115 protein-coding genes, 3 tRNA genes and 1 pseudogene (1 of these 119 cut by a window edge) are annotated in these 111796 nt (G+C 68.9%); 51 read left to right on the forward strand and 68 right to left on the reverse strand.

The window, feature by feature from the left end; all coding sequences use genetic code 11:
• The first annotated feature begins 473 nt into the window (after positions 1-473).
• Positions 474-641, forward strand: coding sequence for a hypothetical protein (locus tag MKL01_RS15960; protein ID WP_243906190.1), 168 nt, complete (start codon positions 474-476; stop codon positions 639-641).
• 6 nt (positions 642-647) lie between these two features.
• Here the strand turns inward: MKL01_RS15960 and MKL01_RS15965 are convergent, their stop codons facing one another.
• The 6 genes from MKL01_RS15965 to MKL01_RS15990 form a co-directional block, all read right to left on the reverse strand.
• Complete coding sequence (locus MKL01_RS15965) at positions 648-806, reverse strand: hypothetical protein (protein ID WP_243906191.1); 159 nt, start codon at positions 804-806, stop codon at positions 648-650.
• A 147-nt stretch (positions 807-953) separates the two neighbouring features.
• A complete protein-coding gene (locus tag MKL01_RS15970; protein WP_243906192.1) occupies positions 954-1223 on the reverse strand; it encodes a hypothetical protein in 270 nt (89 codons plus the stop codon).
• A gap of 204 nt (positions 1224-1427) precedes the next feature.
• Positions 1428-1634 (reverse strand): Rmf/CrpP family protein, encoded by a 207-nt coding sequence (locus tag MKL01_RS15975; protein WP_243906193.1) that lies wholly within the window; start codon positions 1632-1634, stop codon positions 1428-1430.
• A gap of 25 nt (positions 1635-1659) precedes the next feature.
• Complete coding sequence (locus MKL01_RS15980; RefSeq protein WP_243906194.1) at positions 1660-3000, reverse strand: PQQ-dependent sugar dehydrogenase; 1341 nt, start codon at positions 2998-3000, stop codon at positions 1660-1662.
• Positions 2997-3458 carry a DUF2231 domain-containing protein gene (locus tag MKL01_RS15985; RefSeq protein ID WP_243906195.1) on the reverse strand — a complete coding sequence of 154 codons (462 nt, stop codon included), beginning with the start codon at positions 3456-3458 and terminating at the stop codon, positions 2997-2999. Before MKL01_RS15985 ends, MKL01_RS15980 begins: the two co-directional genes overlap by 4 nt.
• Positions 3459-3635: 177 nt before the next feature.
• Complete coding sequence (locus MKL01_RS15990; protein WP_243906196.1) at positions 3636-4130, reverse strand: HD domain-containing protein; 495 nt, start codon at positions 4128-4130, stop codon at positions 3636-3638.
• 280 nt (positions 4131-4410) lie between these two features.
• Between MKL01_RS15990 and MKL01_RS15995 the strand changes: the two genes are divergently transcribed.
• On the forward strand, positions 4411-4653 hold the full coding sequence (locus MKL01_RS15995) for a hypothetical protein (protein WP_243906197.1): 243 nt from the start codon (positions 4411-4413) through the stop codon (positions 4651-4653).
• A 90-nt stretch (positions 4654-4743) separates the two neighbouring features.
• Here the strand turns inward: MKL01_RS15995 and MKL01_RS16000 are convergent, their stop codons facing one another.
• A complete protein-coding gene (locus MKL01_RS16000; protein WP_243906198.1) occupies positions 4744-5142 on the reverse strand; it encodes a PRC-barrel domain-containing protein in 399 nt (132 codons plus the stop codon).
• Between the two features lie 283 nt (positions 5143-5425).
• Here MKL01_RS16000 and MKL01_RS16005 point away from each other — a divergent pair, with 283 nt between their 5' ends.
• Complete coding sequence (locus MKL01_RS16005) at positions 5426-6319, forward strand: DMT family transporter (RefSeq protein ID WP_243906199.1); 894 nt, start codon at positions 5426-5428, stop codon at positions 6317-6319.
• A 16-nt stretch (positions 6320-6335) separates the two neighbouring features.
• On the opposite strand, the gene MKL01_RS16010 is transcribed toward MKL01_RS16005, so the two are convergent.
• On the reverse strand, positions 6336-7259 hold the full coding sequence (locus MKL01_RS16010; RefSeq protein ID WP_243906200.1) for a hypothetical protein: 924 nt from the start codon (positions 7257-7259) through the stop codon (positions 6336-6338).
• Positions 7260-7452: 193 nt separating this feature from the next.
• On the opposite strand from MKL01_RS16010, the gene MKL01_RS16015 reads away from it, so the two are divergent.
• The 4 genes from MKL01_RS16015 (at position 7453) to MKL01_RS16030 (ending at position 11346) form a co-directional block, all read left to right on the forward strand.
• Positions 7453-8016, forward strand: a complete 564-nt coding sequence (locus tag MKL01_RS16015; RefSeq protein ID WP_243906201.1) for a nitroreductase — start codon at positions 7453-7455, stop codon at positions 8014-8016.
• Positions 8017-8029: 13 nt separating this feature from the next.
• Positions 8030-8659, forward strand: coding sequence for a flavin reductase family protein (locus MKL01_RS16020; RefSeq protein ID WP_243906202.1), 630 nt, complete (start codon positions 8030-8032; stop codon positions 8657-8659).
• A 90-nt stretch (positions 8660-8749) separates the two neighbouring features.
• Positions 8750-9835 carry a lytic transglycosylase domain-containing protein gene (locus MKL01_RS16025; protein WP_243906203.1) on the forward strand — a complete coding sequence of 362 codons (1086 nt, stop codon included), beginning with the start codon at positions 8750-8752 and terminating at the stop codon, positions 9833-9835.
• On the forward strand, positions 9832-11346 hold the full coding sequence (locus MKL01_RS16030; protein ID WP_243906204.1) for a DUF2336 domain-containing protein: 1515 nt from the start codon (positions 9832-9834) through the stop codon (positions 11344-11346). Before MKL01_RS16025 ends, MKL01_RS16030 begins: the two co-directional genes overlap by 4 nt.
• A gap of 172 nt (positions 11347-11518) precedes the next feature.
• Here the strand turns inward: MKL01_RS16030 and MKL01_RS16035 are convergent, their stop codons facing one another.
• Both MKL01_RS16035 and MKL01_RS16040 read right to left on the reverse strand, forming a co-directional pair.
• A complete protein-coding gene (locus MKL01_RS16035; RefSeq protein WP_243906205.1) occupies positions 11519-13384 on the reverse strand; it encodes a glycoside hydrolase family 15 protein in 1866 nt (621 codons plus the stop codon).
• Positions 13385-13493: 109 nt separating this feature from the next.
• Entirely contained in the window at positions 13494-14738 is a 1245-nt protein-coding gene (locus MKL01_RS16040; RefSeq protein ID WP_243906206.1) for an acyl-CoA dehydrogenase family protein, read from the reverse strand.
• Between the two features lie 115 nt (positions 14739-14853).
• Between MKL01_RS16040 and MKL01_RS16045 the strand changes: the two genes are divergently transcribed.
• Both MKL01_RS16045 and MKL01_RS16050 read left to right on the forward strand, forming a co-directional pair.
• Positions 14854-15609: a response regulator gene (locus MKL01_RS16045; protein WP_243906207.1), complete on the forward strand. Its 756-nt coding sequence runs from the start codon at positions 14854-14856 to the stop codon at positions 15607-15609.
• Positions 15606-17015, forward strand: a complete 1410-nt coding sequence (locus MKL01_RS16050) for an ATP-binding protein (RefSeq protein WP_243906208.1) — start codon at positions 15606-15608, stop codon at positions 17013-17015. Before MKL01_RS16045 ends, MKL01_RS16050 begins: the two co-directional genes overlap by 4 nt.
• A 27-nt stretch (positions 17016-17042) precedes the next feature.
• Here MKL01_RS16050 and MKL01_RS16055 read toward each other — a convergent pair whose 3' ends face one another.
• Positions 17043-19199, reverse strand: a complete 2157-nt coding sequence (locus tag MKL01_RS16055) for a methyl-accepting chemotaxis protein (RefSeq protein WP_243906209.1) — start codon at positions 19197-19199, stop codon at positions 17043-17045.
• Between the two features lie 353 nt (positions 19200-19552).
• Here MKL01_RS16055 and rocF point away from each other — a divergent pair, with 353 nt between their 5' ends.
• From rocF to MKL01_RS16070, 3 genes are all read left to right on the forward strand, one after another.
• Complete coding sequence (rocF, locus tag MKL01_RS16060; protein WP_243906210.1) at positions 19553-20521, forward strand: arginase; 969 nt, start codon at positions 19553-19555, stop codon at positions 20519-20521.
• On the forward strand, positions 20521-21384 hold the full coding sequence (locus tag MKL01_RS16065; protein ID WP_243906211.1) for an urease accessory protein UreD: 864 nt from the start codon (positions 20521-20523) through the stop codon (positions 21382-21384). Before rocF ends, MKL01_RS16065 begins: the two co-directional genes overlap by 1 nt.
• 116 nt (positions 21385-21500) lie before the next feature.
• Positions 21501-21574, forward strand: a tRNA-Cys gene (locus MKL01_RS16070).
• A gap of 53 nt (positions 21575-21627) precedes the next feature.
• Here the strand turns inward: MKL01_RS16070 and MKL01_RS16075 are convergent.
• Together MKL01_RS16075 and MKL01_RS16080 are read right to left on the reverse strand one after the other, a co-directional pair.
• The gene (locus MKL01_RS16075) at positions 21628-23307 is read right to left on the reverse strand and encodes a methyl-accepting chemotaxis protein (RefSeq protein WP_243906212.1); all 1680 of its coding nucleotides are present in this window, start codon (positions 23305-23307) and stop codon (positions 21628-21630) included.
• Between the two features lie 234 nt (positions 23308-23541).
• Positions 23542-23712: a hypothetical protein gene (locus MKL01_RS16080; RefSeq protein ID WP_243906213.1), complete on the reverse strand. Its 171-nt coding sequence runs from the start codon at positions 23710-23712 to the stop codon at positions 23542-23544.
• Positions 23713-23976: 264 nt separating this feature from the next.
• Between MKL01_RS16080 and MKL01_RS16085 the strand changes: the two genes are divergently transcribed.
• Positions 23977-24052: transfer RNA gene (locus MKL01_RS16085), tRNA-Asn, on the forward strand.
• Positions 24053-24245: 193 nt separating this feature from the next.
• On the opposite strand, the pseudogene MKL01_RS36000 reads toward MKL01_RS16085, so the two are convergent.
• From MKL01_RS36000 to MKL01_RS16100, 3 genes and pseudogenes are all read right to left on the reverse strand, one after another.
• A pseudogene (locus MKL01_RS36000) lies at positions 24246-25163 on the reverse strand (tyrosine-type recombinase/integrase); the annotation flags it as partial.
• Positions 25164-25348: 185 nt separating this feature from the next.
• Positions 25349-26527, reverse strand: coding sequence for a hypothetical protein (locus tag MKL01_RS16095; protein WP_243906214.1), 1179 nt, complete (start codon positions 26525-26527; stop codon positions 25349-25351).
• A gap of 161 nt (positions 26528-26688) precedes the next feature.
• Entirely contained in the window at positions 26689-27474 is a 786-nt protein-coding gene (locus tag MKL01_RS16100; RefSeq protein WP_243906215.1) for a helix-turn-helix transcriptional regulator, read from the reverse strand.
• Positions 27475-27555: 81 nt separating this feature from the next.
• Between MKL01_RS16100 and MKL01_RS16105 the strand changes: the two genes are divergently transcribed.
• The 7 genes from MKL01_RS16105 (at position 27556) to MKL01_RS16135 (ending at position 31860) form a co-directional block, all read left to right on the forward strand.
• Entirely contained in the window at positions 27556-27759 is a 204-nt protein-coding gene (locus MKL01_RS16105) for a transcriptional regulator (RefSeq protein ID WP_243906216.1), read from the forward strand.
• Between the two features lie 303 nt (positions 27760-28062).
• On the forward strand, positions 28063-28470 hold the full coding sequence (locus MKL01_RS16110; protein ID WP_243906217.1) for a hypothetical protein: 408 nt from the start codon (positions 28063-28065) through the stop codon (positions 28468-28470).
• A 71-nt stretch (positions 28471-28541) separates the two neighbouring features.
• Complete coding sequence (locus tag MKL01_RS16115; RefSeq protein ID WP_243906218.1) at positions 28542-29387, forward strand: MT-A70 family methyltransferase; 846 nt, start codon at positions 28542-28544, stop codon at positions 29385-29387.
• Positions 29388-29661: 274 nt separating this feature from the next.
• Positions 29662-29904 carry a hypothetical protein gene (locus tag MKL01_RS16120; RefSeq protein ID WP_243906219.1) on the forward strand — a complete coding sequence of 81 codons (243 nt, stop codon included), beginning with the start codon at positions 29662-29664 and terminating at the stop codon, positions 29902-29904.
• On the forward strand, positions 29901-30989 hold the full coding sequence (locus MKL01_RS16125; RefSeq protein ID WP_243906220.1) for a helix-turn-helix domain-containing protein: 1089 nt from the start codon (positions 29901-29903) through the stop codon (positions 30987-30989). The genes MKL01_RS16120 and MKL01_RS16125 overlap by 4 nt, the downstream gene beginning before the upstream one ends.
• A complete protein-coding gene (locus MKL01_RS16130; RefSeq protein ID WP_243906221.1) occupies positions 30986-31384 on the forward strand; it encodes a hypothetical protein in 399 nt (132 codons plus the stop codon). The genes MKL01_RS16125 and MKL01_RS16130 overlap by 4 nt, the downstream gene beginning before the upstream one ends.
• A 233-nt stretch (positions 31385-31617) precedes the next feature.
• Positions 31618-31860 (forward strand): hypothetical protein, encoded by a 243-nt coding sequence (locus tag MKL01_RS16135; protein WP_243906222.1) that lies wholly within the window; start codon positions 31618-31620, stop codon positions 31858-31860.
• Between the two features lie 6 nt (positions 31861-31866).
• On the opposite strand, the gene MKL01_RS16140 is transcribed toward MKL01_RS16135, so the two are convergent.
• The 10 genes from MKL01_RS16140 to MKL01_RS16185 all read right to left on the reverse strand — a co-directional run bounded on the left by MKL01_RS16140 (position 31867) and on the right by MKL01_RS16185 (position 42582).
• Positions 31867-32970, reverse strand: a complete 1104-nt coding sequence (locus MKL01_RS16140) for a hypothetical protein (RefSeq protein WP_243906223.1) — start codon at positions 32968-32970, stop codon at positions 31867-31869.
• 11 nt (positions 32971-32981) lie between these two features.
• Positions 32982-35453 carry a phage tail tip lysozyme gene (locus MKL01_RS16145; RefSeq protein WP_243906224.1) on the reverse strand — a complete coding sequence of 824 codons (2472 nt, stop codon included), beginning with the start codon at positions 35451-35453 and terminating at the stop codon, positions 32982-32984.
• 233 nt (positions 35454-35686) lie between these two features.
• Positions 35687-35995 carry a hypothetical protein gene (locus MKL01_RS16150; RefSeq protein ID WP_243906225.1) on the reverse strand — a complete coding sequence of 103 codons (309 nt, stop codon included), beginning with the start codon at positions 35993-35995 and terminating at the stop codon, positions 35687-35689.
• Between the two features lie 133 nt (positions 35996-36128).
• Positions 36129-36683, reverse strand: coding sequence for a hypothetical protein (locus tag MKL01_RS16155; protein WP_243906226.1), 555 nt, complete (start codon positions 36681-36683; stop codon positions 36129-36131).
• Between the two features lie 137 nt (positions 36684-36820).
• Entirely contained in the window at positions 36821-37345 is a 525-nt protein-coding gene (locus MKL01_RS16160; RefSeq protein WP_243906227.1) for a hypothetical protein, read from the reverse strand.
• A 40-nt stretch (positions 37346-37385) separates the two neighbouring features.
• Positions 37386-38192: a hypothetical protein gene (locus MKL01_RS16165; protein WP_243906228.1), complete on the reverse strand. Its 807-nt coding sequence runs from the start codon at positions 38190-38192 to the stop codon at positions 37386-37388.
• Between the two features lie 381 nt (positions 38193-38573).
• A complete protein-coding gene (locus MKL01_RS16170; protein WP_243906229.1) occupies positions 38574-39524 on the reverse strand; it encodes a site-specific integrase in 951 nt (316 codons plus the stop codon).
• Positions 39525-39622: 98 nt separating this feature from the next.
• Positions 39623-40459 (reverse strand): hypothetical protein, encoded by an 837-nt coding sequence (locus tag MKL01_RS16175; protein ID WP_243906230.1) that lies wholly within the window; start codon positions 40457-40459, stop codon positions 39623-39625.
• Between the two features lie 248 nt (positions 40460-40707).
• Positions 40708-41358 (reverse strand): hypothetical protein, encoded by a 651-nt coding sequence (locus tag MKL01_RS16180; RefSeq protein ID WP_243906231.1) that lies wholly within the window; start codon positions 41356-41358, stop codon positions 40708-40710.
• Positions 41359-41361: 3 nt separating this feature from the next.
• On the reverse strand, positions 41362-42582 hold the full coding sequence (locus MKL01_RS16185; protein WP_243906232.1) for an AAA family ATPase: 1221 nt from the start codon (positions 42580-42582) through the stop codon (positions 41362-41364).
• 936 nt (positions 42583-43518) lie between these two features.
• Here MKL01_RS16185 and MKL01_RS16190 point away from each other — a divergent pair.
• The 3 genes from MKL01_RS16190 (at position 43519) to MKL01_RS16200 (ending at position 45442) form a co-directional block, all read left to right on the forward strand.
• Positions 43519-44076, forward strand: coding sequence for a cell wall anchor protein (locus MKL01_RS16190; RefSeq protein WP_243906233.1), 558 nt, complete (start codon positions 43519-43521; stop codon positions 44074-44076).
• 72 nt (positions 44077-44148) lie between these two features.
• Complete coding sequence (locus MKL01_RS16195; RefSeq protein WP_243906234.1) at positions 44149-44727, forward strand: NADPH-dependent FMN reductase; 579 nt, start codon at positions 44149-44151, stop codon at positions 44725-44727.
• A gap of 385 nt (positions 44728-45112) precedes the next feature.
• The gene (locus MKL01_RS16200; protein WP_243906235.1) at positions 45113-45442 is read left to right on the forward strand and encodes a hypothetical protein; all 330 of its coding nucleotides are present in this window, start codon (positions 45113-45115) and stop codon (positions 45440-45442) included.
• Positions 45443-45728: 286 nt separating this feature from the next.
• Here the strand turns inward: MKL01_RS16200 and MKL01_RS16205 are convergent, their stop codons facing one another.
• Positions 45729-45944: a hypothetical protein gene (locus MKL01_RS16205; protein WP_243906236.1), complete on the reverse strand. Its 216-nt coding sequence runs from the start codon at positions 45942-45944 to the stop codon at positions 45729-45731.
• A gap of 319 nt (positions 45945-46263) precedes the next feature.
• On the opposite strand from MKL01_RS16205, the gene MKL01_RS16210 reads away from it, so the two are divergent.
• A complete protein-coding gene (locus MKL01_RS16210) occupies positions 46264-46416 on the forward strand; it encodes a hypothetical protein (RefSeq protein WP_243906237.1) in 153 nt (50 codons plus the stop codon).
• 59 nt (positions 46417-46475) lie between these two features.
• Here MKL01_RS16210 and MKL01_RS16215 read toward each other — a convergent pair whose 3' ends face one another.
• Positions 46476-46949 carry a hypothetical protein gene (locus MKL01_RS16215; protein WP_243906238.1) on the reverse strand — a complete coding sequence of 158 codons (474 nt, stop codon included), beginning with the start codon at positions 46947-46949 and terminating at the stop codon, positions 46476-46478.
• A 123-nt stretch (positions 46950-47072) separates the two neighbouring features.
• Positions 47073-48323 carry a phosphoglycerate dehydrogenase gene (serA, locus tag MKL01_RS16220; protein ID WP_243906239.1) on the reverse strand — a complete coding sequence of 417 codons (1251 nt, stop codon included), beginning with the start codon at positions 48321-48323 and terminating at the stop codon, positions 47073-47075.
• A gap of 323 nt (positions 48324-48646) precedes the next feature.
• Here serA and MKL01_RS16225 point away from each other — a divergent pair, with 323 nt between their 5' ends.
• The 5 genes from MKL01_RS16225 to MKL01_RS16245 all read left to right on the forward strand — a co-directional run bounded on the left by MKL01_RS16225 (position 48647) and on the right by MKL01_RS16245 (position 53939).
• A complete protein-coding gene (locus MKL01_RS16225; RefSeq protein ID WP_243906240.1) occupies positions 48647-49495 on the forward strand; it encodes a transglutaminase-like domain-containing protein in 849 nt (282 codons plus the stop codon).
• A 484-nt stretch (positions 49496-49979) separates the two neighbouring features.
• A complete protein-coding gene (rpsA, locus tag MKL01_RS16230; protein ID WP_243906241.1) occupies positions 49980-51692 on the forward strand; it encodes a 30S ribosomal protein S1 in 1713 nt (570 codons plus the stop codon).
• 534 nt (positions 51693-52226) lie between these two features.
• The gene (gene sppA / locus MKL01_RS16235) at positions 52227-53189 is read left to right on the forward strand and encodes a signal peptide peptidase SppA (RefSeq protein WP_243906242.1); all 963 of its coding nucleotides are present in this window, start codon (positions 52227-52229) and stop codon (positions 53187-53189) included.
• A 51-nt stretch (positions 53190-53240) separates the two neighbouring features.
• Complete coding sequence (locus tag MKL01_RS16240) at positions 53241-53552, forward strand: integration host factor subunit beta (protein WP_243906243.1); 312 nt, start codon at positions 53241-53243, stop codon at positions 53550-53552.
• An 18-nt stretch (positions 53553-53570) separates the two neighbouring features.
• Entirely contained in the window at positions 53571-53939 is a 369-nt protein-coding gene (locus tag MKL01_RS16245) for a LapA family protein (RefSeq protein ID WP_243906565.1), read from the forward strand.
• Positions 53940-53949: 10 nt separating this feature from the next.
• Here the strand turns inward: MKL01_RS16245 and MKL01_RS16250 are convergent, their stop codons facing one another.
• From MKL01_RS16250 to MKL01_RS16290, 9 genes are all read right to left on the reverse strand, one after another.
• Complete coding sequence (locus MKL01_RS16250; RefSeq protein WP_243906244.1) at positions 53950-54612, reverse strand: phosphoribosylanthranilate isomerase; 663 nt, start codon at positions 54610-54612, stop codon at positions 53950-53952.
• A 122-nt stretch (positions 54613-54734) separates the two neighbouring features.
• A complete protein-coding gene (locus MKL01_RS16255; RefSeq protein WP_243906245.1) occupies positions 54735-55841 on the reverse strand; it encodes a DUF2125 domain-containing protein in 1107 nt (368 codons plus the stop codon).
• Between the two features lie 131 nt (positions 55842-55972).
• Positions 55973-56419, reverse strand: a complete 447-nt coding sequence (locus MKL01_RS16260; protein ID WP_243906246.1) for a hypothetical protein — start codon at positions 56417-56419, stop codon at positions 55973-55975.
• A gap of 142 nt (positions 56420-56561) precedes the next feature.
• Positions 56562-57341: a lysophospholipid acyltransferase family protein gene (locus MKL01_RS16265; protein ID WP_243906247.1), complete on the reverse strand. Its 780-nt coding sequence runs from the start codon at positions 57339-57341 to the stop codon at positions 56562-56564.
• 80 nt (positions 57342-57421) lie between these two features.
• Positions 57422-57952, reverse strand: a complete 531-nt coding sequence (locus MKL01_RS16270) for a hypothetical protein (RefSeq protein WP_243906248.1) — start codon at positions 57950-57952, stop codon at positions 57422-57424.
• Positions 57953-57998: 46 nt separating this feature from the next.
• Complete coding sequence (locus MKL01_RS16275) at positions 57999-61196, reverse strand: efflux RND transporter permease subunit (protein ID WP_243906249.1); 3198 nt, start codon at positions 61194-61196, stop codon at positions 57999-58001.
• 107 nt (positions 61197-61303) lie between these two features.
• Positions 61304-62458 (reverse strand): efflux RND transporter periplasmic adaptor subunit, encoded by a 1155-nt coding sequence (locus tag MKL01_RS16280; RefSeq protein ID WP_243906250.1) that lies wholly within the window; start codon positions 62456-62458, stop codon positions 61304-61306.
• Between the two features lie 145 nt (positions 62459-62603).
• On the reverse strand, positions 62604-62924 hold the full coding sequence (locus MKL01_RS16285; RefSeq protein ID WP_243906251.1) for a rhodanese-like domain-containing protein: 321 nt from the start codon (positions 62922-62924) through the stop codon (positions 62604-62606).
• 117 nt (positions 62925-63041) lie between these two features.
• The gene (locus MKL01_RS16290; RefSeq protein ID WP_243906252.1) at positions 63042-64340 is read right to left on the reverse strand and encodes a glycosyltransferase family 4 protein; all 1299 of its coding nucleotides are present in this window, start codon (positions 64338-64340) and stop codon (positions 63042-63044) included.
• Between the two features lie 131 nt (positions 64341-64471).
• Here MKL01_RS16290 and MKL01_RS16295 point away from each other — a divergent pair.
• Positions 64472-64548: transfer RNA gene (locus MKL01_RS16295), tRNA-Pro, on the forward strand.
• 182 nt (positions 64549-64730) lie between these two features.
• Here the strand turns inward: MKL01_RS16295 and MKL01_RS16300 are convergent.
• Together MKL01_RS16300 and MKL01_RS16305 are read right to left on the reverse strand one after the other, a co-directional pair.
• Positions 64731-64907 (reverse strand): hypothetical protein, encoded by a 177-nt coding sequence (locus MKL01_RS16300; RefSeq protein WP_243906253.1) that lies wholly within the window; start codon positions 64905-64907, stop codon positions 64731-64733.
• Positions 64908-65052: 145 nt separating this feature from the next.
• Positions 65053-65271 carry a hypothetical protein gene (locus MKL01_RS16305; RefSeq protein WP_243906254.1) on the reverse strand — a complete coding sequence of 73 codons (219 nt, stop codon included), beginning with the start codon at positions 65269-65271 and terminating at the stop codon, positions 65053-65055.
• Between the two features lie 150 nt (positions 65272-65421).
• Between MKL01_RS16305 and MKL01_RS16310 the strand changes: the two genes are divergently transcribed.
• Positions 65422-65721 (forward strand): hypothetical protein, encoded by a 300-nt coding sequence (locus MKL01_RS16310; RefSeq protein WP_243906255.1) that lies wholly within the window; start codon positions 65422-65424, stop codon positions 65719-65721.
• A 415-nt stretch (positions 65722-66136) separates the two neighbouring features.
• Here the strand turns inward: MKL01_RS16310 and MKL01_RS16315 are convergent, their stop codons facing one another.
• From MKL01_RS16315 to MKL01_RS16330, 4 genes are all read right to left on the reverse strand, one after another.
• The gene (locus MKL01_RS16315; RefSeq protein ID WP_243906256.1) at positions 66137-66700 is read right to left on the reverse strand and encodes a MucR family transcriptional regulator; all 564 of its coding nucleotides are present in this window, start codon (positions 66698-66700) and stop codon (positions 66137-66139) included.
• A gap of 192 nt (positions 66701-66892) precedes the next feature.
• Positions 66893-67063 (reverse strand): hypothetical protein, encoded by a 171-nt coding sequence (locus MKL01_RS16320; RefSeq protein ID WP_243906257.1) that lies wholly within the window; start codon positions 67061-67063, stop codon positions 66893-66895.
• Entirely contained in the window at positions 67060-67407 is a 348-nt protein-coding gene (locus tag MKL01_RS16325; RefSeq protein WP_243906258.1) for a hypothetical protein, read from the reverse strand. The genes MKL01_RS16320 and MKL01_RS16325 overlap by 4 nt, the downstream gene beginning before the upstream one ends.
• Positions 67404-67790, reverse strand: coding sequence for a hypothetical protein (locus MKL01_RS16330; protein ID WP_243906259.1), 387 nt, complete (start codon positions 67788-67790; stop codon positions 67404-67406). Before MKL01_RS16330 ends, MKL01_RS16325 begins: the two co-directional genes overlap by 4 nt.
• A 402-nt stretch (positions 67791-68192) precedes the next feature.
• Here MKL01_RS16330 and MKL01_RS16335 point away from each other — a divergent pair, with 402 nt between their 5' ends.
• Complete coding sequence (locus MKL01_RS16335; RefSeq protein WP_243906260.1) at positions 68193-68381, forward strand: hypothetical protein; 189 nt, start codon at positions 68193-68195, stop codon at positions 68379-68381.
• Positions 68382-68410: 29 nt separating this feature from the next.
• On the opposite strand, the gene MKL01_RS16340 is transcribed toward MKL01_RS16335, so the two are convergent.
• A complete protein-coding gene (locus MKL01_RS16340) occupies positions 68411-68812 on the reverse strand; it encodes a DUF983 domain-containing protein (RefSeq protein ID WP_243906261.1) in 402 nt (133 codons plus the stop codon).
• A gap of 442 nt (positions 68813-69254) precedes the next feature.
• Between MKL01_RS16340 and MKL01_RS16345 the strand changes: the two genes are divergently transcribed.
• The 4 genes from MKL01_RS16345 (at position 69255) to MKL01_RS16360 (ending at position 72783) form a co-directional block, all read left to right on the forward strand.
• Positions 69255-69494, forward strand: a complete 240-nt coding sequence (locus MKL01_RS16345) for a hypothetical protein (RefSeq protein WP_243906262.1) — start codon at positions 69255-69257, stop codon at positions 69492-69494.
• A gap of 319 nt (positions 69495-69813) precedes the next feature.
• Complete coding sequence (locus MKL01_RS16350; protein ID WP_243906263.1) at positions 69814-71502, forward strand: SIR2 family protein; 1689 nt, start codon at positions 69814-69816, stop codon at positions 71500-71502.
• A 157-nt stretch (positions 71503-71659) separates the two neighbouring features.
• Complete coding sequence (locus tag MKL01_RS16355) at positions 71660-71839, forward strand: hypothetical protein (RefSeq protein ID WP_243906264.1); 180 nt, start codon at positions 71660-71662, stop codon at positions 71837-71839.
• A gap of 449 nt (positions 71840-72288) precedes the next feature.
• Entirely contained in the window at positions 72289-72783 is a 495-nt protein-coding gene (locus MKL01_RS16360; protein ID WP_243906265.1) for a ferritin-like domain-containing protein, read from the forward strand.
• 31 nt (positions 72784-72814) lie between these two features.
• On the opposite strand, the gene MKL01_RS16365 is transcribed toward MKL01_RS16360, so the two are convergent.
• Positions 72815-73369, reverse strand: a complete 555-nt coding sequence (locus MKL01_RS16365; protein WP_243906266.1) for a hypothetical protein — start codon at positions 73367-73369, stop codon at positions 72815-72817.
• Between the two features lie 80 nt (positions 73370-73449).
• Here MKL01_RS16365 and MKL01_RS16370 point away from each other — a divergent pair, with 80 nt between their 5' ends.
• Positions 73450-73728: a hypothetical protein gene (locus MKL01_RS16370; protein ID WP_243906267.1), complete on the forward strand. Its 279-nt coding sequence runs from the start codon at positions 73450-73452 to the stop codon at positions 73726-73728.
• A gap of 8 nt (positions 73729-73736) precedes the next feature.
• Here the strand turns inward: MKL01_RS16370 and MKL01_RS16375 are convergent, their stop codons facing one another.
• The 15 genes from MKL01_RS16375 to MKL01_RS16440 form a co-directional block, all read right to left on the reverse strand.
• On the reverse strand, positions 73737-74042 hold the full coding sequence (locus tag MKL01_RS16375; protein WP_243906268.1) for a hypothetical protein: 306 nt from the start codon (positions 74040-74042) through the stop codon (positions 73737-73739).
• A 2-nt stretch (positions 74043-74044) separates the two neighbouring features.
• Complete coding sequence (locus MKL01_RS16380; protein ID WP_243906269.1) at positions 74045-76801, reverse strand: hypothetical protein; 2757 nt, start codon at positions 76799-76801, stop codon at positions 74045-74047.
• A gap of 111 nt (positions 76802-76912) precedes the next feature.
• Entirely contained in the window at positions 76913-77572 is a 660-nt protein-coding gene (locus MKL01_RS16385; protein ID WP_243906270.1) for a hypothetical protein, read from the reverse strand.
• A gap of 96 nt (positions 77573-77668) precedes the next feature.
• Positions 77669-77992: a hypothetical protein gene (locus MKL01_RS16390; RefSeq protein ID WP_243906271.1), complete on the reverse strand. Its 324-nt coding sequence runs from the start codon at positions 77990-77992 to the stop codon at positions 77669-77671.
• A 130-nt stretch (positions 77993-78122) separates the two neighbouring features.
• Positions 78123-78722, reverse strand: coding sequence for a hypothetical protein (locus MKL01_RS16395; RefSeq protein WP_243906272.1), 600 nt, complete (start codon positions 78720-78722; stop codon positions 78123-78125).
• The gene (locus MKL01_RS16400) at positions 78722-79795 is read right to left on the reverse strand and encodes a S49 family peptidase (protein ID WP_243906273.1); all 1074 of its coding nucleotides are present in this window, start codon (positions 79793-79795) and stop codon (positions 78722-78724) included. Before MKL01_RS16400 ends, MKL01_RS16395 begins: the two co-directional genes overlap by 1 nt.
• 236 nt (positions 79796-80031) lie before the next feature.
• Positions 80032-80376, reverse strand: a complete 345-nt coding sequence (locus MKL01_RS16405; RefSeq protein ID WP_243906274.1) for a hypothetical protein — start codon at positions 80374-80376, stop codon at positions 80032-80034.
• A gap of 88 nt (positions 80377-80464) precedes the next feature.
• Positions 80465-80821: a hypothetical protein gene (locus MKL01_RS16410; protein ID WP_243906275.1), complete on the reverse strand. Its 357-nt coding sequence runs from the start codon at positions 80819-80821 to the stop codon at positions 80465-80467.
• 1070 nt (positions 80822-81891) lie between these two features.
• A complete protein-coding gene (locus MKL01_RS16415; RefSeq protein WP_243906276.1) occupies positions 81892-82311 on the reverse strand; it encodes a hypothetical protein in 420 nt (139 codons plus the stop codon).
• A complete protein-coding gene (locus tag MKL01_RS16420) occupies positions 82308-82733 on the reverse strand; it encodes a DUF6074 family protein (RefSeq protein ID WP_243906277.1) in 426 nt (141 codons plus the stop codon). The genes MKL01_RS16415 and MKL01_RS16420 overlap by 4 nt, the downstream gene beginning before the upstream one ends.
• Entirely contained in the window at positions 82730-83182 is a 453-nt protein-coding gene (locus MKL01_RS16425; protein ID WP_243906278.1) for a hypothetical protein, read from the reverse strand. The genes MKL01_RS16420 and MKL01_RS16425 overlap by 4 nt, the downstream gene beginning before the upstream one ends.
• A 10-nt stretch (positions 83183-83192) precedes the next feature.
• Positions 83193-83450, reverse strand: a complete 258-nt coding sequence (locus MKL01_RS16430; protein WP_243906279.1) for a hypothetical protein — start codon at positions 83448-83450, stop codon at positions 83193-83195.
• 10 nt (positions 83451-83460) lie between these two features.
• Entirely contained in the window at positions 83461-83664 is a 204-nt protein-coding gene (locus tag MKL01_RS36240) for a helix-turn-helix transcriptional regulator (protein ID WP_409566267.1), read from the reverse strand.
• A gap of 97 nt (positions 83665-83761) precedes the next feature.
• The gene (locus tag MKL01_RS16435) at positions 83762-84430 is read right to left on the reverse strand and encodes a hypothetical protein (protein WP_243906280.1); all 669 of its coding nucleotides are present in this window, start codon (positions 84428-84430) and stop codon (positions 83762-83764) included.
• Positions 84427-85689, reverse strand: a complete 1263-nt coding sequence (locus tag MKL01_RS16440; RefSeq protein ID WP_243906566.1) for a tyrosine-type recombinase/integrase — start codon at positions 85687-85689, stop codon at positions 84427-84429. The genes MKL01_RS16435 and MKL01_RS16440 overlap by 4 nt, the downstream gene beginning before the upstream one ends.
• 696 nt (positions 85690-86385) lie before the next feature.
• On the opposite strand from MKL01_RS16440, the gene MKL01_RS16445 reads away from it, so the two are divergent.
• The 5 genes from MKL01_RS16445 to MKL01_RS16470 all read left to right on the forward strand — a co-directional run bounded on the left by MKL01_RS16445 (position 86386) and on the right by MKL01_RS16470 (position 91602).
• Positions 86386-87975 carry a putative bifunctional diguanylate cyclase/phosphodiesterase gene (locus MKL01_RS16445; RefSeq protein WP_243906281.1) on the forward strand — a complete coding sequence of 530 codons (1590 nt, stop codon included), beginning with the start codon at positions 86386-86388 and terminating at the stop codon, positions 87973-87975.
• 482 nt (positions 87976-88457) lie between these two features.
• Entirely contained in the window at positions 88458-89123 is a 666-nt protein-coding gene (locus MKL01_RS16455) for an SCO family protein (RefSeq protein ID WP_243906282.1), read from the forward strand.
• A 170-nt stretch (positions 89124-89293) separates the two neighbouring features.
• Positions 89294-90883, forward strand: coding sequence for a glucan biosynthesis protein (locus MKL01_RS16460; protein ID WP_243906283.1), 1590 nt, complete (start codon positions 89294-89296; stop codon positions 90881-90883).
• 106 nt (positions 90884-90989) lie between these two features.
• A complete protein-coding gene (locus tag MKL01_RS16465) occupies positions 90990-91220 on the forward strand; it encodes a hypothetical protein (RefSeq protein ID WP_243906284.1) in 231 nt (76 codons plus the stop codon).
• A 4-nt stretch (positions 91221-91224) separates the two neighbouring features.
• Positions 91225-91602 (forward strand): hypothetical protein, encoded by a 378-nt coding sequence (locus tag MKL01_RS16470; RefSeq protein ID WP_243906285.1) that lies wholly within the window; start codon positions 91225-91227, stop codon positions 91600-91602.
• Positions 91603-91711: 109 nt separating this feature from the next.
• On the opposite strand, the gene MKL01_RS16475 is transcribed toward MKL01_RS16470, so the two are convergent.
• Positions 91712-91996 carry a DUF6894 family protein gene (locus tag MKL01_RS16475; RefSeq protein WP_243906286.1) on the reverse strand — a complete coding sequence of 95 codons (285 nt, stop codon included), beginning with the start codon at positions 91994-91996 and terminating at the stop codon, positions 91712-91714.
• A 528-nt stretch (positions 91997-92524) separates the two neighbouring features.
• Between MKL01_RS16475 and rpoN the strand changes: the two genes are divergently transcribed.
• From rpoN to MKL01_RS16495, 4 genes are all read left to right on the forward strand, one after another.
• A complete protein-coding gene (rpoN, locus tag MKL01_RS16480; RefSeq protein WP_243906287.1) occupies positions 92525-94099 on the forward strand; it encodes an RNA polymerase factor sigma-54 in 1575 nt (524 codons plus the stop codon).
• A 72-nt stretch (positions 94100-94171) separates the two neighbouring features.
• The gene (gene glmU / locus MKL01_RS16485; RefSeq protein WP_243906288.1) at positions 94172-95551 is read left to right on the forward strand and encodes a bifunctional UDP-N-acetylglucosamine diphosphorylase/glucosamine-1-phosphate N-acetyltransferase GlmU; all 1380 of its coding nucleotides are present in this window, start codon (positions 94172-94174) and stop codon (positions 95549-95551) included.
• A gap of 154 nt (positions 95552-95705) precedes the next feature.
• The gene (gene glmS, locus MKL01_RS16490; protein WP_243906289.1) at positions 95706-97532 is read left to right on the forward strand and encodes a glutamine--fructose-6-phosphate transaminase (isomerizing); all 1827 of its coding nucleotides are present in this window, start codon (positions 95706-95708) and stop codon (positions 97530-97532) included.
• A 112-nt stretch (positions 97533-97644) separates the two neighbouring features.
• Positions 97645-98805 carry a M20 family metallopeptidase gene (locus tag MKL01_RS16495; protein WP_243906290.1) on the forward strand — a complete coding sequence of 387 codons (1161 nt, stop codon included), beginning with the start codon at positions 97645-97647 and terminating at the stop codon, positions 98803-98805.
• Positions 98806-98906: 101 nt separating this feature from the next.
• Here the strand turns inward: MKL01_RS16495 and MKL01_RS36005 are convergent, their stop codons facing one another.
• Together MKL01_RS36005 and MKL01_RS16505 are read right to left on the reverse strand one after the other, a co-directional pair.
• Positions 98907-99068, reverse strand: a complete 162-nt coding sequence (locus MKL01_RS36005; protein ID WP_313901469.1) for an aldo/keto reductase — start codon at positions 99066-99068, stop codon at positions 98907-98909.
• Between the two features lie 411 nt (positions 99069-99479).
• Positions 99480-100610, reverse strand: a complete 1131-nt coding sequence (locus MKL01_RS16505) for a serine hydrolase domain-containing protein (RefSeq protein ID WP_243906291.1) — start codon at positions 100608-100610, stop codon at positions 99480-99482.
• Between the two features lie 1009 nt (positions 100611-101619).
• Here MKL01_RS16505 and MKL01_RS16510 point away from each other — a divergent pair.
• The 5 genes from MKL01_RS16510 (at position 101620) to MKL01_RS16530 (ending at position 106181) form a co-directional block, all read left to right on the forward strand.
• The gene (locus tag MKL01_RS16510; protein ID WP_243906292.1) at positions 101620-102279 is read left to right on the forward strand and encodes a response regulator; all 660 of its coding nucleotides are present in this window, start codon (positions 101620-101622) and stop codon (positions 102277-102279) included.
• 230 nt (positions 102280-102509) lie between these two features.
• On the forward strand, positions 102510-103007 hold the full coding sequence (locus tag MKL01_RS16515; protein ID WP_243906293.1) for a MarR family winged helix-turn-helix transcriptional regulator: 498 nt from the start codon (positions 102510-102512) through the stop codon (positions 103005-103007).
• The gene (locus tag MKL01_RS16520) at positions 103004-105052 is read left to right on the forward strand and encodes an FUSC family protein (protein ID WP_243906294.1); all 2049 of its coding nucleotides are present in this window, start codon (positions 103004-103006) and stop codon (positions 105050-105052) included. The genes MKL01_RS16515 and MKL01_RS16520 overlap by 4 nt, the downstream gene beginning before the upstream one ends.
• Positions 105052-105258 (forward strand): DUF1656 domain-containing protein, encoded by a 207-nt coding sequence (locus MKL01_RS16525; RefSeq protein ID WP_279604661.1) that lies wholly within the window; start codon positions 105052-105054, stop codon positions 105256-105258. The genes MKL01_RS16520 and MKL01_RS16525 overlap by 1 nt, the downstream gene beginning before the upstream one ends.
• Positions 105255-106181, forward strand: a complete 927-nt coding sequence (locus MKL01_RS16530) for an HlyD family secretion protein (protein WP_243906296.1) — start codon at positions 105255-105257, stop codon at positions 106179-106181. Before MKL01_RS16525 ends, MKL01_RS16530 begins: the two co-directional genes overlap by 4 nt.
• 149 nt (positions 106182-106330) lie before the next feature.
• Here MKL01_RS16530 and MKL01_RS16535 read toward each other — a convergent pair whose 3' ends face one another.
• The 4 genes from MKL01_RS16535 to MKL01_RS16550 all read right to left on the reverse strand — a co-directional run.
• A complete protein-coding gene (locus MKL01_RS16535; RefSeq protein WP_243906297.1) occupies positions 106331-107803 on the reverse strand; it encodes an NAD-dependent succinate-semialdehyde dehydrogenase in 1473 nt (490 codons plus the stop codon).
• Positions 107796-109808 carry an acyl CoA:acetate/3-ketoacid CoA transferase gene (locus MKL01_RS16540; protein ID WP_243906298.1) on the reverse strand — a complete coding sequence of 671 codons (2013 nt, stop codon included), beginning with the start codon at positions 109806-109808 and terminating at the stop codon, positions 107796-107798. The genes MKL01_RS16535 and MKL01_RS16540 overlap by 8 nt, the downstream gene beginning before the upstream one ends.
• Before the next feature lie 294 nt (positions 109809-110102).
• A complete protein-coding gene (phaC, locus tag MKL01_RS16545) occupies positions 110103-111230 on the reverse strand; it encodes a class III poly(R)-hydroxyalkanoic acid synthase subunit PhaC (protein ID WP_243906299.1) in 1128 nt (375 codons plus the stop codon).
• Positions 111223-111796: the 3' portion of a poly(R)-hydroxyalkanoic acid synthase subunit PhaE gene (locus tag MKL01_RS16550; protein ID WP_243906300.1), read on the reverse strand. It continues 257 nt past the right edge of the window; only the last 574 of its 831 coding nucleotides appear in the window; its start codon lies off the right edge, out of view; it ends in the stop codon at positions 111223-111225. The genes phaC and MKL01_RS16550 overlap by 8 nt, the downstream gene beginning before the upstream one ends.

Genomic DNA, 111796 nt, shown 5'->3' on the forward strand with positions numbered 1-111796 from the left:
GCGCGGCCGAGGAGACCGGCGCCGCCGCCGCACAGGTGCTCGGCGCCGCCTCCGAACTCTCCCGCCAGTCCGAGCACCTCGCCGCAGAGGTCGACCGCTTCCTCGCAACCGTCCGCGCCGCCTGACAGCGCGCCGCGGACCCGTCGGTGCGACGCCGGCCCCGCGCGGGCGCCGACGTCGCGCGGCCGGGACCGGCATCCTCGCGGGTGTGCCGGGACACGCCGGATCGGAAAGCTTGGGCTTACATCGGGATCACGCCGCGAACACAGCCGCGGACCCGATGGAGACTTCCCATGACCCTCATCGCTCGCCTTACCCTCGCGGCTGCCGTCGCCGCCGCCACCGTGGCCGTCATGGCGGGGACCTACGTCGAGGCGCTGGACCGCGCCCTGCCCATGCATTTCGCCTGATCACGGCCCTGGCGGCTCTGACGCCGAAGGCGATCCTCCGCGGCGGCGAGGGGGAGGCGGCCGATGCGCAATCTGATGCATTCGGTCCTCGACGGCGCCTTCCACCTTGCGGACGCACTGGACGGCTGGCTCTCCGAGATCGTCAGCGGGTTCGGCGCCGCGGCGCCCTTCGCGGCGGATAGCGGCACGGCGACCTCTGCGGAGGATCCCGGAGCCAGGAGCATTGACTGAGCGCGCTCAGCGTTTCCGGTCGCCGGGGGCCGCCTGATCGGTCTGCGGCTCCATCTTGGTTGAATCGGGCTTGGTCGGCGCGTTGTTCTGCGCCTGCTTGTCGTCACAGGCGGCCAAGCCGACGAGCAGCAGCCCGAGCAGGGCGATCCCTGTCGTTGTCCGCATGATCCCTCAATCCTCCACCCGCGCGGTTCGGAAAATCACTGCCCGGCGGATCCGCCGGACAGGCCGCGGCCAGCAGGCCGTCACCGAACGGAACGATCGTTCGCCGGTCCCGCCCGGTGGACCGGCCGACCCAGGCCGGCCGAGACCTCAGCGGCTGCCTGCGCCGGGCTTCGAGCCGGAACCGGCGTCGTTCGCCCCCGTGCTGTTGGTCGTCCCGGACCGGCTCATGTTGCCCGTAGAGGGTCCGCTGCCCGCCGCACCGGGGCTCGCGCCGGAGCCGGCGTCGTTCGGCCCGGTCCTGTCGGCCGTGCCCGACCGGCTGGTGGCGCCGGAACCGTTCTCGGCGGCGAGCGCCGGCGTGGCGGCGGCGAGCAGGCCGGCGGCGGCGAGCGTGATGAGCCTCTTGCTGAGCGTCATGGCGTATCTCCCTGTCGTGCCGGCCGTCGGACGCGGCGCCGCGGTCGGTCTCAGGGGCAACCCCACGGGAGGACAGCTGTTCCTGGACCCCCGGGACGGCGCCGCCGGGCGGCGCGGCACGAAGCGGGTCGCAGGCGGGCCGTCGGCCGTCTCAGGCGGAGCGGCGGCGGCGCGCCGGTTGCGCTGTTCTGCGCGCGGTGCGGTTCACGATTCCGCCGGGTCCGCGCCGCCATCCGTCGCCGCCGCGGAGGTGTCCCGGGCCTCGGCGTCGGGCGTCCGGTAGCCGCGCTCCCAAGTCCGGTGCGGGTCCGATCCCGCGGGATAGGGGTTTGCGGTGACCGGATCGCCGCGCTCCCGGGCGTGACGCCCCTCGGCGCTGATCTTGGCGGGTGAGTAAGTCGACGGCGTCACGGCGCAGCCTCCGGCTCGGGTCGATTCAGCGGATGATCGCGGCCGGCCCGGCCGTCGACTGGGATCCGGCACCCGTCACCCGCCACACGGTGCCGCCCGCGTCGTCGGCGATCAGCAGGCCGCCGTGGCTGTCCACCGCGAGACCCACCGGCCGGCCCCGGGCGTTTCTGTCGCCGGTGACGAAGCCGGTGACCACGTCCTGGGCCTTTCCGGAGGGCTTGCCGTTCGCGAACGGGATGTAGACGACCTTGTAGCCGTTCAGCGGGTCCCGGTCCCAGCTTCCATGCTCGCCCACGAAGGCGCCCCCCTGATAGGTCTGGGGCAGGGCGGTGCCGGTGTAGAAGGCCAACCCGAGCGGGGCGACGTGCGAGCTCAGGGAATAATCGGGCATGGTCGCCGAGGCGACGAGGTCCGGGCGCTGCGGCATCACCCGCGGGTCGACGTGATCGCCCCAGTAGCTGTAGGGCCAGCCGTAGAAGCCGCCGTCCTTCACCGAGGTCATGTAATCGGGCACGAGGTCCGGCCCGAGCTCGTCGCGCTCGTTGACCACGCACCAGAGCGTCTTGGTCTGGGGCTCGAAGGTCAGGCCATTCGGATTGCGCAGGCCCGTCGCGTAGAGCCGGTGCGCGCCGGTCGCCCGGTCGATCTCCCAGATCGCCGCGCGATCTTTCTCCTCGTCGAGCCCGTTCTCGGAGACGTTGCTGTTCGAGCCGACGCCCGCGTAGAGCTTCGTCCCGTCCGGACTCGCCGTCAGGCTCTTGGTCCAGTGATGGTTGATGTGGCCCGCGGGCAGCTCGGTGAGCTTGGTGCCGGGCGCCGAGATCTGGGTCTCGCCGGCCCGATAGGGGTAGCGCATCACCGCGTCGGTCTCGGCGACGTAGAGGTCGTTGCCGACGAGCGCCATGCCGAAGGGGGAATTCTGCTTGTCGAGCAGGACGCTCCGCTGCTCGGGCACGCCGTCGCCGTCGGCATCCCGCAACAGCGTGATGCGCTGGCCCGGGGTCTCGGGGGAGTGGGACTTCCGCTCCAGCCAGCCCATGATGATCTCCTTGGGCCGGTTCACCGGCGGCGTCGGACCGCCGCTCTCGGCCACCAGGATGTCGCCGTTCGGCAGGACCAGGAGCGAGCGCGGGTTCTTGAGGCCTGTGGCCAGCGCCTTCACCTGAAGGCCGGCGGCGACCTGAGGCGCCTCGCCCTCCTTCCATCCGACGACGCTCGAGACGTGCATTGGCGGCAGCAGATACTGATGCGGTTCTGGCAGGGGCGGATTTGGGCCGATCTGGCTCTGCGGATCGATGGGATCCGGGCCGCAGGCAGCCAGCGGCAGCAGGAGACCGGTGGCGAGAATCGTCCGACGGCGCGTCATGCCCGCTCTCCCGTGCGCACGCCGACGCCGTAACGATGGACCAGGGCCGCGCCGTTCCAGCCGGTCACCAACAGGATGAGGACGACCGTGGCGGACAGGATCAGCCCGGTCGGCACGACGGACGTGTAGGCGTCGCGGCTATGGACGAAGACGTTGATGATGCTGAGCGCCAGGGCCACGGCGTTGCCGGCCGCGTGGATCCAGGCCGGCCGCAGCCGGCGGATGCCGCGGTCGCCGAAGAAGTCGATCACCCCGGCGAACGCCGCGAGGGCGGCGCCGATCAGGCCGACGGTCAGCAGCCATGCGGAGAAATTCGCCCATTGCATGTTGGCGGTGAACCAATAGGCGATGTCGGTGACCAGCGTCCCGACGAAGCAGACGATCGGGACCGGCACCAGCAGGGGATGGAGCGGCTGCGCCCCGATCCGGGCCGTGGAACGCGGGTATGTCTGGGCCAAGCGAACGTCCTCGTCACGCGATCGCGCCGGGGGGCCTATGGACTACCGACCGCCCGAGCGAATGTTCCCGCGGCGCGCGCTTGGCGGCGGCGGCCGGTGCCTTCGTCCCGGCCTGCGTGGCGCCGATGCCGCCCCGAGCCGGCGCGCGACCCTTCCCCATGCCAGGCCGCATCCCCGTCACCGCCCCGTATAGCCCGACGTCGCCGCGGCCTCCGTCAGACGGGCGAAGGCGGCGGCGTAGCGCTCGCGCAGGAAGGCGCCGTTCGGCGGGATCCGGCTCGGGCAGAGGTTGTCTTCGGTATCCGACATCTTGATCAGCACGGCCGCGAGGTTTCCCGTGGCGATCAGGGTGCCGATCCGCTCCGAATAGGCGATCCGGGCCTGCGGCTTCGTGAGCAGGGTCACGATCCGGAGCACGTCCCGGTCGAAGCCGGCGGCGCATAGGTCGGTGGTCGTCCGCGGCGTGTCCTCCAGGACATCGTGGAGGAGGGCGGCCTGCATGACCTGCATCGGATCGATGGCGAGTCCATCGACCAACCTGGCGTGACCGGCCCGGGCAAGCGCGGCGTTGGCGACGCGTTCCAGGTGCCGCATGCAGGGCTGGCCGCTTTTGTCGAGCTGGCCCGCATGCGCGGTGAGCGCGAAGGTGTGGGCGTCGAAGATCGTCGGCACGCTGCTTCTCGCGGGAGCCGGTGGCGCGGTGCGGCGCCGCTTCAGCCTCCTGCACGGACAATCGCGGGTGGAATGCGCCGTTCCACCGGCGATGGCCGGGGCCGGCCGATGCGCCGAATCGTCGAATGCGGCAGGTCGGCTTAACCCATTTTGAGGATGCTAAAATTGTGCATCCGTTCAGAACGTTATTACTGGCAGCACTATTGCCCAGCTCACGTGTCGTCGCCATTTACTGTCTCATAAGCGGACAGGCGGCGACCCGCAGTCCAGGATTGAGCCAATGGCGTCCGTCACAGCAGTGAAGCCGCTCGATGTCGGCGGGCCGATCAGCCGCCGCGCCGCCGCTTTGGCCAACGCCAAATGGTTCCGCGCCCTGGCGTGGCGGACCCTGCGCGAGGGCGGTCCCCAGGCCGCCCTTCGCGCCGCCAACGCCCGCGCCGCCGCCTGGATCGTCCTGCGGCAGGCCAAGCGCGAGGCGCTCGTCGCCCGCCTGGCCCGCGAGGCGCTCGGCACCGACGCCTGAACCGACGCCGAGCGCGGTCGGTGACCCGGCGCCGGCCCGATGGCCGGGGCCGGCGCCAAGGTCCGCTCGCGCGAATCCCGAATCAGACGGTCAGCGCTTGAACTTGCCGTCGTACTTGAACTCCGGCGCGGACTTGAGCTGGTCCTTGCTGGCGCCGATGATCGCCTTCCACTTCTTGGCGTTGGCATCGTAGCCGAGGGCGATGGAGGCCGGCGACACCGCGACGTAGTGCTCGCCCATCCCGAGGAAGCCGCCCACCGAGACGATGTAGCCGGTCAGCTTGTCGTGGTCGATCACGAGGTCCTTGATCTCGCCGACGGTGTTGGTCTGGGCGTCGGTGATGTTGAGGCCAATCAAATTGTAGCTCAACACCGCGTCCTGCGGCACGCTTTCGAACTTCGGCGCGACGGTCGGGGGAGCCTCGTTGGCGGCGAGGGCCGGCCCTGTCAGGGCTGCGACGGCGAGGGTGGCGAGGACGAGGCGGCGCATGACGATCTCCAGTGGCCCGAATTGGGTCGCTTGAAAGCCGCCACCGTCCCGCATCGTTCCGGCGTCCGGCAGAAATGTTAATCCGCGGAACATGGAACTTTCGCGTGCGAGCTGTGCAGTTCACGCGCCTGGCTGGACCCGGCATGGGCAGGATGCCCATCGAGGCGGCGTTTCGACCGTACCGGTCGACGGGCAGGACAGATCGGCCATCCGGGCGCGCGGCGTCCCTGGCGGTGGCGTGAAGCCCGGGCCATCAGCGACGCGCTGGTGGCGGGAGGCGTGCGTGGCGGAGAGATCGGGCATTGCGGGGGCGGCGCCCCGAGCCGCGCCGGGCGCCTGGATCGACGGGCTCATCGGCGTGTCGATCTTCAGTGCCTCGCTGGTCGCGACGCGCCTGGCGCTGACCGGCATGGACGCGCTCTTCCTCAGCACCGCCCGGGCGGCGCTGGCGGGCCTCGCCGGCGCCGGGGCGCTGCTGGTCTTCCGACAGAGACGACCGCGGGGCGACGACGTCCGGGCGCTCGCCGTCGTCGCGGCCGGCGTCGTCGTCGGCTTCCCGCTACTGACGGCCCTCGCCCTGCGGACGGTGAGCGCCGCCCACGGAACCGTCTTCGTCGGATTGCTGCCGCTCGCCACGGCGGTTTTCGGCGCGCTGCGCTCGGGGGAGCGCCCGTCGCCGGCCTTCTGGCTCCTGTCACTCTGCGGCGCGCTGATCACCGTCGCCTTCGCGGCCCGGGGCCTCGAGAGCCGGCTGGGAGCGGGCGACGGCTTCATGCTCGCCGCCATTCTGGTCTGCGGTCTCGGCTACGCCGAGGGCGGGCTCCTGGCCCGCAGGCTGGGCGGATGGCAGGTGATCGCCTGGGCGACGGTGCTGTCTCTGCCGATCAGCCTGCCGCTCGCCGTCGTCCTGGCGCCGTCGGACCCCGCCACCATACCGATCCCCGCCTGGGCCGGCCTCGCCTACGTGGCGCTGTTCAGCATGCTGATCGGCTTCGTGTTCTGGTATCGGGCACTGGCGCGCGGCGGCATCGCGGCGATCGGACAGCTGCAGCTGCTCCAGCCGTTCCTAGGCCTCGGCGTCGCCGCCCTGGTGCTGGGCGAGCGGATCGAGCCCGCGATGATCGGCGCAGCCCTGGCGGTCGCCGCCTGCGTCGCGCTGGCCCGCCGCTTCGCCTGAGGGCGTCGGGGACGGCTCAGCCCGCCTTGGCCACCACCTCGATGTCCCGGTCCAAGCCGCTCTCGACCTTGAACTCGCGGGTGTAGACCTGCCCGTCGTGGCGGGCGATCAGCACGTAGTCGCCCTCGGCCAGCGTGACCTGCGGGAACGCGCCGATCGCCTCGCGGATCGTGTCGCCGCCGGGCGTCAGCACCGAGAAGGCGGTCCCGGCGTACGCCTCGGCGCCGGGGGCGGCGACGAGCTTGAGGGTCACGGTGGCGGCGCGGTGGTTCAGGGTCGCCTCCGTCACCTTGCCGTTCTCGACCCGGAGATCCGCGCGCTGGATCGCGTTCGACTCCCCGTAGGTCGACACCACGTGGTAGGTGCCCTCCGGCAGGCGCAGGGTCTCGCCGGTCTTGATCCCCGAGCGCACGAGGCGCCCCTCGGAATTGGTGCCCACCGGCACGAAGACCGTGAAGGTCACCTGCGCGGGCGCGATCTTCTGGTCGCCGACGGCGCCCGACAGCTTCAACGCCCCGGCCGCGACGCGCAGCGTGTCGGTGGTCGGCTGGCCGCCCATCACGATCCGTTTCGAGGCGCTGGCGAACCCGTAGGTGACGGTCGCCACGTAGGTGCCGGGGGCGAGGGTGAAGCGCGGCTCGGCCTCTCCGGACCGGGCGACGATCCCCGGCCGGGTGCCATCGCCGCGATCCTCGTAGATCCGCCATGCCAGACCCTCGCGCAGCGGCACCCCGGGTCCCGCCAGCAGCGCCGACAGCGACAGCTGCGCCTCCGGCTCGGCGGGCGGCATGGCGGGGGGCAGGGTCGGACTGGTGATCGACGGGGAGGGCAGGGGCCCACCGAGACGATCCTGGAACGCGTCCTGCTGCGCGCTCGCGGGCGCCGGCCACGCCCCCGCGACGACGAGTGCCAAGGCAGTCGCGGCGAGTCCCATGCGCATCTGTCGAACCCTCCACGTCCTCGCTGCGGCACGCGGCCCGGCGGCCGCGGATCCGCGACAGGCCGCGCGGGGCCAGGGGGGCGGATCGTCGCCCCTGCCTCTGCATCCGGACCGTGGCGACGGCAAGGCCGCTCTTCCACCCGGCCCCGGCGCATGCCACATCCGACGCTGACCCGATGCCGGGACGGAGCGCATGACCGCCACCCTCGAACTCCTGAAGACCCGCCGGTCGGTGCCGCCGCCGCTGCTCGACGGACCCGGCCCGGACCGCGCCCAGCTGGACACGATCCTCACGGCCGCCGCCCGGGTGCCCGATCACGGCAAGCTCGCGCCCTGGCGCTTCATCGTCATCGCCGGCGACGCCCGCGCGCGGGTGGGCGAGACCATCGCGGCCGCCTTCGCGGCGGACAATCCGGACGCGACGCCGGAGCGCCTCGCGCAGGAGCGCGGCCGGTTGGCGCACGCCCCCGTCGCCGTGGCGGTGGTGTCGCGCGCGGGGCCGCACGTGAAGATCCCCGAATGGGAGCAGGTGCTCTCGGCCGGCGCCGCCACCATGACGCTCGTCATCGCCGCCAATGCCGCGGGTTTCGCCACCTCCTGGCTGACCGAATGGTTCGCCTACGACCGTCGGGTGCTCGACGCCCTGGGCCTCGCGCCCGCCGAGAAGCTCGCCGGGTTCGTCCACATCGGCCGGGCGCGCGAGGTGCCCTCCGACCGGCCGCGGCCGGCGCTCGGCGAGATCGTCACCTATCTCTGAAGGGATCCGAGCGTTGCACTACGATCTCGATGTTCCGCGGGACGCGCGCCCGCTGCCCCACAACCCGCTCAAGGCGATCGTGGCGCCGCGGCCGATCGGCTGGATCAGCGCCATGAGCCGTGACGGGGCTCTCAACCTCGCGCCCTACTCGTTCTTTAACGCGGTGGCCGACGACATGGTCGCCTTCTCGTCCGCGGGCCGCAAGGACGCGATGACCTTCGCCGAGGAGGGCGCGGAGTTCGTCTGCAGCCTCGCCACATGGGATCTGCGCGACGGGATGAACGATTCCTCCGCACCGCTGCCGCGGGGACAGAGCGAGTTCGCCTTCGCCAACCTGGAGACGGCCGCTTCGCGCAAGGTCCGTCCGCCCCGCGTGGCGGCCTCGCCGGCGGCCCTCGAATGCCGGTGGCTGCAGACCGTGCCGCTGGTTCCCCTCGGGGGCGGCGAGGCGGACAACTTCCTGGTCATCGGGCAGGTCGTCTCGATCTATGTCGACGAACGTTACGTGAAGGACGGCATGGTCGACACCGCGGCGATGCATCCGATCATGCGCGGCGGCTATTTCGACTACTTCCACGCCACCGCGGACACGCGCTTCCAGATGCGCCGGCCCAAGGGGGCGGGCGAATTCACCGGGTCCTGAATGGAGACCCGCCCGACCGGGCCCGATTGAGGACTTATTTACCATAGCGAGCGCAGGTTCGGGGTGTCTCCAGCCCGCGTTCGCGTCCGGATGTTCCTGTTCACCACGCCCTCAAGCCCCCCGGACAGCCCGCCCCCTCCGGCGCGGGCGCTGTCGGGGACGGCCGCCTCCGGACCGGTGGTCCAGGCGATCCGCGATGGGGCGATGGCCAGCGGCGTCGGCTTCGACTACCTGCTCGCGACGGCCCGGCGGGAATCGGCCCTCGACCCGGGCGCCAAGGCCGGGACCTCCTCGGCGACGGGGCTGTTCCAGTTCATCGAGCAGACCTGGCTCGGCGTGATAAAGAATGCCGGCCCGCGCCTCGGCCTCCAGGCTCAGGCCGACGCCATCGCCAAGCAGGCGGACGGCACCTACACGGTCTCCGACGCCGAGCAGCGCCAGGCCATCCTCGACCTGCGCCGCGACCCCAAGATCTCCGCGACGCTGGCCGGTGCGCTGACGCAGCAGAACGCCGAGGCGCTCGCCGGCGCGCTCGGCCGCGGCCCGACCCCGGGCGACCTCTACGCGGCGCACGTGCTGGGCGCCAAGGGCGCGGCCGCCCTGATCTCAACGGCGCGCGCCTTCCCCGAGCGCGCCGCCGCCCTCGACCTTCCGGAGGCGGCCGCCGCCAACCGGGCGCTGTTCTACGACCGCGCGGGCAAGCCGCGCAGCGCCGCCGAACTCTACGCCAGCCTCGCGGCCGCCGCGCAGGGGGCGGCGGCCACAGATCTCACCAGCCTGCGCCAGGACGGCGCCGCCCCCCCGCAGGCCGCCTCGGCCTACGCCAGCGCGGCGACGGCCTTCGGCGGCACCAGCGACCTGCGCAGCCTGTTCCAGACCGACCAGCGCGGCGCGGTGTCGGATGCCGCGGCGCGGCTCTGGCAGGCGCGCAATGCCGCGGCGCCGGCCGGGCACGCCGCGCCGACCTACTTCCCGCGCTCGGACGCGGACATGTCCGCAGGCCCGGCCGTGCCCGATCCCGTCGCGACCGGCGCCCTTCCGGAGCGCCCGGCGTCTCCGCCCGGCACCGCGCTCACCAACCCGCCGCTGCCGCCGCGCCGCCCAGCGGAATTCGCCGCGGCATCGTCCACGACCGGCGCCAGGAACAGCCTGTTCGCCCCCCGGAGCGGTCCATGATCATCCGCGAGTTCCTGGCCTGGACGCAGAACGCCTCCGCGAGCCGTCGCGCCGAGGCCACCGCCGCGCTGGCGCGGGCCTATCTCTACGGCAACCTCGGCGCCGAGGATGCGTGGGAGGCCAAGACCGCCCTGCTGGCGCTCCTGGACGATCCCTCGCCCGTCGTCCGCCGGGCCCTGGCCGAGGTCTGCGCGGCCTCGGCGAGGACGCCGCGCCCCCTGGTGGTGGCCCTCTCCTGCGACGTCCCCGAAGTCGCCCGGCTCGTGCTGGCGCGCTCGCCGGTGCTCACCGACGCGGATCTGGTGGATGCCGCCGCGCTCGGCGACGAGACGACGCGCGCCGTCATCGCAGCCCGCCATCACCTGTCGCACGCGGTCTCCGGGGCGCTGGCCGAGATCGGCGAGGCCGAAACTTTGACGGTGCTGGCGCGCAACCCCACGGCGAAGATCACCGCGGGCCGGATGCTGCGCATGGTCGAGCGGCGCGGCGCGGAGGCGTCCCTGCGCGAGGCCCTGCTGGCCCGCGCCGACCTGCCGCCGGAAGTCCACCACGCGATCGGGCTCGCGGTGGCGCAGGCCCTGTCCGATTTCGTCATCCATCGCGGCTGGCTCGGCGCCGAGCGCTCCGACCGGATGAGCCGCGAGACCAGCGAGCGGGTGGCCCTGGAGGCCTGCGCGGGTTCCGGTGCGGCCGGCGTGGCCCGGCTCGTGACCCACCTGCGCACGACCCGACAGCTCAATGCCGGTCTGATCCTGCGCGCCGTCCTGTCGGGCCGCACCGATTTCGCGCAGGCCGCCCTCGCCGACCTGTCCGGCCGGGACCACGCCGCCGTGGCGCGCGCCCTACGGGATCCCCGGACCTTCGCCGATCTGCACGCGCGGGCGGGCCTGCCGGCCGCGCTCCTGCCGGCCATGCAGGCCGCTCTCACGGCCTGGCAGGATGTCGCCCGCAGCGGTACGCCGATCCGCGGCGCCGGGCTGTCGCGGCGGATCATCGAGTGCGCGATCAGCGCCTGCGGCGACCTGCCCGACGCCGACATGCATCCGGTCCGCGCGCTGCTCAACCGCTACGAGGCCGAGGCCGCCCGCGACGAGGCCCGGGAGGTCGCGCGGACGATCGCCGCGGAGGCGGCGGCCCGAGAGACGGCTCGTCGCGACGCCCAGGCGGCGGACGCCGCATGGCACGCCGCCCTCGCGAGCCAGCGCAGGACCGTCTTCGACACCCCCGGCAGCGCGGCGGAGACCATCGCGGTCTTGGCGGAGGTGGTGCCGGCGGATCCGGAGATGCGCAATCCGGTCGGTGCCATCCTCGACGCGCTGCCGGAGCAGATCCTCGCCTGGTACAGGACCGAAGAGCGCCCGGTGGATACGGAGGCACAGGCGGTAACGGATGCCGTGCTCGACGGCCTCGGCGACAGCCTGATCGACCTCTTCCGGTCCAGCCGGAGCCTCGCCGGACCGGCGACCGGGGTGGGCGCGGCGGACGACAAAGCGGCGAAGATCGCCGCCTGATCCGAATTGCGGTCGAGGTGGCCAGGTAGGCCGCCCCGTCCTCCCGACCGTCCCGATCCCGATGAGGCGCCTGCCGACCGGGTGGGCTTCGGCCCGGGGGTTGCCGGCTGCAGGGCCGTCTTGCCCGGAGGCCTCTTCCGAAGCCGACCGCGCCCCCGTCGTCTCCGTGCCGTTATTCGGCGGCCCGGCGCGCGATGGCATCCGCGGGATCGGCCAGACCGAACCGCGCGATGCTGCTCTCCAGCCGCAGGGCCGCGTTGATCAACGCCATGTGGGAGAAGCCCTGCGGGGTGTTCCCGCGCTGCTCCCCCGTCGCGGGATCGATCTCCTCGGCGAACAGCCCGACATCGTTGCCGCGGGCCAGCACCCGCTCGAAGGCGGCCTTGGCGTCGGCGGTGCGGCCGTCAAGCGCGAGGCAGCCGATCCGCCAGAAGGCGCAGGCGGTGAACGTGCCTTCGTCGCCGCTCAGACCATCGTCCATGCGGTACCGGTAGATCAGGTCGCCGGCCCCGAGTTCGCGCTCGATCGCCGCAAGCGTCGAGCGCGTGCGCGGGTCCTGGGGGTCCAGCGCCGCGAACAGGACGACCCGGAGCACCGCGGCATCGAGGTGGTGCGAGCCGTAGGCGCCGACATAGGCCTGCTTCTCGTCGCTCCAGCCCTTCTCGAGATACTCCGCGCGGACCTCGGCGGCGACGCGCTCCCATTCGGCGATCTTCGCCTCGGGCACCCCCTGGATGTTGCGCGCGATGCGCGCCGCATCGGTGAGCGCCACCCAGATCATCGCCTTGCTGTGGACCTGCTGGCGGGGTCCGGTCCGCAGCTCCCAGATCCCGTTGTCCGGGTCGTGCCGATGCCGGATGGCCCGCGCCGCGAGGTTGTCGAGCACCTCGGGCAGGCGGTCGTTGACCTTCTCGGGCGGGTCGTAGTCGACCGCCTCCAGGAAGACGCACAGGGCCCTGAGCAGCTCGCCGTAGATGTCGTGCTGGTCCTGGGCCTCGGCGATGTTGCCGATCACCACGGGCCGCACGCCGTTCCAGCCGCTGAGGTGGGTGAGTTCCTCCTCCGCCGGCATGCCGTCGGCGATGCCGTACATCAGGCGGGTCTCGCGCCCCTGGGTCCCGTCCCGCTCGCGCAGGAAGCGCAGGAACTCGGCCGCCTCGCGCACGTAGCCCAGCATGACGAAGGCCGTGACCGTGAAGGAGGCGTCGCGCATCCAGGTGAAGCGGTAATCGTAGTTGCGGTTGCCCGGCACGGCCTCCGGCAGGCCCGCAGTCGCCGCCGCCAGGATCCCGCCGGAGGGCGAGTAGGTCAGCAGCTTCAGGCAGAGCGCGGAGCGCATCACCGCGTCGCGGTAGGTTCCGCGATAGGTGCAGCGGGCGCTCCAGCGGCGCCAGTAATCGGCCGTCGCCTCCAGGCGGCGCCGGGCGCCGTCGAAATCGTCGATGCAGGCGTCCTCGTGGTCCTCCCCGTGGGTGAGGACCAGATAGGCGGTCTCGCCCTCGGACAGGCGGAACCGGATCTCGGCCGCGTCGCCGACGATCTCGGGCCGCGGCTGCGCGTTCACCCGCACCCGCCAGTCGCCCGCCTCGAACAGCACGGAGGCGCCCTCCACCAGCGGCGTGCACGGGCTGCGCGCATAGTCGAAGGTCGGCCGCACCACGAGGCATCCCGCCACCGTGCCGCTCTCGCAGGTGAGGAGCCGGATGAGGCGGCTCTCGCCCTCGCCGTCGGGGCCTTCCTCCGGCTCGGGGCTCGGCGGGCTGACCGGCATCACGTCCACGAGGCGCGCCCGCCCGGTGGCGGTGGTGAAGGTCGTCTCGAGGATGTTGGTGTCGGGCATGTAGCGGCGATCGCTCGCCGTCAGATCGTCGAAGGCGACGCTGCAGGCACCGCCCTTCTCGTCGTCGAGGAGCTTGACGAACAGCGCCGGCGAATCGTGACGCGGCCAGCACAGCCAGTCGATCGACCCGTCGCGGGCGATCAACGCGCAGGAATGGGTGTCGCCGATGAGGGCGTAGTCGCTGATGGGCTTCGACACGGGTCTTCCGGAGGGCGCGATCGCCCGCTAAATCGGGCAAGGCCTGACCGTGAGGTAGCCGGGCCGCGCCGGGCGGGGAGTCCGGCTCGACGATTCGCCGCAGGGCCGCTCAGCTTGCCGGCCGGGGCAGCATGCGGTCGCTGATGATCCGCCGCTGGATCTCGCTCGTGCCTTCGAAGATCGTCGTCAGCCGGGCGTCGCGCCAGTAGCGCTCGACCCGGCGCTCGGTGGTGTAGCCGTTGCCCCCGTGCAGCTGCATCGCCTGGTTGGTGACCCGCACCGCCATCTCGGTGGCCAGCAGCTTGACCATCGCCGACTCGCTCTCGGCGGCCTCGCCCTGATCGAGCAGGTGGGCCGCCTGCTGCCAGAAGACCCGCGCCTGCGCGACCTCGGCGGCCATGTCGGCGAGGGCGAAGCGCAGGGCCTGGAAGTCGCCGATCGGATGCCCGAACTGGACCCGCTCCTGAAGGTAGGCCTGGCTGTCCTCCACGGCCGCCCGCGCCACGCCGACCGCGCGCGCCGCCGTGTGGACCCGGGCGATGTTGAGGCCCCGCTGGACGGACGCGAACCCGCCGGAATCCGCATCGGCCCCCTGGTCGCCGTAGAGTCCGGTGAGCCGGTCGCTCTCGGGCACGCGCACGCCGTCGAGGACGAGCTCGAACGTCTGGAAGCCGTGATAGCCGATCTTGTCGATCACCCGGCCGGTCATGCCGGGGGGGAAGCTGTCCCGGTCCTTGAGCACCAGGAACGGTTCGAGACCGGCGGAGCGCGACTCGCCGGGTTCCGGATCGCGGGTGCGGGCCAGGACCTCGACGAAGTCGGCCCCCTTGGCGAAGCCGGCCCAGCGCTTGGTCCCGCTCAGCACCCAGTGGTCGCCGTCCCGCACCGCCCGGGTCTGAACGCCGGCGAGGTCCGAGCCCGCATTGGGCTCCGACAGCGAGATCGAGCCGATCCAGCGCCCCCGAGCCGAACGCCGGAGCAGGTCCGCGCGGCGCTCCGGATCGAGGGTCTGCGTCCCCAGACCCTGGCCGCGGGCCAGGATGCTGCCCACCGAGAGCCACGCCCGAGCCAGCTCCTCCGAGACCAGACAATACTCGAACACACCGAGCCCCAGGCCGCCGTGCTCCTCCGGGATCGTGATCCCGAACCAGCCCTTCTCCGCCATGGCGTCGATGAGCGTGCGCGGCATCTCGGCCTTCTGCCGGTCGAGCTCGTCGGCGAGCGGCAGCACCGTGTCCCGGGCGAAGACCCGCGCCTCCCGTTGCAGCTCCGCCCGCGCCGGCGTGCGCCACGGCGAGGCCAGGTCCGGCGGCTGCGGCGCGATCGGGTCCTTCCGGTGCTCGGATCCGGTCATCACTCCCCCCTGCGGCGCCGGAGGTCGATCCCGGCTGCGTGTTGGAAACACGCGCTTACAAATTGGTTCCGCCGCCCACCTTCGAATAATTGTCCGACCGGCGCATAATAGCCTGATGATGCAGGCCGAACCGCACACAGACCCGTTCGCGATGAATGCACCGACGACGCCCCATATCCTTGTCGTCGAGGACGACAGGGAGATCTCGGCGCTGATCGCGCGCTATCTCCGGGGCAACGATTGCCGCGTCACCCTGGCCGGTGACGGGACCGACATGGACCGCGCCCTGGCCGAGTCGCGGATCGACCTGATCGTGCTGGACCTGATGCTTCCGGGCGAGGACGGCCTCAGCCTGTGCAAGCGTCTGCGCGGCGCCTCGCAGATCCCGATCCTGATCCTGACGGCGAAGTCCGAGGACGTCGACCGCATCCTGGGGCTGGAGCTCGGCGCCGACGATTATCTCTCCAAGCCATTCAACCCGCGGGAACTGCTCGCCCGCATCCGCGCGATCCTGCGCCGGGTGGCGGCCGAGGCGCCCGACACGGACGAGCGTCGGCGCCTGCACTTCTCCGGCTGGACGCTGGATATCTCCCTGCGGCAGGTGCTGTCGCCCGAGGGCGCGCGGATCGCCGTCACCGGCGCCGAATTCGACCTGCTCCACGCCCTGTGCCTGCGCCCGGGGCGGGTCCTGTCGCGGGACCAGCTCCTCGACCTGACCCAGGGACGGGCCGCGGGCCCGTTCGAGCGGAGCATCGACGTGCTGATCTCCCGCATCCGCCAGAAGATCGAGCGCGACACCCGCAATCCCGAGTTCATCCGCACGATCCGTTCGGGGGGCTACCTGTTCACCCCGGAGGTCACGCGCTCATGAGCCTCCTGCGGCGGATCCGCGCCCGGCTTCGGCCGGCGACCATCGCGGGCCAGATCGCGCTGCTCGTCGTGGCCGGGATCGCGGTGGCGCACGTGGTGGCGACCCTCGCGTTCCTGCTCCTGCACGAATCGCAGAACCCGGACGAGCTACCGGGCGTGGCCGCGAGCCGCCTCGGCACCCTGACGCGCCTCCTCGACGCCGTCGACCCGGAGGCCCGGCCCGCGTTGCTGGCGAGCGGGCGCAGCCTGCCGCTCATCCGGGTCGAGCCCTGGGACGGCATGGCGCCGGCCGGGGCCAAACCGGCCCCCGACCTGCCGGTGATCCACCGCCTGCGGAACGGGGCGGGCCGGGCTGTGACCATCACCGACCTGTCCGCCGGGGATCCGGACCAGGACCGGTCGCCGAAACGGCTCCATGTCGGAATCGTCACCCCCGCCGGCGCGACGTTGCAGGCGACGCTGCCGAACGATCCCCTGCGGAGCCCGAAGCAGGGCGCCCTGATCTTCACGGTGGTATTCCTGGCGCTGACCCTGGCGCTGCTCAGCGTCTGGGCGACCCGCGCCCTCACGGCGCCGTTGAAGCGGCTCGCCGGCGCCGCCGAGGCGTTCGGTGCGCGCGACGACCACGTCGCGCTGCCGGAGGCGGGTCCGCGCGAGGTGCTGGCCGTGTCCCGCGCCCTCGACCGGATGCGGTCGCGGGTGCGTCGGCTGATCGACGACCGCACGCAGATGCTCGCCGCGATCAGCCACGACCTGCGCACGCCGATCACCCGTCTGCGTCTCCGTGCGGAGTTCATCGAGGACGAGTCCGCCCGGGCGGCCACGCTGCGCGACCTCGACCAGATGAACGGCCTGGTCGAGGCGGCCCTGTCCTTCGTGCGCGACGGCCAGGCGCGGGATACGAGCAGCCACGGGCTCGTGGACCTCGCCTCGGTGGTGCAGACCGTCTGCGACGACTTCTCGGATTTCGGCGCGCCCGTGAGCGTCGGCCGCAGCCGCCACGTCTTGGTCCAGGGCCGCACCGAAGACCTCCAGCGCGCGGTGACGAACCTCGTGGACAACGCCGTGAAGTACGGCGGCCGCGCGGAGGTCCGGATGGAGGGCTCCGAACGCGGCGTTCGCGTCTGCGTGCTCGATTCCGGACCGGGCATCGCCGATGCCGAGCGGGAGGCGATGCTTCAGCCCTTCGTGCGCGGCGACCGGGCCCGCAATCTCAACGAGGCGAGCGGCTTCGGCCTCGGCCTGTCGATCGTGCAGGCCATCGTCGAGGCCCATCAGGGACGGCTGACCCTGGAGAACCGGCGCGAGGGCGGCCTCTGCGCCGCCATCGAACTGCCGCTGGCGGCCAAGACCTTCGCGGGTCGCGGCGCACAACCCGCCGCGCCGGTGCCGGCCGAGGCGGCCTGAGGCCCTCCGCACCGGACCCCGTGGCGATCACGCCGTCCGGATGTTGCGCAGGAACTGCGCGACCTCGACGCGGAGTTCGTCGGCGCGCTCGGCGAGGACGTCCGAAGCCCGGGCGACCGAGCCGGCGGCCTGGCCGGCATCGTCCGCCACCCGGGCGACCTCGGCGATGTCGGTCGTCATCATGCCGGTGCCGGCAGACGCCTGTCCCATGCTCCGGACGATGTCCTGCGTGGTCGCGCCCTGCTGATCCACCGCCGCGGCGATGCTGGTCGAGACCTGGTTCATCGCCTCGATCTGCGACGCCACCCCCTGGATCGACCCCACCGCGTCGCCGGTGACGGATTGGATCGATGCCACCTGCCGGCCGATCTCATCGGTGGCCCGGCTGGTCTGGGCCGCGAGTTCCTTGACCTCGGCGGCCACCACCGCGAAACCCCGGCCGGCCTCGCCAGCCCTGGCCGCCTCGATGGTGGCGTTGAGCGCCAGCAGATTGGTCTGTCCGGCGATGGTCGAGACCATCCCGACCACGTCGCCGATCCGCGCCGCGGCCGCCGCGAGATCGCTCATCGTGGCCTCGGCCTTCCGCGCCTCGGCGACGGCCGTCGCCGACATGCCGGCTGCCTGCTCGACCTGCCGGCCGATCTCCCGAACGGTGGCGCCGAGTTCCTCGGCCGCGGCCGCCACGGCGTCGACGTTGTCGGCCGTCTGCTGAGCCGCGCCGGCGACGCTCGTCGAGCGCTGGGACGTGCCGGCGACCGCGGTCCGCATGATGCCGGACGCATCCTGGAGCGCCGACACGGCCCCCGTCAGGCCCCCCACGATCCCGCCGACCGACCGCTCGAAGCCGTCGGCAAGCTCCGTCAGCATGGCACGCCGCGCCTGCTCCTCCCGCAGGCGCACGGCTTCCGTGGTCTGCAATTGCTGTGCGGCGTCCTCCAGGGACATGTCACGGATGGTTGCCACCGCACGGGCGATGTCGCCGATCTCGTCCCGGCGCCCGCTGCCCGGCACGTCCGTCAGGGACTGGCGGCCGGCGAGCGCCTTCAGGGCGCGGGTCAGGGCACCGAGCGGCAGCACGATCGCCCGCGCGAGCAGCAGGCCGAAGACGGCGGTCGCCGCCAGCACGCAGAGACCGATCAGGAACAGCGCGCGGGAGAGCACCCGCACCGCGTCGATCGCCTCGGCCTGCGACTGCTCCGCCACCACCGTCCAGGGTGCGCCCAGCACGCTGAGCGGGGAGGCCGCCGCCATGTGCGGACCGTCCGCGCCCGCGAAATCGAAGCTGCCGGCCGCCTTGACCTGTTCGGCCGCGATCCCCAGCGTCGTCAGGCCGTCGCCCGACTTCACGGCCGGGTTGAGCGGCGGATCGCTGCGCAGCAGCCCGTCGGCGCCGGCCGCGACGACCTGTCCGGTCTCGCCGAGACCGGTCCGCTTCGACAGCGCCTGGTCGAACAGGGCCGGCGCCACCCGCATGATGATGTAGCCGATCCGCTCAGCCTCCTGCGCGGTCCCCATGGCGACGTTCGCACGCTTGGTCATGGCGCGCCCGATGAAGGCCGCCGCATGCCCGCCCACCGGATAGGCGGCGAAATCCTCGAACAGGACCGTGGCCGGATCGGCCGACTTGAGGCGCCCGACGAGGCGGGCGAGCGCGGTGCCCGCGAGGTTCCGATCCGAGACCGACGCGGCGAAGTCCACGTCCTTTGTGGTCGTGTAGACGATCCGGCCGTTCTCATCGACGAACATGAGGTCGGCATAGCCCGGCTGGGCGACGAGTTTGCGCGCCACCTCCTGGACCTTGACGTGCCGGCGCCCGTACATCGTGGTCATGCCGGTGCCGTCGAGGGCAACCCGCGCCTCGGCGGTCTTCGGCGCCCTGAATGCGTCGACGACGGCGGCGGTCTCGGGTTTGCCCGGATCGAGGGTCTCGATCAGGTCGGGGAAGTTCGAGACGATCTGCGGGTGCGCGGCGACCGCCTGAAAATCCGCCTGCATCCGGTCCGCCACCAGCTCGATGCCGTCCCGGCGCGCCGCGGCCGCGAGCTGGAGGCGATCCTGTGCGGCGTCGATCAGCGCGGACCGCGCCGTATACCAGCTGGCTCCTCCCATCGCGGTGGCGCTGAGCAGCGCCAGGCCGACGGTCATCGCTGGAAGACGCGCGCTCAGCCGGGAGAACATCATCATGACAAGCCTGAACGATCCTGGATTCGTGATTTCGGCATCATCGACACAATACTTCTAAATTTTTTATGACAGCCGCACGAACGAGCCGATACCGTATCGAAGTCTGTCCGATCCTAGAGTATTACACTTTTGCCACCTCAAGAAATCTGAGTTATCGTACTGTCTGCCTCACCACTGAATACTGCAGTGCGCTCCCACCGGCCCGAGATTGAGCCCGATTCTCTGCGGCGATGTTTGAGGAGCGCGGGCGTCGCGGACGGGGCGGCCGCTGTCGCCCGAAGGCGTCATCGAACGGCGGCCCGTTGCCTGCTAGAGCGGCGAAGCGATGTAACGGAAGGCGCCGGCTGGACAGGATGACGAGCGAGACGAGCCTGCACGAGCGACCCGGCCTCGCACTGATCGGCGCGCCGATCGAGGTCGGCACCAGCGAGCCCGGCGCCCTGATGGGTCCGGCGGCCCTGCGGACCGCCGGCCTGATCCGTGCCCTGTCCGACCTCGGTCATCCGGTGACCGACCACGGCGACGTCGTTCCCGACGGGCCGACCGGGGCGCGGGGGCTCGATGCGGTCGGGGCCTGGACGCGCGCCCTGTCGCGGGCCGTCGAGGACGCGCTCGATGCGGGGGCGCTGCCCCTGGCCGCCGGGGGTGACCACAGCCTGTCGCTCGGTTCGATCGACGGGGTCATGCGCCACTGCCTGCGCCGGGGCCTCCCGGTCTTCGTGCTCTGGCTCGACGCCCACGCCGACTTCAACACACCCGAGACTTCGCCGTCGGGCAATGTCCACGGCATGCCCCTGGCCGCCCTGTGCGGGGAGGCGGGCTTCCCGCCCCTCTTCGCCGAGCCGGTGCCGCCGCCGCTCCCGCCGCGCAACGTGCACCTGTTCGGCCTGCGCTCGATCGACTCGGGCGAGCGCGCGCTCGTCACGGCCCGGCAGGTCGGGGTCACCGACATGCGGACGATCGACGAGTTCGGCGTGGTGGCCCCCCTGCGGCGCGTGCTCGACCGCGTGTCCGCCGAGGGCGCGCATCTCCACGTGAGCTTCGATATCGACTTCCTGGATCCCTCCGTCGCCCCCGGGGTCGGGACCACCGTGCCGGGGGGTGCCACCTTCCGGGAAGCGCATCTCATCATGGAGATGCTGCACGATTCCGGGCTCGTGCGCTCCCTCGACGTGGTGGAGCTGAACCCGTTCCTCGACGAGCGGGGGCGCAGCGCCCGGGTCCTGGTCGAGCTGATCGCGAGCCTGTTCGGCCGGCGCATCCTCGACCGGCCGACCGTGCCGATCGAGGCGGTGCCCAGCGAGGTCGTCGAGCGCGATTGATGCACGGGACCGTCCCACCCCCTCGAGAGCCGGCGGATGGGGACGCGCCGGCGCGCCAGCGCTCGGTGGGCCGCATCCTGGTGCGGGCCGGGCCGGCGAGCCCGGGCGGATCGACCCGCCTCATCGACCTGTCGGAATCCGGTCCGTCGCGGCTGCGCTTCCCGCGGGGGGAAGGGGCACTGGAGGCCGTCCTGGTGAACACCGCCGGCGGGATCGCCTGCGGCGACGTCTTCGCGAGTGCGCTGACCCTCGATCCGCGGGCCGATTTCGTCCTGACCACGACGGCGGCGGAGAAGATCTACCGCTCGGACGGCCCTGTGAGCCGGATCGACAATCGCGTGACGCTCGGAGAGGGGGCACGGCTCGCGTGGCTTCCGCAAGAGACGATCGTGTTCGACCGCGCCCGAGTCCGGCGGCGCTTCGAGGCCGATCTCGCCGCCGGTTCCGGGCTGATCGCCGTGGAGATCGTCGCCTTCGGTCGGGCCGCAAGGGGCGAGGAGATCGCCGCGGGGCTCTTCGCGGATGCATGGCGCATTCGCCGGGACGGCCGGCTCGCCTATGCCGACAGCTTCGTGCTGGAGGGGCCGATCAGCGCGCTCCTGGCCCGGCCGGCGATCGGCGGGGGCGCCCGGGCCTGCGCGACCCTGCTCGACGTCTCGGACGGCGCGCAGACGCGCCTCGACGAGGCGCGGACCCGATTGACGGCGTTGGGCGGCTCGGGGATCGAGGCCGGGGCGAGCGCCTGGAACGGCACCCTCGTAATCCGCGCCCTGGCGGACGGGGTCGGGCCCCTGCGCGACCTCGTCGCCCGCTTCCTGACGGGCTATCGCGGCCTGCCGATGCCCCGGGTCTGGCAGAGCTGACGCTCGGGCGAATCCACCGCGCGGCAGCCGTTGCCTGCGGGCGCCGACCTCTGCTAGAGACGCGCACCCGGAGCTGTCCGCCAAGCTCCGTGCGGCGCCGCGGCGCCGATCCGGAAGGCCTCGTGGCGGAGTGGTTACGCAGAGGACTGCAAATCCTTGCACCCCGGTTCGATTCCGGGCGAGGCCTCCAAATTCCCTTCCGAACGGTCCCGATCGAAGCGCCGCATCGCCCCGGCGAGGGCGTCAGGCGCGGTGGACCTGTCCCATGAAGGTCTCGATCGCCGATTGCAGACTGTGCGTTCCGGCGGTCACGCGGGAGGCGCTTCCGCGCACCTGTCCGGCCTGGGCGTCGTTGGACGCGGCGGCGGCGCGGACGCGCGCGATGCTCTCGGAGACTTTCCGGGCATCGGCGGCGGCGTTAAAGATCGCCTTCGCGATCTCCTGGCTGGCATGCCCCTGCTGATCGGTGGCCTCCGCGACTTCGGTGGCGATCAGGCTCATCCGGGCGATGGTCTGGCCGATCGTCCCGATGGCGCCGACCGTGCGATCCGCCGCCTGCTGGATCGATCCGACCTGCCCGGTGATGCGGTCGGTGGCCAGCGCGGTCTGGCCGGCGAGCGCCTTGACCTCGGCGGCCACCACGGCGAAGCCGCGGCCCGCGGCGCCGGCGCGCGCCGCCTCGATCGTGGCATTGAGCGCCAGCAGGTTCGTCTGTTCGGCCACTTCGCGGATCAGCGTGACCACGGCGCCGATCTCCTCGGCCGCCTGCGAGAGGCTCATCACCGTCTCCTCCAGGCCGCGGGTGTCGGTCAGGGCGGAGGAGGCGATCTCGCTGGTGAAGCGGACCCGTGCCTCGATCTCCCGGGCTGAGGCGGAGAGTTCCTCGGCCGCGCTGGCGATGCTGTCCACGATACCGGCGGTCTGATCGGAGGCGCCGGCCACGACGGCCGCCTGCGATGCCATGGCGCCGGCATTGCCCGAGAGCGTATCGGCCGCATTCTGCATCGCCTCGGCCGAGCCAGCGAGATCGGTGACCGCGCGGTGCGTCTCCGCCTCGAACGCGCGGGTCGCCTCGGCCAGAGCTTCGGCGCGGAGGCGGTCGCGATCGACCCGCGCCTTGGCCTGCGCGTCGAGGTCGCGCTTCTCGACCAGAGCCTGCTGGAACGCCGCGATGGCGCTGGCCATCTCGCCGATCTCGTCGCGGCGATGGGTGAACGGGATCGTGCGGCCGAGATCGTTCGCCGCCAGGGACGTCATGGAGACCTTCAGCCGGTCCAGGGGCCGCCGGACCTGCGTGAGGATGATCGCGAACGCGGCGAGCAACCCGAGGGCGAGGGCCACCGCGGGCACGACGATGAGGGTGATCCGCGCCTGCCGGCGGTCGGCCGCGTCGGCGGCCCGCCGCATGTTCAGGCGCTCCAGGACATCGCGCCCCAGCGCGGCGATCTCCGCCACCATGCGCTCCCGGTTCTTCACGGTGGCCTCATCGGTGGCCTGGATGAGGGCGGCCTTGGGCGAGATCGTCAGGCCCAGCTCGGCCGTGTCGTTCTGATAGGCGATGAATTCCTTCACGAAGAGGTCGAACCGCCGGCGCCGGTCCTCGGGCAGCTGATCCTCCATGGCTTCGAGGAACGGTTTCCGCACCTGCTCGACCGTCGCCAGGGCGTCGTGAAGCGCGGACAGCCGCGTCCGCGCCTCGGTCACGTCCTCGGCCACGTAGAGCGTCGTCGCCTGCACCACGGCGTGCTCGATCGCCTGCCCGAGAGCTCCGGCCTGCAGCCCGGCGTTCCAGATCCTGTCCGTGGCGGCCGCGCGCTCCTGCTCCCAGTTCGATTGCCGGACCGCGAAGGCCGAGATGCCGACGGCCACGCAGGCCATCAAACCGACCACCGTTGAGAGCTTGATGCCTAAGGAAATGCGCATCGATGTGACGCCAGACTCGCGATCGCAGGATAGCCGAAGGCTCTAGATCACAGTGCGCCGCAGTTCGCCTTAATGTAGTCGGCAAAACCCAAACATATCACCAACTTTTATCCGATTGTGTCGTCGGCAAAAGATCTTTACTTTGCTATACTTGAAGGCATCAAATCGCGTGCCGGTCGATGAAGGCAGCTTAGTCTGCCCGCGCCGGTGTTCTCGGCCCGCCGGACGGCGGCTTTAATCACGACGAACCGATGCGCCGGCCGCATCGGTGGCGATCCGCGTCCCGATCACCGGGCGCCCTGCTCGCGCGGCGGCGATCTCGCGTCGCAGGCCGTCGCACGGCACGGCGATCAGGTCGGGCAGGATGTCGGGCTCCTCCGTATGGAGGCAGCGACGGGTCGGCATGGGCGTGGCGGGCGTTCGCCGGTCGGCGCGGCGGGGCCGCTCCCGTAAGGACGAGCCGTGACGCTCTGATGAACCCGGAACGCCGAACCCGGACGGATCGAAACGGGCCAAAGTGAGGGCCGTAGCGATTGAGACTGCTACGGGTGGCCCGCCGCCCGCGTCGCGCCGCTCCCGGTCATGCCCAACCCAGTGCGTTGCGTCGGCGGGAGTACGCGACGAGGCACTTGCGTCCCGCGATCCCGGTGTGTAGAGACGCGGCCGTGATCCCCGATAGCTCAGTTGGTAGAGCAGGCGACTGTTAATCGCCTTGTCGCAGGTTCGAGTCCTGCTCGGGGAGCCATCCACTTTCCAACATCTTGTGTTCGTTGACTTTTCTGCTCTCGCTCCCGCACCGGGTCGCGAGGTGCGGGAATAGCGCCGTCGTTCCATCGGTCGGCAATACGCTCGGCGAGCTTCGTTCGATTGGCGCCGCGCACGTAGGTTGCGCTCTCGCGGCTGCCCTCGGCCCAACCGAACCACGCATTTAGCTCAGCCTCAGTCGCCCCACTCTCGGCCGCGCGGCGCGCGCCGGCCTTGCGCAGGCCGTGGGCCCGGCCCGGAACGCCGGCCGCCGCGCATGCGTCCCGAAACCAGTTGCCGAAGCTTTCCTTCGTCATCGGCCGACCGCGCTCGCCGGCGATGAACGTCAGCTCGCCGACGGGGCACGCCGCAATCGAGGCCGCGAGCGGCGGCAGGATCCGGATCGTGACCTCCTGGCCGGTCTTCTCCGTCTCGATGCGGATCCGGCCTTCGCGCACGTGGGGACGGCCGACGCGGGCTGCGTCGCCGCGGCGCAGGCCCGTGTAGAGCAGGAGATCGAGCGCCAGGCGCTCACGCGTGCCGAGCGGCCAGCGCACCTCGAACCGGGCGACCTCCTCCTCGGTCCAGGTGTGGAAGCCGTTGCGGTCGTTCGGGCCGCCAAGCAGCTTCACGCCGCGGGTCGGGTCGGCCTGCACGTACTCGCGCTCGACCGCGAAGGCGAACAGGCCCCGCATCGTCTTCAGCCAGTTGTTGGCGCCGTGCGGTCGCGCGGCGCGCCGGTCCATGCCCTCGCGGATGGCCCGCGCCGTGATCGCCTCGATCGCCTCGGTGCCAGCGATCCGGACCGTCTCTGCCAGGATGCCGGCGCGCTGGGCGCGCGTGGCGGCCGACAGGGCCTCGGTCCAATGCGCGCTGATCCGGTACCGGTCGATGAGCCAAGCTAGCGTCCCAACGGTGGCGCCTTTCGCGACCGGTGCGGCCTGACCGGCGAGGGCCGCCGCGAACTCCGCCCAGAACGCTTTCGTGCCGTAGGGCTCGCGCAGGCGCGTGCGAGGCCCGGAGCCGCGGCGGCAGTACCAGACCGTCTCGCCGTGGCGAGTGATCTCGCGGTGGAGGTGCCTCGGGCGTGGACGCGGCATGTCGGCGGTCATAGGACCACCACCCGCTCCCGGTCGGCAAGCCTGCGGCTGGCTGGCGTCTCAACCGGCTCCGCCGGCTCAACGGTGACGCCACCATCGCGCATCACCACACGAACGATCGGGAAGCCGGCATCCCGCAAGGCGCGGATTGCCCGGGCAATGTCGGCCTGTGTGACCCGGGCGGGCGTGCGAGGCATTTACTGGCAGCTCAGTTGGGCGGCGTCCCGCGCGAGCGAGAGTGCCAGGGCCTGGCACCGCCAATTTCCGTCGAGGTCATCCTCTTCGGGCGCATGGGTGAGGAGGAGGCGGGCCTTGGCGGCGACGCCGGCCGGCGTGCGAGCGTCCGTCGCGGTCACGAGCTCCAGGAGCTGCATGGACCGGGCGAAGGTGCCGGGCGGGGCGTCGTGATCGGTCGCCTCGGATATGGCCGTCGCCGCGCGCTCCTCGGCGATCGCTGCCTCGGCCAGCGGGATCAAGGCGGCGTCGAGCGATGACGAGGCGCCCGTCGCAGCTGAGACCGGCCGATGGGGCAACGGCCGCCCGACCATGTCGACGCCTGCCAGCGCACAAGTCGCCTCGATGAGGTCCCGAATGTGATCGTTCGGGTATTCCTCGCCTGGGCCGGCCTCCTGGACGTACGTACCAGTGGGCCAGACCGCGGTGGAGAGGGCGCGCGCCTTCACGGCGAGTCCTTCGACTGTCCGAGCGGGGCAGTCGCGGATCTTCTCCACGACACGCACCATGGCATCGAAGGCATCCGCCTCACGCCGATGCGCTTGGCGCCGGCCGTTCGCGTCCCAAGCCGTGCCGAGATCATCCATTCCGGGAGAGCGACCCGTACGTCTCAGGCCCTCCAGCGTTGCCTCGACCTCCTTCTCCACACGGCGCGCGTTGGGAGCGAGCTCAAGCCATGCGGCGTGGTGGGCATCGAACTGACGCCCGAGGTCGAGCAGCGCGGCATCGTCCGCAGTCGCGGGAGGGGTGCAGTCCAGCTGATCCGGAGGGCGGCCGTCGATCGGCCGACCGCGCCAGTCGACACCGGCGAGGCGGAACAGGCTGTTGGCGACGATGCGAAGGAGCGTCCCGTCCTGGCCGACGAATGAGGACGTGTCCTGCCAATCCGCCTCTGCCACCAACGTGGCGGCGTGAGCCTGTACGAGGAGGCCCGCGAGCGACTCGGGCTGATGGGCGAAGATCTGATCAGCGACGGCTTTAACGGCTTTGTAGAGGCGGCGCCCCGTTTCCCGCGCCTCCTCACAGTCCGGATCGGCACTGGTGACCTCAGCGTCGCGATCGTAGGCGAGGTAGGGCGTGGCTGCGGCTTCGAGCTCGTTTGCTAAATTGAGAAGCTGGTTGTCTGCAACACGCGTTCCCACCGCCGTCTTAACTTGCGATATCGGACGAGTAAGGCCGCCGGATAGGCGGCACCGATTTGCATCGACCATAGAATGCATAGCCGCCTTCCCCTCCCGCTGCGAGAGAGGCAAGCTATACTTGCATTTTCCGATCAGGCAAGCGAAACTTGCCGAGGCGAATTTTAGTAGGCAACCAGTTCTGTGGGATCGCAAATGCGATCAATACGAGTGCCTTCGTTTACGGAAAGGCGAAGTATGTTAGATGGATTATGTTGGAGGATATCGATACTAGTTGCAGTATCTCCTACATAACGACCCATTATACAAACGTTCGCAATTAATTCGCGTTTGTTGTCGGCTCCGTAAAAAGTCTTATTCATGGTCGTTCTAAGCAAAACATAATCATTCAACTGGGGCAACGAGGCAGGATCAGCATAAGCAAGCGCGCCACACTCATATTTTGGGTAAAGCTTGTCGCCATATACTCTGAAGCAGTAGGCCTCATTTTTACCCACTAACTTAGACGGCCGCGGCGCTTCAGCAAAATTAGGCTGGATTATCAGAAAATCAAAGTCTTCGTCGGCAGCCTGGGTAAGAAAAAACGGAATTTTTGCAGCATCGGCCAATGGACCATTGCTTACTACGTTTTCCAATTCTTTCTTTATGAGATCAAATGCGCCAATAGTATCGTTTCTTTCGAAATTTTCTTTTACCGGTGCGAGTCTACGCTGGACTTCGTGAAATGCATCCGCGAATGCACCGGAGATCTCACCTTCGACTGCACGTGATACATCGAGATCAAGCAAGCGACAGACAGCAATTAGATTGTCTGTCGATGGCTCATGTGTGCCTGCTTCCCACTGGCCTACCGCGGCTCGGGTTACGCCCAGCGATGCTGCAATCGCTTGCTGCGTCAACCCACGCGACTTGCGTCGCTCTCTGAGCACTGATCCAAGGGTCTGAGCCATACGTGACTTGTGAGGGAAAGCCACCTAGCGTCCAGGCAAGTATCACTTGCCTTCGCCGACCCTGACTGGCAATAGGGACGCATGAGAGAAGCATTGCGGCGATGGCTTGATAAGGCGGGGGGCTCCCGCACAGTTGCGCGTCAACTCGGCATATCGCGCCAAGCTGTCGAGCAGTGGGTTTCAGTTCCTCCGACTAGGGTGCTGGATGTAGAGCGAATTACGGGCATTCCGCGACATCAGCTCCGTCCAGACATCTACCCCCGCGAGCCGGAGCACGCTCGGTGAGCGGCCGTTCAAAACCCAGCGCGCATCAGCTCAAGGGTGACCGCCCCGGCCACCCGGCGTGCGTCGGCGCTCAATCGGGGATCGCGCGCGAGCTCGTCCAACGCGTTCGCCAACCTCTCAAGCGGCTCGTGATCTTTATCGCATCGGTCCGCCGGCCGCCCGCGCTCGCCAAAGCTGACGCGGCCGGCGGTCCTGATGCTCAACCCCTGAAGGTATCCGAGGTCCACTACGTCGCTCCTCTCCACGCCCCGCAGCGTGGCGCAGGAGCCGTGGGAGATGTCCCAAAAGTCTTGGGAGGCGTCGTTGACCGCCTTATCGGCTGAAGCCGCGGAGGGCCTGCGCGAGCTCGCGCGCCCGTTCCTATCCGGCGATCGCGTGAAGGCGCAGATTGGGCGGGCGGCCCGTCGATCTGGCCTGACCTACTGGCGCGCGTTCGACGTCTGGTACGGGAAAGCCAGACGCATCGAGGCCGCGGAAATCGAAGCCATCCGGGCGGCGCGCGCCACCCGCGCACAGGAAGAGGCGCGCGATGAGTACTCCATCCTCCTCGCCCGAATCGCCGCCTGTGAGGCGGCGTTGGGACTACCTGCCGCGGACGTGGCTGGCACGCGCGATCATGCGCCAGGCGGGACAGCTCGCGGTGTGGATCGCCCCCTGGATCGCGCCGGGCGCGGGCTGACCGTGCCGGCCGTGGGGCGATCCCTCACGTGACGGCCGGGGCGTTCATCGCCCCCGATTCGACCGCCACTCCTACTCCACCCCGGATTTGGTCACGCGCCCGCATGCCGTCGCGCCCGCCGCGCTTCCTACCGTACGAGATCGAGGGCGTCCGCCGGTCGCACGAGGCCGGGACGTGGCCGGCATCGATGCAGCTCGGCGGGGACAGCGACGCGGGCAAGTTGCCCGCGGTTTCGGGCCGCGTCCGGGACCGCGTGGCCGACGTCTGCGGGGTCGGCCGGCGCACGGTCGACAAGATCGCCGAGATCTACGCCGCGGCCGAGGTCGATCCCGAACGCGTCGGCCCCATCGTGGAGGCGATGAACCGGACCGGGAAGGTCGACGGCGCGCACCGGCGCCTGCGCCGCATGCTGGACGAGGATCGCGTGCTCACCCTGGCCCCGCACGTCGGTCGGTTCCGCACCCTCGTGCTCGACCCGCCGTGGGAGGACGATTCGGTCTCCGAGGGCCAGCGGCCGCCCTACGCGACCATGAGCGTCGAGGAGATTGCGGCGGTACCGGTCGCGAGCTGGGCGGAGGACGACTGCCACCTCTATCTCTGGACCACCGGTCCGTTCATGCGCGTGGCGCTCGACCTGCTGCCGGTGTGGGGCTTCGATCTCCGCCAGGTGCTGACCTGGAACAAGCCCCGCTGGACGCTGGGCCGGTACTTCCGGCCGAACACGGAGCACGTCGTCTTCGCGACCCGCGGCCGTCTGATGACGCGGCGCCAGGACGTGGCCACCGCCTTCTCCGGCCCGATGGGCGAGCACAGCGAGAAGCCGGACAGCTTTTTTCGGCTCGTGCGCGCGCAGAGCTACCCGCCCTACGGCGAAGCCTTTCAGCGCAAGGCCCGGGACGGTTTCGTAAACCTGTACGGGCCCGCGCCGGCCAGCGAGGCCGCCGCATGAAGGCGCCGATCGCCGCGCATCTGCGCCGCCATGCCAGGCCTATCCCGCGCGGACCTCCGTGCCCGGCCAGATCCTAAACTCGTGCTCTGCCGCGTCTGACGGCTGAACAGCGCACCGCCGCGCCACACCCGTCGTCGCAACTCGCAATCCCCGCGCATCCGCGTCGGGGCGAGCGTTGAGACATTGCCCGAGCCTCCGCCTCCGATCAACCGGCCCGACCGCTGCGCGGCACCCTCGCGCATGGACTGGCGAAGCTTTGCCTTCAGAGGACGTCATGGTCATCCGCATGATCAACCGCAGGCGCTCGGCGCTGCGCTCTGTCGTCATCGATGCCGCGATTTTGGACCTGCCACGCCTCTCGCCGGCAGCCCTCGGGATCTACGTCGTGATCGCCTCCGTCCGGGGCGGCGTCACCCGCCAGGAGCTGATCAATCGCTACGGTGGCAACAATGACCTGCTCGACACGCGCTTAGCTCAGCTCAAGCGCTTCGAACTGATCGAGGAGGACGGGCGATGATCGACATGTCCATCCTGGCGATCATCCGATGGGCGGGCCGACAGGCCATCGAGAACGTTCCGGCCAAGAACGTCCTAAACGCCATCGCGACCTATGCGAACCGCGCCGGCGCGGCGCACCCCTCGCAACGGGAGCTCGCGGAGCAGACGGGGTACAGCGAGCGGGCCGTTCGGATGGCGTTGGCGCTCCTCGAAGCGGAAGGCTTCATCACCCGAAAGGAGCGTCGCCGCGGGAACGGCTCGCGGACCAGCGATGGCCTCCAGCTTGTGTTGGACCGGGATGCTCACAACCGGCAGGACGTGCCGGTTGTGAGCGCCGACGGAGCCGTGGTCACCGGCGCCACGTGCCAGGCCCCCCGGAATCTCATGCCGACTTCACCGGCACGAGATTCCGGGCCCACTACGTTCGAACAGCCAGGGGAACAGCCAAAAGAACAGCCAAAAGAAAATTCCGGTCCTGACGGACCGGCACCGCAGGACGGTGCGATCCCGCCGGGATTTCGAAAAGATCTTTTCGACAGGGGGGTCCGGATCATTCGGGACCGGACGGGCCGTCCGGAGGTCCGTTGCCGGGCCTTGATCGGATCCTGGCTCGGATTGGTGTCCGAGGATGCCGCCACCGTCCTGGCAGCGATCGACGCTGCAGTGACGGAGGAAGTCGCCGAGCCAGTGTCGTGGATCGAGGCTCGGCTGAAGCGGCGAGGTGGCGAAACCATGTACGAGGCGATGAAGGCCGACGGGTACTTCGCCGACGCGCCGAGGCCGAAGGCCTACAAGCCTCGCCCAGCCAACGGCGCGATCGGCTTGTTCCTGAACCGCATGGCGGGTCAGCCGTCGCAGGAAGCTCCGGACGCGGTGCGCGATGTCCACAACGCCAAGGCCATGGAGATGGCGATGCGAGGGGAATGGCCGGTCGGCGGTCGCGTGTTCGTCGAACGCGATGCTACCGAGGGACGCGCTTGGGAAGAGCACTTCGCCCGATTCGGCACTCGCCCGCGCTGGCTGCCGCTGGATAGAGGTGTCGGCGCCTACATGCCCTCCCCATGGCCGCCAGGAGGGCCAGCAGAGGCGCAGAATGGCGCGTGACGCCGCCTCCCGTTGCGCCGGCCGCCACCACGCCCGACGACGTGCGTGCTTGGCTCGTGGCCTTCTTCACTGATCTGCCGAATGCCCCGGTCTATGCGGCAAGCCGCGGCCAAGCGGCGTTCTTGGACCTGGACAAGAGCCCGTCCGGGCTGGACTGGCCCCGGTTCAGCGCCGATGTCCTCGGCGCGCGAAGCCGGGATCGGCTCTGGGTGCTCACATGGGCCCGGTGCGAGGCGCGCCGACGTGCCATCGCCCGGAACCTCCCGAACCCGCCAGGTGGCGGCTCGATCCGTGAGTTCTGCCGCGAGTTCGGAGTGCACAGGGCGACGTTCGATCGAGCCGTCGATCGCGCGCTCGCGATCCTGGCGGCCGAGTGGGACCGGCGGCGGAGCTGACAAGGCGCGCGAAACTTTCACGACCCTTCCGACTGGAATGACGAAGCGCCCCGTGGCCGGAGCCACGGGGCGCTTGTGCGATCGTGCGCGGCATGTCCTCTGCTCCAAGGCCGTGCCATGGGCGGGGCGAGGTGCCGCGCTTCCCGGTGTTGGACTGATCGCGGAGCCCTCTAAGCCCGCCCCGCCTTCCGGCATGCTACCATGCTGCCTCAAGCTGTTCATGGTGCTGTGCAATGGAAAACCCGCCGGTCCGCATCACCGCCATCAAGGTCGACGCCCGCTTCTTCGAGCCGAAATACGGGGCTGCGCTCGTCACGCTCGACAAGGGCGGGATCGAGCTGCAGGTCTCCGTGCCACTCGACATGGACGATGGCGCGCCCCCGACCCATGTGCAGATCGCGCAGTTCTTCCGCGATGCCGCCGAGGCATCGGAGCGGTTCTCGGCCGCCATGAGCCGCGCTCTGAAGGGCGAGTGATCCGATCTATGCCGGCGCGATGATGTTGGCCTTCTGCGCCGTCTGATCGAACGGGTTACCCGCCTGGCCGTCCGGGAAGCGCTGCGTGAAGGCCGCCTCGCTAACGAGCTCGACCGACGTCGTGGTCTGGCCCGCGGGGTCCTGGGAGCAGGTCACGGTGTAGACCCGAAGGTTCTGGCTATCGACGCGCCCGAAGGCCATGGGCGAGTAGACGCTGACCTTGTCGCCCAACTCCCACAAGCCATCCGTACCGGGCTTCAGCCAGCCATGGTGCACGACCGTCACCCGCAGCGTCGCGAGCAGGATGTCGGCCGCGTAGGCGTCAGTGGCGATCTTGTTCTCCTGCGCGCTCAAAGGCCGGTCCGCCAAGATGCGAACCGTAAGGCCCTTCGCGCCCTGGTCGATCTTGGTCTCGGACGCCACCTCGGAGACGATGCGCCCGAAGCGCTGATCCGAACCTTGCTCCTGCGCGCCGCCGATCACTTTCTCCGCCCAGGGAAACTCGATGTAGGCGTTGCACGAGATGATGTTCTCGCCCTCGCGCAGAACCGCGCCGCTGCCGCCATCCGGGACGCCGCCAACCAAGTCGCCGTTGGCCGCGCAGGTCAGCCGGATCCCGCGGTTGCGGGCGAGGCGGGACAGGAACTCCCAGTCCGTCTCGCCCCACTGGGGGATGACGTTGGGGAACGCCAGATCAGCGCCCGGCGGTGGGTTCACCATCCGGAACTTCACGCCGTACTTCTGCACGATCCGGTTGGCGATCGCCGAGAAGGGGTAGCCCCGCACCTGGCCCAGCTCCACGCTGGCGTGCTGAATGTGGCCGGCCGCGGCGAGGCCGGAGATCTGTACGGCGTGGCGGTTCGCGTCGTACCCGGCCTGCCGGATCTTGATGAACCCGTTCTCGATGACCTTGAAACCGGCGAGCGTCACATCGACCCGATCGCCCGGGACGAGCTTCATCACGCCGGCCGCGTACGGCTCGGCGCAGCTCATGACGAAGTGCCGGATCGGGTTCGTGTCCTGGTAGGTGTAGGTCACTCCCATCGTCAGCCACGTATTGAAGATGCCGCCGTCCGCGCGCACCTCGCAGATCAAGTTCGGATCGGGCATCGCTCAGGACCTCAGATGTCGTCCATTTGGGCTGGGCGGTGGCGTGAGATCGTGACGCCCCGGAACAGGCCGTCCATGTCGTGGTCGACCTTCGTGCCGGGGGGCGCGCCCGAGAGCTTGATGTGCAGGGTGCCCTTGCCGCCGGCACCCGAGCCACCTGGCATCTGCATCGTCTGGCCCGCGCCAGGCGCGCCGCGCCCGTAGAACCGGTCCATCAGGGCGTCACCAGCATCCTTGGACGGCTTCGCATCCGCCTTGGTCCAGGGCTTCAGCTGCTTGATGCTGTCCCCGCCGGCCGGCGAGCCGCGATCCATGACGACGCCCGGCACGCTCGGATCGCCGGCCATGGATTTCGGCTTCATCACCCGCGGCGCACCGTTCGGGAAGTAGTCTCCATCCGCCTGGGTCGGCGGCTTCGCCTCCGCCGTGTCCACCGCCGGGCCCGGAGGGTTCGACGCGTCGCGGCGCAGGCGGTTCAGGAACGGCCGGCGGATCGCGTAGGCAAGGCCGTGCTCGCGCGGGTTCTCGTAGCTCTGGATGCCCGCCCACAGCGACTGCTCCCCGGTCTGCGCGCCCCGGACGCGGTTGTAGGCCCCGCGGTACCGGCCCAGCATCTCCCGCCGGTACATCTCCTGCTGCACCGACCTGTCCCGCCAGTCCTTGCCCATCTCGGTCGCGAGCGCCCGGAGGCGCGGGAAACGGTCGTTGCCCTTGGCGTCGCTCCACTGGACCGTGCCGAAGGCGTGCGGCACGCCGCGGGCGTCCTTGTCGCCCATCGCGCCGGGGTTCAGGTTCAACCCGCTCTCGCCCTGCATCATGGCGACCTGGCCGCGGGCCTGCTCGTCCGTGTAGCCCATCCCGCCCTGGTCGACGGGCTTGCGGAAGAACTCCATCCAGGAGGCCACGTTCTGGCGGCCGGCGGCCGTCATGCCGGTGCGGGCCGCCCGGCGGCCGTCGTTGCCGCTGTAGCCGCCTGGCGGGTCGCTGGGAGGCGAGCTGTGGCCCGGTACGGCGGGCTTCGATCCGAACGGCCGCCCCCGCATGCCCTCGCCGATCGACGGGGCCGCCGGCACGTCCCGGGGAGCATCGGGGCCACCGCCGCCAGAGCCGCCGCCGGGGCCGCCATAGACGCCAGCGCCGCCGAACGAGCGCGGCATGCCGGAGCCTGAGCCGCCGAACGAAGCCTTCTGGATCAGGCCGCCCATGCCGCCAGGAGCCTCGAAGCTCGACGGCTGCGCCGTCGCACCCTGCTCGCGAAGCTTCTGCAGCTCGTCGCCGACCCGCTTCAGCTCCTCGATCATGCGCGTGTGCTTGCGCTCGTAATCGCCGTCCCGGGGGCCCTGCTCCAGGAGGTCGAGCTGCCGCTGCACCTGTGTGCGGCGGCCCTCCAGGCCCTGCCGTGGCGAGGGCGGGATCGCGGTAGGGGCGGGCCCCGTGTCGGTGGGGATGCCATCGGCCTGGTACGCGCCGCCACCCTCGCGGGACCGGCGGAGCTCCGCGTCCAGGCGCGCGACCTCGCGGCTCAGGCGCTCGATCTTGGCCGCGGCGCTCGGGTCGCCTTCGGCATGGTCCTTCAGGTAGTCGATCCGGGCCTGTTTCCGGTCGCGCTGCGCCGTCAGGCTCTTGTCGACGCCCTGCTCGTTCCCGCGCAGACCCTTCTGCTCGGCGCTGTCGAACAGCGTGACGACGCTCTTCAGGAGCGGCGTGAGGGCCCAGACCTTCGATTTCTCGACCGCCGCGTTCCAGCGGCCGACCATGTCCTCGAACTCCTTGGCCGCCTGCTTCGCCTCGGGCGTGATGTCGGCGACGGACTGGCGGATCTCCTGGAGCTTCTTGCCTGCCTGCTGGCCGTACTCCTGGATGATCTTGTCGATTTCCTCGGTACCGAAGAACATTGTCAGGACGCGGCGGCGCGCCTCCAGGTTGCTGATCTTCGGCAGATCCTCGAACAGCTTGTTCATCATCTCTTCGACGGAGCCGGCCGCCTTGAGATCGTTGAGCAGCCAGCCGAGGTTCATCCCCGGCAGTTCCTGCATCGCCTCGCTGTAGCCGCGCTTCAGCCTCGTGGCGGCGCGGGAGAAGTTGTCGGCCGCCCCAAGCATGGTCTGCCCGGAGATACCGACGCGCTCGCCCATATTCTCCAGGGCCTGGAGCGTCTTCACCGTGATCCCGGTCTGCTTCGACAGGATGTCGAGGGACTGGGTGTTCTGGCTGAAGCTGCGCATGGCACCGCCCAGCGCGCCGATCGACAGCGCCGCACCGCCGCCGGCGATGCCCAGCGCGGCCAGCGGCGAGGCGAAGGTCGACAGGGCGGAGCTGGTCTGGCCCAGGACGCCCTTGAAGGCGTCCCACTCCTTGCGCATGCCGGTCGCCGCGCCCTTCGTGCCGTCGGCCGCGCGCTTCAGAACACCCTCGACCTTGCCGAGGGGGCCGGTGACCTGATCGTCCAGCGTCGCGACGATCTTCAACTTGTCGTCGGCCATGGCCTGTCCTGTCCGTGGGCGAGGGTGTGCGGGCCGCGCGGGTGGCGCGCGGCCTCGTGTGGGTCAGTCGTCGTCGGCGGCGAGGCCGTCCGCGGCCGGACGTGGCGTCATCGCCAGCATGCGCCCTTCGATGAAGGCGAGCTGCCGAGGAGTGAGCTGATCCGGCGGGATCGAGAATGGCCACGACCGGTTCCAGAGCATCCCGTGGCGGATGATCTGATCGAGCCGAGCGGTCAGGCCGCCGCCTTGCTGAAAAAACGGCTGAGCCGGGCGGACAGGGCGATGATGTCGGCGGCCGGGATCTTGTCGACGAAGGGCGGCGGGGTAACGGCGAGGCGCGCCACGAGCGGGCGAACCTGCTCGGCCGAGAGGCCCGTCAGCAGATCGAACTCGAAGGCATCCTTGGCGGTGGGCTCCTGGAGGACGAGCACCTGTGACAGCCCCTCGGGCATCTCGACGGCGCGGGACAGCGGGAACTCGTACGGCCAGGCGGTGATCTCCGAGATCTTGGCCGGCGCGGGGGCGGCGGTGTCGTTCGACATGGATCGGTCTCCGATGGGTGGGCCCGGCACGGGCGTGCGGGGGCGTTTCCGGGGCCGTGGGCGGCCCGGATGGTCGGAGGCGGCGGGCGCCGCCGGATAGGTCGGAAGGGCTGTGCGGCGCGCCTACGCGCCGTCAGAGCTGTTCATCTTCGGACGGCTCGGCGAGATCGTCCGCCAGGCCGGCCAGCTGCAGATCCCAGAGGCGGCGCAGCTCCTCGCGGGCGGCCCTCATGCCGCGGTTCCACTCGGCCTCGCACATGGTCCGGATCTCGTGAGGGTTCGTCATCTGGCAGCACCGTGCCGCGATCTTGCTGATGGCGGTGTCCCCGCCCTGTTTCACGGCCTGGGCGAACTGGGCCATGGTGTCCTTTGCGTCGGCCGTATGCACGACGGTCCGCAGCTTCTCATCGAGCTCGATCTCGGCAATGCGCGCGATCGCCACCGCGCGGCGGCGATCCGCCTCTTCGCGAGTGATCATGTCGCCGCCCCCGCTGTAGGGCGCGACCGCATCGGCGACAGCGCGCTCGATGCGCCAACGCATGATCTCCGGGAGCGCGAGCTTCCACTCGACGCCGCGCGAGCGGTCGGCCTTCTCGACAGAGGGGCAGCCCTCGCGTAGCCATTCGGCCAGCGTGTTCCTGTGCAGCCCCAGCAGGGTTGCGGCCTCGCTAAGGCTATGCGTCTGCATGCGATTTCCCTCCGCACCAGGGGGGTGCTGATGCTGCCAACGGTTTGAAAATTTCAGAAACGGACACCCGGTGGGGTCCGAATTCCCCCCACCCGGCACCCGCCTCCGGAAGAACCTAGGATTTTGATCCTGGTGCACTACCGCTTTCCAAGGGTGCGTTGCGCCTCTCGGGCCCCGCGGGACACCTCCTTGTTGAAGCTCGGCTGCTCGTGGAGCGCACGAGCGCCTGGCTTGCCCTGCCGCTCCTTCAGCGCTTGACGGAACTCGCGTACGGACGTGCCGTACTCGATGTGCCGGCGGCCGAAATTCGGCAGGCCGGCCGCGCGTGCGAGCTCCATCACCTTCGCCGAGCGAGCCCTGTCGGCATCCACGGCGGCGCGAATGGCAGCACGGCGACCACGGCGGCCGGCGCGCTCGTCGGCCTTCTCGCCGTCCTGGTCCTCGTCGTCGTCGCGGTCCTCATCATCGGCGACGTCATCGAGGGCATCGTCCGTATCGTCGTCGCGGCCCGGGGTGGTGGCCAGGTCCTCCAGCTTCTTGTCGGTACCCTCGTCCTGATCCTCATCGCGGGACTTGCCGGCACGGGCGAGTAGGCGTCGGGCATCCTCGGCGGCGGCAAGGGCCTCAGGGCTGTTGGCGGACAAGCTGTAACGGTTCGTCATGGTCGTGCTCTCTGTAGGTGTAGCGGTGAGTGCGCAGGGGTCAGGACTTGGCCGGCGGCCAGAACGGCGCGTCGTTCCAGGCAAGCCCGGGTACGACGGCGGTGCGGATGAGCGAGGGGGCAGCGACGGCGGCCGAGGCCTCGACGTAGACCTGGCGCTCGCGCAGCTCCGTGCGCATGCCACCGTCCGATCCGGTGTTGCCGTAGCCGCTGACGCTGATCGCGGGGCTGCCGTCGTCCGGACCAAGGGAGCGACCGCCCGCGACGCGGATCGGCGGCTTCGTCTCCTGTCCGTGCTCGTCCACCAGGACCTCGACGGTGCGGATCTCATGGCGGGCGGGCTTCGAGGGCAGGCTGCGGAATGCGTCGGGATCGAGCGGGCCGGCATCCTGCGGACGATCGGCGTTGGCAGCGTCGACCACGGCGTGCAGCTCGGCGAGACGGGACAGGATATCGGCCAGCTCCGCGGCGGCCGGGCCGTACTCCTCCCGCATGATCCGCTCGGCCTCGGCCGCAGCCTTCTTGCCAGCGGCGTAGCGGCGGCGGCGCTCCGGCTCCCTGGCGGCCTGGCGGGCTTCCTCCTCGGCCAGACGGCGCTCGGCGGTGGTCACGATGGCGTCGGCGCGTTCGGCCCGGATCCGGGCGGCGCTGATCGCGGCGTCCTTCTTGGCGATGGCGTCGACCGTGGCGCTCGCCAGCATGGCGCTGCGCTGGCTCACCTGGCTGCGGACCTGAGCGTCAGCCTCCTGGCGCTCGACGCGCCAGCGATCGAGGTCCCGCGTGTTGTTGATGACGGACGGAAGGGGCGCGTCGGGACGCTCTACCCGAATGAGAACTTTCGCGGTCATGGGATGCCTTTCAGGCTCGGTTCGGTGAGTGCGGCCCGCGCACGGCTTGACCCCATCCGTGGCAACCAAGCCGACGCGAGGCGGGGAGCTGTGCTGTCTGGTGTTCGGGGGGGCCGCGGGCCCCGTCAGAAAGCGCCTCGCGCCACTTCTGCCGGCCGCTCGGGCCGGATCCTGTGCGGGCCGCCGGCGGCCATCACCCCGAGGAGAGACAAGAGGGGGGCCAGCCGGCGGTCCTAACCGAGCGCACCGGATCCCCACCCGCCGCGCTCGGTATCTCTGTTGCGGACCGCCGATAGCTCCTGAAGCCCGCGACAGCTGGGCTACCGGCGGTCCTGGCCGAGCGCGGCGGCGTCCTCCCGCCCCGCCCGGATCTCTATGCCGTCAGAGGAAGCCCTTGCCGGCGTGATTGCGGAAGGCCTGCGCTCGGCGGTCGTAGACCTTGAGCGTGCCGACCTCGCGATGGCGGGTGACGTCCATCACCTTCAGGAGGTCAGCACCCGCCTCCAGAGCGGAGGTGACGAACCCGGCTCGAAGCGAATGACCCGAGAAAAGCTTCGGATCGAGGCCGGCTGCCGCGGCGCGATCCTTGACGATCTGCGCCACCGAACCCGTCGCCAGCGCCGCGGCGATGACGCGGCCGCCCTTCCCGAGCGGCCGGAATACGGGACCCTCGGTGATCGCAGCGGCATCGAGCCAGGCGTCGAGCGCCTGGACTGGCCGGAGCCTAGAGCCGGCCGGAACGGCGACGACGTGGCCAGCGCCCTCCTGGTCCGTCTTCGAGCGCGTGATGTGGACGAGTACGCCCTCGTCCGTGCGCTCCAGGTCCTCGACGTGCAGCGCCACAAGCTCGGACCGGCGAAGGGCGGCCGCGAAGCCGATGAGCAGCAGCGCGCGATCGCGCTTGCCTACCAGCGTGTCGGGGATCTTCCGGAGCATCCGCTTCAATGCGTCGGCCGTCGCCGGCGCTTTCCGGGTGGCCTTCGTCCCGAGGCGACGGCGGATGCCCTTCACCGTCGTCCGGACGATCTCGCAGCTCGTAGGGGTCTCATAGCCGGCGGCGCGGTGCGCGCAGGCAATCGCGGCCACGTGCAGATCGATGGTCGACGCCTTGCGGCCTGAGGCGGCGAGGTGGCTGAGGTAGGCTGCCGTCGCCTCGGCGGTCGCTGGGAGCGGCTTGGCTATGCCGGCGGTCCCGCACCAGGCGCGGAACGCATCGAACGCCCCACGGTAGACCTGGATGGTGCGATCGGCCTTCGAAGCGCCCGCGAACGCCTTGGCTCCGGCCAAGGCCTCCTCGAACGCCGGTGAGTACAGCACGATTTCAGCGCTCAAGCGCTCTGCCGGCGCGACCGGCACCGGCACATTCATGGGATCTCTCGACGGTGGAGGAGCGGCCGATCAGGCGGCCGGATTGGTCACGACAAGCACGGTTATCGCGACCGGTTCTGTCTACGGATCGTCCCTTCGGACGCGGCCGATTTCGCATGTCCGCGATCGGGCATTCGAGCCCGCGCGCAACCCCGGCCGGCAGTCGGGTTCGAGCTCGTGCCGATCTTCAAGGCTGCGCCATCCGACCGGGCGGCGTTGACGTTGGCCGGGTCGGCCGACATCGCCTCATCCCGGCGATCCGGCACCAGGAAGCCCCACAGCTCGGCGAGGGATAGGAGGCCGCGGCGGAGGCGATCCAGGGCGACCGAGGCGGCGGCGCGGCTTCCGAAGCCGAGGTCCTGGCCGATGGCGTCGAGCGTCCGTTCGGCGATCACCACGCCGTGGACGACGGTCCAATCCGCCGGATGCACCTCGGCCTCGGCCCGGTAGAATGCCCGCCGGGAAGCCTCCATGGCTTCTGTGATGGTCCCGCGCTCCGACAAGTCGGAGTGCCCGTTCGAGCCGCCGTCGTTGGCCGCGCCGACGAACCCTGACAGACCGGCGCGGTAGTGGTGGTGGCGCAGCCGCTCGCCGGCCGCGTGCAGCAGACGGTTCCGGTCCGGGTCGGCTTCGTCCAGGCGGTTGCGGGCCGCCAACCCATCGAGGGGCACGGGCGCAAGCCGCACGATGCCCTCGCCTTGAACGATGGTGGCTGAGCCGGATCCGATGATCCGCACCCGGCCGCCGGCCTCGCGGACCGCCGTGAACCCGACCTTCGCCTGCCGCTCCGGCACGGAGTCCGCGTCCCGACCCGGCGTCGCGGTCGGCTCGGCCGCCAGCGCGCGCACGGTCGCGAGCGTGACCGGAGCCGCCTTGCGCTTCCGTCCTGCCCTGCGCATGCCGACCTCCAGGCATTAAAAAAGCCCGCGCGGATCGCTCCGCCGGGCTGATGTCTCGTTCGGCCGCACGTCGCGACCCTGCATTAATTCTGCATTTCAGCCCGCGAACTGTCAAGGTTTTGCGGACTGAAACCGCTGACAGCGCCACTGCCTACGATATACGACGACGCCGATCAAAGTCCCGTATGTTTTGCGCATGGCGGGTTTATTGATTGCGCATCAGACCAGCAGACCTAGACAAGAAGCTCTTATGCCGCCGCCTCTGCAACAACCGCTTCAATCTCCAGGCAAAATACATCGAATGAAGCCGATCGGCTTCGAGCGGTGGGTGATATCAAGTTTTGTTTTTTTATTTCCTCAGAAACGCGAAGACTATCTATTTCTGAGTAATCTTTACAAGCTTTCTGAGCTTTAGAACCAACAGGACGCAGATCTCTTTTGAGCCGCTCCTTAGAGTTTTCGATAACGCCAACGGCCCTTGCTCCATAATTTACACTGCGCCAGCAGCCTCTGACAGTTGCGAGAGCATTAGGGAAGAGCATCCACCATGTCTCGATTTCCCAAGCTGGAGTAACTGCGATTGAACTGCTGATCCCCGCCTGCAAGAGAAGCTGTTTGAGTGCCTGAGCTTCAGCAACATGTGCCGGCTCGACTGCATCACAATCACGATGCACGACAGCAGTCACAAGAACATCTTTAGTCCTCTCGTTGCGCCACAGCGCGGCTATTTCCTCGGACATTTCTCGGCGCTTACCAGATTTTTCTGCATTTCTAGCGAGCACTAGAGGCCTACGCCGAGACTCCACCTTGGCGTTGGGTGCAAGCGAAGAGATAAGAACCGCAATCGCGCGCCTATCATTATCATCTTCTCCAAATACCAAGAACAAATTGCGCTTCATGATTTAAAGTGAGCCTCCCAAAGCTCCAGAAAACCACAATTCTCCCAGTCCGTAACCAGTATCATTTTGCAGCGAAGTGACTTTTGCAATATCCGGTTTGAACACACGAGACGATCCAGTGGTATGCACACGCTCAACAACAATCAGTTCTGACGCGCTAAGCCTGTTTACCAAAGCAGGCGAATGTGTAGCGAGTATGATTTGTGTATTAACCGAAGCCTCTCTCAAGCGGTCAACCAAGCGGTCTAGAGCGTGGGGGTGCAACCCGTGGTCAATCTCCTCCAAGCAAGTGAGCTTAGGCGGGTTCGGATCATGAAGCATCGCGAACAAAGCGATGGAGCGTATGGTGCCAAACGAGGCTCTTCCGAGCGGCGTTGATCCTGAGAGGCCACTCTCCAAGATGTCTAGTCGGACAGCTTCATCTGCGCCGCCGAGCGGGGTAAACGCAAAATCCTTAAACCCCGGCAGGACAAAGCGAACATCGTCACATACCAATTCAAATGCACTAGGGTGCTCGATACTCATCCAATATAAAAATGCTGCCAGATTTGATCCGTCCGCCCGCAGTGTCTCGGGATTTCTCGTCCGAGGCACCGGCAGCCGAATTCGCTCTACGTCAATCTCAAATAGCCGCAGTTGCTCGAAAACTTGTGCCAGCGCCTCAACCTGCGAAGCCTCGTAATCTTCTCCCAGCTTCCTCAAAGTTGCTAGACCAGTAGACGCTCCCTGGACTGAAATGCTGCTGGGACGGCGCTTGCGACTGTTCGGCTCAATAGGCTCAACTTTTACGGTGTTGCCGCTCAACGTGATACGGCGCCCTCTTCCGGCAGTACGCTTCACTACGATGACTTCATTTCGCTGGATCAAGCGGCGTCCATGAGGATGCCTTTCGGTTGGTAGGATTACACGCTCCCACAGCGTCAGCTTGTATTCATCTGGCGCGCTCACGCTGGCATGCTGAGTGATCTCGCCAGTGAGATTGAGGCGAATAGCGTCCGCTTTCCGGTCAGCTCCTCTATATTGAAGATTTTCAAATCCACCAAATTCATCGATAGCGAGCACAAGATCACGTCTCGCCACATCTCCGAGAAATTGAAATACCTTCAATACATTAGTCTTTCCAGCACCATTCGGGCCAACAAGCACATTCAAGTTAGAGAATGCGATGTCGACTTTTTGTAAGCTGAGAAAATTCTCAACCGAAAGTTGCGAGATTGTTGTCATGCGCCGCTTGACACCCGGGCTCAACCCAAAAACTAGGCCTTGCCATCCATCCTACACTAAAGGCGAAAATCGTTTATAATTCGGAAGTTCGGATTTCGCCCTGTCAGAAACATGTAGGGCGCCTTCCCATAAGACGGCACTCACTGAAGTCCCAGTAAATTTCAATCTCCCTTCAAGGGTATGCGATAATCAGGCGGATAGACCCCAATCGCGCGAATTGCCCAGGCCATACCAGACTGCTTTCCGGTCTCGAAATTTCCTGCGCTGATACGGAAAGTAAGGCGGCAGGCAACCGCATAAGATCCCACCCTATGTGTGCCTGATAGGCGGCGAAGATCCCCGCAGGTGCGCAGGAACGCTTCCCAGCCTTCTCAGAGACTTAGCCTTCAGGGGGGGCTTAAGCCGGCCGGCTCCGCCGCCCGCTCAGGGTGCCTCAGCCGCCTGCTACATAACATCGGCGACGAGCGTATAGGTCGCGACCCAGGCCTCCCGCACCTCAGTGCCTCCACGCCATCGCCAGTCAGGTGCGGAAGGCGCTGAAAATTCACGTTTCAAATCAACAGGGGCGAGATGAACAGGTGCGGGATCTAAGCTATTGGTAAGATTGCTTCATGGCTTAACTGCTCGGGGAGCCACTGTCCCAATCCCCTGCGATCACCTGTCCGGCAACGCGATTCTTCGCCCGCGCCGAGGCGTGACCGGTCGATGCGTCGTCCTCAGGGATGGCTCCGATCATCCGAGGCTGTAGGCCTCGGGGGCCCGGCAAGACTTGCCGCGCGGACGATCCTGCCGGGATCGTCATCCGGTCCCGCCTTGAAATCATGGGCGAATTTCTGGAACGCCCTGTGCCTGCCCTCACCGGAAGCGGTTGCGAGGGACGTCATGTCGGTGAATGCGGTAACGGGGCCATCCCTCCAGCGGGATCTCGCCGGCGCCTTGCGCCTGTCGCGCGCGACGGCCGCGCAGCCGGTCGATGCCAGCGCCTTCACCACGGGGAGCCAGGACGCCAGCGCTACACAGGGCAGCAGCAGCGCGTCCCAGCCGACCAGCACCGCGTCGACGCCCGCGTTCTCCAACGACCTGATGGCCTCGCTCCTGCAACTGCAATCCGACTTCAGTCAGCTCGGCCTGCAGAATGACGTCGCGACGTCGACGGCCTCGTCGAGCGCCTCGAACGATTCGACGCTCCTTGACCCGGCGGATGCCAACCAGGCTTCGACCGGCGCGGCGCCGGTGCATCACCATCACGGGCACCATGCCCGTCCGGCCGCGTCCGACTCGACGGACGCCGCGCAGACCGGACCGTCCGCCGGCACGACGGAGGCCGCCGCGACATCCGGCACGGCCTCGACCGCCGCGACGGCCTCGGCGGGCGATGCCGGCGATGGCCTGCACGCGTTCCTGCAGCAGATCACCACGGCGATCGCCGCCTACGCGACCGGCGGCCCGGTCGGTATCGCCGCCGCCGCACTCACGACCCCGACCAAGGCTTGATCGGCCCGGGCGCCGGCGGCGCCTGGAGCGGCAAGCCCCCCTCTGGCATGATCGGGCCGACTGGAGGCCGTCATGTCCCTCACCGTTCCCATCATCCTCGGCAGCGTCCGAACCGACCGCATCGGCCTCCGGGCCGCGCGTTTTCTGGCGGCGCGCCTGGAGTCGCGCGGCCACGCCGCCCCGCTGGTCGACCCGAGCGAGCTGAAGCTTCCGCTGCTCGACCGCATGTACAAGGAGTATCCGGCCGGCTCGGCGCCGGAACCGTTGGAGCGGCTCGCCGCGCTCTATCGACGGTCCGATGCCTTCCTGATGGTTTCGGCCGAGTACAACCACGGAGTCCCGCCGGCCCTCGCCAACACGCTGGATCACTTCCTGGAGGAGTATTTCTGGCGTCCTTCGGCGATCTGCTGCTACTCGGCCGGTCAGTTCGGCGGGGTTCGCGCGGCGATGCCGCTGCGGGCGATGCTCGCCGAGATGGGCATGCCCAGCATCCCCTCGCTGCTGCCGATCCCGCGCCTCCAGAAGGCCCTCGACCCCGACGGCACGCCCGCCGAGCCCTGGCTCGAGACCGCAGCGCAGAAGTTCCTCGACGAACTGGAATGGTATGCCGAAGCGCTGCGCGAGCGGCGCCAGCGCGGAACGCCGTACTGATCGAACTCCCACCGGCCGCGCCTGGATCGGGCATCACCCTGAGGCTTTCCGATCACACGGTCGCCCGCGCATCGGCTCGCGTACCGGCGGCGCCAGGCGGGACCCGACCCGTAAGACGCCCCGCGCGCGTCCGGCCGCTCAAAAACAACGGTCCAACAACCTGCGAAGATGGCGACTTGATTCGGGACATCGCACCTTTCGGCCGGTTTATGACTGACTTCTGTCTCTGAAAACTCGACATTTCCGAGAAATACTTTGTCGAGCTGATGTCGAGCCGTCGCGTGGGGGGCGCGGCATGACTGTATTAACCTGTTGCAAAAAGGTGGCTGCAGGGTCAGCCGAAGTGTGGGAGCTTGATCGTGTTCCCGAAAGCGGACTGATTCCGATGAAGATCGACGAGAGGGCGCTCCTTCAAGAGCGCGTGCGGACGCTTGTCCTGCGTCACGCCCTGGAAGCCGTGCTCGACCGCCTCGCGTCCGCCACGCGGACGGGCGGGAAGAACGCCGAGAGCGAGCTTCTGAGCCTGGAACAGTCCCTGGTCTCGGCCGCCCGCAGCCTCGCGGATCGCGCCAGCACGCAGAAGCTGGCCATTCTCGTCGCCGTCGAGGACGCGAGCGCCACCATCCGGGCGGCCTTCGACCATGCACAGGAGCGCCTTCAGGCGCCGCCCGTGGCGCACCTCACCCTGGTCGAGACACCGGCCGCCGCCGCTTAGCGCTCGCGCCGGCCCGGTACCCGCACGGTCGCGCCGCCGCAACGACGCGGCGCGCCATCCGTGCAGGCGGGCCACCAAGTCGGGCCGGTGCCGCGCGCCGAAACAGACGGACGCGGCCTAGACCATGGCGGTCCACGATAGGCGAGTGCGTCCGGGCCGCCGTAGCTATCGTGCCTGAGCGTCGCGCTCGCCGGCCCAGTCGCCGGCAGCCAGGCCGTCGCGCCCAACCGAACGGACGGCAGGACATCGCTTGCGGCGCGCGCCCCAAGCGGACGCGCCGCTCGGTTCACTGCTTCGCGCGGTTGATGATCGTCCAGAGGGCCTGGGCCACGGGTTCGGTCACGGTGCGGCGGTACTTGCGATGCACGAGCTGGCCGTTGTGAAACACGTCCTGCTCCACGTAGAGCCTTTCGCCGTCCCACCGGACGATGTTGTCGGACTCGATCGTCTCCTCCACGCCGAGATCGCCGCGTAGGATCGAGTTGCCTGTCTGGGGGAGCATACGCGCGTCCTTGTTCACGCAGTCGTTCTCGTCGGCGGAGACCCGCCTCCGTGCCTGCAACGCACGCCCGGAGGCCCTCCGCGTCGGGCAGCATAGGAGGGCATCGGCGCACATGCCAGCGAAGACGCCGACGCTATCGGCCGACCGTAACCGAGGCGGGATGACGAACGGTGCGAACCGGCGCGCCGCCCGCGCGTGAGCGGCCTCGCATGTGCGCTTCGGCACGGCGAAGCCTTCGCCCGGGTGCGATGCTGCACGCGCACATCAGGATTGCTCACAGATCGCCGCCCCGATGTGCAGCTTCGCGACGGAGGCGCCCATGCTCGCTCGGCCATTCCGCTTCATCGCCCCTGCGGTCGCCGCTCTCGGTCTGATCGCCCTGCGCCTCGCGAGCCCGCTGATCGGGCCTACGACGCCGCCGCCGCCAGTCGGCACGGACGACGGACGCGTCGTGTTCCGGCACTATCTCTGAGCGCACGCACGATCGCCGGTGAGTCCGGTTCGTCGGGCGCGTCGGCGTCGCGAGCGGCTTCAGCCGCGCCGGTCCAGGATCACCCGCTGCACCGGGCAGGATGCCTGCGCCGTCGGTCCGAGGATGATGTCGCCCTGCTGCGGATTGTTCACCGTGAACGGCGCGGTCTCCTGCAGGCCGATGAAGCCACGGCCGAGCTGCGGCACGAACAAGTCGCCGCCGAACCGGATGAAGCATCGGTCGAGCACCGCCTCGTAATCGAAAGTCCTCTGCAGCACCGGGCTCCCGGCCTCGCCCGGGATGCCGCAATAGGCAGACAGGTCGAGCTGGCCGGGACGCGACAGCCGGACCGGCAGAGACTGTCCGGGCAGCAGCGTCGCCGGCGGTCCGCCGTCCTGGCGCGCCACCAGCACGAGGCCCGAGCGGTTGTAGACCCGGCGCAGGCAATCCGCCGAGGCGCCCGGCACGGCCGCAGCCACCCCGACCAGGCCCAGCAGGAGGCCCGCCCATGCGCGGCCGACACGCTTCGTCACTGGATATCCTCCGCCTGCCGGCCGATCGATCAGTCATGGCCGCCGATGACTTGAACAGCGGCCGGCGAGATCGCGCAAGTCGCGCGCCGCCACAGCGGCCGAAATGCCGTTCGGGTTCCGCACTCAGCGCCGCTCGTAGAGCAGCCGGGCGCGGATCGTGCCGGGAATCGCCCGGATCTGCGCGAGCAGCGCCTCGGCATCCGCGTCGGTGGCGTCCGTCTCCAAGACCACGTAGCCGACCTCGCCGTCGGTCTGGTAGAACTGCGCCGCGATATTGACCTGGCCGCGGGAGAACACGTCGTTGAGGCGCCCCAGCATGCCCGGCAGGTTGCGCTGGACGTGGATGAAGCGGGTTCCCGTCGGCCGGGCGGGCAGCTGCACCTGCGGGAAGTTCACCGCGCCGATCGTCGAGCCGATATCGGAATAGTCCACGAGCTTGCGGGCGACCTCGGCGCCGATGCGCTCCTGGGCCTCCTCGGTCGAGCCGCCGATATGCGGCGTCAGGATCACGTTCTCGATGCCCTGAAGGGGGCTCACGAAGGGCTCGGCATTGGAGCCGGGCTCGACCGGGAACACGTCGACCGCCGCGCCCTTGAGGTGGCCGTCGCGCAGGGCCGCCGCGAGGGCGTCGAGGTCGACCACGGTGCCGCGCGCATTGTTGATCAGGAACGCGCCGGGCTTCATCGCCCGGATCTCGGCCTCGCCGATCATGTTGGCGGTGGCGTCCGTCTCCGGCACGTGCAGCGAGACCACGTCGCATTGGCCCAGCAGGTCATGCAGGGTCTTGGTCGGCTCGGTGTTGCCGTGGCGCAGCTTGTCGGTGTGGTCGTAGAACAGCACCCGCATGCCCATCGCCTCGGCCAGCGTCGAGAGCTGCGTGCCGATATTGCCGTAGCCGACGATGCCGAGCGTCTTGTTCCGGACCTCGAGCGCGCCCGCCGCCGACTTGTCCCAGCGGCCGGCATGGGCGCCGACCGAGCGCGGCACGATCCGCCGCAGCAGCATGACGATCTCGCCGATGGTCAATTCCGCCACCGAGCGGGTGTTGGAGAACGGCGCGTTGAACACCGGGATCCCCCGGTCGCGCGCCGCCGCCAGCTCGACCTGGTTGGTGCCGACCGAGAAGCAGCCCACCGCCAGAAGCCGGTCCGCCGCCTCGAACGCCGCCGCGTCGAGCTGCGTGCGCGAACGGATGCCCAGCATGTGCACGCCCTGGAGCGCCTCGTGCAGGGCCTCGCGGTCCAGGGCCTTCGGCAGCCGGGTCAGGTTGGTGTACCCGGCCGCCTGCATCAGCGCGACGGCACTGTCGTTGATGCCTTCGAGCAGGAGGACGCGGATCTTGTCCTTGGGCATGGAGAGCTTGTCCGGCGTCATCGGCGTCGATCGTCTGGAGGCGGGCCTTCGCGGCGAGAGGTCGCCGGCCCTGGGGCTTGGACCGCAGGGATACGAGCCTGCCCTGTGCGATGCAACATGAAGCGCGAATGGGCAGGCCCGCGGGATTTCGGGCCCGGGCGCCCAGTCTTGTCGCGACGGCGACTGACCTCACCCCTGAGTTGCCGAACATTGAGGCACACTGAATACACAAAGCTGCACGCGTCGTCGGAACTTGTCGGCTGTCCAGGCTTTATAGGCCCCTGTATTGCAACTCCTGGCTTCCGGCGCGTTCCGGTGCCGACTTCCGACACGGTCTTTCTATCATGCACGTCCGCACCGGCTTCACGATCGCCTTCGACACCTTCGGCCCGACGCCGATGAACCTGCTCCTGAATGTGCGCCCGGAGCGCCACGGCGATCTCGTCACGCCGGAGGTCATCACGTTCGATCCCCCGGTCCGCGCCAGCCAGCACGTCGACGGGTTCGGCAACGTCTGCACCCGGATCGTCGCGCCCGGCGGCCGCATCAGCATGACGGCGGATTTCACCATCGCGGATTCCGGACTGCCGGACGAGCAGGCGCCGGAGGCGCGGCAGATTCCGGTCCAGGACCTTCCCGACGCCACCCTGGTCTACCTTCTGGGGTCCCGCTACTGCGACACCGACAAATTGTCCGCCACCGCGTGGTCGCTGTTCGGCGCCACACCGGAGGGCTGGGCGCGGGTCCAGGCCATCGTCGACTTCGCCCATGAACGACTGCGCTTCGACTACCAGCAGGCCGACGCGACCCGGACGGCCTTCGACGGATACACACAGCGGGTCGGGGTCTGCCGGGACTTCGCCCATCTGGCGATCACCCTGTGCCGGTGCATGAACATCCCGGCCCGCTACGCCACCGGCTATCTCGGCGACATCGGCGTGCCGAAGGATCCGGCACCGATGGATTTCTCGGCGTGGTTCGAGGTCTATCTGGAAGGTCCCGAGGGCGGCCGCTGGTACACGTTCGACGCCCGGCACAACCGGCCGCGGATCGCCCGCATCGTGATGGCCCGGGGACGCGACGCCACCGATTGCGCTCTGACTACGAGCTTCGGCACCGCCTATCTGGCACAGTTCGACGTGCACACCGACGAGGTCAGCGAGACCGAGGCCGCTTGGGCGCGAGCCGCCTGATCCGGTCATTTGCCCGCGGACGGCGAGGCCCGTGCCGGCCTCGCCCTGCGCGCAGGGCGAGGGTGCCCACGGCGCAGGCGGCAACCCGGCGAACCCGTATGCGTCACGATGGTACGCGTGAGGCGACGCAGCACGCCCGGTCGAAAACTGCATCTGCGCTCCGCTGAACCGGATTGTTGGTCAAGGACGGCCTTCCAAGCCTCGCCCCGCATCGAGAAAACCGGTCGGTTGAAGTCGTTAAGCCGTTGCTGTATGCAGCGCGCGTCCTCCCGGATCCGCTCTCGCGCGCGCATTGTTGTGCGCCCGCCGAGCCGCCGGATGGACCGCCCTCGTCATCCGTATCGACGCGTCGGCAAGCCGGCTCCCCCGGGACCGGTCGCCTCTCCCCCAAAGGTTCACGGGGTGCGGCCGCGGCGAACGAGGGTGCGTGCAACGCGAGCCGCCGACGCAACGGGCCTCCGACGGAGGCCGTTCAGGAGAGAGAATGACCGCAGGTACCGCTCTGGGGCGCAGCCCGAGCCGCGACGATTTCGCCGCCCTCCTCGAGGAGAGCTTCCTCGAACACGAGATCACCGAAGGGTCCGTCGTCAAGGGTCGCGTCGTCGCGATCGAGAAGGACGTGGCCGTCATCGACATCGGCGCCAAGACGGAAGGCCGTGTCGCGCTGAAGGAATTCACCGGCCCCGGCCGGGAAGGCGAGCTGAAGGTCGGCGACGAGGTCGAGGTCTACGTCGACCGGATCGAGAACGCCCTCGGCGAGGCCGTCATCTCGCGCGACAAGGCGCGCCGCGAGGAGAGCTGGGTCAAGCTCGAGAAGTCGTTCGAGAACAACGACCGCGTCACCGGCACGATCTTCAACCAGGTCAAGGGCGGCTACACCGTCGACCTCGACGGCGCCGTGGCGTTCCTGCCGCGCTCGCAGGTCGACATCCGCCCGGTGCGCGACGTCACCCCGCTGCTCGGCACCCCGCAGCCGTTCCAGATCCTCAAGATGGATCGCCGCCGCGGCAACATCGTCGTGTCGCGCCGGACCGTGCTCGAGGAGAGCCGCGCCGAGCAGCGCTCGGAGCTGGTGGCCAACCTCGAGGAAGGTCAGGTCATCGACGGCGTCGTCAAGAACATCACCGAGTACGGCGCGTTCGTCGACCTCGGCGGCATCGACGGCCTGCTGCACGTCACCGACATGGCGTGGCGCCGCGTGAACCATCCGTCCGAGGTCGTGACCATCGGCCAGACAGTCAAGGTCAAGATCATCAAGATCAATCACGAGACGCACCGCATCTCGCTCGGCATCAAGCAGCTGCTCGCCGATCCGTGGGAGGGCATCGCCGCCCGCTACCCGGAGGGCGCCAAGCTCAAGGGCCGCGTGACCAACATCACCGACTACGGCGCCTTCGTGGAGCTGGAGCCGGGGATCGAGGGCCTGATCCACGTCTCCGAGATGAGCTGGACCAAGAAGAACGTCCATCCCGGCAAGATCGTCTCCACCTCCCAGGAGGTCGAGGTGCAGATCCTGGAGGTCGATCCGGTCAAGCGCCGCATCTCGCTCGGCCTCAAGCAGACCCTGCAGAATCCCTGGGAGGGCTTCGCCGAGAAGCACCCGGTCGGCTCCGAGGTCGAGGGTGAGGTCAAGAACAAGACCGAGTTCGGCCTGTTCATCGGCCTCGAGGGCGACGTCGACGGCATGGTCCACCTGTCGGATCTCGACTGGAACCGTCCCGGCGAGCAGGTCATCGAGGAGTTCAAGAAGGGCGACATGGTCCGCGCCCAGGTTCTCGACGTGGACGTCGAGAAGGAGCGGATCTCGCTGGGCGTGAAGCAGCTCGGCGGCGACCCCTTCGCGGAAGCCGGCGAGATCAAGAAGGGTCAGATCGTCACCTGCGAGGTCATCGAGGTGAAGGATTCGGGCGTCGAGGCGAAGATCGTCGACACCGACATGACCACCTTCGTCCGCCGCGCCGAGCTCGCCCGCGACCGCGGCGACCAGCGCCCCGAGCGCTTCGCCACCGGCGAGAAGTTCGACGCGCGCGTCGTGCAGTTCGACCGGAAGGCCCGCCGGGTGCAGGTCTCGATCAAGGCCCTCGAGGTCGCCGAGGAGAAGGAGGCCATGGCCCAGTTCGGCTCCGCCGATTCGGGCGCCTCGCTCGGCGACATCCTGGGCGCGGCCTTCAACAAGAAGCGCTCCGACGACGATTGAGATCCGGTTCTCGCCCTCCGGCCGTCAAGCCGGGGGCGGATCCTGATCGCGTTCGCCAAGAGACCCGCGCGGGACCCCCGTCCCGCGCGGGTCTTTTTTGGTCTCGGCTTCGCCCGCCGAGGCCCGTCCGGCATCCCGCGTCAGGCGTTTCGAAAAGCGGGTCGCAGGGCGGCAACCGGTCGCGTCCTCCGGGGCCTTTCGCCGCCTCGCGTTTCCCGGCACCGCGCCGCGGTCGGAGTCGAACCTTCCGCGGGCCTGCGATCGGCCGGTTCCGGAGGGGCGGAGGGCGGAGGAGCGGTCCGGGATCGCGCTCCTCGTGCCCGCCCGGGCAATGTCCGCATTGAGGGTCGGGCAGGGGCGTCCGCATTTTCTTCGCCCGGCCCGTATCCACGCCCGCGATAAATGCTCTAGAACACCGGCCTCGCGCGGTGCGGACCGGGCGAGCCGAAAGAAACCAAGGACTTGCCCGGCGCGGGGGCGTTGCTCCCGCACCCCGTCGAGGGGCCGGCCCGGTGCTTTATGGGAAGCCACAGCATGGCAGCTGACGCCGAACTGCTGATCGACCGGCGGCGCCTGCGCCGGAGGTTGTCCCTCTGGCGGGTGCTCGGCATCGGCGGCCTGATCGTGGCGGTCGGGGCCCTCGGTTACCGGGTCCGCAGCGGCGGGGAGGGCGGGTTCGCGGTCCGTCCGCAGATCGCTCGGATCTCCGTCTCGGGCTTCATCGCGGGCAGCGAAGCCACCGCCAAGCTGATGAAGCGGGTCGGCGACTCGGACGCCGTCAAGGGTGTGGTCGTCTCGATCAACTCGCCCGGCGGCACGACCACGGGCTCGGAGGAGATCTTCCGCAACCTGCGGGCGCTGGCCGCCAAGAAGCCGATCGTCGCCTTCGTGGACGGCACCGCCGCGTCCGGCGCCTACATCACCGCCATCGCGGCCGACCACATCGTGGCGCGCGAGACCAGCCTGGTCGGCTCCATCGGCGTACTGTTCCAGTACCCGGACCTGTCGGGCCTCCTCGACAAGGTCGGGGTCAAGGTCGAGTCGGTGAAATCCTCGCCGCTCAAGGCCGAGCCCTCGGGCTTCACCCCGACCACGCCGGAGGCGCGCGCGGCGCTGGCCGCCGTGGTCGGCGACACCTACGCGTGGTTCAAGGGACTCGTGGCCGAGCGGCGCGGCATGGATCCGGGCCAGCTCAGCGCCGTCTCGGACGGGCGGGTGTTCAGCGGTCGCCAGAGCGTGCCGCTGAAGCTCGTGGACGAACTCGGAAGCGAGCGCCAGGCCGTGGCGTGGCTGGAGGCCAACCGCGGGGTCCCGAAGGATCTTCCCGTCAAGGACTGGAAGCCCTCCACGGACAGCGGGTTCTCGCTCTGGTCGGCCGCCGGAATCGGCGCCGATCTGCTGGGCCTCGAAGGCCTCGCCGCGCGTCTCCGGACGGTCGGCGCGGAGGCACAGGCCGCGCAGGGCGGCCTGCTCGCCCTGTGGCGTCCGGAACCCTGAACGCCCGCTCCCTCCGCAGCCCGCCCCGATCCCGCGAGAAGACCGAACGCCATGATCAAGTCGGAGCTCGTCCTCAAGATCGCCGAGCAGAACCCGCATCTCTATCAGCGTGACGTGGAGATCCTGGTCAACGCCATCCTCGACACCATTTCCGACGCGCTGGCCCGCGGCGACCGGGTGGAACTGCGCGGCTTCGGCGCCTTCTCGGTGAAGCGCCGCGAGGCGCGGCGGGGACGCAACCCGCGCACGGGCGCGACCGTTGCCGTGTCCGAGAAGGCGATCCCCGTGTTCAAGACCGGCAAGGAGATGCGCCAGCGCCTCAACGCGGCGGGCATTGGCGAGGGTGCCTCGGCCGCCGAGTAGGAAGGACCTGTGAGCGCGATGATTCGTTTCCTGAAGAGCCTCGTGCTCCTGCCGATCGCCGCCTTGGTGATCCTGCTGGCGGTCGCCAACCGCGCGCCGGTGCGGCTCTCGTTCGATCCGTTCAATCAGGACGCGCCGGTCTTCAGCGTCGACCTTCCGCTCTACGCGATCCTGTTCGGGGCCGTGGCGCTCGGCATCGTGGTCGGCGGCATCTTCACGTGGCTCGGCCAGGGCAAGACGCGGGCCCGGGCCCGGTACCATCGCCGCGAGGCGGTCCGCTACGAGCGGGAGGCCACGCGGCTGCGCACCTACGCCCCGGAGACCGAGACCTCGGGTGCCTACGCCGTCGCCAATACCGGCCGGACGGCCCTACCGGCGCCGCGGTAGCGTCCGGCCTTCAGCGCGCCGCCCGCGCGGCCGCCACGAAGGCGGCGATCTTGTCGGGATCCTTGGCGCCGGGTGCGGATTCGACGCCCGACGAGACATCGACGGCACCGACCCGCGTGCGGGCGAGCGCTTCGGCGACGTTCCCGGCATCGAGGCCGCCCGACAGCATCGTGCCGGGCGGGAGCGCGGCGTCGGCGAGGATGGCCCAATCGAAGCGAAGTCCGTTGCCGCCCGGCAGGATCGAATCCGGTGGAGCCTTGGCGTCCAGCAGGATCCGGTCGGCCACGGCCGCATAGGCCGACACGGCGGCGAGATCCGCCCGCGTCGCGATGCCGAGCGCCTTCATCACCGGCCGGCCGGTGAGGGCGCGGATCGCCGCGACCCGATCGGGACTTTCGCCCCCGTGGAGCTGGATCAGGTCGGGATCCACCGCCGCCACGGCCGCCGCCGCCAGGGCGTCGTCCGGGTCGACCAGCAGGATCACGCGTTCGGCCCGCCCGCGCGCCCGGGCCGACAGGGCGGCGGCCCGATCGAGGGCGACGTGCCGCGGGCTGCGCGGAAAATGCACGAGGCCGATCCAGTCGGCCCCGGCCTCCAGGGCGGCGGCCAGGGTCGCCTCGTTGCTGAGTCCGCAGATCTTGACGCGGGTCGGGATGACGGTCTCGGAGGCCATGTGTCCATCATAGCGGATCGTGCCGCGGCGATCAGCTCTCCGCGCCGGGGATCGGGAACGGTTCGCGCGCCCCGTTCCGACGCGCCCGCGCACCGGACCGATCCCCGGTTCGGCGCTCGCAGCTAATACAGGGCGGGCACGCGGACGTTCGGGATCGGGAACCCGCTGAAGACCAGCTTCCCGTCGACGAGGCGCAGGGGCGGAAGCGCCTTCAGCGGCGCCGAATCCGACGGGACATCCGCCTCCGGACGCCGGCTCAGGCCGAGGAGGCCGCCGACCAGCTGCCCCACCAGCGCCCCGCGCTCCGAGCCCAAGCGCTGGCCGACGATGCCGCCGACCAGAGCGTCGACCCCGGCGGCGCGCAGGTCGATCTGACCCGCCGGGCGGTGGGCGGCATCGAGGCCGAGCGTCCCCTTCGCCTGGACGCGCTGTGCGCCCTTGGCGAGCGACAGGCCGTTGAGATCGAGGGTTCCCCCCGCCTGCCGCCAGCGCTCCAGCTCCCGCGCCACCGTGCCGGTGCGCAGGATCGTGGCCTGCGTGAGGGTCGCGTCCAGGGTCAGGTCGGCCGGCTCCGGCGTGCCGGTGAGTGCGTCGAGCTGCGGCACCGCGGCCTGCATCAGGCGCAGGCTCACATCCACCGCACCCTCCGACTCGTAGCGCCCGGGGCTCGGCCGCGCGTGCAGTTCCAGATGCCTGCCGGCGACGGCGATGGGCCCCGGATCGGCTCCCGTCACCGCAACCTGGGGGGCGTCGATCACCAGTGAGGCCCGGGTGAAGCCCTCGGCGGCGCCGTGGAAGCTGCCCTGCAGGGCCTTCCAGGAGGCGTCGCCGGTCAGGTCGCCCTGCTCGACATGGAACGGGCCGGCACTCTCGAACACCACGAGGCGCGGCTGGTAGATCTGCGCCACCGCGGTGCTCGGTCCGAGCTGGAAGCGCCCATCGGCTCGCTCCAGGGTCACGGCGCTGCAGCGCAGCTCGATGCGGAACGGGTAGCCGCCCAGGGTGCGGTCGGCGCAGGTCCAGGTCCGGCCCGCGGCCGCCTCCCGGGCGATCCAGCCGTCGATCTCGCCGGCGGTGCGCCCGCGGATCCAGAACCAACCGGCCGACCATCCTGCCGCAATCACGGCGAGCAGGATGTACGGCAGGAACAGGCCGAGCCGGGAACGCCGCCAGCCTCGCTTCGGCGGCCTTCCGGTCTCACCGTCCGGCTGCGTCCGATCCTGCACCATCCGCCACGCGCTCCACCCCGTTCCCCGCAGGGACCTCGTGGCCCCGCCTTGAGGCCACGCAAGGGGCGAAACTGGGGCAATGCCGCCGCCGATCGACGGACCGGGTGGCGATTCGCCCCGCGCTGCTTCGATCAGACCTGCGCCGGTTCGACGGTGTCGACCTGAAGATCCTGCACGATCGCCGCCCGCTCGGCCTCGTTCTCGGCGAGGCGATGCACGTGCATCTCGGTCGCACCCCGGAGGCGTACGCGATCGAGCCACGTCCGCCGCAGGTGATCGCGCGGGCTCTCGCGGGAGCTGGCCACCGAGACCATCTCGGCGATCCCGGCATTGTCCCGGCGCACGGCGATCACCACCGCCTGCGCCATCTCGTCGAGGTCGAAGCCTCCGGCGGGATGGACGCCCACCACGTAGCGCCGGCCCGACCGGCCACGCCATGCCGAGAGCGGAAGGGCGGGCGCGCCGCGCAGGCCTGCGGTCGTCTTGAGGCGTTCTTCGCGCACATCCTGCCTCCGGGTGCGATCGTCCTTCAGGTCGCGAAGCGCGGCCGACCAGGACAGGGCTCTTTTGTTCGCCATTTGTTCCAAATTAGCGCGGGATATCCACAGGCGTCAAGGGCGACGCTCCTGATGCAGGAGGTGGGGTTTCTGCCCGTTATCCACAAGCCGCGCCCCTCCGAAACCGGTAGGAAGCGGGCGGCCGGGCGTCAGGCGGACCGGGTCACCGGCGCGGTACCGCGGAGGCCGCGCCCGGGCCCGCCGCGACCGGGCGCGCCGCACCCGCGAGACCCTGGCCTTCCGCTTCGACGAGGGCGTTCGAAGCCGCCTCCAGGCGCTCCTGCGCGACGGACTGGAACTCCTGCCGGGGCAGCCCGGGCGGGATCGGCGGCAGAAACTCGATCACGGCGGTCCCGGGCCGCCGCAGGAGGCTGTTGCGGGCCCAGAACAGGCCGGTGTTCAGCGCGACCGGCAGGCAGGGCACGTTCAGCGCCGTGTAGAGATGCGACAGCCCCTGCTTGTAGGCCGGCGGCGCCCCGACCGGGCGGCGGGTGCCCTCGGGGAAGATGATGAGCTGGCGGCCCTGCCCGATCGCCTCGGCGGCGGCGGCGTTCATGAGGCTCATGGCCCGGCTGCCCTTGGATCGGTCGATCGCCACCATGCCGCCGCGCGACAGGTACCAGCCGATCAGCGGGATGAGCAGAAGCTCCCGCTTCAGGACGTAGGCGAAGTCCGGGAGCACGGTACACAGAGCCAGCGTCTCCAGGGCCGACTGGTGCTTGGCCGCCACCAGCAACGGCCCCGGCGGGATGTTCTCCAGGCCGCGGAACTCCACCCGCGTGCCCGCGATCACCCGCAGCAGCCACAGGGTGACACGCCCCCAGGCGCGGGCCAGCCTCAGCACCGACCGCCCGGAGATCAGCGCCGGCAGGCCGGCGAGGGCCAGGAGCGTCGTCGCGGCGTAGAAGCAGAGATTGAAGGCGAGGGAGCGCAGGGCGAGCATCGGTTTCCGCGTCTTGGCGGCCCTCCTGTAGCGCGCCCGGGCGGCCGCGGCCAAGCGCCGACGACCGTGTCGGCGGGGTTTCAGGGACCGTCGGCGCGGCCACCCTCAGGGACCAGGCCGGCACCGCGTCCGGCGACCAGCCAGTAGACCAGACCGGCGCTCGCGCCGACCACGAAGAGAATCAGCGTCAGGCGCGCTTCCGCGACCGAGACCCCGCTCGCGAGCCCGGGATCGAGACCGCCTCCGCCGGAGCGCACGGCGCCGCGCAGGAGCCAGGGGAGGGCGGCGGTCAGCAGGCCGCAGCCGGCCCCGTACCAGAGGAGGCCGCGCCGCCCGAGGATCTCGCCCCCGAGGCCGATGAGCGCCGGGGGGGCGAACAGCAGGACGAACAGCGCCTGGGCGAGGCCGGCGACGAACAGGACCAGCCCCTCGGGAGGCAGCCCCGCCGACAGGTCGGACAGCGCCATGTCGAGGCCGGCGAGGGCGCCTCCGGCCAGCCAGGCCTGCGCGGCCGGGTCGACGATGAGCGCCAGGACCAGGACGGCGAGCCCCGTCGGGACGGCGAGCAAGAGGGCGAAGATCCCGAGGATCAGGCGGCCGAGGGCGTGCATGGCCTCAGCCTCTACACCCGGCGCCCCCGTCCGTCGCGCGCGCGCCTCAGCCGTGGGCGGGGGCAGCGCCGCCGGGATCGCCGTGCGTGTGCTTCTTGCGGAACCGTCCGAGCCAGATCGAGAGGTGACGGATCACCACGTAGAAGACCGGGGTCAGGAACAGGCCGAAGAAGGTGGCGCCGATCATCCCGAAGAACACCGCGGTGCCGAGCGCCTGGCGCATCTCGGCCCCGGGGCCGGTGGCGATCACCAGCGGCAGGGTGCCGAGGATGAACGCGAAGGCGGTCATCAGGATCGGGCGCAGGCGCAGGCGGCAGGCCTCCACTGCCGCCTCGACCGGGCCGCGATGCTCGCGCTGCTCGATGTCGTGCGCGAATTCCACGATCAGGATCGCGTTCTTGGCCGCGAGGCCGATGAGCACGATCAGGCCGATCTGGGTCAGGATGTTGTTGTCCTGCCCCCGGAACTGCACGCCGGCCAGGGCGGCGAGCACGCCGGTCGGCACCACCAGCAGGATCGCCAGCGGCAGCGCCCAGGATTCGTACTGCGCGGCCAGCACCAGGAAGACCAGGAGCACGCCCAGCGCGAACACCGCGCCGGCGGTGCCGCTCGCGGCCTTCTGCTGGTAGGCGATCTCGGTCCAGTCGTAGGCGTAGCCCTCGGGCAGCGCCTTCTTGGCGATGTCCTCCATGGCGGTCAGCGCCTGGCCGGTGGAGACGCCGGGCTTGGCCACGCCCTGCACCGGCACCGAGTAGTACAGGTTGAAGCGCTGCACGATCTGAGGACCGGTCACGTCCCGCACGGAGGCGAGCGTGCCCATCGGCACCAGGGCTCCGGTGGAGGAGCGCACCTTGATCTGCGAGATGTCCTGCACCGAGGTGCGGAACGGCGCGTCGCCCTGCAGGCGCACCTGGTAGATGCGGCCGAGCGTGTTGAAGTCGTTGACGTAGGTTCCGCCGAGATCCGCCTGGACCGACGAGAACACGTTCGCCAGCGGCACGTTCAGCATCCGCGCGATGGTGCGGTCGATGTCGAGGAACAGCTGCGGCGTCGAGTTGTCGAAGGTCGTGAACACGCGCTGCACGTCGGCGCTCTGGTTCGCCTGGGCGATCACCTCGCCGGCCGCGGCCATCAGCGGGCCGATCTCCGAGGATTGGCGGCTCTCGATCTGCATCTTGAAGCCGCCGCCGTTGCCGAGGCCGCGGACCGGCGGCGGCGGAATCACGATCACCCGGGCCTCCTGGATGTCCGAGGTGGCCTTGAGGACGTCGCCGGTGATGACCGCCGCGCTCCGGCCGACGGTGGCGCGTTCCTTGGCGCCCTTCAGCGTCAGGAACATCACCCCGGCGTTGGTGGTGTTGGTGAAGGTCGCGCCGTCGAAGCCCGCGATGATCACCGCATTGGCCACGCCGTCGACCGTGCGGGCCTGCTTGGCGGCGCGCAGGATCACCTCCGTCGTCCGGTCGAGGGAGGCGCCGGAGGGCAGCTGCACGACGCCGATCAGGTAGCCCTGGTCCTGGTCCGGGATGAAGCCCGTCGGGGTCGTCTGCGCGAGGTGCAGCGTGCCGGCGATCACCGCCGCGTAGACGAGCAGCATCACGCCGAGGCCGACGAACCCGCCGGTGAGGACGCGGATGGTCCGTCCGTAGGCATTCGAGGTGGCGTCGAAGGCGCGGTTGAAGCCGTTGGCCAGCCAAGCCACGAACCGCGTCAGGAAGAATTTCGGCTCCTTGCGGGCATGGTGGGGCACCAGCAGCAGCTTGCAGAGCGCCGGCGACAGGGTCAGCGAGTTGAAGGCCGAGATCAGCGTCGAGGCCGCGATCGTCAGCGCGAACTGCTTGTAGAACTGACCCGAGATGCCCGGGATGAACGCCGTCGGCACGAACACCGCGGCGAGCACGAGCGCGATGGCGATGACCGCGCCGCCGACCTCGTCCATGGTCTTGTGGGCGGCGTCGCCGGACGACAGCCCCTCGGCCATGTTGCGCTCGACGTTCTCCACCACCACGATGGCGTCGTCGACCACGATGCCGATGGCGAGCACCAGCCCGAACAGGGTCAGGTTGTTGAGCGAGAAGCCGAAGGCCGCCATCGCCGCGAAGGTGCCGATCAGCGACACGGGGATCGCGATGACCGGGATCAGCGCGGTGCGCCAGCTCTGGAGGAAGACCAGCACCACGATGACGACGAGGCCGACCGCCTCGAACAGGGTCTTGTAGACCTCCTGGATCGACTCCTCGATGAACTCGGTCGGATTGTAGGCGATCCGGTACTCGACATCCGGCGGGAAGTTCTTCTTGACCGTCTCCATCACCTTCTTGACCGACGCCGCGGCGTCGAGGGCGTTGGTGCCGGGCCGCTGGAACGCGCCGATGCCCACCGCCGGGGTGTCGTTGAGGTAGGAGTTGGTGGTGTAGTCCTTCTGCCCCATCTCGACGCGGGCGATATCCTTGACCCGGACGAGGCGCCCGTCCTGCGCCTTGATGATGACCTCGGCGAATTCCTCGGGGGTCCTGAAGCGCGCCTGCGACTGCACGACCAGCTGGAAGGCCTCGCCCTTGGCGGCGGGCGGCCCGTTCAGCTGGCCGGCCGCCACCTGGACGTTCTGCTCCTGCAGGGCCGTTGTGACGTCGGTGACCGAGAGGCTGTAGGCCGCGAGCTTGTTCGGATCGACCCAGATGCGCTCGGCGTACTCGTTACCGCCGAAGATCGTGATGTCGCCGACGCCATCGAGGCGCAGCAGCTCGTCGCGGATGTTCAGGTAGATGTAGTTGGCGAGGTAGTTCTGGTCGTAGGTCTTGTTCGGCGAGAGCAGGTGCACGACCAGCATCAGGTCGGGCGAGGCCTTGCGCACGGTGACGCCGAGGTTGCGCACGTCCGGCGGCAGGCGGGGCTGGGCGACCGAGAGCCGGTTCTGCACCAGCACGTTGGCGATATCGAGGTTGGTGCCGACCTTGAAGGTCACGGTCAGCAGCATGTTGCCGTCGTTGGTCGACAACGACGTCATGTAGAGCATGTTGTCGACGCCGTTGACCTCCTGCTCGATCGGCGTCGCGATCGTGGCGGCCACAGTCTCGGCGTTGGCGCCCGGGTAGGAGGCGCGCACGGTCACGGTCGGCGGCACGATCTCGGGGTACTGCGAGACCGGCAGGCTCTCGTAGGCCACGAAGCCGAGGATCAGGAACACGATCGACGTGACGGACGCGAAGATCGGCCTGTCGACGAAGAAATGGGCGAAACGCATCGGTCAAACCTCTGAGGCCCGCCGGTCTCCCGGTCGGGGCCCTGCGTCGTCGGTGCGGCGCGCGCCGTAGGGCACGCTCGAAGGCGGTCGCGTCGAGCCCGTCGGGCTCACGTCTTGCTCGGGGGCAGCTCGACGGTCTCGGGCGTCACCTTGGCGCCGGGGCGGACCCGGGAGATGCCGTTGACCACCAACGTCTCGTCGCCCTTCAGCCCGGACTGGATCACCCGATAGCCGTCGACCTTCGGCCCGAGGACCACGTCCTTCTGCTGGACGGTGTTGTCGGGGCCGATCAGGTAGACGATGCGCTTGTCCTGGTTGGCCGCCACCGCCTCGTCGGGGATCAGCACGCCCTGGTACGGCTTGGTCGCCGGCATCGACACGATGCCGAACAGGCCGGGCTTGATGAACAGGTCGACGTTCGGCACCGTGGCGCGCAGCAGGATCGTGCCGGTGGCGGTGTCGACGCGGTTGTCGACGAAGTCCAGGGTACCCTTGCGGGTCGGCTTCGCCTCGCCGGACAGCGCGATCTGAATCGGCACGCCCTTGCCCTGCTGGGTCTGTCCCATGCCGATGCCGAGGCTGCTCTGGTACTTCAGGAACGATTTCTCGTCGACGGTGAAGCTGAAGTAGATCGGGTCGAGGGAGACGATCGTCGTCAGCATCGTCTGGTCGGCGCTGACGATGTTGCCCTCCGTCACCAGCCGCCGGCTGATCCGGCCGTTGATCGGCGCCTTCACCTCGCTGAAGTCGAAGTTGAGCTGGGCGTTGTTGAGCGCGGCCTGGGCGCTGTCGACATCGGCCTGGGCAGTCTGCTGGGCCTGCCGGCGCTGGTCGGTGACCTGCTCGGAGATGTTGCCGCTCCGGGACAGGGTCTGGGCACGCTCCAGATCGGTCTGCGAGAAGGATTGGCGCGCCTTGGCCGAGGCCAGCGCCGCCTGCGCCTGTTCCAGGGCCGCCTTGTAGGGGCGCCGGTCGATGACGAACAGGACGTCGCCCTTCTTGACGGTCTGGCCGTCCATGAAATTGATCTTTTCCAGGTAGCCGGTGACCCGGGCTCGGACCTCGACGTATTCGATCGGGTCGAACCGGCCGGTATACTGGTCCTGCTCGACGATCTGTCGGACGACGGGCTTGGCGACGGTGACCTTGGGCGGCGGTCCGCCCGGCGCCTGCGCCGCCGCGGGCGTCGCGAGCGAGCCGACCGCGAGGCCGGCGGCCAGGGTTGAGAGCACGGTGAAGAGGCTGGTAAGCCGGCTGCGCATCGGGTCCTGCTGTCCGTTGGCCGACCCGCCGGTCGCGCCGAGCTTGACGATTGTTACGCCGCCAGAGCGCCGTAACCTGCGGGAAACCCTGTTGCTTGTGCGCGAGCGCACATCACGGCCCCGCGAGGTGGATTGCCCGGCCGATCTATTCGATCGTCTCGCCGGCGCCGTACCAGTCCTTGAAGCCACCCCTGTAGTGTTCCGCGATGTCGAGGCCGGCGTTCTGCGCCGCCATCAGCGCGTGGATCGACCGCACGCCCGACGCACAGGAGAAGACCGGTCTCCGGCCATCCGCCGATACGAGCTCCGCGAGCGCGGCGGGGTCGAATTCCGACAGGGGGTGCGAGACGGCGCCCGGGATGTGTCCGGACGCGTATTCATGCTGCTCGCGAACGTCGATGACCAGCATCGATCCGTCGCTGAGCCCGCGCTTGACCGTGTCACGATCGAGGTCGACCACCCGCATCTGCAGGATCTCCGTTCCGCGCGGTGTTGGACGAGGCTGCGGACTGACGGAATTCCATATGCGTCAGGCCGAAGCGGCGCAACTCGATCGGCCCGTCCCACCCGGCAGCTGCCGGCCTTAGAGCGCCGCCAGAGTCGGTCCCACGGCGGCGAAATGCGCATCCCAGCTCGGGGGCACGTATCCGTCGAGCCGACCGGCGAGTTCGGCCCGGACTGGGGAGCCCGGCTGCGCCAGCGCCTCGATCGCCGCGGCCCAGCCCAGGCCGTCCAGCGGGTCGCAGAAGTGCGCGAAGCCGTCGGCGATCTCCCGATGGACCGGGATGTCGGAGGCGACCACCGGCAACCCGCAGGCCGCGGCCTCCACCACGGGTATCCCGTAACCTTCCGCGAACGACGGCATCAGCAGCGCGGTGCAGCTGCGCATCAGCGCGGCCAGGCCGTGGGTGGACAGACCCGTGACCTCGACCGCGTGGGCGCGGACGCCCGGGCAGCGCTCCAGCATGTCGATGGCGCTCTCGGCCTCCCAGCCGCGGCGCCCGACCACGACGAGGCGGGGGGCGGCCCCGCCCTGACGCTCGGCCAGGAGCCGCCAGATCTGGAACAGCAGGAGGTGGTTCTTGCGCGACTCGATGGTGCCGCACACCAAGAAGGTGGGCCGGTCCGGGGAGAACCGGGTCCCGTTCGGGCCGAAGGCGTCCTCGACGCCGAGATGGCCGACCGCCACCGGAGGGCGGCCGAATCCCGCGGCGGCGAGGTGTTCCAGGGTGCTGCGTCCGGTATCGACGGAGTTCACCAAAATGGCGGCGGCATGCCGCCCGATCGTGCGCATCCGCGCCCGGTGGCGGTCGGCCTCGCCGGTCCGGCCGTATTCGGGATGGGTGATCGGAATGAGGTCGTGGACGAAGAAGGCCGCGCGGACATCCCGCCGCGTGTACAGCCAGTCGAAGCGGCGGGGGTTGTCGAGGCGCAGGTGCGACGTGTGGAGATAGAGCGCGTCCCGCGGCAGGGCGGCGATCGGCCGGCTCCGCAGGGCGATGGCGGCGGCGGTCCGCGCCTGGATCCGGCGCCGTTCGGAGGCGGCGCGCGGATCGGCCGAGGCGCCGGGCGCCGGATCCCGGGCCGCTCCCGCGGCGGTCGGATCGCCGCAGCGCGCCGCGAGCCCGCGGTAGACCGGGTCCGCCGCCGCCGGGCGATCCTCGACCCAGCCGGCGGCCACGGCCTCGACGATCGCCAGTGCGCCCTCGCGATCAAGGATCCGCGGGCCGTACGCCGTGGAGACGATGCCGAAGCCGGGGGTCGAACGGCCGAGGAAGGCGCGCGCGTAGGCGAGGTCGACGCGGTCGATCCCGGACGGGCTCGGATGACGCAGGCGCGTGACGAGGCGCGTGAGATCGAAGGCGATCGGTCGGTCCGTCATGATCCTCAGGGGCGGCGGGGTCGCACGCCACCCGTAGCGAGCCGCGCCCGCCAGAGCCAGTGCTTCCGGTCCGATCGAAGGGGTTGCACAGCCGCAGCCCGGGGGCTAAGAGCCCGGTGCCCATGTGGCGTCGGAGTGTAGCGCAGCCCGGTAGCGCACCTGTCTGGGGGACAGGGGGTCGTCGGTTCGAGTCCGGCCACTCCGACCAAAATACCTTAATCATTGCAGGGTTTTATGCGAGGCGGCCGCGGGGCCGCCTTTCTCGTTTCTGAGCGTGGGGGTTCAGCGGGGGTGCAGATTTTTCGTTGGGGATCGCCGGGATCCTGAACCCCAGCCGCACTCCATGATCAGCTCAGCGCCATCAGAGCAGAATGACGAAGCCGCTGGCGGTCACGACCCTTTCGACCACAGCAGGAAGCCTGTCGCGGCCAGCAGGAGCCATGCGGCGATGTGAGCGATGCCGGCCGCGGGCATTCGCTCTTCATGACGATCGTGGGCGGCCTCCGCCAGGATCGCTGAGCACAGCGCGGTCTCAAGGCTTAGGACCGCGGCCAACCACGGCGACATGAAGCTGCCTCTCGATATGCGACCTCTCTGTCTTAGGGAGCTCTTGCCCGCGGGCAGAAGTGTGGCTCGCCGGTCCACGAACAGGCGTCCCGCCGCTGCGGCATGGTAGCCGCAGCGGCGCTACAGTTTCAGCCCTCGGCGCGTCCTAGACCGCGCGCCAGAGGTCTGGCTTCTTCTTATCATTCAGATGCCGAACGCGGGCGACGTGCGGAGTGTGACCGTTATCCTTAGCCCACTTGATCGCGGCTGCCTGAGTGCTGGCGGTGTGCAGAACATGGTCGCCAGCGGTCTCGACAACGTAGTCAGAGATCGCTGTCCCTTCAGGCCGGCCCTTGGGACGAGCTTCGACGAAGACACTGCTCATTAGTTTCCTCCATCGTTTTGGGCACTCAGCCTACGGTGATGAGGCGCAACCTCAAGGATCGTGCACTGCATTCGCTGTGGATGCTGCACCAGAGCGAAAGTCGCACATGACGAATCGATCGCCGCCGCGCATCGGGCGCAGGCTGACGCTTTGGAGATCGAGGCGCAGGCCAAGCGCCGGCTGGCCGATGAGTACGACGCCGCGCAGCAGCGAGGCGAGGTGGCTACCCAGTCTCGCGGGGGCGCCAACATCGCAGACGGTGTTTCAGACGGGAACACCGTTGCTACCGTCACCGACCTGGGCCTGACCCGCAAGCAGGTGCACGAGGCCCGGCAGCTGCGCGACGCGGAAGCGGTCGCCCCGGGCGTGATCCGCCGCATGCTCGAAGATCGGCTACCTCTCTCATTCAGGCAAATGCGGATCAATCACGCGCTCAAGGAGTTGGGTTGAGACGAGAACAGTCCGATTATCCGATCAATAGGCGACTGATTATGATCAGAACAATTCTTGCAGCAACATTCGCAACTGCCCTTGCGGCACCGGCCATGGCACAAGCTACTGTCGAAACGCCGCGGGATACGACCGTCGTTGTTCCACCTAGCGCACCGGGCGTTGTGACACGGCAGAGCGGCTCGACGGGTGCGCCTGGTGCGGGCACCTACTCCCCAACTGGTCGCGCTGCGGACGGTATGTCACCGGACTCGGCCGCCGGCGGCAATGCAGGCCAGCCCTCGCGCGTTGGATCTACAGGCAGCACGGGTGGTGGCGGCAGCGGCCAGTAACGCCCAGCCAGAGAACGCCACCCATAAACAGCAGGGCCCCGGCCGCACAAGCGGTCCGGGTCTTCTGTTGCGGAGATGCTGACCTACTCGGCTGCAGCGGCCTTCTTCGACTTGCGGGCCGTGGCCGGCTTCTCGGACGGCGTAGCAGCCGGCTCGGCGGCCTTCTTCCGGCCGCGGGCCTTCGGCACCTCGGTGATGGTCTCAGCCGTGTTCGCAGTCTTCGCCGCCGCCTTGTTCTGGCCAAGGCCGTTGCTGCGGGCGAACGCAGCGCGCATGGCCGAGTAGCTGGCCGCTGTCGTCGGATAGTCGCGCGGAAGGCCGAAGCGCTCCCGGTACTGCTCGATCGTCAGGCCGTTGCCGGTCAGATGCCGCTTCAGGGTCTTGTACGGCTTTCCGTCGAGGAAGCTGATCAGCGCGTCGGGCGTGATCGATTTCCGGATCTGCGCAGGCGTCAGCTTCTCCACCTTGGGCTCGGCGGAAGCAGAGCCGCTGTTGAGGCCGGCGATCGCCGCGTGAACCTCGGCCAAGAGAGCCGGCAGGTCGGCCGGTCGCACGGAGTTGTTCGACACGTATGCCGCGACGAGGCTGGCGGTGAGCTCGATGAAATCGGTCTGATCCGAAACCGGGCTTGATGTGCTCTCGTTCATGTTCGCCTCCAGGATGTGTGTATGCGACGAACGCGACGACATGGGCGGATAGTCAAGGTCACATTTTCGAGAAACAGCCGATTACGTCAGATATCTACCGGTTTTGCGGTCAATTTCTTGCACACAACAGCATGCGACCTATCCGGAAGGGGAAAGAGCCCCGGCCCGCTCAGGCGGCCGGGGCTGTCTCCTTCAGTGAGGCATGCGGGTGAGGCCAGCGGCGCGCCAATCTTCATCCGTCAGCTGGACCGCGGCGAGGCCGTAGGAGGCCTCGTACGCGGCCAGCCGCCGGTTGAGCGTCTGGAGGGCCCAGCGGACCCGCCGCAGGCGCCAGGCGTGCAGTAGGAGGCCGAGCGGGCTCATGGCCACACCTTCCCACGCCAATCGCACCCGACTGCGCTCAGGACGAGCGCGGCGCGGGTCGATGGCCCGGGCAAGGCTTTCCAATCCACGCCGTCGGGGAAGTGGAAGCCCGTCGCTCCGGTGCCTTGAGGGACGTACCGGTCCGCATTCGGCTCGCCCGGCCACACCTCGTGGCAGAGCACGCGACGCTCGGTGCTAAGCCATTCCATGTAGGTGTAGAGGAGCTGATCAGAGACGGGCTCTGCCACGGCCGTGGGTTGGCCGATCAGCGACACGCCGCCGCCGATGAGCGGGAGCGTGGTGAGGCCGCGCAAGAAGCCGCGGCGGGATCCGGCGGCGCTCATGCTGCGCCCCCGTTGCGGAAGGCCTGCCAGCCGTCGCCTGTCCACTCTGGCGCCGTTTCGTCGCTGTCCGCGTCGTCCTGCTCTCGATCGTCGTTCGATCCCTCAGCCCAGGGCCGCTGGTCGCCACGGAAGCAGACGGCAATGCCCTCCGGATAGTTACAGCGGCGGAAGAGCGGCGGGTTGCCGACCGTCTCCGAGCTGCCGAGGCTTGGCTCGAAGTCGGCATCGCCGTCGAGGGCGTCGAGGAGGGAGAGGCACCGGTCGACCCGGTCGAGGTCGGCCTCAATTTGGCGGGAGATGGCGGCGCGCAGGTCCGCGAGGCGCGCGCGGTCCAGCGCGTGCGCGGCCGCCCGGGTGGGCAGCACAGGTGTGTGGGCGTTCATGGGTACGGTCTCTGTGTGAGGACCGGCTTCTCACGGCCGGCGCTCGATCCAAATTTGGATCGAGCTCGCCAGCGAACGGCACTGGCGCCGGGAGTGTGAGAACACGCCACAGAGAACGTGCGCCACGGCCTTCCCCTTTCGGGTCTTGTATAGCCGTGGCACTCCCGACATAGTGCTGTCGTTCGCGCTGCACGACTATGTGCGGCACGTTCGTTAAGCGTCGGTTCTCCCTGGCAGGAAAGCCTTCGCTCTGTGGCTGTGACGCCAGCCCCTGGCAGGGCTCGTCACGGGAGGTCTCACGCTCCACAGGCATAGTTACCGCGGAACCCGCCGGGCGCAAGCCGGGGCGGGTTTTTCGTTTTCGCATAGGGCAAGGGACACAAAGTCCCGCGAGGGACGGAAATGCCGAAGGATGCCAAGCCGGCCATGCCGGTTGAGGCCATGGCTATCGTCACGGTGACGATCGTGGTGGCCGCCACGCTGTTCCAATGGGTGGTGATCTCGCCCGAGCAGCCAGAGCTTGCACTGGTCAAAACGTTTGTCGCCAGCGGAGCCGCCACAGTCCTGCACTGGCCGTTCCGGGCTGGATAATCTCTTTTACTCACAGCAGGTCGCGGGTTTCAGCTAGGATCCCGCGTTTGAGGCATTGGCCTCGCGATACGTCCCTCTTCAGCCTTGTGGACATACTGCTCGGCCACGAGCCAGCCCTTGAAGAAGCGCAGCGGCAGGGTGCAAGCGATCAGAACGATCGGCAGGGTCGTGACGGCGTGTACCCAGATCGGCGGCGAGTATGTCAGCTCGAGCCAGACACCGAACGCCGTCGCCGGTATCGCCGCAGTCATCATCACGAAGAAGGCCGGACCATCCGCTGGGTCGGCAAAGCTGTAATCCAGGCCGCACGCATCGCACCTTGGGGCAAGCGAGAGGAACCCTCGGAACAGATGTCCACGCCCACAACGCGGGCAACGGCTCCGAACCGCCACCCACAACGGAGACTGAGCGGCGTAGGAGGACTCTGGCATGGGCGATCTCCAGAACAGCAGCCGTCACGGCCTGCTGCCTCGTCGATCTTACCAGCCGAGGATCTGTTCCCGGCAAGCCACCGATTGTCCGCGCTTTCAGAGCTGAGCATCCAGATTGTCCCTTGGATCCGTTTGAGCGTAGGACCGGTGGATGGGTCAGCCGCCTCTCCGAACCCGTTTGGTGCTGGCGGCTCTCGCAATCACGGTGACGGCAGGTCTGGCGGATTGGGCGTTCGTGTCGCCAGACGATCCGTTCTGGGCCTTATTCAGCGCCGCTCTAGCCGGCGGATCGGCCACGGCGTTCATCCTGCCGCTCCTCTTCCCGTGATGCTCGACGCAGCTCTCCTTGGCTCGACAACTCTCCTTTGGATATGGTGAAAGCGTCGTTGCGCCGCCTCTGCTGATGGCATCTCTGGCTTCTGCGACAGCGGCCGAGATCCCGATGACCTATACCCTCCACCGCCTTGCGGCCGGCAGCTACGATCTGATCCTGCAGGGCGCGATCGTCGGTACGGTGGTGCGCGAGGTCGCGAGAAACGGGGAGGTCCGCTGCTGGTATGCGGAGTTGCTGAGCCCAGCTCCGCCCCTGCCGGCGCCCTTCGCGCACGAGGCGCACCGGTTCGATACGCTGGAGGCGACCGTCGCTTGGCTCGGTGGCGCGACCGTGCAGGAAGGCGGCTGATCTGGCAGCCTCGTGGATCGCTTTGCGGGTCAGGCCAAGATTAGCAGCAGCTGCCGCCGGAAAGTCGTTCTCCAATGGAACGACTTTCGGCCGGCCGGTGCGCTGCCCAACCTCGCCCCGTTCTTGCGCAGCGTCGTACTCGTCAGCGAACCGGCGCTTGGCCTGCGACGATAAAACGGAGGATGAGGTGCCCGGGTAATTTCCAACCGACGGTTGCGGCGCCTAACCTCGGCATCAACCCGCCACGCCCGAGGTTTGATCAATGCTTGAGCTTGAACCTTTCGACTCACTTGCTCTCTCGCTCCACCACGGTCCCGGGGTGTTCGCCTTACTGATCGGCTCTGGGCTTTCGCGAGCCGCGGGCATACCAACCGGATGGGAGATCACGTTAGACCTGATACGCGCGCTTGCTGCTCTGAATGATACGACAGAAAGCGACGATTGGGCCAAATGGTATAAAGAGAAATACAATGTTGATCCGAGCTACTCAGATATTCTCGACAAAATCGCGTCTACCCCAAGCGAGCGTCGCAGCATCTTACATAGATACATTGAGCCGGCAGAGGGCGAAGATACCCGTCGCCCTACAAAGGCTCACCGAGCCATCGCCAAGTTGGTGCAAGACGGAGCCATTCGCGTCATAATCACAACTAACTTCGACCGACTGCTTGAGAACGCTCTTAGAGAAATCGGCATCGAAGCGACGATAATCGCTAGCGACGATGCAATTTCTGGCGCGGTCCCGCTTATACATTCTCGTTGCACTATCATTAAGGTTCATGGCGATTACCTCGATAGTCGCATAAGAAACACCGATGCAGAACTGGAGGGTTATTCATCAGAGATGAATAACCTCCTCGACGAGGTTTTCGACCGATTTGGGTTGATTGTCGTGGGCTGGTCAGGGGAGTGGGATACGGCACTTCGAGCCGCTCTTATGCGCGCGCCGAGCCGCCGATACCCGATGTATTGGGCTGCGCGAGGAGCAGTCGCATCATCAGCGGCTGATCTCGTAATTCATCGCGGGGGGCGCTCCTTCTCCATATCAGATGCGGACGCGTTCTTCTCTCGTCTATCCGACACGGTAGATGCGCTACGTAGCGCGAACCGCGCGCACCCCAGCACTGTCGCCATGGCTTTGGCCTTGGCGAAACGATACTGCAGAGATGATCAGTTTGGTTTAGAGTGGGCAGAACTGCTTGCCAACGAAGCCAAAAAGATCCGTGATTACATCAATGGACCCCAATATCCATCTGCCCACCCAACGCCCGAAATCTTGAACGATCTTGTAAACGCTGTAGTTGCAAAGACGGAAACGTTGCGTCGAATCTGCATGCTGTGTGCGCGCTGGGGCACAGTAGAGGCCAGCAAGGCGGCAATCAAAACTGTTCGCTCGCTCGGCATGCGTGGAGAGTTACGAGGCGGGTACACCATCTATTCTGAAATGCGCGATCTGCCCGCGTCTCTTTGCTTCTACTGGCTACTCGCTGGCTCCCTAGCACGAGAGAGCTGGCTGCGAACCGCCCAAATCCTCCACGAAAAAATCAAGAGAGATGACGAATTCGAGCGGTTTGTAGATGCGCTAAATATTTATGCCATACAATCAAATAATTGGAAGTTTCTAAAAGGCCTTGAAAACCGAAAGACACCAGCAAGCGATTTTCTTTTCGCTTTACTGGAAAAAGAAGTCCCAGATATAAACTATAATCCTCAGGAAACTGAGGATCTGTTCAATCAGCTGGAGTTTATAATAACTGCGGATTTTGCGCATCGTCGCATCAGGAAAGTGGAAGAAGGAACAGGACCTTGGTTCTGGGCGCCTCTTGGGAGGTATATGTGGAGGGGTCGATACACCCGAGAAATGTCCTCTCCGATCGATCTTCCAAACTTACGAGATGATAGTCCAATTTTGAAAGCAGGTTTATTCGGCGGAACCTCCGCAACGGCTAAGAAAGTCGCTCTGGAATTGGATGGGTTCTTCAAGCGGAATGCCGGGTCGTTCTACTAAATATAGGCTTGGCCCACCAACGTCTTGCGCTTCACAATCCGCCAAGCATCTGTGGATGCGCAACATACGGCTTGAACCGCGCGCTGAGCCCGTTGTTGACCGATCAAGGCGCCCATTCGGACTGGAGCGCATTCCGAGATCCTACAGGGAGAGGCGTATGCCGAGGATCAGCGTGAAGCTCGCCGGCGACGGTACCCACATGGTGGTGCAGGACCAAGATCCCGTAGCCAGCGGGATGAGCCTGGACGAGGCGGAGAACTTCGTCACCTTCCTACGCGTGGCTGCCCGGGTGAAGCGGACACGACGGCTGCCCGACACGGTGCGCTGCAAGCGCTGACACAACGCCGCGTGCAGCAGCGCTTTATCGCGCCGCACCCCATATCCGTTGCAACGCACACGCGGGCTTGCCCGGTGCCGCACGGAACTCCCCAATGTCTACTTTGAAAGACCGCGCCGCTGCGCGCGTGCTACTCGTGCCTGCGGCTGTTGCACCGAGCTATGCCGACGTGATGGCGCGGGTGCCGCGCGTGCAGATCGCCAAGCGCCGCCCTACGGCAGATCGTGACCTGCCGGCGGTATGCTCGTTTGGCTGAGATCGATGGCCTGCTCTTCAAGGGGCAGGCCTCATCCCACCTTCAGCTTCTCCATCCTGCTGCCAGCCTCGTACCATGCAGAGGTGAGCCGCACAGGAACATCGCTGCTCCCCAACCAGTTTCCAACATGAGCGCGCAGGATTGTCGTCTGCGGCCACAAAAATAATACCCGACTAATTATCAGGAGGCCGCCATGGGTCTATTCACAGCCGACATCAAGACGTTGGATGATCTGTTTCTACATCAGCTTCAGGATATCTACTATGCTGAGCAACAGATCACAAAGGCTCTGCCGAAGATGATGAGCAAGGCCACTGATGCGCAACTCAAGCAGGGATTTGAGATGCATCTGAAAGAGACGGAAGGCCAGATCAAGCGCCTCGAACAGGTGTTTCAAATGCATGGCCACAAGCCGAAGGCGGTCGATTGCCCGGCCATCGATGGGATCATCAAAGAGGCCAACGAGACGGCTGGCGAGATCGGCGACAAGGAAGTGCTCGACGCCGCGCTAGTAGCTTCGGCTCAAGCCGTCGAGCACTACGAGATTACGAAGTACGGCACGCTGATCGCCTGGGCCAAGCGGCTGGGCCGTGATGACTGTGCCAGCGTGCTGCAGCAGACGTTGGACGAGGAGAAGGCCACGGATCAGAAGCTCACCGCCATGGCCGAGAGCAAGATCAATCAGTAGGCTGCCTGACAGCTGCGCTCCGGGGGGCGGCTTATGAAGCCGCCTTACCGGGCTTGCTCTTGGCGATCCGCAGCCCCGCCTTCCTTCGGCAGATCCGCAGGCCAATAGCCGCCAGCTTCGGCCTGAAGGCCTCCACAGCGGCCCGGAGAGCTGCCTCGTCCTCCCACCGGCCGGCGGCCAGCAGGGACGGCACGGGATGCCGCCCCTTGCTCACTAGGACCTCCATGGTACGCAGGAGAGCCCCACCGCAGCCAACGCCGCCGAGCGGTCCAAGCAGCAGCATGCCGGCGACGTCGACAGCGGCGAGCTTTCCGGCCGGCGACTTCACGCCAAGGCGGACCTCGGAGCGGATCCTGTCGACCTCGGCAGCCAAGCGCACGGCATCGGCCTCCTTGGCCAAGGCGCGCTCGTGCGCGCGCTTGGCTCGTACCATCGCCGCATGCAGCCGATCACGCGCGGCGTATTCGGCGTGACGAGCGACTCGCTCTTCGGGGCTCATCACGTGTTTCGGCGCAGGGGTGCGATGGTAGACGTTATGCTGCCGCGCCGCCTTGCGCGCCGCCGCGATCAGATCGACGTCAGGCATCAACAGCTACCATCGAACGGAGCACGACTCGCTGCGTTGCCCCAGCGAGCCCGAACACGGGCCGAACGAAGGAAACGCCTATGAACACGAAGATTTTCAGCCTCATAGCTGCCTTTGCCTTTGCCTTTGCTCTGACTGGCGCCGCCTACGCCCAAACGCCAGCTGGCGGCGGCAGCACCGAGGGCAACATGAACAATCCCGGCAGCGTGAAGAGCAACGGCCAGAAGGCGACGGAGGGCACCGCTGGCGCCACCACCGGTTCGACGACGGGTGCCACCGGCGCTGCGTCGGTCCCCGGTACGGGCACCTCGCGGCCTGGCGTCGGCATGGGCGGCAACACCACTGCGCCGGCCCGGTAGGCTCCTCGTCAGTTGAGCCGCGCTGGCACGTCCACCAGCGCGGCGCTAACGGCCGCTTGCTGATCCGCGACCGCGGCCGCCGGATCCTGAGTCATCGCCTCGATGAAGCCGCGCGCCCTCTCGTGCTGCGGGCCCTCGCCGAGACCAGCAAGCGCAGCCTCGCGGACCGCCGTGCGGTCCGTGTCGTCGAGGGCGGCCATGAGGGCCGCGTTGACCACGGTCAGGGCCCGGACGTGATCGATGGTCAGGGTGAGCGCTTCCGTCATCACCATGGCGTGGCGCTCCAGTGCATCGATCCGATCATCTGCCATCATCGTCACTCCGCGCCTGCGCCAGGCGTCACGCCATCCGAGAATGAAGCGCTCGATCGCGCCCGCAACATGCCACCGTTGACGCTGGCGATCGCGCCGTTCGCCTGGCTGCTCAGCCTGATGATCGTCTCCAATTGCTGGATGGCCGTGCCAGCACCCGCAATGGTGACGGCAGGGGCGATCGTGAGCTTGCTCAGCTCGTCGCCTTTGGCCTTCACTTCCTCGAGCTTCTCTTTCGCGGTGTCGGCTCCCGACACCTCGACCTTCGGTCCGCCCATGCCGGCCGGGACCGGCAGGTTCATGGTGGTCGGATCCTTCGTGCTGGCGCGGGTGCTGCCGAAGATGGTCTCACCCCAGGTCTTGGGCCGGTGAGTCGAGAAGGTGCCCCCGCTGGCGCCGATGCCGCCGCCGACGTCCACACCACCACCCGGACCCCAGCCGGCCGGGTAGCTCTCGATACCGCCCGGCTTTCGGAACAGCTTGCCGTTCCCGTTCATGCGGTTCGCGTTCGGCAGGGTGGCATCCACGAAGCCGACGCCCGCCGCGATCGCACCGATGCCCAGGCCGGCCGTGCCGATGAAGCCGAGCGCGCCGAGGCGACCGGCGACCGTGCCTGGGCCACCGCCCGGGATCTTGCCCAGGACACCAGCCCCCCCGAGTTCGGCAGCTGCGGCCGTCAGGGCCGCGGCCGAGCCGTCCAGCGCCACAGCGGAGGATCCCAGGCCGAAGCCCGTAGCGATGCCGTAGGAGAGCGCGCCAGCCCCCGCCAGGGCGCCACCAGCCGCGACGGCGCCGGCCGTCATCGCCAGCTTGGGGTGGTCGGATGCGACCGCCGCCAGGCTGTTCAAGGCGGTGGCCAGCCCTGTGATCGCGGTGGCTGCAACGGCCATGCCGGGCGACGTGGCTGCCGAGGTCAGGTTCTCCAATGAAGCCTTGAGCGCCGTGCCGGACACCTGCGGATCCTGGGCGAGGTTCCGCGCGTAGATCTCGTCCATGCTGCCGACGCCGGTCATCAGACCTTCGTCTTTGTGCAGCCGCTGCCGCATCTTCAGCTGGGCAAGCTCATTGGCGAAGAAGTTGGCGTTCTGGTTGCGGAATAGGGTCGCGAGGGCCTGCTTAAGCTGCTCCTGGTCATCGACGTTGATGCCCTTGCCGTCCTTGCCGCCGTGCTTGGCCAGCGCCGGCAGAACATCGTCCTCCATCCACTGCAGTGGGTCGGCGTGCGCGAGCGCGGTGTTCTTGATCGCACCCGTGCGCCAGCCCACCGCATGGCCCGCCTTCATGATCGCCTGCTTGGGATCCAACAGGCCGAGCCGCTTCCATTCCTCGGCCTGCTTCATGTCATTCACTTTGCCGTCGATCACGCTGTTGAAGGCGTTGGCCGCGGTGCCGGCGCGGTCGCCGCCGCTGGTACCCACCAGCGAGGGCATGATCCCGGTCAGGAAGCGTTCGTTGTAGCCCTGCAAACTCGACTTGGCCTGCTGGGCGAAGTTCAGCATCTCGGTCGGGTTGAAGTTGCCGCGGGTAAAAACCATCGCGCGGACCAGTTTTCCGGTCTCGCGTTCGAAGTTCTCGCCGTTGCCAGCCGTGCCGCGCTCTTCCGCGAACCGAGCCATCTTGTTGCCCATCTCGCCGGCGTCGTCCTGCACCTTATCGCCGGCGGCCGCGTGCACCACAGATGCCGCCTTTTGCATGAACGTGAGATGCTCAATGGCGTGATGGAGGCTCCCGAACGCGCTGGTGGTCTCGTTGACCACCTTCAGGTTCTCCTCATAGCTCGCGGTCGGCACGGCGGCGGTGGTGTGCTGGCTGGCCGCCGCGATCTCGCGCAGCTCTTCCGGCGTGCGGCCAGCGTTCATGAGGGCAACCTGCTCATGCTGCAGGTTCGCCCCGGTCTTCACGCCATGCTCGATACCGCCCAGGATGCCATGCGCCGAGGCGTAGCCGGCCGCGCCGGCCGCCACTGTGCCGACAACACCATGGTGCTTCACCCAGGCATCCCGATCGCCATGGCCGCCGCGCCGCGCGCTATGTGCGGCCGCGGCAGCCTCGGCACCGGCACGGGCAGCGGCACCCAGGCCACCGACACCGCCCATGCCGGCCTTGAGCCGCGCGTTGGCCGCCGCGGCCGCCTGCCGGCGGCTGTCGGCCGTGGCCATCTTCTCGGCGAGGGCGTGCGTCTTGGCCGCCGTGGCAGCCTTATGCTCGGCACCGGACACGCGGCCGAGTAGGGCAATCTGCTCGCGCAGATGGGCGTTGGCCGCCTCGGTCTCGGCCGCCAGGGCCTTCTCTGCGGCGCCCAGGGCGAGGCCCCGGCCAGCCCGGCCGACACCACTGGACAGCAGCTCGTTGCGAGCCATGCGCACGGCCCGGCCGCGATCCACGAAGGCGTCCTGAAGGGCCGCCTGCCGCTTCATGGCGGCCGCGTGGGCCTTCTCTGCGGTTCGGATCGCCCGGGCCTCGCCGGTGGCCTGAACACGGGCCAGGGCGGCGGCTTCCTTGGCAGCGGTGGCGCGTGCCTGCCGAAGGGCCGCGCCCTGCTCTTTCAGGGCCTTCGAGTTCGCGCGGAACGCGTCGATCCGTGCGCCCTTGCCGGCCAGGGCATCGAGCTGCTTGAGCGCCGCCGCGCCGGCCGTGCCCAGCTTTTTCAAGTCTTCACCGCTGGCACCGAGTCGCTTCAACGCCTCGGCATCGGCCTTTGCTTTTGCGGCGAGGCCATCGTCTTTCAGCTGTAAGGTGAGTGTGCTGGTCAGATTGCTCATTTCATCTTGCGCCCATGTTCCTCAATATGATCCGCTCGGCCTCCAACCACTCCTGGCAGAACTCATCCCAGGGCATGGCGGCCAACTCGGCCCGCGTGCCGCCGAGGGTGTTCAGGATGTCTGCGCGGTATGATCGCCAACCGGCGGGGGCGAAGGCTCGGGCTGCGGCGCCTGCAGACGGCGCAACCGGGAAGGCAAAAAATCCGACACCACCTCCATTACCTTGTCGGTGTCGTCGGGATCCAAGGCGTCCATTAGAGCGTCGGGTATGGGTGCCCCGGCCACGTCGAAGAACACCGGGAAGCGCAGGGCAGCGCTGGCTTCTCTCTGGGCCATCAGCCTGTCGAAGTATTCGGCCAGCTGACCCGTGGTCGGCCGGGCGACCACGATGGCCTCGTACGCCTGGCCGCCGTAGGACAGCGGCCACTCCAGGGCGACGGTCCGCGAGCGCACGCGCGATCCGATGAAGCTGGGCGCCGCAATCGCCGGCTGCGTCGGTACGGGCGAGGCAGGCGCCGCCGCGCCGGCCTGCTGGCCGGGCGCGGGCTGATCGGGCGCCGCCGGCTTGTTGGCCTCGATGCTGGCGGCGACGTAGGCCTTGAAAGCAGCGGCCGGATCGAAGGGTACCGCCGGATCCGCGGCGGCCTCGGGCACCTGCGCGGGCGCAGGCTCAGAGCTGACGGCCGGCATCGGCGCCAGCCCGGGCGGGGGCGACACGGACGGCGCGACGGTCGCGGCATTCATCGGGCCCGGCCCATCGGTGCGCAGCATCGTCAGGATGTCGCCCGAGAGGGCTGGGGCAGCGGGGTTGGCCATTGGAGAACTCTGGGCGGGAGGAACGAGCGGCGTGGGGGGGGATTCGGAAACTTACGGCAGCGCGACCCCGGCCCTCGCGATGACGATGCTGCATTCGTCCCCGCGGAAGGGGAGAAGCTGGCTCACACCGCCATGGCTGCCATGGGCACCGATCGTGTCCGGGCGATTGCCCATGCCGGACACGAAGCGCTTAAGATGCACACCCACTCCCACCGGCGATTGTAGGCGCAGCCGGAGGTCCTGGCCTGCCGCCTCGGCAGGGATCTCCGGAACGACGGTGGCCGCCTCATCAGCGAGTGTCACAGTCTGAGAGCTGATGATGGCGAACTCATCATCAAAGTTCGCGCGCGCTAATACTTCAATGATTACATCCATCGCTCTCATCCTCGGATTAGTTGCGGCCGTATCACCTTGACCGGCATCTTCCCTTAAGGTGCGGGCCCGGAGGTGACTTCCCGTTGTTCGGCTGGCCGCGTCGCCGGCAATGCTCGCCCGCGTGACTGAACTACCTTCCGCGCACGATCTCGATCTCGTCCCGCAGTCGCGCGACCTCGCGCGCGTACGGGATCTCGACCGGCGGCGGCGCAGTGGTCTCACCCGCCGAGACGCTTGGATCTGCCGGGTCGGGGATGCGGGGAAGGTCATAGCGGCGGCCGCCGAGGGCGGTCCGTGCGACGTTGATTCGAGCCGCCGCGTGCCGAGCTCGCGCGATGGCGGCATCGAACTCCCGGATCGCATCGCCCTCAGCTAGATCGAGGTCCTGGAACGTCGCCTCCCGCACTGCCGCCCAGGCGGGGCCGATCTGAGCATGGAGAGCCTTCAGAGCCGCCTGCGCCGGGGCCGCCTCGGCCGAGGCGAGCGTGAGGTCCAATCGGGCTGCTTCCAGACCTACCACGGCGTCGGCGATGGCTGCTGGGCCTTCCGCGCGAGCGACGTCGCTCTCGGCGACCCGAACGGCGGTGTGGGCCTTCTGCACGCGCTCCAGGGCGGCACCTGTGACCCTAGCCTGGCGCTCTCGCTCGCCAAGCAGGGCGTCGAGCGCGGCGATCGCGGCCTCGGCGGTCACCACCGGCTCGGCCTCGCGCTGTGCGGCTGCGCGAGACATCACCGGCGGCCGCCGGTTTCGGCCTCGGCCGACGCCTTCGCGGCAGCGGCCCGGCGCGCGGCGTAGATGTCGCCGGCGTTGATCCGCGAGGCCTTCCTCTCGCCCTTGGGGTCTTCCGCTTCAAGGTTGAGAGGCTGACGCCCTTCCTTGGCGGCGATGAACTTCTCGGCATCGCTCGCGCCGGCCTCGACCTTCGGGGAGACCCTGAGGATGGCGCTGGCCTCCTCAGGGGAAAGGCTAGTCTCCAGCGCTACAGCGAGGGCCTGCGCCTGCCGATCCTGCGCATGCTCTGAGCCCATGATGGCCCGGATCCGGCCGCGTTCCTCCGCGCGGATCCGCTTCTCGTCTTCGTCCACGGTCTTGCTCCTGGTGATGGTGGCTCCCGCACCGGTTCGGGCGGGCGCTCTGGTGGGACGTTTGGTGCTCACGCGGGCCGCGTCGGCCACGGCGTCATCGAAGGTGCCAACCGCATCGGCGAGGCCGGCCTTCACGGCCGCCTCGCCCGTGTAGGTCCGAGCCTCGGTGGAGCGGATCGCCTTCTCGGACAGCCCCGGCCGGCCGGCGGCCACGGTGGCAACGAAGGCGTCGAGGATCGCCTCGACCTCGGCCTGCAGGCTGTCGCGCACGTCGTCTGGCAGCGCGGCGAACGGGTGCCCATCGACCTTGCGGGCACCGGCGTGGATGAAAGTCGGTTTCAGCCCGGCCTTGGCCAGCGCGCGGGATCGATCGATGTGCATCATCACGACGCCGATGCTGCCACTGACGCCGCTGGGGATGGTGATGATGCGGGACGCCCCGGAAGCGATCGCGTAGGCAGCTGATGCCGCGAGGCCGTTCACCACCGCTGTCACCGGCTTCACGGCGGCGAGATCGCGGACCACCTTCGCGGTCTCGAATGCGCCGATCGCCTGGCCGCCTGGGCACTCGATGTCGAGCACGACAGCCTTCGCGTGCGGATCCGTCCCGACCTGACGCAGCTGCTCGGTCAGCCCCTCGTAGCTGATCAGACCGGACGACGCTCCGATCCATGCGCCCCGGTGCACGAGGCTGCCGACGATCGGCACGATCGCCACGCCCTCGGGCGTGCGGGAGTAGCTCAGCGAGGTACCGCGCTCGCGATCATAGCGGCTGCCGGCGAAGCGTGAGGCTCCCGGTTCCGGGGTGCCGGCCTCGTGGCCAGGCCCCTCGACCAAGCCGCTGGCGTCGATGCCGATCCGCCCTTCGAGGACATGGGCAAGGACTGCGAGCTTGTCGGGTGATAGCAGGAGCGGCCGGTTCAGCGCCGCGTCCGCGATGCGCGCCAGTATCGTCACAGCGCACGTCCCGCGAACGGCCCTCGCGGTCGCCGCTTCACGGACCACACGACACCATCGGCGTCCGTATGAAGGCGCAACATGCCGCCGTCGCCGGTTGGCATCACCATGGAGGCGCCGGGCGTCTCCAGGATGCTCTTGATCCGGGCACGCTCTTCTCGCGCTCCCTCGATGTAGCTCTCGGCCCACGCCTGGGCGAACTCACCTACGTAGGCGGCCCGTTCCTCAAGATCCTGAAAGTCGCTGCGGAGGTCGGCCGCGACCTCGGCGGCCTGTCGACCGCGTTCTAGGGCCTGAGCCCGGAAGGCGGCCTCAGCGGCGGCAACGACATCGGTGGGCAAGGGCTCGAACATCCCCTGAAACTGCCTCAGAGAAGAGCGGCGCGGCAGACGCTAAACCCTGCCACCGCGCGACATGTCGCGACAAAACCTATGCCGGGCTGCCGCGCCATTCGCGCAAGGCCGGCAGGTCCACCACCCAGCGGCCGGTTGGGCTCTTCCAACCGCAGCCGCTATCCTCTGCCCAGCGCTGGGCAGTCCGCTTCGACACACTAAGTGCCTGCGCCGCCTCGGCGATGCTGACCCGGTGATCCCCCCGGTGCTCGACCGGTCGGAAGATAGACACGGCGTCCAACTCGACGCCCCGGGTGCGAAGTTCCCCTTCATCCTCCGCCAGCAGGGTGAGGAGCATGCGGCGACGGGTCAGAAGCTCAGCGACCCGGGAATGGTCGCGCTCGACGGCGAGCCCACGCGCCGGGGGCGTGGGCTCGCGATCACCGGCCGGCATGGCAAGCGGCATCCCAGGCCAGCGAGATCAATGACTTAAGTCGCATATTGATCCAATCCAACCTGAAAAACGGAGACTCGAAAAACAGCCAAGTGTCGGACTGCGGGGCGGTTCGGCACCCACCTGGCCGTAGACGGTCCCTAAGAGCTGCCCGGGGGAGACGGTGCTTGTCGCCATCGAGGATCCTCCTGCATGGGCTAGGGAAGGCCGCTGGCGCCCGTCGTGACCTTGCAGGTGGTCAAGTGGCCAAGCTGGGCAGACGGTCGTCCTGCGCCCTGCCAGCGAGCTCGGCCAGAACCCGACGACTTGATCTGCGTTGGCCTCGGTCATTCTGGAGTGCCGATGCCCGACGCAGAGGAGGACGAGTTTCGCAGAGAAATACGAGCGCGCCTCGCCTCCGCACCGTCAGCAGAGGTGATGCAGCAGATGTATGCGGGTCGAATCCTGACATGGCTTGCCGATACGGATGACCCGGCCAGTGCAGGCGACAGCGAGCGCAAACGGTCGCGGCGGAGGAAGTCACGGCGGCGATCACAGATGAAGAGACGCGAGGGACATGCGGGGACATCGGCGTGACGTCCCGCCATGTCCCCGTGACATCTTCCAGCCGCGAGGGTGATGGGGCGTCGTGACCGCGTCCCGCTCAAGCGGGCGCGAGCGGTCACGCGGCCACCCGCCATCTTGGTCCCTTGTGTACGACTGGAGAACCGTCGAGTTTCCGACGGTAGGGCAAGCTCTGGGTCTGCCGGGGACGAGGCTGTGACACCTGGATGCGCGCCGGTCGGATCGGTCGCCTTGGGGCGCCGACCGCCGGACGCTCAGGGCGTGCGAGAATCTTGGTTGGGTCTCGCTTATAATATCCTGGATAGGTCCTGGTATAATCCTGGATAGTGCGCACAAGCTGCTTCGCATTTGATGCGCACAAGCTACTGCGCACCCCCTGCGAAGAAGCTGCTTCGCATTTATGGCGGCGATAAATGCGCAAAAGACGTTCGCATTTATGGGCATGTAAATGCGAAGCCTGGAGTGCGCATTTATGCAGCGAACAAACCGGGGGAAGGTAGGCTGTCTCATGCCGCCTCCCGGACCGGTCGGAGAAGCCGTAGTCGGTAGCGGTTTGCGTGCCCGGCCCCCCGGCTGACGGTCACGTCGAGGTGCCCGCGGTCTTGCAACGACTTCAGCGCCATCTGGACGCCGCGCCGGCTCACATCGAGCTCGGAGGCGAGCCAGCCGTGCGAAGGATGGGCGTAGCCTTTACGTCGGTCGACGCATTGGCTCAGCTCGATCGCGAGGCGGTACCCGAGCGGCGGGAGTTCCGGGTCACGAGCGATCTGACGAAGCCACAGGAAGACGTTTCGGGCGGCGCTCTTGCCGCTCGACAGCTCTGCAGCGCTCGCGGCACGATCATGTCCGCTCAAGGGGTCGAGGTCAGGCGGCTCGACTGCGTCTTGAGCGGCCGAGCGCGATGGTCTGCTGGCATGCATGTTCAAGCCGCCGACCCTCCGCCTGAACTGTAGGAGGGCCGCCCATCGGCGATCCAGACCACTCGCGCGACGGCCTTCTCCAGCCTGGCTAGCTCATCCTGAATCGCGTCGGGCGACATGCCCATCCTGCGCAGGCGAACACCGATCGGCCGGAAGCGCTTGTCCAAGAGCATGGCTCGGCACCGGCGGCCGTGCCGCTCGCGAAGGCTCATGAAAGCGTCCGCAAGCTCGGTGATGAGACGACGGTCTCGACTGGCCGGGAACGGCAAGAGCACCGCTGTGCCCTCAGGGATAGGCTCCGGTACGATGTGGGCCTGGGTTAGTTCGGCCACGAGATTACGCTCCCGGGGTCGACGCCGCTTCGATTTAGGCGGCGGTTGATCGGCTGGCCTACCGCTGAACAGGGGCAAGTCGGGGAGGTCGTTCATGTGGCGCCTCCCATCCGCTCGTTCATGGCCTGAAGGCAGGCGTCGGCACCCTGCTGCAGAGCATCCGCCCGAACCTTTTCGATCAAACAGGGTTCGCTGAGCGGGTTATCCTGCGGGCGCTCAAGTTCGAGGTCGATGCTTTCCCGAAGCGCCTCCACGGCCTCGGCATACGTGCTGATCTCCGGGCTTCCAGTTCCATCATCGACAAGGGCGTTGAACAGGTAAGCTATGTGGTCCGGGAGCTTGCCCGTCAGAGCTTCCGCGTACCCGCAGATCTCGCTGAGAGACCTGTCCTTTCCGAAGAACGGCACTGCCGGCTCATCCAAATAGTGCCGCTGCCCAGTCTCGGCATCTAACCAGCCGATATACATCTGCTCTTTATTCAACTTGTTCCAGAACAAGTATTTCGCGACAGCGAGGTGGAATGCTTCTTTGAGGTCTGCAGACATGCGGGCCTCCTTAATGCCGAGGTCCGACGACAACATCGTCGTGCACCGGGTACTGGCCCTCGGCGCATTCGCCAGCGGCGATTATGGCATCTTCGTAGGATAGCCCATCCCACATGCTGCAGACGCTGCCGTCGTCGAGCTCCATGTCGACGAAGAACACTTGCTTCATGAAGTACTCAAGCATCGTCCCGCCGGTCACCATGGACGACCAGATGCGGATGGCAGTGACGTTGAAGGTCTGGTCTGGATTGGGGGAGGGTTCGCTCAAGGCCGCCCCCTCACGCTGCTGTCGCGGAGCGGAGCGGCTGGCGCTCGCGGGTCGCCAGCCAAGTCTCGATCTCGTGCTCGGGCCAAGCGATTCGACGCTCGCCGATCTTGATGGGGTCAGGGAAGCGACCCTTCCGCCGTAGGCGATGAAGGGTTGCGCCACTGAGACCAGTCATGGTCTCGACTTCGCGTTGAGTGACGTACCGGGCGCTCACGGCTACCTCCTGAAATGTCGGGTAGCCATCTGATTAGACACGGCTCGTCGGGCCGTGACGGGGGTAAATCGTTTTTATTTTTGCGCTTGATCTACCCCTACCTCGCAGAGCCCACCGCAGCGGAAAGCATCCGGTACTCGGCTATCTCGTCCCGCAGGTCCGCGCTCTCGGAACTGCGGTACCAGTCTACGAATTGATCGACCATGTCGGAGGTGACGCACTCGACCGGGTTGATGTATTCGGAAACAGCAATCACCATTCGAACAAAATCACCTTGAATGTTGCCATCTTTATTTTTTGACGTCGCGGCTCTACGCTCGGTTGCATCTTCATAGATCATTGCAAGGCGGATCCAAAAGCGCCTACGGAAGTAGACGGCTTCCTTGCCGCTCTGAACCGGCACTTCCTCTAACGCCGTTTTCACGCCGTTGCGCAGAGCTCGAAGCGGAGAGAAGTCGTCCTGGATGATCGCTTCGAAATCTACGTCTTCCGAGGCAGCCGGATCCAAATTGGCATCGAGCCAATCACGACTATCCGCAAGCTCGGCCATGAGTTCGTCGCAGAGATCTACGATCAGATTGAGCTTTTTGGAGCGAGCTTTACTCCGGAGGCCGACCCTACGCTCGCGCCTATATCTACTTACGGCTTGAATGATCTCCTCTCCATACCGATCAATCGCGGACTTTCCGCCGAGAGCGGGACACAACTTCAGCCAAAAAGAGGCCGCGCGATCGGTACGGGAAGGCGGGATGGCCTCTACCGTCATGCCTGCCTCCCCACGACAGAGCCGACGTGCCGATCCCAGGCCTCAAGCGCGGCCCGTTTCTCAGCGAGGCGCTCATACAGATCGTAATGCCTGCCGTGCACATCGTCCTCGACGTGCGCGAGGACGGCCTTGCGATCCTCACGCACGACCTTGAGCCGTGCGAGCCCAGTACCGACTGTCCGGCGGAAGTCGTGCGGGGTAGGGGGCTTCTCCTGCAGCGATGCCACCGCATCTCCGTCGCGTTCCTCTTGCTCAAGGTTGGCAATCAGGCGGCGCATCGCTTGGCTGAGTGAGTGGCGCGCCAGCGTGTCCCGGGCGACGAAGCGGCTGGAGAAGACCCGCAGTCTGTCCCCATCCATCCGTCGCCGCTCGATGGCTTCCTGGAGGATCTGGAGCGCGCTCGGCGGCAGCGGTACTACGTGAAGCCGCCGAGCCTTCATCCGCTCCGCAGGGATCTCCCAGCGCGCTTCACCGGGGCGGTCTAGCTCGTACAGCTCCGATTGCAGGATCCCGGCGACTTCGCCCGGCCGCTGACCAGTGAGCAGTAGGAACCGAAGGGCATCGGCCACATCGCGGGACATGCCCTCGCTCCGGGCGAGGGCCGTCCAGAGGACGCGGACCTCCCGGTCCGAGAGAACTCGATCCTTCGCCACTTCGACCGAGCGCTTGCGGAGGCCAGCGATCGGGTTCACCTCAAGGTGACCTTCTTCGACACTCCAGTTAAAAAAGGTCACCAATACCGTTTGTGTGCGGTTAGCGCTGACCGGTGCGACTTTCTTGATGCCGTCGAGGAAGTTGATCGCATCCCGGCGGGTAATGCTCGAAGCCGCACGTTTGCCCCATGCGCCACAAGCTCTTCGCAGGTAGCCCTCATCGTTCTTCCAAGACGACTTCCGCGGCTTCGCGTACTCTTCGATGTAGCGGTCGGCCAACACCCCGAACGTCAGGATGCTGTCGGCTGCGGACTTGCGCGCCTTCAGCTCGCGTTGCGGATCTCCACCATCGGCGACCGTCACACGGTGGCGGGCCGCTCGCTCGCGCGCATCGGCCAGGGTGAGATCGGCAAGGCGCCCGAGAGTAACGCGCTGGTAACCACCTCCGACCTTAGGTCTGTATCGGAAGGACCATGTGCCAGAGCCGTTCGTGCCCATGCGGAGGCATAAGCCAGGCGTCTTCGCGTCCCAGACCTCGAGCCGCTCAGGTGGCGGCTTTGCCGTTAGGCCGGTCACGTAAGTGTGGGTCAAATTCACCACCGGCATCTCGTGCACTAGTCTCCGCGGAGCTCTGGGGTGCGGCTGGGGTTCAACGTTGTTAAACGTCGTGAACCCCAGCGCGAACGCCTGACGCGGAAAGATACGCTACGACAATGAGATGTGAAGCCCCATGAGACTTGTTGACTCCCCCTGAATGGCCAGTTTGGGAGGCTGGGGGACAGGGGGTCGTCGGTTCAAGTCCGGCCACTCCGACCATTCGACCGCAGGGCCGGACTCATCGACTGGCATCCGACCGGCCGCCCCGTCGGTCGCGAACGTCCCGGCGCAGCCGGACCAGACCCGCAACCATCGCGCCATCGCATCGGGAACCGCCGGGCCGGATCCATCACGATCCTGTCGCCTCACGCGGGCACGCGAGCCGCCCGCAACGCTCCCGGCGGAACGGAAGCGCTCCTTCCCCGCCCCCCGGATCGGCCCGCCGCGCGGGTCCCGAGACCTTAATTTTTTCCCTGAACCCGGCCCAGCGCCAGATTTGTCCGCGGCCATGCTGTGGGCGTCGACGATCCGGCCATGCGTCTCAGCAGCCTCATCAACCCGTCGGCCGCACGGTATCGATTTAATCCGCCGTCAACCAACGACTTTGATCACTTATCAGAAAGCACAGGTCAGGTTGAGAATGAGATTCACTGCCTTTTAGCGTTTGGCGTGCTCTTTTCACGCGTTGAAAACCGGATACAAAACATGTCGCGTGAGACGTCGAACGCCTGGGGCCGCGGCGAGATGTACGAGACCCTCTGCCTGCTCGTCATCGGGGTGGGCATCTGGTTCGTGGGCGTCACCCTGGGGACGTTCGATTCCCTTCAGGGCGTCATCGTCACCTACGGTCTCAACGATCTCCTGATGCTGGCCGCCTGCATGGGGCTGGCGCTGTGCGGGGCCAGCGTCCGCAAGTCGATCCTGCTCCGCCGCCTCATGCTGGAACGGGACGCCGCCGCCGCACAGGCCGAGGCGATCTCGCGGCATGACGGCCTGACCGGACTGGCCAACCGACGCCGCTTCATCGACGCGGTCGGGCGGTCGCTGTCCGCGGTGACCACCGGCTCATCGGCTGCGGTCCTGCTGATCGATCTCGACCGGTTCAAGCCGGTCAACGACCTGTACGGCCACGCGGCCGGCAACGCGGTTCTCTGCGCCGTCTCCGAACGCCTGCAGCAACTCCTGCCGTCCGGCGGCGTCGCGGCCCGGCTCGGCGGCGACGAGTTCGCCATGCTGGTCCCCGTCGAGCAAGGCAGCGAGGGCCTGACGCGTCTCGCACAGGCGGTGATCACCAGCATCGCCGTGCCGGTGTCGTGGAACCAGAACGATCTCAAGGTCGGCGCCACGGTGGGCGTAGCCGTCGTCGCCGCGGACCACGCGGATGCCGACGCGGTCCTGCACGCGGCCGATCTCGCCATGTACCAGGGCAAGAAGGACGGACGCGGCAATTACCGCTTCTTCCGGAGCGCCATGGACGAGGAGCTCCGGACCCGGGCCCGCCTGGAATCGGAGCTGCGCCTCGCGATCGAGACGGGCGCCATCGAGCCATACTATCAGCCGGTCGTGTCCCTGCCCGAGAAAGAGATCGTGGGCGTCGAGGTGCTGGCGCGCTGGCGCCACCCGACCCGTGGGCTCGTCAATCCGGCCGAATTCATCCCGATCGCCGAAGAGACCGGGATGATCGCCGATCTCAGCTACAACCTGATCCGCCGCGCCTGCATCGACGCGCGGGCGTGGCCCTCCCATCTGATCCTGGCGGTCAACATCGCGCCGCACCAGTTCCAGGATGCGTGGCTCGCCGAGCGCATCCTGGCGATCCTCACCGAGACCGGCTTCCCGCCGCGGCGCCTCGAAGTGGAGATCACCGAGAGCGCCCTGATCCAGGATCTGGAAGCCACCCGCGCCACGCTCCTGTCGCTCCGGCAACTCGGCGTGCGCATCGCGCTGGACGATTTCGGCACCGGCTACTCGAGCCTCTACCACCTGCGCGAGCTGAAGTTCGACAAGCTGAAGATCGACCGGAGCTACGTCGACGCGATCACGATGAGCGACGAGCGCGCCAAGCTGGTCGACGCCATCATCAAGCTCGGCACCAGCCTCGGCCTGTCGACCACGGCGGAGGGCATCGAGACGGATGCCAGCCTGCACTGGCTGTCGGACCAGGGCTGCAATTTCGGGCAGGGCTACCTCTTCGGCCGGGCGATGCCGAAGGCGGAGATCGATGCCGTCCTGAGCGCCCAGGGCGACCTGGCATCCTGGCCGGCGCCGATCGACGCCTTCGCCGAGGCCTCGTAGAGACGGCGCGTCTTCGGGCACGGAGGGGCAACTCCACGAAGCACTTTCGCGGCGGAACCGCGACCCGGTCGAAGGACCCGGCCCACACGTGCGGCGCACGTCGCATCCCGACACCTGTGAGCGGGCGGCCGAGCATCCCGCCGCCGCTCGGATCCGCCGTCGGATAGGGGGCGCTGCCGTCGAGAAAGGGTCGCGCCAGGGCGTGCGCGTCGACCGGCACGTCCCATTCCGCGACGATGTCCTCCAGCACGCCGATGAACACCACCTTGATCAGGACGGTGCGCTGGTAAGGCGACCGCGTGGGCGGCGTCGCGCTGCGGAGCGTCGGCCCGGGCCTGCGGGTCGACGGGGATCTGCCGGGCCACAGGCGGCGCCCGGGCCAGCGCCGGGATGGGGGGCGGGGCAACCGGGGTGGTGCGGCATCGCGCGGGTCGACAGCCACCCCATATCCGGCGCAACGCTGCGCCGTCCGAGGTCACCGCATGGCACCGAGCCCCCTCGCCCTGTTCGCATCCGCCGCCCTCGTAGCCATGGCCGCCGCCGGCACGGGCGCGATCGTCCTCCAGCAGGGCTCGCAGTTCAGCCACCCGCGGCGCGTCGGCGGCCCCTTCGCCATGGCGGATCTCGACGGTCGACCCGTGAGCCAGGCGGACCTACTCGGGAAGCCGACAGCCCTGTTCTTCGGCTTCACGCAATGTCCCGAGGTCTGCCCGACCACCCTGGCGACGTTGACGGACGCGCTCGGCCGGATGGGCCGGGACGCGGACCGCCTCAACGTGGTCTTCGTCACGCTCGACCCGGAACGCGACACGCCCGAGACCCTGCGCGCCTATCTGGCCTCGTTCGATTCCCGCATCCGCGGCTTCGTCGGCACGCCGGATCAGGTCGCCCGCATGGCGGATGCCTACCACGTCGCCTACAAGCGCCTGCCGACCACGGACGGCGCCTACACGATGGAGCACTCGGCCAGCGTCGGGCTGTTCGACCGGACCGGCCGCATGGTGGGGGAGATCGGCTACGGCGAGGATCCGGCGCGGGTCCTGTCCAAGCTGATCACGCTGGCCCTGCCGGGCCAGTGCGCGCCCGGGGGCGGCGCCAATCTCTGGACCAGCGACGGCACCACCGGCGCCTGCAGCCCGCGCAGCTGAGCGGCCTCGCGGCGAACGCCATCACCGCCCTGCGTCGGACGTCGAGATCCCCTCACAGGTCCGCGGGGCAGCACCTGCCCCGGGGCGGGCGACGCGTTGGCTTGTCGGCGCCGGTCTGCTTAGAGGCCGTCGCGGGTCCGAAGGACCCGATCGACTCGAAGGGTTCCAGCTTGATCACGCGCCGCGTCCTGACCGCTCTCGGGCTGCTCGCCCTCGCGCCGTATCCGATCGCCGCGCGAGCCGCCTCCGGCGGACCGCGTCTTGCGCCCCCAGAACCCATGGATTTCGACCGGCTGAAGGATCTCGCCCGGTCGCTCCGGGACCGGGCCTACGCGCCGCCGCCCGAGGCGCCCGCCTCGGCGGCCCTCGACGCCCTGACCTACGGGCCGCTCCAGGAGATCCGCTACCCGCCCGCGCACGCGCTGTTCCCCGAAAGCCCGTACCCGGTGACCTTCTTCCATCTCGGCAACTTCTTCCGGCACCCCGTGAAGGTCTACGCTCTGGAGGGCGGCCAGGCGCGCGAGGTTCGTTACGGCCATGACCTGTTCACCTACCCGGCGGACAATCCGGCCAAGGACATCCCCGACGGCGCCGGCTTCGCGGGCTTCCGCTTCCAGAAGGCGCCGGCCGGTCAGCCCGGCGACGACGGCGACTGGCTGGCCTTCCTGGGCGCGTCCTACTTCCGCGCCGCCGGCGACGGGGAGCAGTACGGCGCGTCGGCCCGGGGCATCGCCATCGACACGGCGCCCGGTCCGGGGAGGAGCGAGGAGTTCCCGGTCTTCACGCGCTTCTACGTCAGCCCCGCCGCCGACGGTGCCGTCACCGTGCTGGCGCTGCTGGAGGGTCCCAGCCTGACCGGGGCCTACCGCTTCGTCGCCCGCAAGGCGCCGCACGTCGTGATCGACGTCGCCTGCACGCTCTACCTCCGCAAGACCGTCGAGCGGTTCGGCCTCGCGCCCCTGACCTCGATGCTGTGGTATTCGGAGGGCCCGAGCCGCTTCCTCGCCAGCGACTGGCGGCCGGAGGTCCACGATTCCGACGGCCTGCTGATGCAGACCGGCGCCGGCGAGCTGATCTGGCGCCCGCTCAACAACCCGCCGCGCCTCAGCGTCAGCGCCTTCGCGGATCATTCGCCCAAGGGCTTCGGGCTGCTGCAGCGGGACCGCACCTTCGACCACTACATCGACGACGGCTTCGAGGAGAACCGCCCCGACATCTGGGTCGAGCCGCAGGGCGACTGGGGCCGGGGCAGCGTCCAGCTCGTCGAGATCCCGACCCATCAGGAGACCGACGACAACATTGTCGCCTTCTGGGTGCCGGCCGATCCGCCGAAGGCCGGAGCCGACAGCAGCCATGCCTATCGCCTGCACTGGGGAGTGAGCGAGCCGGTCACCACCGATCTCGCCCGCTGCGTGGCGACGCGGGCGACCAAGGCCTCCTGGCTGGCGCAGTCCGATCGGCGCCCGGGCCGGGCCAACCTCGTCCGGCAGTTCGCGCTGGAATTCGCCGGCGCCGCCCTGTCGGGCCTCGATCCGGAACGGGCCGTCGTCGCGCTGACGCTCTCGCGGGGCAGCGCCGAAGAAGTCGGCGCGACCTGGGCGCCCTACGGCAAACCCAGCCCATGGCGGGTCTTCCTCAAGGTCTACGCGGAGGGGCCCGAGCCGGTCGAGATGCGGCTGCAGCTCAAGGCGGGAGACAGGCTGCTCTCCGAGACCTGGGCCTACCAGTACTATCCGGAGGCCGCCGGAACGGTCCTGTGACCGGCGAGTTCAGCGCACTGGCGCAACACCCGCTCGTCCCCAACAGACTCCCGGCCCTGGGGGCCGCGCCCCGGCCCACCGATCCGTCACCGCATCCGAGGCCGTCATGAACGGCGAACGACCAGGCGGCCCGCACCTGCCCGAGGTCCTGACGCGCCTGCTCAGGGCACCCAAGAGCGCGATCTGGCCGACGCCGGAGGATCGCCACCGCCTGCGTCCCGGCCGGCAGCGACCGCGCGAGCCGAGCCGCGCGGTCCTGGGTGTCTGGCTGTGGGCGATCCTCTACAACCTGGTCGGTTTCGCGATTCTCGTGGCCCTCTGGCGGACGATGCACTGACCCTATGACCCGATCCAGCTTCCTCCTCCCGCGCGCCCGACGACCGGCCTGCGCGGCGCTGATCCTGTTCGGCCTCGCGGGCCCGGCGGTCGCGCAGGCGCCCGGAGACGCCCTCAACGCCGATGACGCGACGGGGGCGGTGAAGGTCTGCGCGCCGGTGGCGATGCCGCGCTGGCGCTCCATGATCCCGGCGCCCAAGACCTGGACTTTCCTGGACTGCATGGGTTTCTCGGGCGAGATGGGCGCGAGCCATTTCCAGCTCGGCTGCCTGTTCGCCAACGTCACGCCCCACGCGCAGAAATACGCCTGGGGGGCGATGGTGCCGATCGAGAAGTCCGCCCTGGCCAAGGCGCAGCCACCGGTTCCGAATTGCGGGTGGTAGGGCACGCCCCCGGTGCCGGTTGCCGGCTTCCGGAAATGGCGATGCCCGATCGCGCACCCCGGCGAACGCGGCGCCGGTCTGCCCGCCCGGATCCGCCCCGGCCGTCCCCTCAGGTGCCGGCCGGGGGCCAATCGACATCGAGGGCGAGACGGACGCGGAAGACGACCCGACCCGCCTCGTCCCGGACCTGCGCCTCCAGGGAGAGGGCGCCGGCGGCCGCCGAACCCGACTGCTTCGGCTTGATCCGGATCAGATCGTGGGCCGCTTCGACCAGGGCCTCGGCCGCCGACAGACAGGCCTCCTGCCGATCGGCAAAGTCCAACCCCTCGTCGTCGCGGGACAAGCCCCCGCCGTCGATGAAGTCGGTGAAGTAGCGCACGGCGCGGGGCCTCATGGGCATAACCGGAGCGTGAACCGCCCGTCCTCGCCTGTCGCTAACCTGTGTGAGGCCGTCCCAGGTGACCCGGCGTGAAAGGCTACTGGAGCGATGTCCGGCGAGACCGGCCATCGGCGAGATGTCCCGGCGCACGCCACCATCGGGACTTGTCTGGAAATGCACGCAACTTGAGCGAGATCTCTCCGCCTGCCGCGGCGGATCACCACACCGGTGCTGTGATTGTGGGCGATCGCCGGGTGCCCGCACGCTGTCCAGATCGTGAGACGCGGCGACCCGACGGACGGCCCATCCATGGTCAAGGCTTCGTTAACGGGAAGCCGCCACAGTCTCGGGTCGGTGTCGCCGGTGTGACCCGATTACCACGTTCGAACCCGCTGCAGGATTGCCCAAAAGCAAATTCCCAACGCGCTTTGACGCGCACGTCCGATCGGTATAAAGACTTAACCCATGAGTTAAGCAAGAATCATGCCGTGAGCAGCGTGGCTCCGGTTGGCGAAGCACGCTGAAAGGGAATCGGGGCCTGGCATGAGTTTGGTGCAACGGCTGGAAGTGCGTCAGGGCCAAGCCCTGGTGATGACGCCGCAGCTCCTGCAAGCGATCAAGCTCCTGCAACTGTCGCAACTCGATCTCGCAGCCTATGTCGAGGCAGAACTCGAACGCAATCCGCTGCTGGAGCGCGCCGAGCCCGATCCGCCGGCTGCGGGCGAAGCCGCCGAGTCGGGTAACCACCAGGACGATGCGGTCGCGGACGGCTTCGAAGCCCCGGAACCCGACTCGTGGCTGTCCGCGGAGCTTAATCCGAGTCGCGGCGAGATCGAGGGCGATTTCGACACCCGGCTCGACAACGTCTTCCCCGATGATGGCCCGGTCCCGGCCCGGGAGGCGGGGGGCGGGGACATGCTCTCGCTGACGCCGCCGCCCTACGGCAGCAACGGGGGCAGCTTCGACGGCGAGGCGCCGGATTTCGAGGCCACCCTCACCGCCGAGACCTCGCTGCGCGACCACCTCGCGGGGCAGCTCGATCTCTCGACCAGGGAGCCGGTCGAACGGCTCATCGGCGGCTTCCTGATCGATGCCATCGACGAGGCCGGCTACCTGCGCGAGACCGTGGAGGGCGTGGCCGAGCGGCTCGGTGCCGAACCGGCCGTGGTGGGGCGGATGCTCGCCCTCGTGCAGAGCTTCGATCCGCCGGGCGTCGCGGCCCGGGACCTCGCCGAGTGCCTCGCGATCCAGCTGCGCGAGCGCGACCGCTTCGACCCCGCCATGCAGGCCCTGGTCTCGCGCCTCGACCTCGTGGCCAAGCGCGATTTCGCCGCGCTCCGCCGTCTCTGCGGCGTCGACGACGAGGATCTCGTCGACATGCTCGGCGAGATCCGCCGCCTCGACCCGAAGCCGGGCCGGGCCTTCGGATCGAGTGCCGTCGAGGTTCTGGTTCCCGACGTCTTCGTGCGCGCCGCCCCGGACGGCTCCTGGCTGGTGGAGCTGAACAGCGAGGCCCTGCCGCGGGTGCTGGTCAACCAGAGCTACTACGCCCGGGTCGTGCGCGGCGCCTCGGCGGAGGGCGACCGGGCGTTCCTGTCGGAGGCGTTGCAGAACGCCAACTGGCTGACCCGCTCCCTGGAGCAGCGCGCCCGCACCATTCTCAAGGTCGCCACCGAGATCGTGCGCCAGCAGGACGGGTTCTTCGTCCACGGCGTCGCGCACCTGCGCCCGCTCAACCTCAAGACGGTGGCCGAGGCGATCGGCATGCACGAATCGACCGTGTCGCGCGTGACCTCCAACAAGGCGATCGGGACGAGCCGCGGCACGCTGGAGATGAAGTACTTCTTCACCGCGGCGATCCCCGGCGCGGCCGGGATGGCGGCCCATTCCTCGGAGGCCGTGCGCCATCGCATCAAGCAGCTCGTCGACGGCGAGACGCCGGACGACGTGCTCTCCGACGACGCGCTGGTGCAGAAGCTGCGCGGCGAGGGCGTCGACATCGCCCGCCGCACCGTGGCGAAGTACCGGGAATCCCTGCGGATCCCGAGCTCCATCGAGCGGCGCCGGGAGCACTTCGCCCATGGCTCCGCCCATCACGGCGCCCTGGCTCTGCGCTGAGGGCGTGAGCGGGCTTGCACAGCGCCCGCGTCCGGCTCATCCGTGGCCCCCGATCCGACGCTTGGACCCGCGATGAACCCGACCGGTACGCCCCCGCGCAGCCTCACCGCCATCGTGCTCGCGGCCGGGAAGGGCACGCGGATGCGCTCCGACCTGCCGAAGGTTCTGCACCGGATCGCCGGGCGGAGCATGCTCGGGCACGTGCTGGCCGCCGTCCAGGCGGCGGGCGCGGGGCGGATCGCCGTGGTGGCCGAGCCCGGACGCGACGATGTCGCCGCCGAGATCGCCCGGCAGGCGCCCGGCGCGCTGGTCTTCCCACAGGCCGAACGGCTCGGGACCGCCCACGCGGTCCTGGCCGCTCGGGACGCGCTGGTCGATCCGGACGACGACGTGGTCATCGCCTTCGGCGACACGCCGCTCGTCACCGCCGCCACGTTTTTGCGATTGCGCGCGCCGCTGGCCGAGGGTGCGGCGGTCGCGGTGCTGGCCTTCGAAAGCCCGACGCCCACCGGCTACGGGCGCGTGCTCACCGAGGAAAGCCGCGTCCTGGCGATCCGCGAGGAGAAGGATACGAGCGAGGCCGAGCGGGCGGTGACCCTGTGCAATGCCGGGCTGATGGCGCTCTCCGGGCGGCACGCCCTCGCGCTCCTCACCCGCATCGGCAACGACAACGCCGCGGGCGAATACTACCTGCCGGACGCGGTGGCGCTCGCCGTCGGCGACGGGCTGACCGTCACCGTCGTGCCGGTGGACGAGGCGGAGGCGCAGGGCGTCAACGACCGGGTCCAGCTCAGCGTCGCGGAGGCGGCGATCCAGGCCCGGCTCCGCCGCAGCGCGATGCTGGGCGGAGCGACGCTGTCTGCCCCCGAGACCGTGTTCCTCAGCTATGACACGGTGCTGGGGCGCGACGTTGTCGTGGAGCCGAACGTCGTGTTCGGACCGGGCGTGCGGATCGGCGACGGCTGCACCGTGCGGGCCTTCGCGCATCTCACGGACACACACTTGGAGGCGGGCGTGCGAATCGGGCCGTTCGTGCGGCTGCGCGGGCACGCGGTGCTGGAGACGGGCGCCGAACTCGGTAATTTCGTCGAGCTGAAGAACGCCCGGATGGGTCCCGGCGCCAAGGCCGCCCACCTGACCTATCTCGGCGACGCGGAGATCGGCGCCAAGGCCAATATCGGCGCGGGGACGATCACCTGCAATTACGACGGGGTACTCAAGCACCGAACCACGATCGGCGCAGGCGCCTTCATCGGGTCGAATTCGGCGCTCGTGGCGCCGGTCCGCGTGGGGGAGGGGGCCTACGTGGCCTCGGGCTCCGTGATCACCGACGACGTCCCGGCCGACGCCATGGCGGTGGCCCGCGGCCGGCAGGCCACCAAGCCCGGCTGGGCCAGGGAGAAGCGCGCCGCGCTCCTGGCCGAGAAGGCGCGGCGCGGGTCGGGATCCTGACGGTCGCCCACGCGAAGCCTCGAACGGCCGGGGCTGGCCCTTGGCGGGGCCCATCCGGTACAAGCGGCGCAGGGCCCCGCCTTGAACGGTGCGGCCCGGATCGTGCGCGCGGGCTCGCGCACGCGTCGCGGGCGTCGAAGCGAGAGACATTTGCATGTGCGGCATCGTCGGGATCGTCGGACGCGACGCGGTGGCGGGGCAGGTGATCGAGGCCCTGCGGCGGCTCGAATACCGCGGCTACGATTCCGCCGGCATCGCCACCCTGGAGCACGGGCGGCTTGAGCGGCGCCGCGCCTCGGGCAAGCTCGTCAACCTGGAGGCTCGGCTCGCCCAGGAGCCGCTCACCGGCACGATCGGCATCGGCCACACCCGCTGGGCCACCCATGGCCGGCCCAACGAGACCAACGCCCACCCGCACGCCACCAACCGTCTCGCCGTCGTGCACAACGGCATCATCGAGAACTTCCGCGAACTCAAGCGCGAGCTGGAGGCCGACGGCGTCGTCTTCGAGACCGAGACCGACACCGAGGTCGTCGCCCAGCTCGTCAGCCGCAACATGGATCGGCACATGGGTCCCGTGGAGGCGGTCGCCGCCGCCCTGCCGCGGCTGCGCGGCGCCTTTGCGCTGGGCTTCCTGTTCTCGGGCGAGGAAAACCTGCTGATCGGCGCCCGCCACGGCGCGCCGCTGGCGGTCGGCTTCGGCCAGGGCGAGACCTATCTGGGCTCCGACGCCCTGGCGCTCGCCCCGTTCACCGACGCGCTCACCTACCTCGACGAGGGCGACTGGGCGATCCTGACCCGGGACGGCGCCGAGATCCGCGACCTGGCCGGCAATCCCGTCCAGCGCCCCCGGCAAAAAATCGCGACGCAGGCCTACCGGATCGACAAGGGCGAGTACCGCCACTTCATGGCCAAGGAGATCCACGAGCAGCCCGAGGTGGTCGGCCGCACGCTGGCCCACTACGTCGACATGGCGCAGGGCCGGGTCATGCTGCCCGAGGCGCTCCCCTTCGACTTCGCCAAGCTCAGCCGCGTCTACATCACCGCCTGCGGCACGGCCTATTATGCCGGTCTCGTCGCCCGCTACTGGTTCGAGCAGGTGGCGCGCCTGCCCGTGGAGATCGATGTCGCCTCGGAGGCCCGCTACCGCGAGGCGCCGCTGGAGAAGGACGGGCTGACGCTGGTGATCTCGCAATCGGGCGAGACCGCCGACACCCTGGCGTCCCTGCGCTACGCGAAGAGCCAGGGCCAGCACACCCTGAGCGTGGTGAACGTGCCGACCTCGACGATCGCGCGGGAATCCTCCGTGGTGATGCCGACGCTGGCCGGACCGGAGATCGGGGTGGCCTCCACCAAGGCGTTCTCGTGCCAGCTCACCGTGCTCCTGTGCCTCGCCATCGCGGCCGGCCGGGCCCGCGGCACCCTGGATGCGGCGGGCGAGCGGCGTCTCGTCGACGCGCTGATCAAGGCGCCGGGCCTGATGGCGGAGGCGCTCGCCGACGAGCCGGCGATCGAGGGTCTGGCCCGGGAGATCGCGAAGGCGCGGGACGTACTCTATCTCGGGCGCGGCACCAGCTACCCGATGGCGCTGGAGGGTGCGCTGAAGCTGAAGGAAATCAGCTACATCCACGCAGAGGGCTACGCCGCGGGCGAGCTGAAGCACGGGCCGATCGCGCTGATCGACGAGAGCGTGCCGGTGATCGTCATCGCGCCGCACGACGCGGTGTTCGAGAAGACCGTCTCGAACATGCAGGAGGTCGCCGCCCGCGGCGGCCGGATCGTGCTGATCGGCGACGCCAAGGGCGCGGCCGAGCACGGGCTCGAGACGCTCGCGACCTTCACCATGCCGGCGCTCGACGCCACGGTGGCGCCGATCGTCTACGCGGTGCCGATCCAGCTGCTCGCCTACCACACGGCGATGTTCATGGGGAAAGACGTCGACCAGCCCCGCAACCTCGCCAAGTCGGTGACGGTGGAATAGGCGCGGCCGGCCGAATCCGCGCTCCGCACGCGCGCGGCGCCGCCTTTGCGAGCGCCGCGAATCTCGGGACGGCTGAGCGTGCGGTCCCTTTGATCCCGGTACGAGGCCCCGCATGACCGCATGTGACACCGACGCCCTGCGCTGGCTCGACGGGCAGGAGGGGGCGATGCTGTCACTCCTCGAGGAGCTGGTGAACATCGATTCCGGCTCCTACGACAAGGCCGGCGTGGACGCGGTCGGCACGCGCATCGCGGCGTTCCTGGCCGGTGAGGGTATCCCGGCGACGACGATCCCGGTGGAGGGCTACGGCGACGCGCTGAGGGCCGAGGTCGCCGGCTCCGGCGGCGGCAACCGGCCGGTGGTGCTGATGGGCCACCGCGACACCGTCTTCCCGAAGGGCGAGGTGTCGCGCCGTCCGTTCCACGTTGCCGACGGCCGCGCCTACGGGCCGGGCGTCGCCGACATGAAGGCCGGTCTCGTAATGAACGCCTTCGTGCTGGCGGCCTATCACCGGGCCGGCGGAGCGCCGATGCCGCTCACCGGCCTCTTCACCAGCGACGAGGAGATCGGCTCGCCGGCCTGCCGGCCGATCATCGAGGAGACGGCCCGCGGCGCCCGGGCCGTGCTGAATTCCGAGCCGGGGCGGCCGACCGGCAACGTCGTCACCGGCCGCAAGGGCGGCGTGTTCATGCACCTCGAGGTGCTCGGCAAGGCCGCCCATTCCGGCGGCAACTTCGCGGACGGGCGCAGCGCCATCCTGGCGCTCGCCCACAAGACCGTGGCGTTCCACGCGATCACCGACCTCGACCGGGGCACGACGGTGAATGTCGGGCTGATCTCCGGCGGCCAGTCGGTGAACACCGTCGCGCCCCGGGCGACCTGCGAGATCGACCTCCGCTACGTCACCCCGCTCGACCGCGAGGACGCCATGGCGCGGATCGCCGCCATCGTGACGGATGGCACGGTGCCGGGCACGACCGCGCACCTGACCGTCAAGGGCGAGTTCCTGCCGCTCGTCCAGGATGCGGGCTCCCGGGCGCTGTTCGAGACCTACGCGCGGGCGAGCGCGGGGCAGGGCGTGCCGGTCGCGGGCGAGTTCGCCGGGGGCTGCGCCGATTCCGGCTTCACCGCGAGCGTCGGCTGCCCGACCCTGTGCGCCGTGGGCCCGGTGGGGGGCAAGGCGCATTCCCCCGAGGAATATTTGGAGGTTGCGAGCCTCGTCCCCCGGGCGCGCGCGATGGCCGAGACCATCGCGGCGCTGGCGTCCGCCTGAGGGTCAGAGGTCGACCGAGGCGCGTGCGGCATCGCCGTAGCGGGGCCCGCTGACCGCCTCCAGGGGGATCGCCCTGTCGATGGCGGCGCGGTCTTCGGCGGTCAGGACGATCTCCGCGGCGGCGGCGTCTCCTCCAGGTGCCGGATCTTGCGGGCGCCCGGGATTGGCACGATGGTGTCGCCCTGCTGAAGCACCCAGGCCAGGGCGAGCTGCGCGGGCGCGACGCCCTTGTCGCGCGCCATCGCGGCCAGGGCGTCGATCAATCGCCGGTTGGCGGCGAGGTTCTGTGCCTAGAAGCGCGGCAGGGCTACAGTGCGATCGGGACCGGCTCTAAGCAGGCTCCGCAAAAGTGGCGGCCGGTTTTGCGACGAAAACCTGCGACAGACCAAGGACGTAACAGGACCGAGCGCTGGCCTGCCCACGGTACACGACAATGACGCCGTCTTCACCGCATGAAGCGTGGGTCTCCTTTCCCGTGCGGGAGAGGGACAGGTTGAGGAACGAAAACGTCAAGGACAAGGCTCCCCCCATACGCGCGTCGATGGCGCGCTCGATCCGGTGACTTCTTGTCCCTCACCCCAGCCCTCTCCCGCACGGGAGCGGGCAGGTTGCGCCCGCCAAACGCGTCGGCGCGCGACTGTCGTGTCTAATGTGGCCTGCCGACGCGAGTCGGCTTAGCCCCGCAAAGCCCCCACGAGACGCTCGAGGAACCCGTCGAGCGCGGCCTTGTCGATCCAGCGCAGCACCGCGACCAGGTCGCGGTCCGGATCGCACCAGATCACGTTGTTGCCGGCGCCGAGGGCGCTGAAGGACGCGGCGGAGAGCTGCGGCTTGGCGGCCGCGCCGCGGTTCAGCCACCAGAGATAGCCGTAGCTGTCGAGCATCGGCGACGGGGTCAGCATGGCGCGGATCCAGCGTTCCGAGACGAGCCGTCGCCCGTTCCAGGCACCGAAGCGGGCGATCAGCAGCCCGAACCGGGCGTGGTCGTCCGCGCCGATGCACAGGCCGCCGCCCCAGTGGCCGCCCCCGGGCACCGACTGGATGCGGCCGCCGTCGATCTCGACCCAGGCGTTGTCATAGCCGTGCCAGGCCCAGTCTCGGGAGGCGCCGATCGGGTCCATGATCCGTTCGCGCAGAACCTCCGGCAGGGCGCGGCCGAAGCGGCGCATCAGGCAGTAGGACAGCAGGTTCACCCGCACGTCGTTGTACTCGTAGTAGGAGCCCGGCGGATGCAGCGACCGCCTCTCGCCCTTGCGGCTGTTGTCCGCCCCCGGCCCGATCTGGCGGAAGTGGTCGACCTGGTCGGACTTGCCGAACAGGACGCCTTGCCACTCGCTCGATTGCTGCAGCAGGTGGCGCCACGTGATCAGGCCGTTGTGCGGGCCGTCGAGGAGCGGGTCCGCCACGTTGTCGCGCACCGGCGCGTCCACGTCGGGGATCAGCCCGTCTTCATGGGCGAGGCCCGCCAGCACCGCCAGGTAGCTCTTGGCGATCGAGAAGGTCATGTCCGGCCGGCGCGTGTCGCCCCAGGCGGCGATGCGGCGGCCGTCCTTCAGGATCACGCCTGCCGGGCCGCCCCGCGCGCGCACCGGCCCGACGATGTCGCTCCAGGGCCCGCGCTCGTTCCACTCGACGAGGCCGACGTAGCGCCCGTCCGGGTAATACAGGCTGCGCGGCCACGGGCTCTCGTTGGCCTCGGCGAAGGAGACGGCGTCCGCGAGCCGGCCGGGATCGAACCCGGCCGCGCCGGGCTCCACGCCCTCGAAGGAATCGGTGGGCCAGGACGGCGCCATCGGCTGTGTCACGCGTGTGCTCCAGGCTGGATTGCCAAGGCCGTATCGGGCGCAGAGGGAAGCATGACCTACGCCGCACCGTGTGCATACGGAACCGGCGCTCCCCGTCCAGCCGCGCGGCCGATTGGTCCCGACCGGCTGTTCCCGGGCGATCCCGCGAGACCGGCGTGCCGATTTCCGCGCCCGGGGCCCATCGAGCACAGACCGTCGCTTGGCGCAGCGCCGCCAGACGCTTCAGGGTACAGGGCATCGGGCAGTCTCGCCCGCGCGCCGACACGGGGCGCCAGCGCGATGCCATCGCCCCGGCTCGCGGCAGGGTCGCCCCCCGGGACTGTAAGTCGGCCGCGTCTTGCCGGACCGGGCTGCGAGCTCGCCCTGATCGCCTGCACCGGTCGTCCAGATCGACCTGAACACGTAGTTCTTCGCCTGCCCCGCCGTGCTCATGGGCTGGTGCGACCGGCGCGTGATCGTGGTGGCGAACGCCGCCACGGCGATCCACCACCTCGCCCTCGATTCCGTGCGCGAGCAAGCTGTGGCCGCGGAAGGCATCGTCCACACCGTCGCCGAGGCGGCGGCCGGGACCGTCGAGGCGACGGGTACGTCGGCCGGCGGCATCCTGACCTCGGCGTCCGAATTGTCGGTCGCGTTCGATCATTCGGCACGGAGGTCGGCCGTTTCCTGGCGTCGGTACGCGCGGCCTGACCCGGGACCGCCCGGGCACCCGCCGCAGCCCCGCCGTGATCCGGGCGGCCGGGCCTGGGCTGGCCGGCGTCGGCCGGCATCCCGACCGCTGAGCGCCGTCAGGCCGACGACAGCGCACCGCCGTCGGATGCCGAAGGACAGCCCGCACGCACCGGGCCGCCCGATCGATGCGCCGCCCGCGCGCGGCGGCCACGGTGAGCAGCGCCCGCCGTCGCTCGGGAGCCGCTTGCGCGAGAGAGCCGCTTCGAGCACGGTCCGGTCGTGCAGCCCGCGTTTTCGGCGGATCGTGTAGGATTTGGGGCGAAGGACCGCGTTGTCCGTGCATCTCCTGATCGTCGATGACCACCCGCTGTTCCGCGATGCGCTGGCGGCAACGATCCGCCTCGCGCATCCCGACGCGGTCCTGCACGAGGCCGACGGGATCGAGGCGGCCTGCGCGGCGCTGGCCGCGAACCGCGGCATCGACCTGACGCTCTTCGATCTGTCGATGCGGGGCGTGACCGGCTTCGACGGCCTGATCACGCTGCGGGCCCGCTTCCCGCGGGTTCCGATCCTGGTCGTCTCCGGCCACGAGGATCCGCGCATCGCGCGGGAGGCCCTGGAGCACGGAGCGGCCGGCTTCGTCCCCAAGGCCATGGACAAGGCGACCCTCACCCGGGCGATCGCCGAGGTGCTGAGCGGGGCCCTTTTCCTGCCCCCCGGTCTCGCCGACGCCAGCGCACCGGCGCCCCGGAGCAGGAAGGCGCCCCTGCCCGAGCGCCTCGCCCGGCTCACGCCGCAGCAGTTGCGCGTGCTGACGATGATCCGGCAGGGCAAGCTCAACAAGCAGATCGCCCACGAGCTTCAGGTCGGCGACTCGACCGTCAAGGCGCATGTCTCCGAGATCCTGCGCAAGCTCGAAGTCATCAGCCGCACGCAGATCGTGATCGACACGGCGGCCCTCGATTTCGACCAGATCCACAACGCGCACCGGGGCTGACCCGGCCCCCGGGATCCCAGCGCTGGACAGTGGCCCATCGGGCGCCCGGTCGAGACCGGGCACCGAAACGCTCCGATCCGTCCTCCTGCGTCGAGCGGCTCATGCGACCGACGCAACCCAGGCCCAAACCGAGCCCGGCTCGTTTAAAATCGATATGATGCTATCTATCAGCATGCGAGCTGATTGATCCCGCCCGTCCGCGGGATCCTCGCGGCGATGGACCCGGGACTATGCCGAATGCCGAGGATCACAGGGGCCGGGAGCGGCTGCAGCAGGCCTTCACCCACGCGCTCCTGACGACCGGCCGTCACTGGCGCCGGGCCGCCAATACGGTCGCGGAGGCGCACGGACTGTCCGACGCCACCGCCCATCCGCTGATCATCATCGGCCGTATGAAAGATGAGCCCCGCCAGAACGCCCTCGCCGAAGCCGTCGGCATCGAGGGCCCGTCGCTGGTGCGGCTCCTCGACCAACTGGCGGCTGCCGAACTGGTGGTGCGGCGGGAGGACCCGACCGACCGGCGGGCCAAGGTCCTCGGGCTGACCCCGCGCGGGCGGCGTGTCTTCGAGCGGATCGAGGCCGAGCTCTCGACGCTGCGGGCTTGCGTCTTCGCGGAGGTCGACGGCGCGGATCTGGAGGCGAGCCTCCGGGTCTTCGCCGCGCTCCAGCGCTTCGACCGCCAGGCCGCCGTCGATGACGCCGCCCCCGTGCCGGAGCCGCTGTCGTGACACTTCCCGGATGGCGCGACTGGGCCTTCGCGCTGAAGACCTACGCGGCGGCGATGCTCGCCCTGTTCCTGGCGCTCTGGATCGACCTGCCGCGTCCCTACTGGGCCCTCGGCACGGTCTACATCACCAGCCAGGTGCTCTCCGGCGCGACGCGCTCCAAGGCCGTCTACCGGGTCTGCGGCACGATCCTCGGCGCCGCCGTGAGCATCGTGCTGGTGCCGAACCTCGTGAACGCACCGGTGCTGCTGAGCCTCGCCATCGCCTTCTGGGTCGCGCTCTGTCTCTACGTCGCGCTCCTCGACCGCACGCCCGCGAGCTACCTTCCCATGCTGGCGGGCTACACGGCGGCGCTGATCGGCTTCCCCGCCGTCGACGATCCCGGCGCGATCTTCGACACCGCGGTGGCGCGGGCCGAGGAGATCTCGCTGGGGATCCTCTGCGCCAGCCTCGCCGCCACGCTGATCCTGCCGCAATCGGCAGCCCCGGTCATCGCAGGCCGGCTCGATCTCTGGCTCGGCGAGGCCCGCGCCTGGACGCAGGCCGCCCTCGCGGCCGCCCGCGCGCCGCGCACAGGCGAAGCGGACAGCAACCTGCGCCTGCGCCTCGCTTCGGACGCCCTCGGCCTCGACGCCCTCGGGCACGCCCTGCGCAACGAAGCCACGGGGGCTGCGCGCGCCGCGGAGGCCTTCGCTCCGCTCCGGCAGCACATGCTGATGGTCCTGCCCATCGTCGCCGCGGTCGCCGACCGCGTCGCGGCCCTGGAGCAGCTCGACGCCCTGCCGGCCCGGGTGCGCGCGTTCCTGTCGGACCTCGCGGTCTGGCTCGCCGAGGCGGGGGAGGATCCGGACGGCGCGGCGCGGCTGCGCGGCCGGATCGAAGAATTCGATCCCGTTCTCGGCCAACGTCCCGCCTGGACCGCGCTCCTGCTGGCGAGCCTCGCGGCCCGCCTGCGCGACGTCATCGACCTGCGCCAGGACCTGCGCGCGCTGCGCGGCCATCTGGAGGTCGGCACGGCGCCGGAGGCGCCGCTCGCCTTCGCCTACACGGCACGGGTCCGCGGGATCCGCCACCGCGATCATGGCCTCGCCGCGTTCTCGGCCTTCGGGGTATTCACGGGCCTGCTGGCCTGCTGTGCCCTTTGGATCGCCACCGGCTGGCCCGACGGGTCCGCGGCGCCGATGATGGGGGCGGTCGCCTGCTGCCTCTTCGCCGCCCAGGACGATCCGGCGCCCCAGATCCTCGGCTTCGCCAACTCGGCGCTCGTCGGCGCCCTGGTCGCGGGCGTCTACCTGTTCGCGATCCTGCCCCTGGCCACCAGCTTCGAGATGCTGGCCCTGGCCGTGGCGCCGGCCCTGATCCTGTGCGGCCTGATGATGACGCAGCCGCGCTTCGCCCCGATGGGCATGGGCGCGGCCCTCAACGGTGCCACCCTGCTGGCCCTGCAGAACGGCTACAGCGGCGACTTCGCGCCCTTCGCGAATTCGGTCGTCGCCTCGGTGGTCGGGATGTGGATCGCCGCTCTGGTGACCCGGCTGATCCGCTCGGTGGGCGCCGGCTGGAGTGCGAACCGGCTGGTCCGGATCAACCGGCGCAGCCTCGCGGCGGCCGCGGCCGGGCGCGGCGCCGCCCACGGGCTCGAACTCGCCGCCCTGATGCTCGACCGCGTCGGTCTCATCGCCCCCCGCCTCGCGACGCTCCCCGCGGAGGCCTCGGCGGCGATGGGCGACCTCTTGGCCGACGTGCGGGTCGGCATCAACCTCGTGGAGGTCCGGCGGGTGCGCCGGCGGCTGACGGGCGCGGCCCGCGCGACGGTCGATCAGGCCCTGGCGCTGGCGCCGCTTCACCTGCGCGGCCAGGCAGGCCGTTCCGGTGCCGATCTGCTGGTCGCCCTGGACGACAGCCTCGACGCCGTCGCGGAGGCCGCGCCCTCGGCCGAGCGCCGGGCCGCCCTGATCGGCCTCGCCGGCCTGCGCCGCGGGCTGTTCCCCGATGCGCCGGCCTACCGGCCGGCACCCGCATCGATCGACCGGAGGAGGGCGGCGTGATGGGGGAGATCGATCTCTACGGCGTGTTCGTGCCGGGCGTGGCCGTGTGGATGGCCGTCGCCTTCGCGCTCAGCCTGCCCCTGCGCCGCCTCCTCTCGGCGACCGGCTTCTACCGCCTCGTCTGGCATCGGCCGCTCTTTGACCTCGCGCTCTTCGTCGTCCTGCTGGGCGGCGTCGTGACCCTCGCCCATCGGATCCTGCAATGACCGCCCTCTTCTCCGTCCTCGGACGCCTCCTGGTCACCCTCGGCATGGTCGCCGCGGCGCTGATCGTCGGCCTCGCCCTGTGGGACTACTACATGGACGCCCCCTGGACGCGGGACGGACGGGTGCGCGCCGACGTGGTGGCGGTGGCCCCGGACGTGTCCGGCCTCGTCACCGAGGTGCTGGTGGCGGACAACCAGCTCGTCCGGCGGGGCGACGTCCTGTTCCGCATCGATCCCGACCGGTTCCGGCTCGGGCTCCGACAGGCGGAGGCGATGGTCGAGGGCCGCCGGGCGACCGCCGAGCAGGCGGCGGCCGATCATGCACGCTACGCCAAGCTCAGCGACGCGGCCGTGTCGCAGCAGAAGGTCGAGGCCGCCAAGGCCGCCGACCTGTCCGCCCAGGCCGCCTACGAGCAGGCCGTTGCGGACCGCGACCTCGCCAAGCTCAACCTGGACCGATCGGCGGTGCGCGCCGCGGTCAGCGGCCGGATCGCCAATATGGAGCTGCGTCCGGGCGCCTACGTCACCACCGGCCGGGGCGTGATGGCGCTGATCGACAGCGATACGGTGCGGATCGAGGGCTATTTCGAGGAGACCAAGCTGCCGCGCATCCGCGTCGGCGCGCCCGTGACCGTGCAGTTGATGGGCGACGACGGCGTGCTCAAGGGACGCGTCGCCAGCATCGCGGGGGGCATCGCCGAGACCGGCCGCAGCGACGCGACCAACCTCCTGGCCAACGTCAACCCGACCTTCTCGTGGGTCCGTCTGGCCCAGCGCATCCCGGTGCGGATCACCCTCGACGGCGGGACCACGGATCCGCGGCTGGTGAGCGGCCGGACCGCGACGGTGTCGATCGCCCCGGCGGCGGACGGGACAGCCCCGCGCTGGCCCTGGACGGCCTGGCGCGAGGCGCGCGCCCGCTGAGGGAGCCGCCGCCCACAGCACGGGCAGCGGCACGCTCCTTTCACTTGGGATCGATGGCGCAGGATGGGGCTCGGCGGTCGCTTCCAGACGATCCTCGCCCATCCTTGACCCCTCCCCAGCTGGGGGGGGAATGCGCGTCTCGGCCGGTCTCAGCCGCCCAGTCCGCCCACACACAGGTACTTGGTGTTCAGGTAATCCTCGATGCCCTGGTAGGAGCCCTCGCGTCCGAGGCCGGATTCCTTGACGCCGCCGAAGGGCGCCACCTCGCTGGTGATGATGCCCTCGTTGATCCCGACCATGCCGTATTCCAGCGCCTCGGCGACCCGGAAGGTGCGGCCGAGGTCGCGGGTGTAGAAGTAGCAGGCCAGACCGAACTCGGTGTCGTTGGCCATCCGGACCGCCTCCGCCTCGTCGCGGAACCGGAATAGCGGCGCCAGCGGCCCGAAGGTCTCCTCGCGGGCCACCGCCATGGCGGGGGTCGCGCCGGTGATCACCGTCGGCTCGAAGAACTGGCCGCCCAGGGCGTGCCGGTGGCCGCCCGCGATGACCCGGCCGCCCTTCTCGACGGCGTCGCGGATATGCGCCTCGGTCTTCTCCACGGCGGCCATGTCGATCAGCGGCCCCTGGGCGACGCCCTCCTCGGTGCCGTGACCGACCTTCAGGCGGTTCGCCGCCTCGGCCATCTTCTCCGCGAAGGCATCGTAGATCCCGTCCTGCACCAGGAAGCGGTTGGTGCAGATGCAGGTCTGGCCGGAATTGCGGTACTTGGCGAGCATCGCGCCGGCCACCGCCTTGTCGAGGTCGGCGTCGTCGAACACGATGAACGGCGCGTTGCCGCCCAGTTCCATCGAGACCTTCTTCACCGTGTGGGCGGCCTGCTCCAGCAGCACCTTGCCGACCTCGGTCGAGCCGGTGAACGTGATCTTCTTGACCAGGGGATTGCCGGTCATCTCGGCCCCGATGGCGCGGGCCGAGCCGGTGAGGATGCTCACCACCCCGGCCGGGAAGCCGGCGCGCTCGCACAGCACGCCCCAGGCGAGACCCGAGAGCGGGGTCTGCGAGGCCGGCTTGATCACGATCGTGCAGCCGGCCGCCAGCGCGGGGGCGATCTTGCGGGCGATCATCGAGGACGGGAAGTTCCACGGCGTGATCGCCGCCACCACGCCCACCGGCTCCTTGGTCACCAGGATCTTGCGGTCGCCCCAGGGGGAGGGGATGACGTCGCCGTAGACGCGCCGCGCTTCTTCCGCGAACCACAGCACGTACGCCGCCGACATGGCGACCTCGCCGCGGGCCTCGGTGAGGGACTTGCCCTGCTCGGCGGTGAGGATCTGCGCCAGATCCTCCTGATGCTCGGTGACCAGCCCGGCGAGCTTGCGCAGCAGCACGGCACGCTCGTTGGCGGTCCTGGCACGCCAGGCGGGGTAGGCCTCGTGAGCCGCCCGGATCGCCCGGCGGGTCTCCTCCGCGCCGGCATTCGGCACCCGGGCGATCACCGCGTCGGTGGCCGGGTTGGTGACGTCGATGCTCCCGGAGCCGTCCTTCGACCAGGCACCGCCGATCAGGCAGGCTTCGACTAGGAGGGCACGATCCTTCAGGGAGGGGATTTCGGTCTCAGGCATCCAACGGTTCCTTCGGCGGCCGTGGCATGTCCGGTTGGGACATGCCGGGCCGCGGCTTGAGGGGCACGCTCTGGGCCGTATTCCTCGCCTGCGCCTCGGCTTTTGTCTCGAAGACATGGGGAGCCAGATCGCGGCTCGCCAACGAGGCGCCGAGTTTCAATCGCAAGAACGCGCTGGTGGTATACCGGGACGCGGTCTCGTAATAGCGGTTTTCCAGATAGGCGATCGCCGAGAAGTACGCGTCGCTCACCGTCGGGTCGATCTCGAACCCGTCGTAGTTGGCGATCAGGTGGACCTTGCGGCCGATCTCCTGGCAGGCCCGCTCGTATTCACGGCGCACCAGCTCGACGTCGTCGATGGTCCGGACCTGGAAGCCTTCGAGGTTCGAGAACAGGATGTTGCGCTCGGCATCGTAGCTGATCCGGTCGGCGAGGGAGACCCCCAGCAGCCACGGCTCCAGAGCCATCACCGTATCGCGGAACAGCCGCGGATCCATCGGCTTCGGGGCCTGCACGATGGGGGTGAAGCCCATCTGCCCGAGGATATCCCGGTCGATGTCGATGCCCGGCGCGACCTCGACGAGTTCCATGCCGGCCCGCGTCCGGCGGAACACGCAGCGCTCGGTCACGTAGAGCACCGGCTGGCCGCGCTCGGCCGCGTAGGCCCCCGAGAAGGTGACCTGCTCCACGGCGGCGATGAACTTCTGCGAGCGTCCCTCGCTGAGGATCCGGATGCCGCCATCCTCCACCGCCACCTTGAGCCCGTCGGCCGTGAAGGTGCCGGCGAAGACGAGACTCTTGGCGTTCTGCGAGATGTTGATGAAGCCGCCGGCGCCCGCGAGCCTCTTGCCGAAGCGGCTGACGTTGACGTTGCCCTCCGCGTCGCACTGCGCGAGGCCCAGGCAGGCGAGGTCGAGGCCGCCGCCGTCGTAGAAGTCGAACTGCTGGTTCTGGTGCAGCACGGCGGCCGGGTTCAGGGCGGCGCCGAAATCGAGCCCGCCCTGCGGCAGGCCGCCGATCACCCCGGGCTCGGCGGTGAGCGTCAGGTATTTCAGCACCCGCTCCTCGGCGGCCACCGCCGCGACCCCCTCGGGCATGCCGATGCCGAGATTGACCACGCCCCCCGGCGGAAGCTCGAAGGCGCAGCGCCGGGCGATGACCTTGCGGGCATCGAGCGCCATCGGGGCGATCCGGTCGAGCGGGACGCGCTGGCGGCCCGTGAAGGCGTGGTTGTAGGGCGTGCCGTAGGTCTGGCGGTGGTTCTCCGGCTGGCTCAGCACCACGCAATCCACCAGCACGCCGGGCACCTGCACCTCGCGCGGGTTGAGCGAGCCGGCCTCGGCCAGCCGCTCCACCTGCGCGATGACGAAGCCGCCCGAGTTCTTCGCCGCCATGGCGGCCGCGAGGTTGTCGAGGGTGAGAGCCTCGCGCTCCATGGTGATGTTGCCGGCGGGATCCGCCGTCGTGCCGCGGATCAGCGCGACGTTCACCGGGAAGGCCTTGTAGTGCAGCCAGGTCTCGCCGCCGAGCTCGACCACGCTGACGAGATCCTCCCGGGTCACGGCATTGAGCTTGCCGCCCTCGAGCCGCGGATCCACGAAGGTGCGCAGACCCACCTTGGTGATGTGGCCCGGCGTGTGCGCGGCGATCTCCCGGTAGAGGTGCGAGACCACGCCGAGCGGCAGGTTGTAGGCCTCGATCTGCCCCTCGACCGCCATGGCGCCGAGCTTCGGCACGAGCGCCCAGTGGCCGCCGACGACGCGCTGGACGAGGCCCGGGATCGCCAGCCGGTTGAGGCCGCGCTCCTTGCCGTCGCCCGGCGCGGCGGCGAACATCAGGCCGAGCCCGTGGGGCCCAGCGCCGGATTCGTAACGCCGGGCGAGGGCCAGGATCAGTTCGTCGGGGGTGCCGATGCCGACGAACCCCGAGACCGCCACCATGTCGCCGTCGCACAGGATGGCGATCGCCTCGTCGGCGCTGACGATCTTGTTCTTCAGGCTGCCCATGGGGTGATCCTCGGCGCCTGGGATTCCGGCCACAATGGGGGGCTGGCGAAGGAACCGCGCCATTCCCTCCCCCCGCTGCGGGGGAGGGTGGCCCCCGAAGGGCGTCGGGAGAGGGCAGCGCGGCTCCCGGAACGGGCACGACCTTCATGAAGGCCACCGCCCTGTTCTGCACCGTCGCTCCCTTGTTGCGGGACTTCGTCCCGGCCCGACCCCTGCTGACGCAGGGGCCATCCTCCCCCACTGAGGGGGGAGGGGGAACACGTCGCGCCCCGCATGAGCCGTCGAGCGACCATCCTACCCCCGCTTGCCGAGCCAGTCGGCGATGCCGGAGCCCAGCAGCTTCTGTGCCTTGCCGCCGACGAAGACGCCGACATGGCCGCCGGGCAGCCCGAGTTCGGTGTAATCGTCGGTGCCGATCCTGTCCTTGAGCGCCTGGGAGGTGGCGGGCGGGATGATGTGATCGTCCTGCGCGAAGACGTTCAGCACCGGGCAGGTGATAGCCTTGAGATCCACCGTCCGGCCGCCGAGCTCGAAGGTGCTCTGGATGAGCTTGTTGTCCTGGTAGAGGTCCTTGAGCCACTGCTTGGCCGCCTCGCCGGGATGGTCCGGGCGGTCGGCGATCCACTTCTCCATGCGCAGGAAGTTCAAAAACTTCTTCTTGTCATCGAGGGCGTCGAGCAGGTCGAGGTTGTACTTTGTCATGGTCCGCATGGGCGTCATCATGGAGAAGACCGAGCCCATGAAGGCGCCGGGCAGGGAGCCCTGCGCGTCGATCAGCCGGTCGACATCCTCCGGCGTCAGAGACCGGGTCCAGACGTTGATGAAGCCGTGGCCGGCCCGGGCGTCCCGGGCGTCGGCGTGGAAGTCGATCGGCGTGATGGTCAGCACCATCGCGTTGACGGTCTCCGGGTAGAGCGCCGCGTAGCAGGTGGTGAAGACGCCGCCCTCGCAGATGCCGAGCAGGCTGATCCTATCGCGCGCGGCCGCCTCTTGGATGAAGGCGACGCATTCGGCGAGGTAGCCGTCGACGTAGTCGTCGATGCTGACGTAGCGGTCGGCCCGGCCCGGATTGCCCCAGTCGACCACGTAGAGGTCGAGGCCGAGGTTCAGGAGGTTGCGGACGAGGGAGCGGTCCTCCTGAAGGTCCGCCATCGTGTAGCGTCCGATCAGCCCGTAGACGATCAGCACCGGCGGCAGGCCCCGGCTCTCGGCCAACGGCCGGTAGCGGTAGAGCCGGACCTTGTCCTGGCTCCAGACCAGGTCCTTCGGCGTGGTGGCGATCTCGACGTCGGCGTCGCGCAACTCCGCGAACAGCTTGGCGCCGGCGCTGATGCGCTGGCCGAGGGTGCCGACCTCGGCCAGCATCTCGGCCGGCGTCAGGGCGATTGGCGAGGCCGCCTGAGGGATCTTCCGGTCAGCCATGGGCCTGCTCCCCGATGCGCGCGCCGTCCGCCCGCGCTCCCCTGGCCGCCGCGCGACGCTCGCGGCGCAGCGCCCGCACCTCCCGGCGCAGCTCGGTCAGGCTCTTGTGCACGTCGTCGAGTTCGGCCCGGGTCGGCTGGCCGTAGAAGTCCGACAGGAAGGCCGCCACGTCCTGCTGGGCCAGGCGCAGATCGGTCGAGGCGCGCAGCACGGACCGCTGCGAGGCCAGGAATGTGTCCGAGCGTTGGACCTCCAGCAGGACCGCGTTGGCGGTCTCGATCCAGCGGGTCATCATCTCCCGGGCGGAGGCGAAGCTCTCGCCGCGCTCGGCCCGGGCATTGGCCTCCTGGGCGAAGGTGCCGGCCGCCCGGGTCCAGGCCTCCAGCATCACGGCCTGGTGCTCGCTCTGCACCCGTCGGAGCGTCGCCCAGGCGGTGAACAGGGCCGCGTAGCGCCGCTCGGTCTGCCACAGGTCGGCGAGCTGCGGGCCCTCGGCCATGCGGGTCAGCGCGGCGTCGAACTCGCCCGAGCCGCCGAGCCAGGCCTGGGGATCGAAGATCCGGGCG

Origin of the sequence: Methylobacterium sp. J-070 (genome assembly GCF_022829385.1) — a bacterium.
Taxonomy (GTDB): Bacteria; Pseudomonadota; Alphaproteobacteria; order Rhizobiales; family Beijerinckiaceae; genus Methylobacterium.

Coding starts and splice junctions, on each gene's coding strand:
- MKL01_RS16265 (WP_243906247.1), bottom strand. CDS start 57,341: ATGCTCGCCCTGCGCTCCCTCGCCTTCAATCTCTGCTTCTACGCCGCG.
- MKL01_RS16225 (WP_243906240.1), top strand. CDS start 48,647: ATGCACGTCCGCACCGGCTTCACGATCGCCTTCGACACCTTCGGCCCG.
- MKL01_RS16300 (WP_243906253.1), bottom strand. CDS start 64,907: ATGTCGCCGTGGTTGGCCGCGGTCCTAAGCCTTGAGACCGCGCTGTGC.
- MKL01_RS16340 (WP_243906261.1), bottom strand. CDS start 68,812: ATGCCAGAGTCCTCCTACGCCGCTCAGTCTCCGTTGTGGGTGGCGGTT.
- MKL01_RS16145 (WP_243906224.1), bottom strand. CDS start 35,453: ATGGCCGACGACAAGTTGAAGATCGTCGCGACGCTGGACGATCAGGTC.
- MKL01_RS16165 (WP_243906228.1), bottom strand. CDS start 38,192: ATGACCGCGAAAGTTCTCATTCGGGTAGAGCGTCCCGACGCGCCCCTT.
- MKL01_RS16270 (WP_243906248.1), bottom strand. CDS start 57,952: ATGCACGCCCTCGGCCGCCTGATCCTCGGGATCTTCGCCCTCTTGCTC.
- glmU (WP_243906288.1), top strand. CDS start 94,172: ATGAACCCGACCGGTACGCCCCCGCGCAGCCTCACCGCCATCGTGCTC.
- rocF (WP_243906210.1), top strand. CDS start 19,553: ATGACGAGCGAGACGAGCCTGCACGAGCGACCCGGCCTCGCACTGATC.
- MKL01_RS16100 (WP_243906215.1), bottom strand. CDS start 27,474: ATGGCTCAGACCCTTGGATCAGTGCTCAGAGAGCGACGCAAGTCGCGT.
- MKL01_RS16535 (WP_243906297.1), bottom strand. CDS start 107,803: ATGCCTGAGACCGAAATCCCCTCCCTGAAGGATCGTGCCCTCCTAGTC.
- MKL01_RS16275 (WP_243906249.1), bottom strand. CDS start 61,196: ATGCGTTTCGCCCATTTCTTCGTCGACAGGCCGATCTTCGCGTCCGTC.
- MKL01_RS16125 (WP_243906220.1), top strand. CDS start 29,901: ATGATCGACATGTCCATCCTGGCGATCATCCGATGGGCGGGCCGACAG.
- phaC (WP_243906299.1), bottom strand. CDS start 111,230: ATGGCTGACCGGAAGATCCCTCAGGCGGCCTCGCCAATCGCCCTGACG.
- MKL01_RS16045 (WP_243906207.1), top strand. CDS start 14,854: ATGATGCAGGCCGAACCGCACACAGACCCGTTCGCGATGAATGCACCG.
- MKL01_RS16440 (WP_243906566.1), bottom strand. CDS start 85,689: ATGCCGGTGGTGAATTTGACCCACACTTACGTGACCGGCCTAACGGCA.
- MKL01_RS16000 (WP_243906198.1), bottom strand. CDS start 5,142: ATGCGCCGCCTCGTCCTCGCCACCCTCGCCGTCGCAGCCCTGACAGGG.
- MKL01_RS16540 (WP_243906298.1), bottom strand. CDS start 109,808: ATGGGCAGCCTGAAGAACAAGATCGTCAGCGCCGACGAGGCGATCGCC.
- MKL01_RS15970 (WP_243906192.1), bottom strand. CDS start 1,223: ATGACGCTCAGCAAGAGGCTCATCACGCTCGCCGCCGCCGGCCTGCTC.
- MKL01_RS15965 (WP_243906191.1), bottom strand. CDS start 806: ATGCGGACAACGACAGGGATCGCCCTGCTCGGGCTGCTGCTCGTCGGC.
- MKL01_RS16525 (WP_279604661.1), top strand. CDS start 105,052: ATGGGGGAGATCGATCTCTACGGCGTGTTCGTGCCGGGCGTGGCCGTG.
- MKL01_RS16150 (WP_243906225.1), bottom strand. CDS start 35,995: ATGTCGAACGACACCGCCGCCCCCGCGCCGGCCAAGATCTCGGAGATC.
- MKL01_RS16345 (WP_243906262.1), top strand. CDS start 69,255: ATGACCTATACCCTCCACCGCCTTGCGGCCGGCAGCTACGATCTGATC.
- MKL01_RS16015 (WP_243906201.1), top strand. CDS start 7,453: ATGACCGCCACCCTCGAACTCCTGAAGACCCGCCGGTCGGTGCCGCCG.
- MKL01_RS15995 (WP_243906197.1), top strand. CDS start 4,411: ATGGCGTCCGTCACAGCAGTGAAGCCGCTCGATGTCGGCGGGCCGATC.
- MKL01_RS16285 (WP_243906251.1), bottom strand. CDS start 62,924: ATGCGGGTGGTCGACCTCGATCGTGACACGGTCAAGCGCGGGCTCAGC.
- MKL01_RS16120 (WP_243906219.1), top strand. CDS start 29,662: ATGGTCATCCGCATGATCAACCGCAGGCGCTCGGCGCTGCGCTCTGTC.
- MKL01_RS16135 (WP_243906222.1), top strand. CDS start 31,618: ATGGAAAACCCGCCGGTCCGCATCACCGCCATCAAGGTCGACGCCCGC.
- MKL01_RS16315 (WP_243906256.1), bottom strand. CDS start 66,700: ATGAACGAGAGCACATCAAGCCCGGTTTCGGATCAGACCGATTTCATC.
- MKL01_RS16065 (WP_243906211.1), top strand. CDS start 20,521: ATGCACGGGACCGTCCCACCCCCTCGAGAGCCGGCGGATGGGGACGCG.
- glmS (WP_243906289.1), top strand. CDS start 95,706: ATGTGCGGCATCGTCGGGATCGTCGGACGCGACGCGGTGGCGGGGCAG.
- MKL01_RS16445 (WP_243906281.1), top strand. CDS start 86,386: ATGTCGCGTGAGACGTCGAACGCCTGGGGCCGCGGCGAGATGTACGAG.
- rpsA (WP_243906241.1), top strand. CDS start 49,980: ATGACCGCAGGTACCGCTCTGGGGCGCAGCCCGAGCCGCGACGATTTC.
- MKL01_RS16360 (WP_243906265.1), top strand. CDS start 72,289: ATGGGTCTATTCACAGCCGACATCAAGACGTTGGATGATCTGTTTCTA.
- MKL01_RS16030 (WP_243906204.1), top strand. CDS start 9,832: ATGATCATCCGCGAGTTCCTGGCCTGGACGCAGAACGCCTCCGCGAGC.
- MKL01_RS16475 (WP_243906286.1), bottom strand. CDS start 91,996: ATGAGGCCCCGCGCCGTGCGCTACTTCACCGACTTCATCGACGGCGGG.
- serA (WP_243906239.1), bottom strand. CDS start 48,323: ATGACGCCGGACAAGCTCTCCATGCCCAAGGACAAGATCCGCGTCCTC.
- MKL01_RS16470 (WP_243906285.1), top strand. CDS start 91,225: ATGACCCGATCCAGCTTCCTCCTCCCGCGCGCCCGACGACCGGCCTGC.
- MKL01_RS16195 (WP_243906234.1), top strand. CDS start 44,149: ATGTCCCTCACCGTTCCCATCATCCTCGGCAGCGTCCGAACCGACCGC.
- MKL01_RS16205 (WP_243906236.1), bottom strand. CDS start 45,944: ATGCTCCCCCAGACAGGCAACTCGATCCTACGCGGCGATCTCGGCGTG.
- MKL01_RS16210 (WP_243906237.1), top strand. CDS start 46,264: ATGCTCGCTCGGCCATTCCGCTTCATCGCCCCTGCGGTCGCCGCTCTC.
- MKL01_RS16385 (WP_243906270.1), bottom strand. CDS start 77,572: ATGCTGCGCACCGATGGGCCGGGCCCGATGAATGCCGCGACCGTCGCG.
- MKL01_RS16115 (WP_243906218.1), top strand. CDS start 28,542: ATGCCGTCGCGCCCGCCGCGCTTCCTACCGTACGAGATCGAGGGCGTC.
- MKL01_RS16410 (WP_243906275.1), bottom strand. CDS start 80,821: ATGCCGGCCGGTGATCGCGAGCCCACGCCCCCGGCGCGTGGGCTCGCC.
- MKL01_RS16140 (WP_243906223.1), bottom strand. CDS start 32,970: ATGCCCGATCCGAACTTGATCTGCGAGGTGCGCGCGGACGGCGGCATC.
- MKL01_RS16260 (WP_243906246.1), bottom strand. CDS start 56,419: ATGGCGAACAAAAGAGCCCTGTCCTGGTCGGCCGCGCTTCGCGACCTG.
- MKL01_RS16515 (WP_243906293.1), top strand. CDS start 102,510: ATGCCGAATGCCGAGGATCACAGGGGCCGGGAGCGGCTGCAGCAGGCC.
- MKL01_RS16050 (WP_243906208.1), top strand. CDS start 15,606: ATGAGCCTCCTGCGGCGGATCCGCGCCCGGCTTCGGCCGGCGACCATC.
- MKL01_RS16200 (WP_243906235.1), top strand. CDS start 45,113: ATGAAGATCGACGAGAGGGCGCTCCTTCAAGAGCGCGTGCGGACGCTT.
- MKL01_RS16180 (WP_243906231.1), bottom strand. CDS start 41,358: ATGAAGCGCAATTTGTTCTTGGTATTTGGAGAAGATGATAATGATAGG.
- MKL01_RS16010 (WP_243906200.1), bottom strand. CDS start 7,259: ATGCGCATGGGACTCGCCGCGACTGCCTTGGCACTCGTCGTCGCGGGG.
- MKL01_RS16465 (WP_243906284.1), top strand. CDS start 90,990: ATGAACGGCGAACGACCAGGCGGCCCGCACCTGCCCGAGGTCCTGACG.
- MKL01_RS16335 (WP_243906260.1), top strand. CDS start 68,193: ATGCCGAAGGATGCCAAGCCGGCCATGCCGGTTGAGGCCATGGCTATC.
- MKL01_RS16250 (WP_243906244.1), bottom strand. CDS start 54,612: ATGGCCTCCGAGACCGTCATCCCGACCCGCGTCAAGATCTGCGGACTC.
- MKL01_RS16240 (WP_243906243.1), top strand. CDS start 53,241: ATGATCAAGTCGGAGCTCGTCCTCAAGATCGCCGAGCAGAACCCGCAT.
- rpoN (WP_243906287.1), top strand. CDS start 92,525: ATGAGTTTGGTGCAACGGCTGGAAGTGCGTCAGGGCCAAGCCCTGGTG.
- MKL01_RS16245 (WP_243906565.1), top strand. CDS start 53,571: ATGATTCGTTTCCTGAAGAGCCTCGTGCTCCTGCCGATCGCCGCCTTG.
- MKL01_RS16390 (WP_243906271.1), bottom strand. CDS start 77,992: ATGGATGTAATCATTGAAGTATTAGCGCGCGCGAACTTTGATGATGAG.
- sppA (WP_243906242.1), top strand. CDS start 52,227: ATGGCAGCTGACGCCGAACTGCTGATCGACCGGCGGCGCCTGCGCCGG.
- MKL01_RS16435 (WP_243906280.1), bottom strand. CDS start 84,430: ATGACGGTAGAGGCCATCCCGCCTTCCCGTACCGATCGCGCGGCCTCT.
- MKL01_RS16425 (WP_243906278.1), bottom strand. CDS start 83,182: ATGTCTGCAGACCTCAAAGAAGCATTCCACCTCGCTGTCGCGAAATAC.
- MKL01_RS16455 (WP_243906282.1), top strand. CDS start 88,458: ATGGCACCGAGCCCCCTCGCCCTGTTCGCATCCGCCGCCCTCGTAGCC.
- MKL01_RS16375 (WP_243906268.1), bottom strand. CDS start 74,042: ATGATGGCAGATGATCGGATCGATGCACTGGAGCGCCACGCCATGGTG.
- MKL01_RS16160 (WP_243906227.1), bottom strand. CDS start 37,345: ATGACGAACCGTTACAGCTTGTCCGCCAACAGCCCTGAGGCCCTTGCC.
- MKL01_RS16025 (WP_243906203.1), top strand. CDS start 8,750: ATGTTCCTGTTCACCACGCCCTCAAGCCCCCCGGACAGCCCGCCCCCT.
- MKL01_RS16175 (WP_243906230.1), bottom strand. CDS start 40,459: ATGCGCAGGGCAGGACGGAAGCGCAAGGCGGCTCCGGTCACGCTCGCG.
- MKL01_RS16355 (WP_243906264.1), top strand. CDS start 71,660: ATGCCGAGGATCAGCGTGAAGCTCGCCGGCGACGGTACCCACATGGTG.
- MKL01_RS15960 (WP_243906190.1), top strand. CDS start 474: ATGCGCAATCTGATGCATTCGGTCCTCGACGGCGCCTTCCACCTTGCG.
- MKL01_RS16420 (WP_243906277.1), bottom strand. CDS start 82,733: ATGAACGACCTCCCCGACTTGCCCCTGTTCAGCGGTAGGCCAGCCGAT.
- MKL01_RS16105 (WP_243906216.1), top strand. CDS start 27,556: ATGAGAGAAGCATTGCGGCGATGGCTTGATAAGGCGGGGGGCTCCCGC.
- MKL01_RS16080 (WP_243906213.1), bottom strand. CDS start 23,712: ATGCCGACCCGTCGCTGCCTCCATACGGAGGAGCCCGACATCCTGCCC.
- MKL01_RS16530 (WP_243906296.1), top strand. CDS start 105,255: ATGACCGCCCTCTTCTCCGTCCTCGGACGCCTCCTGGTCACCCTCGGC.
- MKL01_RS16075 (WP_243906212.1), bottom strand. CDS start 23,307: ATGCGCATTTCCTTAGGCATCAAGCTCTCAACGGTGGTCGGTTTGATG.
- MKL01_RS16380 (WP_243906269.1), bottom strand. CDS start 76,801: ATGAGCAATCTGACCAGCACACTCACCTTACAGCTGAAAGACGATGGC.
- MKL01_RS16155 (WP_243906226.1), bottom strand. CDS start 36,683: ATGCAGACGCATAGCCTTAGCGAGGCCGCAACCCTGCTGGGGCTGCAC.
- MKL01_RS16330 (WP_243906259.1), bottom strand. CDS start 67,790: ATGAACGCCCACACACCTGTGCTGCCCACCCGGGCGGCCGCGCACGCG.
- MKL01_RS16325 (WP_243906258.1), bottom strand. CDS start 67,407: ATGAGCGCCGCCGGATCCCGCCGCGGCTTCTTGCGCGGCCTCACCACG.
- MKL01_RS16040 (WP_243906206.1), bottom strand. CDS start 14,738: ATGACCGGATCCGAGCACCGGAAGGACCCGATCGCGCCGCAGCCGCCG.
- MKL01_RS16365 (WP_243906266.1), bottom strand. CDS start 73,369: ATGCCTGACGTCGATCTGATCGCGGCGGCGCGCAAGGCGGCGCGGCAG.
- MKL01_RS16395 (WP_243906272.1), bottom strand. CDS start 78,722: ATGTCTCGCGCAGCCGCACAGCGCGAGGCCGAGCCGGTGGTGACCGCC.
- MKL01_RS16320 (WP_243906257.1), bottom strand. CDS start 67,063: ATGAGCCCGCTCGGCCTCCTACTGCACGCCTGGCGCCTGCGGCGGGTC.
- MKL01_RS16255 (WP_243906245.1), bottom strand. CDS start 55,841: ATGGTGCAGGATCGGACGCAGCCGGACGGTGAGACCGGAAGGCCGCCG.
- MKL01_RS16290 (WP_243906252.1), bottom strand. CDS start 64,340: ATGACGGACCGACCGATCGCCTTCGATCTCACGCGCCTCGTCACGCGC.
- MKL01_RS16055 (WP_243906209.1), bottom strand. CDS start 19,199: ATGATGATGTTCTCCCGGCTGAGCGCGCGTCTTCCAGCGATGACCGTC.
- MKL01_RS16305 (WP_243906254.1), bottom strand. CDS start 65,271: ATGAGCAGTGTCTTCGTCGAAGCTCGTCCCAAGGGCCGGCCTGAAGGG.
- MKL01_RS16280 (WP_243906250.1), bottom strand. CDS start 62,458: ATGCGCAGCCGGCTTACCAGCCTCTTCACCGTGCTCTCAACCCTGGCC.
- MKL01_RS16495 (WP_243906290.1), top strand. CDS start 97,645: ATGACCGCATGTGACACCGACGCCCTGCGCTGGCTCGACGGGCAGGAG.
- MKL01_RS16370 (WP_243906267.1), top strand. CDS start 73,450: ATGAACACGAAGATTTTCAGCCTCATAGCTGCCTTTGCCTTTGCCTTT.
- MKL01_RS16185 (WP_243906232.1), bottom strand. CDS start 42,582: ATGACAACAATCTCGCAACTTTCGGTTGAGAATTTTCTCAGCTTACAA.
- MKL01_RS15980 (WP_243906194.1), bottom strand. CDS start 3,000: ATGACGCGCCGTCGGACGATTCTCGCCACCGGTCTCCTGCTGCCGCTG.